Annotated in this window: 97 protein-coding genes, 2 tRNA genes, 2 pseudogenes and 1 riboswitch (2 of these 102 running past the window's edge); of the genes and pseudogenes, 40 read left to right on the top strand and 61 right to left on the bottom strand. The window is 49.5% G+C overall.

The genetic code is table 11. The features are described from left to right. The 5 genes from BLU97_RS08490 to BLU97_RS08470 form a co-directional block, all read left to right on the top strand. Positions 1-145 carry the 3' portion of an AAA family ATPase gene (locus BLU97_RS08490; RefSeq protein WP_074761112.1) on the top strand. Its footprint begins 1,016 nt before the window's first position, so the window shows 145 of its 1,161 coding nt (coding positions 1,017-1,161); the start codon falls outside the window, past its left edge; the stop codon is at positions 143-145. Positions 146-378: 233 nt separating this feature from the next. Beyond that, entirely contained in the window at positions 379-975 is a 597-nt protein-coding gene (locus BLU97_RS08485; protein WP_074761111.1) for a DUF6371 domain-containing protein, read from the top strand. A 62-nt stretch (positions 976-1,037) separates the two neighbouring features. Beyond that, a complete protein-coding gene (locus BLU97_RS08480; RefSeq protein WP_074761110.1) occupies positions 1,038-1,367 on the top strand; it encodes a hypothetical protein in 330 nt (109 codons plus the stop codon). A gap of 118 nt (positions 1,368-1,485) precedes the next feature. Next, positions 1,486-2,007, top strand: coding sequence for a DNA-binding protein (locus tag BLU97_RS08475; protein WP_074761109.1), 522 nt, complete (start codon positions 1,486-1,488; stop codon positions 2,005-2,007). A gap of 190 nt (positions 2,008-2,197) precedes the next feature. Then, on the top strand, positions 2,198-2,641 hold the full coding sequence (locus tag BLU97_RS08470) for an N-acetylmuramoyl-L-alanine amidase (RefSeq protein ID WP_074761108.1): 444 nt from the start codon (positions 2,198-2,200) through the stop codon (positions 2,639-2,641). Positions 2,642-3,057: 416 nt separating this feature from the next. Here the strand turns inward: BLU97_RS08470 and BLU97_RS08465 are convergent, their stop codons facing one another. The 7 genes from BLU97_RS08465 to BLU97_RS08440 form a co-directional block, all read right to left on the bottom strand. After that, positions 3,058-4,638, bottom strand: coding sequence for an ATP-binding protein (locus tag BLU97_RS08465; protein ID WP_074761107.1), 1,581 nt, complete (start codon positions 4,636-4,638; stop codon positions 3,058-3,060). A gap of 175 nt (positions 4,639-4,813) precedes the next feature. Continuing rightward, complete coding sequence (locus BLU97_RS16055) at positions 4,814-4,981, bottom strand: hypothetical protein (protein WP_175456342.1); 168 nt, start codon at positions 4,979-4,981, stop codon at positions 4,814-4,816. A 13-nt stretch (positions 4,982-4,994) separates the two neighbouring features. After that, positions 4,995-5,795: a polysaccharide biosynthesis/export family protein gene (locus BLU97_RS08460; protein WP_074761106.1), complete on the bottom strand. Its 801-nt coding sequence runs from the start codon at positions 5,793-5,795 to the stop codon at positions 4,995-4,997. Positions 5,796-5,843: 48 nt separating this feature from the next. Further along, on the bottom strand, positions 5,844-6,278 hold the full coding sequence (locus tag BLU97_RS08455) for a BT0820 family HAD-type phosphatase (RefSeq protein ID WP_074761105.1): 435 nt from the start codon (positions 6,276-6,278) through the stop codon (positions 5,844-5,846). A gap of 41 nt (positions 6,279-6,319) precedes the next feature. After that, positions 6,320-8,836 (bottom strand): GumC family protein, encoded by a 2,517-nt coding sequence (locus BLU97_RS08450; RefSeq protein WP_074761104.1) that lies wholly within the window; start codon positions 8,834-8,836, stop codon positions 6,320-6,322. Positions 8,837-8,868: 32 nt separating this feature from the next. Next, entirely contained in the window at positions 8,869-9,762 is an 894-nt protein-coding gene (locus BLU97_RS08445; protein ID WP_139208948.1) for a FimB/Mfa2 family fimbrial subunit, read from the bottom strand. 37 nt (positions 9,763-9,799) lie between these two features. Then, a complete protein-coding gene (locus BLU97_RS08440; RefSeq protein ID WP_081352933.1) occupies positions 9,800-10,675 on the bottom strand; it encodes a FimB/Mfa2 family fimbrial subunit in 876 nt (291 codons plus the stop codon). Positions 10,676-10,931: 256 nt separating this feature from the next. Here BLU97_RS08440 and BLU97_RS08435 point away from each other — a divergent pair, with 256 nt between their 5' ends. The 3 genes from BLU97_RS08435 (at position 10,932) to BLU97_RS08425 (ending at position 14,103) form a co-directional block, all read left to right on the top strand. Next, complete coding sequence (locus BLU97_RS08435; RefSeq protein ID WP_074761101.1) at positions 10,932-11,915, top strand: UpxY family transcription antiterminator; 984 nt, start codon at positions 10,932-10,934, stop codon at positions 11,913-11,915. A 65-nt stretch (positions 11,916-11,980) separates the two neighbouring features. After that, the gene (locus BLU97_RS08430) at positions 11,981-13,327 is read left to right on the top strand and encodes a glucose-6-phosphate isomerase (RefSeq protein ID WP_074761100.1); all 1,347 of its coding nucleotides are present in this window, start codon (positions 11,981-11,983) and stop codon (positions 13,325-13,327) included. 101 nt (positions 13,328-13,428) lie between these two features. After that, a complete protein-coding gene (locus tag BLU97_RS08425) occupies positions 13,429-14,103 on the top strand; it encodes an HAD family hydrolase (RefSeq protein ID WP_175456341.1) in 675 nt (224 codons plus the stop codon). 596 nt (positions 14,104-14,699) lie between these two features. Here BLU97_RS08425 and BLU97_RS08420 read toward each other — a convergent pair. From BLU97_RS08420 to BLU97_RS08410, 3 genes are read right to left on the bottom strand one after another with little or no spacing between them, the layout of a single operon-like run. Next, positions 14,700-15,293: a DUF4230 domain-containing protein gene (locus BLU97_RS08420; protein WP_081352932.1), complete on the bottom strand. Its 594-nt coding sequence runs from the start codon at positions 15,291-15,293 to the stop codon at positions 14,700-14,702. Then, positions 15,283-15,984, bottom strand: a complete 702-nt coding sequence (locus BLU97_RS08415) for a DUF4230 domain-containing protein (protein ID WP_074761097.1) — start codon at positions 15,982-15,984, stop codon at positions 15,283-15,285. The genes BLU97_RS08420 and BLU97_RS08415 overlap by 11 nt, the downstream gene beginning before the upstream one ends. 8 nt (positions 15,985-15,992) lie before the next feature. After that, positions 15,993-16,514: a DUF4738 domain-containing protein gene (locus BLU97_RS08410; RefSeq protein ID WP_074761096.1), complete on the bottom strand. Its 522-nt coding sequence runs from the start codon at positions 16,512-16,514 to the stop codon at positions 15,993-15,995. Positions 16,515-16,675: 161 nt separating this feature from the next. Here BLU97_RS08410 and BLU97_RS08405 point away from each other — a divergent pair, with 161 nt between their 5' ends. Beyond that, complete coding sequence (locus tag BLU97_RS08405) at positions 16,676-18,427, top strand: sensor histidine kinase (RefSeq protein WP_074761095.1); 1,752 nt, start codon at positions 16,676-16,678, stop codon at positions 18,425-18,427. A gap of 5 nt (positions 18,428-18,432) precedes the next feature. Here BLU97_RS08405 and BLU97_RS08400 read toward each other — a convergent pair whose 3' ends face one another. From BLU97_RS08400 to BLU97_RS08350, 11 genes are all read right to left on the bottom strand, one after another. Then, complete coding sequence (locus tag BLU97_RS08400; protein WP_013064420.1) at positions 18,433-19,305, bottom strand: RNA polymerase sigma factor RpoD/SigA; 873 nt, start codon at positions 19,303-19,305, stop codon at positions 18,433-18,435. Between the two features lie 120 nt (positions 19,306-19,425). Beyond that, positions 19,426-22,506 carry a glycoside hydrolase family 31 protein gene (locus tag BLU97_RS08395; RefSeq protein ID WP_074761094.1) on the bottom strand — a complete coding sequence of 1,027 codons (3,081 nt, stop codon included), beginning with the start codon at positions 22,504-22,506 and terminating at the stop codon, positions 19,426-19,428. Between the two features lie 64 nt (positions 22,507-22,570). After that, on the bottom strand, positions 22,571-25,669 hold the full coding sequence (locus BLU97_RS08390; protein ID WP_074761093.1) for a two-component regulator propeller domain-containing protein: 3,099 nt from the start codon (positions 25,667-25,669) through the stop codon (positions 22,571-22,573). 23 nt (positions 25,670-25,692) lie between these two features. Then, positions 25,693-26,712, bottom strand: a complete 1,020-nt coding sequence (locus tag BLU97_RS08385; protein WP_074761092.1) for a LacI family DNA-binding transcriptional regulator — start codon at positions 26,710-26,712, stop codon at positions 25,693-25,695. 238 nt (positions 26,713-26,950) lie between these two features. Continuing rightward, positions 26,951-29,551 (bottom strand): DUF5686 and carboxypeptidase-like regulatory domain-containing protein, encoded by a 2,601-nt coding sequence (locus tag BLU97_RS08380; RefSeq protein WP_074761091.1) that lies wholly within the window; start codon positions 29,549-29,551, stop codon positions 26,951-26,953. Then, complete coding sequence (locus tag BLU97_RS08375) at positions 29,552-30,238, bottom strand: HAD family hydrolase (RefSeq protein WP_074761090.1); 687 nt, start codon at positions 30,236-30,238, stop codon at positions 29,552-29,554. Beyond that, positions 30,235-31,134, bottom strand: a complete 900-nt coding sequence (locus BLU97_RS08370) for a CDP-alcohol phosphatidyltransferase family protein (RefSeq protein ID WP_074761089.1) — start codon at positions 31,132-31,134, stop codon at positions 30,235-30,237. Before BLU97_RS08370 ends, BLU97_RS08375 begins: the two co-directional genes overlap by 4 nt. 41 nt (positions 31,135-31,175) lie before the next feature. Continuing rightward, positions 31,176-31,943 (bottom strand): hypothetical protein, encoded by a 768-nt coding sequence (locus BLU97_RS08365; protein ID WP_074761474.1) that lies wholly within the window; start codon positions 31,941-31,943, stop codon positions 31,176-31,178. 97 nt (positions 31,944-32,040) lie between these two features. After that, positions 32,041-32,757, bottom strand: coding sequence for a sugar phosphate nucleotidyltransferase (locus tag BLU97_RS08360; protein ID WP_074761088.1), 717 nt, complete (start codon positions 32,755-32,757; stop codon positions 32,041-32,043). 121 nt (positions 32,758-32,878) lie between these two features. Further along, positions 32,879-33,655: a head GIN domain-containing protein gene (locus BLU97_RS08355; protein ID WP_175456340.1), complete on the bottom strand. Its 777-nt coding sequence runs from the start codon at positions 33,653-33,655 to the stop codon at positions 32,879-32,881. A 92-nt stretch (positions 33,656-33,747) separates the two neighbouring features. Beyond that, positions 33,748-34,998 carry a sensor histidine kinase gene (locus tag BLU97_RS08350; protein WP_081352931.1) on the bottom strand — a complete coding sequence of 417 codons (1,251 nt, stop codon included), beginning with the start codon at positions 34,996-34,998 and terminating at the stop codon, positions 33,748-33,750. A gap of 163 nt (positions 34,999-35,161) precedes the next feature. Here BLU97_RS08350 and BLU97_RS08345 point away from each other — a divergent pair, with 163 nt between their 5' ends. The 8 genes from BLU97_RS08345 to BLU97_RS08310 all read left to right on the top strand — a co-directional run bounded on the left by BLU97_RS08345 (position 35,162) and on the right by BLU97_RS08310 (position 47,917). Next, complete coding sequence (locus BLU97_RS08345; protein ID WP_074761085.1) at positions 35,162-36,661, top strand: class I SAM-dependent RNA methyltransferase; 1,500 nt, start codon at positions 35,162-35,164, stop codon at positions 36,659-36,661. Beyond that, complete coding sequence (locus BLU97_RS08340) at positions 36,651-38,804, top strand: S9 family peptidase (RefSeq protein ID WP_074761473.1); 2,154 nt, start codon at positions 36,651-36,653, stop codon at positions 38,802-38,804. The genes BLU97_RS08345 and BLU97_RS08340 overlap by 11 nt, the downstream gene beginning before the upstream one ends. 22 nt (positions 38,805-38,826) lie before the next feature. Beyond that, positions 38,827-40,113 (top strand): phosphoribosylamine--glycine ligase, encoded by a 1,287-nt coding sequence (gene purD / locus BLU97_RS08335; protein WP_074761084.1) that lies wholly within the window; start codon positions 38,827-38,829, stop codon positions 40,111-40,113. Beyond that, the gene (locus BLU97_RS08330) at positions 40,113-41,042 is read left to right on the top strand and encodes a hypothetical protein (RefSeq protein WP_139208946.1); all 930 of its coding nucleotides are present in this window, start codon (positions 40,113-40,115) and stop codon (positions 41,040-41,042) included. The genes purD and BLU97_RS08330 overlap by 1 nt, the downstream gene beginning before the upstream one ends. Continuing rightward, on the top strand, positions 41,030-41,482 hold the full coding sequence (locus BLU97_RS08325) for a YqaA family protein (RefSeq protein WP_074761082.1): 453 nt from the start codon (positions 41,030-41,032) through the stop codon (positions 41,480-41,482). The genes BLU97_RS08330 and BLU97_RS08325 overlap by 13 nt, the downstream gene beginning before the upstream one ends. Before the next feature lie 68 nt (positions 41,483-41,550). After that, entirely contained in the window at positions 41,551-44,916 is a 3,366-nt protein-coding gene (locus BLU97_RS08320) for a DUF2723 domain-containing protein (RefSeq protein WP_074761081.1), read from the top strand. Positions 44,917-44,919: 3 nt separating this feature from the next. Further along, the gene (locus BLU97_RS08315; RefSeq protein WP_033149696.1) at positions 44,920-45,531 is read left to right on the top strand and encodes a polysaccharide deacetylase family protein; all 612 of its coding nucleotides are present in this window, start codon (positions 44,920-44,922) and stop codon (positions 45,529-45,531) included. Positions 45,532-45,568: 37 nt separating this feature from the next. After that, positions 45,569-47,917 (top strand): glycoside hydrolase family 3 C-terminal domain-containing protein, encoded by a 2,349-nt coding sequence (locus BLU97_RS08310; RefSeq protein WP_074761080.1) that lies wholly within the window; start codon positions 45,569-45,571, stop codon positions 47,915-47,917. A 15-nt stretch (positions 47,918-47,932) separates the two neighbouring features. Here BLU97_RS08310 and BLU97_RS08305 read toward each other — a convergent pair whose 3' ends face one another. Continuing rightward, complete coding sequence (locus BLU97_RS08305) at positions 47,933-49,672, bottom strand: phosphatase PAP2 family protein (protein WP_081352930.1); 1,740 nt, start codon at positions 49,670-49,672, stop codon at positions 47,933-47,935. Positions 49,673-49,852: 180 nt separating this feature from the next. Between BLU97_RS08305 and preA the strand changes: the two genes are divergently transcribed. The 4 genes from preA (at position 49,853) to BLU97_RS08285 (ending at position 54,117) form a co-directional block, all read left to right on the top strand. Then, positions 49,853-51,313 (top strand): NAD-dependent dihydropyrimidine dehydrogenase subunit PreA, encoded by a 1,461-nt coding sequence (preA, locus tag BLU97_RS08300; RefSeq protein WP_074761078.1) that lies wholly within the window; start codon positions 49,853-49,855, stop codon positions 51,311-51,313. Continuing rightward, entirely contained in the window at positions 51,310-52,020 is a 711-nt protein-coding gene (locus BLU97_RS08295; protein ID WP_139208944.1) for a hypothetical protein, read from the top strand. The genes preA and BLU97_RS08295 overlap by 4 nt, the downstream gene beginning before the upstream one ends. Positions 52,021-52,022: 2 nt before the next feature. After that, on the top strand, positions 52,023-53,003 hold the full coding sequence (locus tag BLU97_RS08290; RefSeq protein WP_074761076.1) for a metallophosphoesterase family protein: 981 nt from the start codon (positions 52,023-52,025) through the stop codon (positions 53,001-53,003). A gap of 316 nt (positions 53,004-53,319) precedes the next feature. After that, a complete protein-coding gene (locus tag BLU97_RS08285) occupies positions 53,320-54,117 on the top strand; it encodes a M15 family metallopeptidase (RefSeq protein WP_074761075.1) in 798 nt (265 codons plus the stop codon). Between the two features lie 130 nt (positions 54,118-54,247). Further along, positions 54,248-54,434, bottom strand: a riboswitch (cobalamin riboswitch). Between the two features lie 12 nt (positions 54,435-54,446). Here the strand turns inward: BLU97_RS08285 and BLU97_RS08280 are convergent. The 9 genes from BLU97_RS08280 to BLU97_RS08240 all read right to left on the bottom strand — a co-directional run bounded on the left by BLU97_RS08280 (position 54,447) and on the right by BLU97_RS08240 (position 59,713). Continuing rightward, entirely contained in the window at positions 54,447-54,944 is a 498-nt protein-coding gene (locus tag BLU97_RS08280) for an Lrp/AsnC family transcriptional regulator (protein ID WP_013065330.1), read from the bottom strand. Positions 54,945-54,952: 8 nt separating this feature from the next. After that, positions 54,953-55,396, bottom strand: coding sequence for an ExbD/TolR family protein (locus tag BLU97_RS08275; protein WP_074761472.1), 444 nt, complete (start codon positions 55,394-55,396; stop codon positions 54,953-54,955). Between the two features lie 5 nt (positions 55,397-55,401). Next, on the bottom strand, positions 55,402-55,926 hold the full coding sequence (locus BLU97_RS08270; protein ID WP_074761074.1) for an ExbD/TolR family protein: 525 nt from the start codon (positions 55,924-55,926) through the stop codon (positions 55,402-55,404). Beyond that, a complete protein-coding gene (locus BLU97_RS08265; RefSeq protein ID WP_074761073.1) occupies positions 55,887-56,246 on the bottom strand; it encodes a hypothetical protein in 360 nt (119 codons plus the stop codon). The genes BLU97_RS08270 and BLU97_RS08265 overlap by 40 nt, the downstream gene beginning before the upstream one ends. 2 nt (positions 56,247-56,248) lie before the next feature. Continuing rightward, complete coding sequence (locus BLU97_RS08260; protein ID WP_074761072.1) at positions 56,249-57,088, bottom strand: MotA/TolQ/ExbB proton channel family protein; 840 nt, start codon at positions 57,086-57,088, stop codon at positions 56,249-56,251. 77 nt (positions 57,089-57,165) lie between these two features. Beyond that, positions 57,166-57,253: transfer RNA gene (locus tag BLU97_RS08255), tRNA-Ser, on the bottom strand. A gap of 5 nt (positions 57,254-57,258) precedes the next feature. Further along, a complete protein-coding gene (locus BLU97_RS08250; RefSeq protein ID WP_074761071.1) occupies positions 57,259-58,038 on the bottom strand; it encodes a TatD family hydrolase in 780 nt (259 codons plus the stop codon). Continuing rightward, the gene (locus BLU97_RS08245; RefSeq protein ID WP_074761070.1) at positions 58,038-59,012 is read right to left on the bottom strand and encodes a polyprenyl synthetase family protein; all 975 of its coding nucleotides are present in this window, start codon (positions 59,010-59,012) and stop codon (positions 58,038-58,040) included. The genes BLU97_RS08250 and BLU97_RS08245 overlap by 1 nt, the downstream gene beginning before the upstream one ends. A 5-nt stretch (positions 59,013-59,017) precedes the next feature. Continuing rightward, positions 59,018-59,713, bottom strand: a complete 696-nt coding sequence (locus tag BLU97_RS08240; RefSeq protein WP_074761069.1) for an energy transducer TonB — start codon at positions 59,711-59,713, stop codon at positions 59,018-59,020. Between the two features lie 100 nt (positions 59,714-59,813). Between BLU97_RS08240 and porQ the strand changes: the two genes are divergently transcribed. The 3 genes from porQ to BLU97_RS08225 all read left to right on the top strand — a co-directional run bounded on the left by porQ (position 59,814) and on the right by BLU97_RS08225 (position 62,936). Continuing rightward, entirely contained in the window at positions 59,814-60,764 is a 951-nt protein-coding gene (gene porQ / locus BLU97_RS08235) for a type IX secretion system protein PorQ (RefSeq protein ID WP_081352928.1), read from the top strand. Beyond that, positions 60,761-61,453 (top strand): (d)CMP kinase, encoded by a 693-nt coding sequence (gene cmk, locus BLU97_RS08230; protein ID WP_074761068.1) that lies wholly within the window; start codon positions 60,761-60,763, stop codon positions 61,451-61,453. Before porQ ends, cmk begins: the two co-directional genes overlap by 4 nt. Positions 61,454-61,547: 94 nt before the next feature. Then, entirely contained in the window at positions 61,548-62,936 is a 1,389-nt protein-coding gene (locus BLU97_RS08225) for an OmpP1/FadL family transporter (protein ID WP_074761067.1), read from the top strand. Between the two features lie 9 nt (positions 62,937-62,945). Here BLU97_RS08225 and folK read toward each other — a convergent pair whose 3' ends face one another. From folK to BLU97_RS08195, 6 genes are read right to left on the bottom strand one after another with little or no spacing between them, the layout of a single operon-like run. Next, the gene (folK, locus tag BLU97_RS08220) at positions 62,946-63,368 is read right to left on the bottom strand and encodes a 2-amino-4-hydroxy-6-hydroxymethyldihydropteridine diphosphokinase (RefSeq protein ID WP_074761066.1); all 423 of its coding nucleotides are present in this window, start codon (positions 63,366-63,368) and stop codon (positions 62,946-62,948) included. 10 nt (positions 63,369-63,378) lie between these two features. Then, the gene (queA, locus tag BLU97_RS08215; RefSeq protein WP_074761065.1) at positions 63,379-64,443 is read right to left on the bottom strand and encodes a tRNA preQ1(34) S-adenosylmethionine ribosyltransferase-isomerase QueA; all 1,065 of its coding nucleotides are present in this window, start codon (positions 64,441-64,443) and stop codon (positions 63,379-63,381) included. Between the two features lie 33 nt (positions 64,444-64,476). After that, positions 64,477-65,178, bottom strand: a complete 702-nt coding sequence (gene truB, locus BLU97_RS08210) for a tRNA pseudouridine(55) synthase TruB (RefSeq protein WP_074761064.1) — start codon at positions 65,176-65,178, stop codon at positions 64,477-64,479. After that, the gene (locus tag BLU97_RS08205; protein WP_074761063.1) at positions 65,175-65,978 is read right to left on the bottom strand and encodes an undecaprenyl-diphosphate phosphatase; all 804 of its coding nucleotides are present in this window, start codon (positions 65,976-65,978) and stop codon (positions 65,175-65,177) included. Before BLU97_RS08205 ends, truB begins: the two co-directional genes overlap by 4 nt. 40 nt (positions 65,979-66,018) lie before the next feature. Continuing rightward, entirely contained in the window at positions 66,019-66,243 is a 225-nt protein-coding gene (locus tag BLU97_RS08200; RefSeq protein WP_013063608.1) for a DUF3098 domain-containing protein, read from the bottom strand. A gap of 34 nt (positions 66,244-66,277) precedes the next feature. Further along, positions 66,278-67,156: a cell division protein FtsX gene (locus BLU97_RS08195; protein WP_074761062.1), complete on the bottom strand. Its 879-nt coding sequence runs from the start codon at positions 67,154-67,156 to the stop codon at positions 66,278-66,280. 89 nt (positions 67,157-67,245) lie between these two features. Between BLU97_RS08195 and BLU97_RS08190 the strand changes: the two genes are divergently transcribed. Then, a complete protein-coding gene (locus BLU97_RS08190) occupies positions 67,246-68,022 on the top strand; it encodes a radical SAM protein (protein WP_074761061.1) in 777 nt (258 codons plus the stop codon). Between the two features lie 135 nt (positions 68,023-68,157). Here the strand turns inward: BLU97_RS08190 and BLU97_RS08185 are convergent, their stop codons facing one another. From BLU97_RS08185 to BLU97_RS08145, 9 genes are all read right to left on the bottom strand, one after another. Next, the gene (locus tag BLU97_RS08185) at positions 68,158-69,222 is read right to left on the bottom strand and encodes a glycoside hydrolase family 26 protein (protein WP_254771688.1); all 1,065 of its coding nucleotides are present in this window, start codon (positions 69,220-69,222) and stop codon (positions 68,158-68,160) included. Positions 69,223-69,308: 86 nt separating this feature from the next. Beyond that, entirely contained in the window at positions 69,309-71,813 is a 2,505-nt protein-coding gene (locus tag BLU97_RS08180; protein WP_254771687.1) for a glycoside hydrolase family 2 protein, read from the bottom strand. Positions 71,814-71,868: 55 nt separating this feature from the next. Further along, positions 71,869-73,062, bottom strand: coding sequence for a glycoside hydrolase family 26 protein (locus tag BLU97_RS08175; protein ID WP_074761058.1), 1,194 nt, complete (start codon positions 73,060-73,062; stop codon positions 71,869-71,871). A 3-nt stretch (positions 73,063-73,065) separates the two neighbouring features. After that, complete coding sequence (locus tag BLU97_RS08170; RefSeq protein WP_074761057.1) at positions 73,066-74,547, bottom strand: hypothetical protein; 1,482 nt, start codon at positions 74,545-74,547, stop codon at positions 73,066-73,068. 10 nt (positions 74,548-74,557) lie between these two features. Then, a complete protein-coding gene (locus BLU97_RS08165) occupies positions 74,558-75,517 on the bottom strand; it encodes a hypothetical protein (protein ID WP_074761056.1) in 960 nt (319 codons plus the stop codon). A 21-nt stretch (positions 75,518-75,538) separates the two neighbouring features. Next, on the bottom strand, positions 75,539-77,041 hold the full coding sequence (locus tag BLU97_RS08160; protein WP_074761055.1) for a RagB/SusD family nutrient uptake outer membrane protein: 1,503 nt from the start codon (positions 77,039-77,041) through the stop codon (positions 75,539-75,541). Positions 77,042-77,057: 16 nt separating this feature from the next. Next, positions 77,058-80,162 (bottom strand): SusC/RagA family TonB-linked outer membrane protein, encoded by a 3,105-nt coding sequence (locus tag BLU97_RS08155; RefSeq protein ID WP_081352967.1) that lies wholly within the window; start codon positions 80,160-80,162, stop codon positions 77,058-77,060. 170 nt (positions 80,163-80,332) lie between these two features. Continuing rightward, on the bottom strand, positions 80,333-81,364 hold the full coding sequence (locus BLU97_RS08150) for a glycosidase (protein WP_074761054.1): 1,032 nt from the start codon (positions 81,362-81,364) through the stop codon (positions 80,333-80,335). Between the two features lie 27 nt (positions 81,365-81,391). Further along, positions 81,392-82,969 carry a sodium:solute symporter gene (locus tag BLU97_RS08145; protein ID WP_074761053.1) on the bottom strand — a complete coding sequence of 526 codons (1,578 nt, stop codon included), beginning with the start codon at positions 82,967-82,969 and terminating at the stop codon, positions 81,392-81,394. A gap of 167 nt (positions 82,970-83,136) precedes the next feature. Here BLU97_RS08145 and BLU97_RS08140 point away from each other — a divergent pair, with 167 nt between their 5' ends. Then, a complete protein-coding gene (locus tag BLU97_RS08140; RefSeq protein ID WP_028908375.1) occupies positions 83,137-84,006 on the top strand; it encodes an AraC family transcriptional regulator in 870 nt (289 codons plus the stop codon). A 162-nt stretch (positions 84,007-84,168) separates the two neighbouring features. Here BLU97_RS08140 and lpxA read toward each other — a convergent pair whose 3' ends face one another. From lpxA to BLU97_RS08105, 7 genes are all read right to left on the bottom strand, one after another. Beyond that, positions 84,169-84,948 (bottom strand): acyl-ACP--UDP-N-acetylglucosamine O-acyltransferase, encoded by a 780-nt coding sequence (gene lpxA, locus BLU97_RS08135; RefSeq protein WP_074761052.1) that lies wholly within the window; start codon positions 84,946-84,948, stop codon positions 84,169-84,171. Positions 84,949-84,981: 33 nt separating this feature from the next. Beyond that, a complete protein-coding gene (locus BLU97_RS08130; protein WP_074761469.1) occupies positions 84,982-86,361 on the bottom strand; it encodes an efflux transporter outer membrane subunit in 1,380 nt (459 codons plus the stop codon). A 1-nt stretch (position 86,362) separates the two neighbouring features. Continuing rightward, a complete protein-coding gene (locus tag BLU97_RS08125; protein WP_074761051.1) occupies positions 86,363-89,623 on the bottom strand; it encodes an efflux RND transporter permease subunit in 3,261 nt (1,086 codons plus the stop codon). A 35-nt stretch (positions 89,624-89,658) separates the two neighbouring features. Beyond that, complete coding sequence (locus BLU97_RS08120) at positions 89,659-90,837, bottom strand: efflux RND transporter periplasmic adaptor subunit (RefSeq protein ID WP_074761050.1); 1,179 nt, start codon at positions 90,835-90,837, stop codon at positions 89,659-89,661. A 173-nt stretch (positions 90,838-91,010) separates the two neighbouring features. Beyond that, positions 91,011-91,475 (bottom strand): outer membrane protein, encoded by a 465-nt coding sequence (locus tag BLU97_RS08115; RefSeq protein ID WP_074761049.1) that lies wholly within the window; start codon positions 91,473-91,475, stop codon positions 91,011-91,013. A 48-nt stretch (positions 91,476-91,523) separates the two neighbouring features. Further along, entirely contained in the window at positions 91,524-92,597 is a 1,074-nt protein-coding gene (locus BLU97_RS08110; RefSeq protein WP_074761048.1) for an acyltransferase family protein, read from the bottom strand. Continuing rightward, positions 92,587-94,488 carry an alpha-N-acetylglucosaminidase gene (locus BLU97_RS08105; protein WP_410543913.1) on the bottom strand — a complete coding sequence of 634 codons (1,902 nt, stop codon included), beginning with the start codon at positions 94,486-94,488 and terminating at the stop codon, positions 92,587-92,589. Before BLU97_RS08105 ends, BLU97_RS08110 begins: the two co-directional genes overlap by 11 nt. Positions 94,489-94,555: 67 nt before the next feature. On the opposite strand from BLU97_RS08105, the gene BLU97_RS16445 reads away from it, so the two are divergent. Beyond that, entirely contained in the window at positions 94,556-94,627 is a 72-nt protein-coding gene (locus BLU97_RS16445; protein ID WP_410543912.1) for a hypothetical protein, read from the top strand. Here the strand turns inward: BLU97_RS16445 and BLU97_RS16440 are convergent. From BLU97_RS16440 to BLU97_RS08095, 3 genes and pseudogenes are all read right to left on the bottom strand, one after another. Continuing rightward, positions 94,624-94,812: pseudogene (locus BLU97_RS16440) on the bottom strand (alpha-N-acetylglucosaminidase N-terminal domain-containing protein); the annotation flags it as partial. The gene BLU97_RS16445 and the pseudogene BLU97_RS16440 overlap by 4 nt on opposite strands. A 46-nt stretch (positions 94,813-94,858) precedes the next feature. After that, complete coding sequence (locus BLU97_RS08100) at positions 94,859-96,298, bottom strand: HD domain-containing protein (RefSeq protein WP_074761046.1); 1,440 nt, start codon at positions 96,296-96,298, stop codon at positions 94,859-94,861. A 63-nt stretch (positions 96,299-96,361) separates the two neighbouring features. Then, positions 96,362-96,640, bottom strand: coding sequence for a hypothetical protein (locus BLU97_RS08095; RefSeq protein ID WP_013063461.1), 279 nt, complete (start codon positions 96,638-96,640; stop codon positions 96,362-96,364). A 160-nt stretch (positions 96,641-96,800) separates the two neighbouring features. On the opposite strand from BLU97_RS08095, the gene BLU97_RS08090 reads away from it, so the two are divergent. The 11 genes and pseudogenes from BLU97_RS08090 (at position 96,801) to BLU97_RS08040 (ending at position 108,297) form a co-directional block, all read left to right on the top strand. Beyond that, positions 96,801-98,171, top strand: coding sequence for an alanine/glycine:cation symporter family protein (locus tag BLU97_RS08090; protein WP_074761045.1), 1,371 nt, complete (start codon positions 96,801-96,803; stop codon positions 98,169-98,171). 30 nt (positions 98,172-98,201) lie between these two features. Then, positions 98,202-99,371: a glycoside hydrolase family 5 protein gene (locus tag BLU97_RS08085; RefSeq protein ID WP_074761044.1), complete on the top strand. Its 1,170-nt coding sequence runs from the start codon at positions 98,202-98,204 to the stop codon at positions 99,369-99,371. Beyond that, positions 99,368-99,721, top strand: coding sequence for a hypothetical protein (locus BLU97_RS08080; protein ID WP_074761043.1), 354 nt, complete (start codon positions 99,368-99,370; stop codon positions 99,719-99,721). Before BLU97_RS08085 ends, BLU97_RS08080 begins: the two co-directional genes overlap by 4 nt. 130 nt (positions 99,722-99,851) lie before the next feature. Beyond that, positions 99,852-100,418, top strand: a complete 567-nt coding sequence (locus BLU97_RS08075) for a DUF1599 domain-containing protein (protein WP_074761042.1) — start codon at positions 99,852-99,854, stop codon at positions 100,416-100,418. Then, positions 100,415-102,381 (top strand): annotated as a pseudogene (tpiA, locus tag BLU97_RS16435) (triose-phosphate isomerase). Before BLU97_RS08075 ends, tpiA begins: the two are co-directional and overlap by 4 nt. Positions 102,382-102,398: 17 nt before the next feature. Further along, complete coding sequence (locus tag BLU97_RS08060) at positions 102,399-103,016, top strand: SPOR domain-containing protein (protein ID WP_139208941.1); 618 nt, start codon at positions 102,399-102,401, stop codon at positions 103,014-103,016. Next, positions 103,016-103,621 (top strand): GTP cyclohydrolase I FolE, encoded by a 606-nt coding sequence (gene folE, locus BLU97_RS08055; RefSeq protein ID WP_013063830.1) that lies wholly within the window; start codon positions 103,016-103,018, stop codon positions 103,619-103,621. The genes BLU97_RS08060 and folE overlap by 1 nt, the downstream gene beginning before the upstream one ends. A 12-nt stretch (positions 103,622-103,633) precedes the next feature. Next, positions 103,634-103,786, top strand: coding sequence for a hypothetical protein (locus tag BLU97_RS16050; RefSeq protein ID WP_175456339.1), 153 nt, complete (start codon positions 103,634-103,636; stop codon positions 103,784-103,786). 6 nt (positions 103,787-103,792) lie between these two features. Further along, positions 103,793-104,224, top strand: a complete 432-nt coding sequence (locus tag BLU97_RS08050) for a hypothetical protein (protein WP_074761040.1) — start codon at positions 103,793-103,795, stop codon at positions 104,222-104,224. 39 nt (positions 104,225-104,263) lie between these two features. Then, on the top strand, positions 104,264-105,901 hold the full coding sequence (locus BLU97_RS08045) for a glycoside hydrolase 43 family protein (RefSeq protein WP_081352926.1): 1,638 nt from the start codon (positions 104,264-104,266) through the stop codon (positions 105,899-105,901). 5 nt (positions 105,902-105,906) lie between these two features. Continuing rightward, positions 105,907-108,297 carry a TIM-barrel domain-containing protein gene (locus tag BLU97_RS08040; protein WP_074761039.1) on the top strand — a complete coding sequence of 797 codons (2,391 nt, stop codon included), beginning with the start codon at positions 105,907-105,909 and terminating at the stop codon, positions 108,295-108,297. Positions 108,298-108,358: 61 nt separating this feature from the next. Here BLU97_RS08040 and BLU97_RS08035 read toward each other — a convergent pair. From BLU97_RS08035 to BLU97_RS08025, 3 genes are all read right to left on the bottom strand, one after another. Continuing rightward, positions 108,359-108,431 (bottom strand) — tRNA-Lys (locus BLU97_RS08035). 72 nt (positions 108,432-108,503) lie between these two features. Next, positions 108,504-109,604, bottom strand: a complete 1,101-nt coding sequence (locus BLU97_RS08030; RefSeq protein ID WP_074761038.1) for an AI-2E family transporter — start codon at positions 109,602-109,604, stop codon at positions 108,504-108,506. Beyond that, positions 109,579-110,181 (bottom strand): thymidine kinase, encoded by a 603-nt coding sequence (locus BLU97_RS08025; protein WP_074761037.1) that lies wholly within the window; start codon positions 110,179-110,181, stop codon positions 109,579-109,581. The genes BLU97_RS08030 and BLU97_RS08025 overlap by 26 nt, the downstream gene beginning before the upstream one ends. Positions 110,182-110,276: 95 nt before the next feature. Between BLU97_RS08025 and rsmI the strand changes: the two genes are divergently transcribed. Further along, positions 110,277-110,975 (top strand): 16S rRNA (cytidine(1402)-2'-O)-methyltransferase, encoded by a 699-nt coding sequence (gene rsmI, locus BLU97_RS08020; protein WP_074761036.1) that lies wholly within the window; start codon positions 110,277-110,279, stop codon positions 110,973-110,975. 2 nt (positions 110,976-110,977) lie between these two features. After that, positions 110,978-111,844 (top strand): coiled-coil domain-containing protein, encoded by an 867-nt coding sequence (locus BLU97_RS08015; RefSeq protein ID WP_074761035.1) that lies wholly within the window; start codon positions 110,978-110,980, stop codon positions 111,842-111,844. Here the strand turns inward: BLU97_RS08015 and BLU97_RS08010 are convergent. Beyond that, positions 111,837-112,784: a PrsW family glutamic-type intramembrane protease gene (locus BLU97_RS08010; protein WP_175456338.1), complete on the bottom strand. Its 948-nt coding sequence runs from the start codon at positions 112,782-112,784 to the stop codon at positions 111,837-111,839. The two genes, BLU97_RS08015 and BLU97_RS08010, sit on opposite strands and share 8 nt — an antisense overlap. Positions 112,785-112,865: 81 nt before the next feature. Continuing rightward, positions 112,866-115,343 carry the 3' portion of a hypothetical protein gene (locus tag BLU97_RS08005; protein WP_139208939.1) on the bottom strand. Its footprint extends 510 nt past the window's final position, so 2,478 of the gene's 2,988 nt are visible here — the last part of the coding sequence; its start codon lies off the right edge, out of view — the gene reads right to left on this strand; the stop codon is at positions 112,866-112,868.

Below are 115,343 nucleotides of genomic sequence, written 5' to 3'. Positions count from 1 at the left end.
TCGTCATCTCTACATCAAATGCCTTGAAAAGGCCATGAATCAGGGGCTGATGGTAAAGAGCCACGACAACCAGAATCATGTAGTTTATCGCCTCAAATCAGCGCCACCTGCAAAGCCTGTTGCAGAACAGATTGAGATATGGTAAAATCCTAACCCCTTTTGAGGCCTCCCCCAAGATTGGAGTACTCCTTAACAGGAGTACGTAAATCTTTAGGGGGAAAAGGGCCTCTCCGATCGCCCCCCAACAATATGATGAAATTAAAAGATCTATTCAAAGACTCGCTCAGAAATCTCGGCTTGTATATGCCAGCGCCACCGCTATGGGCGCGGCCGTTATCGGCTCAAAGCAGTTTTTGCCGGGCGGTGGTTGCCAACGGGATGCTTACCAAGCGGCAGATGGTGCATGCAGCACTGCGCTACCGGCTAGGCCGATCGAAGGATGATGCCGTCATCTACTGGCAGATTGACCAGATGGGCCGTGTGCATGATGGCAAACTGATGTGGTATGGTGCCGACTGCCACCGGTTGAAGAACCGTCATGCGACGTGGGCGATGTATCTGTTGAAGAAGCACTTTGAACTGCCGCAGGGCTCTTTTCAGAGCGATCACGTGTTCTTCGGTTTGCATCTGGTGCGGGAGCCTTGCACCGTGTGTATCGTAGAGGCCGAGAAATCAGCGGTTATCTTATCGGAGCTGTATCCGCAGTATGTGTGGCTGGCGGCAGGCGGACTGGGCGAATTGCAGCCTTCGAAGTTCTGGGCGCTGCAACGCTGCCAGATAATCTTGCTGCCTGATACCGACGAGGAGCTGACGGCTTACACTCGGTGGTATGCAGTGGCGCAACAGGTGATGCAATCGTTTTTATGGCCCAAACAGAACCGTATCTACGTATCTGACTTCTTAGAGCGCCATGCCTCGGCCGACCAAAAACGGCGGAAAATCGACCTTGTGGATTATATCCAGGAATCAACTTAGTTTCGCTCCACAATCAATTTACTTTTTATCTAAAATCAAATTACTTTTCAACCACAATCAATATGGTAAATTACTACAATAAGCATCTTTTTATCAGCAAGGCCAAGTTGGCCGAACTGGCTGGTGTATCGTATCCTACCTTTAATCGCTATCTGCGAACCCGTAAACATATCCTTGATGCCTTAGGGGTTAAGCGCTATGCCAGGCTACTGCCGCCACAAGCCGTGAAGTATGTTTGTGAAGATTACTGCATTGATCTGCCACCAGAGCTGCAGGATGAGCGAGTATTGCAGAGTCATCAGCTGTATCAGAAGGTGGTGCGTGAGTTGCAACTGACTACCTTTTTTGAAGGTAAATGGACGAAAATCACAGAAATTCCACCTGATTTCTAATTATTTTCAAGCTAACTTGTCATAACTGGTCAATTGCCTTTTGCGAAGTAGTAATTTTGTACTCGCTATTCCGGATGGCACTTTAATTATTACATTTTTTAACTTTTAAATTTTACTTATGGTACGTTACATTTTACAGCAAATCAAAATCACTAGTCACAAGTGTTTTGGAAAGTGGTTCGCCAAGAACGTGGTTGAAGAGACTATCGACCTGGATGCTCTGGCTGAACACATGAGTCATCACAATTCGCCTTACTCTAAGGGCGTTATCAAGGGTCTGCTCACCGATATGATTGCTTGTATCAAAGAGCTCCTGCTGGAGGGTAAGAACGTGAAGATCGACGACCTGGCCATTTTCTCGCTTGGTATCAAGAACAAGGAGATGGCGCTGAAGGAAGAGGACTTCACTGTATCTAAGAACATCAGCGGTGTAAAGCTGAAGGCCCGTGCCACTGGCGACCTGATGAGTAAGAGTCTGAACCTGGAGGCTACCCTTAAGAAGGCTACCTTCGTGAATGGTAAGTTGGCTACTGAGCCTTCGAACTCGGGTAATACCGGAGGAGGTTCGACTACACCGACTAACGGTGGTGGCTCGACTACGCCAAGTAATGGCGGTGACGATGAGTCGTACGGCGATTAAATTTTAGGCACGGATTACACGGATTAACACGGATTTATATCCCTTAGTCCTGTAGTCCGTTGCTAAACCCCCAATTTAAATTCTAATTTATAACCTTTATGAAGAAAGTTAATTGGACCAATGTTGCTAAGGTCCTTAAATTTATCGCAACAGTTATTACTGCAGTTCTCGGATCATTAGCCGTTCAGTCATGCGCACAGTAAACTTAATTGTTATTCACTGCAGTGCCACGCGCTGCAACAGGCGTTTCACCGTCGACATGCTCAGGGCTTGTCATAATGCCCGGTTTGGCAACAAGGGTATTGGTTACCACTATTACATTGAGCGTGATGGACATCTGTATCAAACGCGTGATGAGAGTCTTGTGGGCATGCATGCCCGGCATTACAATACGCACTCTATTGGCATCTGCTATGAAGGGGGGCTTAACGAGCGCGGTCAGGCGGCTGATACTCGTACGCCGGAGCAGCGTGCAGCGCTGATTGCCTTATTGCGAAGCCTCAAGGAAGATTATCCTCAGGCCGAGATTCTCGGGCATTGTGAACTTGAAGGGGTTCATAAAGACTGTCCGTCTTTTGATTGTCAGGAGTATCGAGATTACTTCTCGCTCCCCTGCCAGGGGACAGGTTCCTGACAGCTTCTGACATCTAACCTAACTCAGGGATCTGTTCTGACACAGGGACAGGTCCCTGACACCTTATTATATAATATATACTTATAATTAATATCTCGCGTCACTTCCTTTCTTCGGCGCGAAGAAAGAAGCAAAGAAGCACTCCCCCTACCAAGGCCTTCCCCCAAGGGAAGGATGCAAAGTCAAGATTTGGGAAAACCGCAAATCCCTCCTACTTTTTTGGCAGGCCGGGACTTCGGCCTTTATTACTCAAACCTGTCGTGGGGACAGGTTCTATGGCAGCTGCCAGTGAGCGAATGCGAACTTTATCTAATACCATGCTAAAACACCTAGGGGTGATGCCGCGCGGCTGGGGGCGAGCAGCCCCCAAAGAGCGAGGGTGGGTGGAGCGAGCGCTCCAGCGAGCGGGGGATTATTTAAAATGACACTACCCAAGACTCGGGAACTCTTGATGTTGGGTTGAACTTTACTCCAACCTTTACTATCTTACGGGCATCGGTTTGGTATGGGATGGCGTAAGAGTTGTCGTCAATCTGAGCAAGAGCCTCCTGGGCCGTACCATTTACCTTCAACTCGAAAACGTATATTGTATCGGGCATTGTGACTACCATGTCAACACGGCCACCAGCACATTTTACCTGAGTACGAACATACACATTCAACATCGAGAATATCAGATACATGGTATATTCGTAAAACCCCTCGGCATTGGCTGCCTCAGCCAGTTTCTTCTTAAACCCTTCTACATATGGTATAGCTGCCATATATGCCTGCATCTCGCGCATGGCCAGGTCTACATCGGCCTGTTTCAATGCTCGCCAGAACTTCAAAGCAAAACCTGCCTGAACTTCACCTCCAACCAAACCTGTATAAACTGGCAGCAGACCATCGGCATAGCCTATACGAACCTCTTGATTGGGGATTGACAAGGTGTAGATATCCGACTCACGGTCGTAATCCTTAATGGTGAGATAACCACTCTGATACAGTAACGGTAGGGCCGAACTCATTGCCTCGGTGGGTTGATCGAATGCAATAGCCGGTACTTCCAACTTGTCGAGCGACGTGATATCTGTACCAAAATGTAGCAGCTGGCGTATCAGGAACGTTGGCGTGCCGCTCTCAAACCAGTAACTGGCCACCTTTTGCTGTTGGAATGCCTTCAGTAGGCTATATGGATTATATATATCCTCTGATTTCTCGGTAAAACAGTAGCCATCATACTGCAACTTCAGCTTCTGCTGCATCTCCTCGAACGATATCTCATACTTAGCTGCCAGCATCTCTACATCTGTTTTCAACGCTGTTACTAATTCCTGTTCGGTAATACCACAGATGGTACCAAACTTGGCATCCATGGTTACATTAGTAAGGTTGTTGATAGTAGAGAAGATACTCAGCTGTGAGAACTTGGTAATGCCAGTGATGAAACAGAACCTGATATATGGCTCCTGCATCTTAAGACGCTGGTAAAACTCCTGCATCACCTCGCGCACAGCCGCTAATGCGGTTTCATCATGCAGCACATCAAGCAATGGTGCATCATATTCGTCGATAAGTACTACTACCTGCTTGCCTGTTTGAGTAAAAGCGCGTTCAATCAAACCAGCCAGCTTCATGCCTGGTGTGGTTTCTACTGGGTTTGTACCATACTGCTCTTCAAACTTGCTCAACAGTCGGAGCAACTCGTCTTTCACGCCTTTTACAGGCAGGTGTTTGCAGCCGCTCAGATCGAAATGCAAGACGGGGTGCTGCTCCCAATCGTTCTCAAGACTCATGATTTTGAGTCCTTCGAAAAGTTGTTTTTCGCCAAGGAAATATGATTCGATGGTAGAGGTGAGTAGCGACTTTCCAAAACGGCGAGGACGACTCATAAAGACGTATTTAGAATATTGGGCTAGCTCCCAAACTAAATCTGTCTTATCTACATAGACATAGCCTCCCTGGATGATGCCAGAGAATGTCTGTAGGCCAAGTGGGTATCGTCTTGCTTTCATAATTTTTATTTATGTGAGCGAATGCGAACTTTATCTAATACCTGAAAACACCTAGGGGTGATGCCGCGCGGCTGGGGGCGAGAACTCGGCTTTGCCGCTTGCTACCGAAGGGACGCAAGAACTTCCAAAGAGCGAGGGTGGGTGGAGCGAGCGCTCTAGCGAGCGGGGAATGCTGCTAGCCGATGGTGTAGACGAAGATGACGGCGGCGAGCATGAGGAGGGCGATGATGAAGAGGCTGATTTTTAGGACCTTCTCGAGGGTTTTCTTAAACTGGATCTGGGACAAGCTGCGCTGTTTGAACAGGCTGGCATCGTCCGGCTCGTGATGATGGTGTTTTTTCATGGGGCTTGGAACTTTATCTAAAGATATTTATCAGAAGCGTAGTGAGTGAGATGAGGATACTGGTAGCAGAGAACCAAAGCGTGGTGGTTTGACCAATCTTTGAGTTCTGGGCCTTGACGTTGTTGGGCTCTACATACACAATATCGTTCTGCTGCAGATAATAATAAGGTGAATTGATGATGTTGGCATCATTCAAATTCAACGTTACAATCTGCTTTTTGCCTGTGGCATCCTCACGAATGAGCTTTACCTTATCGCGTACACCATAGATGGTGAGGTCGCCAGCCTGTGCCAACGCCTCGAAGATAGAAATCTTTTCGCGTGATACCTGGTAACTACCAGGAGCGTTCACCTCGCCTAATACCGATACTGAATAGCTCGACATGCGAACGGTGACAATGGGATTCTCGGTCTCGGCCATATAGGGGCGGATTTTCTCAGCAATGAGTTGCTCGCACTCCGACTTGGTGAGGCCACTGACATGCAGCTTACCAATAATAGGATAATTGATATAGCCATCGTTATCTACCAAATAGGGCATCAGTGTACCACTGCCACTTGACACAGCACGTCCTTGTGTGTACTCACTCTGCAACAGCAGGTTGAAGGGTATCGAAGCATCGGAAGTAGTGGTATTGACCGATATGGTGAGCTGATCCTTGGGCATGATGCGGGCATCGTACAAGAATCGTGACTTGTCGAAGTTAATACTGTCGCTGTTCTGGAGATAAGCAACGTTTTTCACTGTTCCGCAGGAACAGAGTAACAGAACTGCTGACAAAATTAAAAAATTTAAGAATTGAATTTTTTTCATTTTGCTAATTTTTAATTGAACATTGAGCATTGAACATTGAACATTTTTCTAGAATTGCCACCAGTGTTTTTTCTTGGGGGGGAGGGAGTGGTGGATGGACGACTGGGCGGCCATATCATCTACCACATCGTGCCACGACTGGTGGTGCTTAATCATCTGATAGATGGTGCCCCAATCGGGCAGGCCTCCCAGGTTGCGATCGTCGATAAACAGATCGACCTTGAGCTTGCGCGAAAAATGGGGATTGCTCTCGGTGGTTTCCTCGGGGTAGTCGCGATTCACGGCATAGAACTCCAAGCCGCGCTGGCGACAATAGTCTACAGCCTCCTTAAGCAAACGGCCCTCGCGCACCGACCACAGAATGAGTCGGTGGCCATCCTGGCGGAGCATCTTCAGGGTATCGATGGCGAAAGGTATCTCCTCGCCTATCTCAGGGTACTTATGGGTTACAATCGTACCATCAAAATCTACTGCTATAACCATTGAACATTAAACATTGACCATTGAACATTGAACATTGAACATTACTGCTTGATACTGTCATCATTCTTATTAGAGTAATGAGACTCGGCGTAGTTGCCGTAGGTGCCGTAATTGCCATAGTTGCCGTAAGAGGCATGGCCGTAGCGGCCGTACTTGCCATACTTGCCGTAGCCATAGTAGTAGCCGTTCTTTTTCTTCGACATATCCACGCCGTTCAGGATGATGCAGGTGTTGCTGAGCTTCTGCTCGGCTACCAGCGTGTTCACAATGCCGATATTGCTCTTCGGGGTGTAGTCGGCGCGGCATACATAGCAGTTGACATTACTGAAACGGGCAATCTGCAGGGTATCGGTAACCAGACCTACTGGAGCGGTATCCATAATCACATAGTCGTACTGCTGCTTGAGCAGCTCTACTACCTGCTGCATGTTCTTACGGGCCAACAGCTCGGCGGGGTTTGGCGGTGTAGGTCCGGCCAACAGCAGATGCAGATTCTCGTTCACACCAGATGGGCAGATGGTGTTACGCACATCATCCATGGTAACGCTATCCTTTACCAGCAGCTGGCTGACACCAAGGGTGCGGTCCTTCACGCCGAACAGGCGGCCCAGAGCAGGCTTGCGGATATCGAGACCGCAGAGCACTACCTTTTTACCCAGCAGGGCGAACGATACCGCCAGGTTGGCTGCGAGGAAGGTTTTACCCTCGCCCGAGGTACTTGACGTAAAGAGGATGACCTGATCGTTCTCCTTCATCATAAACTGGATATTGGTACGCATCGAGCGGAATATCTCATCAATCTGGTCGTTCTTATTGGCCTTGACCACAATGCCGGCAGCAGTCTTGACCGACTCGCTGGCCACAGGCACATCGGCCACGATGGGCAGTTTGGTGAGGCGCTGCAGGTCGGTGTGACCTTCGAGGCGATAGCTGAGTAGCTGGATGAGCAGAATGATACCGAAAGGTATGCCTAAGCCTAGAACGACAGCAACCAACAGGATAACCGCATTCTTGGGGCTTACCTGCCCTAGGGCCAGAGGCTCGTCGATAAGTTTACCCTTATCAGCCGTGGCAGCCAGCGAGATAGAGTTCTCCTCGCGCTTCTGCAACAGCAGCAGATACAGGCCTGATTTTACCTCCTGCTGGCGACCAATCTGGGTGAGCACACGCTCCTGCTCGGGGGTGCTACCAATACGACCGGCATATTTGGCCAGCTGGCGCTGCAAGCCCTGGCGCTGGATATCCACCGAGCGGCGTGCCTGCAACAGGGCAGTACGGATAGAGGGCTGCAGATCGTCGAGTGTAGCGGTGAGGGTCTGTACCTGTGGGGCCTGCTCGCTCACTGTCTTGAGCAAACGGTTACGCTCCTGCACAGCCTGGTTATACGAGGCGATGAGTGCGGTAGAGGCGTTATCCTCCATACCTACGTTCGAAGGGATAATCTTATAATGATTGGCGGGGTTATCCACGTACTCGCGCAGATAGTCCATCAGGTGCAGCTGGGTGTTCACCTCGGCCAGCTGCGACTCGTACTGTGCGCTCTGGGTGAGGCTCTGGGTGGCATCCATCTCGAGCTGAGTCACGGCATTGCGCTTCTTATAGTTCTCGAGGGCGCTCTCGGTAGAGCCCAGTTCGGCATCAATCTTCTGCAAACGCACATTGATAAACTCCTCGGTCTTCATGGCAATCTCATTCTTATCGGCATTGGCCTGGCGGTTATAGCAGATGACCAGCTGGCGCAGATAGTCGAGACCGCGACGGGTATTCAGGTCGGTGAGCGTGAGCTCCACAATCGAGGTCTGCTTAGAGGTATTGGCCACAGCGAGTGAGCGCGCATAGCCCGTAGCCACCACCATTGGGGGCAGGATGGTGATATGATAACGCTCGCCTTCCTCCATGGTCTGAGCGCCGTTCTGGGTAAAGGCCAATACGCCATAGTCGGTGCGGATGGTGGCAGGCAGTTTTTTGAGCTCCTGCGTGAAACTGCCCGTACTCTGGCCATTATAGAGGGTTTCGCCCTTTACCTGATACTGGCCGTCGTTGCGCTCGAGGGTGAGCTGGATGGACTTCATGCCATCGAGCAGCTGCTTATCCCACTGGCTGAGCGACAGCGAATCGATATCCACACTCACGGGTTGGGTGTTATACACGGGCTGCTTGGCCATGCGACCAGCCGTGACATACTGGGTGTAGAGCTTGAGGTCGATCACAGCATCGCGCGCTAAGATACGCGACTGCAGAATCTCCTTCTCGTTCTCGACACCAGCCGAATTACTCATAAAACCAAAATCCTGCATGTTGGACAGCATCTGATCGGCTGAACCACGACGACTTTTTTGTTCGTCCTTAATCAGCATCTTGGCAGACACCTGATAGGTTTTGGTGGCGTAGCGCAGGTAGATGAGCGCGCCACACACGCAGATGAACAACGACAGCAGGAACCACTGCCAATTGAGCACCAGCATCGCATACAGGTTCTGGAAACTAAACATAGACTGTTCATCCTGAAGATCGGTCGAGCCTAAACCTTCATCATTCAATTTTGATTCGTCAATCATATACGGGATGTTTTTAATTATATTATGCTATTTTAAAATGTGATATTCTCTTGGGGCAGCCAGTCGGTGTCGAGCAGGAACGTGAAGCTGGAGCTTCCTGGTGTGAACATGGCACCGGTGGCCTTAGTAATCTGGTTACGTTTGAAGTGTACCGCAGGCAATGTTTTGCTGATGAGCACCGACTGGTTGGCATCGAGGGCCTCGACAGTTACCGGCATGGTTTCCTCGTTGGCCGCTAAGAACACGATGCTGAACACATCGAGCACGCCTGCTGTATTGGCATGGGCCGTATTGGTGACTGTAAAACCATCATCGTCGGTGGCCAGGCCGGTGGTGGGATTGAAGCTTTTGCTGCCTGCACCGTAGGTGGTGCGGATGGTGGCGGCATTGGATGGCATCTGATCGGTTGACACCAACTGAAAACGGGCCATCACACGGCTCATCACCGGACTGATATCTACGGGCTCGGTACTGCTTACTGTGATATTCTGCGTGCAGCAGAAGGTTTCGCGAGCACGGTCGCTGGTATAGGCGGCCTGCGTGGGACTGGTGATGGTGAACACATCGCCCTCGCCCTTATTGCGCGCCACGGCCACCATGGTATAGGTGCCCATGGGCAGGCTGCACTCAAACTCGCCAAAGGTGGTGTAGGTGGTAGTCACGTCCTTTAACTGGGTGGCGGCGTACACCTGCTGGTCGGCGGCGAAGATGGCTATATCGATGGCCTGAATGCCCTTGTAGTTATTAGGATCTACATCAGCACGCGTCTGGGCATCAGGAAAAGGCTCGCTGGTGAATGCGAAATCACTGACATGTACACGCACCGGGGCTTTCGCCTCGCCTGGGTTGTTCTCAACTTCGGCATGATGGCCGCAACTTTGCGCCAACAGGAGTATTCCTGCCAGCATGATTGATTGAATTTTCATTTTTTAAGCTAGTTTATATTTATATGAAGTTCTTTTTTTAGTTGAATTCGATGGTCTGCTCGCCTTCCCACTCGGCATTGATACCGATGACGATGGTGATGGATGAGCCGTCGGAACCCGAGAAATACGGACCGCTGAGTTTGGTAATCATGTGCTGCTTGAGCGGCACCTCGAACTCGCGTTCGCGTACGATGTTATCGTTGGCATCGTAGGCCGTGGCCTGCAGATGGAGGGTGCCCTCGGTATCGTGCAGAAAGGTGTACAGATCGAAACTGCAAGCCTGCTCGCCAGGCTCGACCGCGAAAAACTCGGTCTGTGTGCTGTTGACCGAACCCAGCCCTGTGGCTGCATCGAAAGCACCCGAGCCGCCTTTGTACTGGAACCGCATCTGCGTAACGCCCTCGGGGATGGCATCGGTAAACACTACCCGGCAGAGCGACACGATGCGATGCAGGTTGACATCGATGGTGGTTTCCTTGTCGTCGGTCACCTCGATCAAGGCGTAATGCAGAAAGGTATCGGTAAAGCCATCCTTGTTGTCGAACCGGATCTTCTGCGGATTGGTCATGGTGGGATTGCCACTACTGCTGTGTCCCACTACCACTACCTGATAGGTACCAGGATCAATCCTGAAGGCTACCGTGCCGTAACTGGCATCGCCTGTTTTCTGGTTTACTTGCTTGATGAGCTTGCCCGCCGCATCGTAGACAGCGAAATTGAGTCGCTGACAGTAGTCGGTAATAGATGTACGCGTGAATGGGGTTGCAAACGACTGTTGCTCGATCTGGAATACCGAAACAACCAGATTGCCATCGGCGTCGCCACCTATCATGTCCTGGTCGGGGATGAGCGGATGCTCGCAAGATGTGATGATTAATAAGATAAGGTAGAATGGAAGAAATAACCGTCTCATCTAGTAATTTGCGTATTTCCCTCCTTCCGTGCTGACAGCATAATATGTTTAAAGTCAGTACGTTATAGAATATTTAAGTTTTATTAATACACTGGTTTCCGGGATAGAATTGAAATCGATTTCCCTTTTCCGCGGACAAAGTTAAGCGAAATTTGCGACATGACCAAATAAAAATGCAAAAAAAGACAATTATTGCGTGATTTCTTCGGCTATTTCGTTTTTTTTATTTAATTTTGTCCCCCGAAAAAGATTAGCGATGGCAGAAACTGATAATAATGTAGAAAAATGGTATGTGCTGGGGTGCTTGAGCGTGCACCACGAAGAGAAAGTGAGGGATGCACTGAGAAAGGCAGGATTCCGCAGTCACGTACCTATGAAATATGAAGTAAAGACCGTGCGCCGCCAGGAGCAGCGTACGATGGTGCCTGCCATCACGGGATTGATATTTGTACGTGCCAGCGAGGAGGCGCTGAAGGAGTATATCCGACATAAGTCGCGCGAGAGTATCTACATGCGCAAATCCACCTTCTCGAACAAGCAGGACTATCTGACGGTGCCTGACTATGCCATGGAGCGATTCATCGAATTCACCAATATCCGACAGGAAAAGATCACCTATTTTAAGCCCGAGGAGCTGAACCTGAAAGAGGGCGAAAAGATTCGTATCAAGGGTGGTATCTATGATGGTTACGAGGGTACCATCCTGCGCCTGAAAGGGAAGCGCAACAAGCATCTGGTGGTGCAGATACCTGGGGTGATCATCGCAGCGGTAGAGATCGAGGCAGAGCTCGTGGAGTTGATTTCTTCCGAGGAAGGAGGAAGGAGAAAGGAGGAAGGAGAACACGCTGCTAACAAGAAAGAGCGAGAGATTAGGGAGCGGCCATCGAAGGATGTGGATGGGGATAAGAAATACCTGTTGGAACTGGCCGAGTGGCTGTTGGAGAACCAGGCGGATAAGGATGTGCCCAAGGTGGAGTACAACCTGAAACTCATCGAGCTGAAGCGAACCCGCGCGCGCCTGCTGAAGTTTAAAGGTTTTACACCTATCACCGAAGCCGAGCTAGCCCTGCCGATGTACTTAGCAGCGCTTATCCTGGAGGAGGATGTGGAGGCCTGCAGGCTGCGCCTTGAGAAGGCGACGGAACGCTTAAAGGACAGCTGCAAGCTGAAAGCGCGCTGCAGGGAAGCGCTCGCCCCTGCCAGGGGACAGGTTCCCACCTGTCAGGGGACAGGTCCCTGACATCAATTAAACATTGAACATTGAACATTGAACATTACAAACATTATATATAATTTTAACTGATTATGGAAATGATTAAGCTTGACATTACGAAGGCTGCATGCTTTTTGAAGGAAGGTGCAGTGGAGAGTTTTGAACCAAAGGTAGCTGAGGCACAGAAGGCACTTGAGGCCGGTACCTGTCCTGGCAACGACTTCCTGGGTTGGTTGCACCTGCCCAGCAGCATCACACCTGCATTCCTGGATGAGTTGCAGGCTTGCGCCGACACCCTGCGCGCTAACTGCGAGGCTATCGTAGTGGCTGGTATCGGTGGTTCGTACCTGGGTGCACGTGCCGTGATCGAGGCCCTGAGCAACGCTTTCAGCTGGTTGGTTAACGATCCTAAGAACCCCACCATCCTGTTTGCAGGTAACAACATCGGTGAGGACTATCTGTTTGAACTCACAGAGTACCTGAAGGGTAAGAAGTTTGGTGTGATCAACATCTCGAAGAGTGGTACTACCACCGAGACTGCCCTCACCTTCCGTCTGCTGAAGAAACAGTGTGAGGCCCAGCGTGGTAAGGAAGAGGCTAAGAAGGTGATCGTGGCTGTGACCGACGCCAAGAAGGGTGCTGCACGTACCTGCGCCGATAAGGAGGGTTACAAGAGCTTTATCATCCCCGATAACGTTGGTGGTCGTTTCTCAGTACTCACTCCAGTAGGACTGCTGCCTATCGCCTGCGCAGGTTTCAGCATCAAGGATCTGGTGGCTGGTGCCCAGGAGATGGAGAAGGCTTGCGCCCCAACCGTACCATTTGCCGAGAACCCCGCTGCACAGTATGCTGCCGTACGTAACGGACTGTACCAGAGCGGTAAGAAGATTGAGATTATGGTGAACTTCCAGCCTAAGCTGCACTTCTTCTCTGAGTGGTGGAAGCAGCTCTACGGCGAGAGCGAGGGTAAGGACCTGAAGGGTATCTTCCCTGCCAGCGTTGACTTCACCACCGACCTGCACTCAATGGGTCAGTGGATTCAGGAGGGTGAGCGCACTATCTTCGAGACTGTGATCTCTGTAGAGGAGCCCGAGAAGAAGCTGCTGTTCCCCAACGACGAGGAGAACCTGGACGGATTGAACTTCCTGGCTGGCAAGCGTGTTGACGAGGTGAACAAGATGGCTGAGCTGGGTACACAGCTGGCTCACGTGGATGGTGGTGTGCCCAACATGCGCATCAGCGTTCCTAAGTTGAACGAGTACTATATCGGACAGCTCATCTACTTCTTCGAGATTGCCTGTGGTATCAGTGGTAATGTGCTGGGTGTGAACCCATTCAACCAGCCTGGTGTAGAGGCTTACAAGAAGAACATGTTTGCGCTGCTCGACAAGCCTGGCTACGAGGCAGAGAGCGCTGCTATCAAAGCTCGCCTGGGTTAAACATTAAAGATTAAACATTGAAGGCCTCGATTAAGCGAGTGCATCGCCAAGCTTGCTTGAGCTTTGCCGAGCGTGAGAGGGCTCGATACGAAGTATCAACATTGATTAAAGCGGTATTATTTGATATGGACGGGGTGCTGTATGATTCCATGGGGAATCATGCAGTGGCCTGGGTCCAGTCGATGAAGAAGTTCGGAATCAATATGACAGCCGATGATGCCTACGCCACAGAGGGAGCTCGTGGCGTAGACACCATTCGTTATATGGTAAAACAACAGCAAGGTCGCGAGATTACCGAGGCTGAGTCGCAGTTGATGTACGATGAAAAAACACGCATTTTCCACTCAATGCCAGAGGCTCCCATCATGCCGGGCATCTTATCGCTCATGGAGCAGATACATGCAGCTGGCATCACCATTGGTGTGGTGACTGGCAGTGGTCAGCGCCCGCTCATCAATCGCATCCTGCGTGACTTTGGAAAGTTTGTTTCCATCGATAACATCACCACCGCCTACGATGTGAAACGAGGCAAGCCCAATCCTGATCCCTATCTCATGGGATTAGAGAAGGCAGGCCATCTGCAACCGAGCGAAGCGATGGTCGTAGAAAACGCCCCCCTAGGTGTCCGCGCTGGTGTAGCTGCTGGTATTTACACCATCGCCGTCAACACCGGTCCCCTCCCCGATCAAGTCCTCCTTGATTCAGGGGCTAGCATTCTTTTTCCTACCATGATTTCGTTAAGTGAAGCTTGGAAAGGGCTTCTTTCTAAATTCTAATCCTTTTTTTTGGTCTTTCGACCAATGGGGGATGCTCCCCCACGGTGTTGAGCGTTCAACCCAAAAACGTCCTGAGCTCGGAGGCCGGTACACAAATTCTTCAAATCACTCAAAGAACTCGCTTTGCTCAAACAGCTTTTCGTATTTCGTAATTCAGATTGCGTTCCGCAATCCGAAACTCAATGTTGATTCAAAGAATTTGCATTCCTATAAATACCTCCTCGTGCGGAATGTTTTTGTGTCTGAACACTCAACGCCTCTCCCTGCTCACTATTGCTGATGACCACCTTTCCCCATTCGTCCTCACAACTACCGACTGCCATCAAAGGCATCTTAAGTGAGGCAAAGATAAAACAAATATATTTTCAAGGGCTGTATCCCTAAGAAAACATTCCGCACGAGGAGGCATTTATAGGATGTACTATTATCGGAATCGTCTTCGATTCTTGTGTCGCGTAAGCGAGACAAGCAAATCGACATGAGAAGCTGTTTGAGCGGAGCGAGTTCTTCGAATGATTACGATAATATTACAGCCGGCCTCTGAGCTCAGGACGTTTTATTAGGGATATAGCCCTTGCAGTTGATATAAGAGGACATTACTCAAAGTGAAGGGTGATGGTTTTGTAGCCCAATTGGGTGAAGAGGTTGCGGAGTTGGGACTCGGCGTTGGTTTGGGCCGCTGTGAGGTTTTCGGGGGTGAGGCAATGCTGGAGCATTTGGCGGTGGGCCTTTTGGTAGAGGGCTTGGTGGGCCTGAGGGGACCATTTGCCGGACTCGTAGAACGACTTGGTTTTGGCTTCGTCGATGAAGTCTTTGTCCAGCAGGGTTACCTTGGGTAACGTTACCTGGAGGGTGTCGCCTTGGACGCGTATCGCGTCATCGCTTAACTGCTGCATGTTGATGCCCAGGCGGAGGGTGCCGTAATAGATGCGGACTAACTCATCGTCGGAAAAGAAACCCTTACGGACGGTGTCGACCATCTCTTCGGCAGAGACAGAAAGAAACTCCCACTCACCAATATCCCTGATGCTCTGGATCTGCGTGGGGGTGGGCTCAATCTTGTCGTTGGAACCAATCTCGATATAGTTGCTCTTCAGGACACTCTTAACCCAGAAGAAGACCGCGATAACAGCGATCACAACTACTGCACCTATGATGATATTAATCTTCTTCATAACTCTAATCTTCAAAGCGTGTTAAGCTCTGGAACTTATGCTTGAAATCCAAATCCTTGCGGAAGGCGATGGTGATATCCTGCTCCTCGTAGCCCAACTGGGTGAGCATGGGAACGAGGACTTTGGCGGCATTGGCACGGGCAGTTTCTTCGATACCCATGTCGGGGATGCTCTGCAGGATGGTCTCCCTACCCTGCTGCTGATAGTTGGCCAACTCCTCGTCGCTGAAGTGTGCACGGGTCAAGCCTACGTATTGCTTGACGTTCTTCTGATCGATCTTAGAACTGGTCATCACCACCTGCGGGTCGGGCAGGATGATGGTTATCTTGTTGCCACTGCGCTCAATGTTCTGTTCGGAGAACTCCGAGAAATCGATATAGGCTTTGATTTTGGCATCCATGGGGATGGCAATTTTTCTGTCGGCCAGAGGTACCTTGAGGTTGAACTGCTTGCTCATCAACTGACCTTTTAGGCGCAAGGCATCGTCGTGGGTGATAATCTTATGCACGCGATACTCGGCGGTGTAGAGCTTGGAGCATTTCTGGACTTGGTTGATTAGCATCGGGACGGTATCGCTTCTGCCAGGGGACAGGTTCCTGGCAGCTGAATCAGATGCCAGGAACCTGTCCCCTGGCAGAATCAGCAGCAACAGCAACAATGCCAACACTGCAGCACCAATGATGAGAATGCTTTTACGCTGTTTCATATTGGGGGTTACTCTAGATCCTGATCGCGCGAGATGCCTACCTCGCCGAAGTTGCTGACGGTTACAATCAGTGGGATGTACTCATCGGTCTGGGGATGACATACGCTGGCAGCAAAGAACAGCTGGTTGCCCTCGGCCTTGTCGAACACAAAACCTTCGAGAATACCGGTCTTACGATAGTCGTCGTCGAGACAACCATCAAAAGCGGCCTTGGTAAACGTCTTGGTGCAGAACACACTGCCATCAGTACGGATGACCTTGAGGGTGATGCGGTTGTCGACGAACTTCTGACCATTCTCGTCCTTGACCATACGCAGAGAATCATCGGCTGTGCGCGACACCTCCACCTGGTACTGCTTACCCAACCACTGCACATCCTTCACATCTTTATAATCCTGCATACGGATGGGAGCCTGAGGTTTGGGCGCCTCGGTATGCTGTACGATGATATCATCGTGCTGCTTTTTCTGACCACAACTTGCTAACAAGCAAGGCACTGCTATAAGGGCTAAAATCAAATTCTTATTCATCTTGCATTCTTTAATTCGCCTGCAAAGATAAGCATTTTTAGGCACGGATGACACGGATTACACGGATTTTTTTATTATAAAGGAAAAAAAAAGCAAAAATATTTGGTAATTATGAAATAATTAGTACTTTTGCAGAAAAGAATACAGACTAACCTAAGATTATGAATATAGTACGAATCCTATTGGCTATTGCGCTATTATTTGGAACGAGTGCCAGCCACGCAAATGTAGATTATAAGAAAGACGTGAAATACAAAGAACTTCGCGACTCGATGAGTCATGCGTTTAACGATGGCGACAGTGCCCGATTCTATACGCATCTGACGAACCTGCAGAACTATCTGCTGGAGCATAATGACTTGCACGGCTACTACACACAGCGGTGCAACGACATCATATTCGAGATGAACCGCCAGAAGATTTTTGAGGCCTACACCAAGGCTCAGGAACTGTCGAAGGAGTTGCGCGAGAAGAAGTTGACCAAGGAGATGTATATGGCCGTGAACATGATGGGCCATATCAACAAGTACTGCGGTAACAAGGAGGCTGCCAAGAAATGCTGGTACGAGGTGGTACAGATGATGGAGAAGAACGGCTATTACGAGAGTATCCCGCCCATCTACATGAATATCATCAATGTGGCCATAGACGATGACGCTCAGGAGGCATTAGACCTGATGGATAAGGCCAAAGCCATTGCCCAGAAATATTCGCCCGAACGGGTGTTCGATATCGAGACCCGCAAAACACTGACCTATTATAACAATGGCGACATACAGAAATTCCTGGAGGGTTACAAGGTGTATAAGGAGGGCGAGCGGAAAGGTCTGTCGTCGGTTCACGGCCGTAGCATGGAGGCCTACTACCTGGCATGTACAGGAAAGATTGACGAGGCCATCGAATATGCCAAACGCGAGTTGGGTGACGAGGGTGCCGATGCCATCCCGCTGATTTACGAGCGTGCCGGCAGATGGGAGGAGGCCTACAAATCGTTTAAGGAGGAATCGCTGGCCAGCGACTCGATAGATAATGTGGTGCTGACCAATAGTATGCAGGGTATCCAGGAACAGGTAGAGCTGTACGAAGCCGAGAAGAAAGCGGCTAACGTACGTACCACCGCCCTGATGGGTGCTATCCTGCTACTGACACTGCTGATTATCGCCCTGGTATATATTGTGCAGATACGCAAAAAGCACCTGAAGGAACTGCGCAAGGCGTATAAAAAGGCCATGGAGTCGGAGAAGATGAAGACGGCGTTTATCCAGAACGTGAGTCATGAGGTGCGCACGCCACTGAACATCATCACGGGTTTTGCCCAGGTGATAGCCGATCCCGATCTGGCGGGCAACCCCGAGGAGCGCAAACGCATATCGACCATGATGCAGAAGAGTACCCGCCAGGTGACCATCCTCATCGACGAGATTATCGGCTTGTCGCTCATCGAGAGCACCGAAAAGATGAGCAAGAACGATAAACCACACATTAACAGCATGCTGCGCGGGTTGCAGACAGAATACAAGGACTATGTGACCGACGAGACCGAGATCAAGCTGGAGACCACACTGCCCGATGACTTTACGCTGAAGACCAATGAGAATATGTTGCGCCGCATCCTGTCGTGCCTGATGGAAAATGCCGTGAAATATACCGAGAAGGGTTGTATTACCATGAAGGCCAGCATGGAAGGCGACCAACTGCAGATGATGGTGACCGATACCGGCCATGGCATACCTGCAGAAGAGGCGGAGCGTATCTTTGACCGCTTTGTGAAGTTGGATAACTTTAAGGAAGGTATCGGACTGGGCCTGCCACTGAGCAGAAAACTGGCCGAACAGTTGGGTGGAAAAGTAGAACTGGACACCACCTATACAGATGGCGCCCAGTTTATTGTTACACTGCCAATAAGCGAATAAGCCTATTAGCCCAGGTATTTCATCAAGATGCGTGCATAACCACTGTCGTGCAGTTTGGTGATGCTCTTTTCGCGAATCTGACGTACACGCTCACGCGTGAGTCCCATCTCGGCGCCAATCTCCTCGAGACCACGCTCCTGACAGCCAATACCGAAGCACTCCTTGACAATCTTGAGCTCGCGATCCTTCAGTACGTTACGCAGCACATTATCCAGATCGGATGTGAGCGACTCGTAATCTACCAGCTTATCGGTACGGGTATCCTCGCCACTGCTCAGCATGTCGGCCATTGAGTTGTCGTCGTCCTCACCGAAAGGTGCGTCGATACTCATGTGGTGACTGTCGGCCTTGGCAGTCTGCTCAATCTTCGACTCCTCGATCTGTGTGAGCTCAGCCAGCTCGGTAACAGAAGGACGGCGCTGGTGCTGCTGCTCGAACTTGTTGATTTCCTGATTAATCTTGCTCAGAGCGCCACTCTGATTCAGGGGCAAGCGCACAATACGGCTCTGCTCGGCAATGGCCTGCAGAATGCTCTGACGAATCCACCATACGGCGTAAGAAATGAACTTAAATCCGCGTGTCTCATCAAACTTCTCGGCTGCCTTTACCAGTCCTATATTTCCCTCGTCGATCAGGTCAGTCAGTGTCAATCCCTGATGCTGGTACTGTTTTGCTACAGATACCACAAAGCGCAGATTGGCTGTAACCAGGCGTTCCTTAGCCTTCTCGCCCTCAGGACCGCCACGACGGATGGCCTGAGCCAGCTCAATCTCTTCATCAATAGTGACAAGGGGTTGACGACCGATTTCTACAAGATACTTGTCGAGTGCCTCACTTGATCGGTTGGTAATACTTTTTTGAATCTTTAATTGCCTCATATTTATATCGTTACTCTGAAAAAGTCTGCAAAGGTACTAAAAAAAGCGATACGTTGCAACCAACATATCGCTTTTTTAGACTATTTTAACAAGATAACTTGTGTATTGCTATCTTACAGATTACAACTTGACGGTGATGGCCTTGCCCGAGTAAGAAACGAGCTTACCCGATGGGTTGTCGAGGTTGAGCGGCTGGGGATGCTCTTTTGATATCAGTACAATATTGAACTGACGATTCTTGAGCATGCCAGCGAACTGACCCTTGCGCGCACCAAACGAAACGGTACGGGCGGCATCGTCGTAAGTAATGTCGATGGTGGCGTACTTGCCCTTCTCGTAATTGTAGTTGGTGCCCTCGTCCTCGTAGAGTTGGAACGTGCCATCCTGACCGGCATAGACGTAGAGGTGGATGAGCTCGGCTGGTTTCTCGTCGCTCCACTCCATCTCGGGACCGAAGGGGATGATGGCACCCGAGCGCACGAACACCGGAATCCTCTCATATGGTGCATCCACGACGAGCCTGCGGCTTGCTGATTGACCATTGACCATTGAACATTGAACATTAGCGGCATCGATGATCATCTCCCCAGAGTATAAATCATACCAAGCGCACTGGGCGGGGAAGTAGACGCTGCGGTTGCGGGCTTTGTAGTAGCCTACGGGACAGGCCATGAGGGCGGGACCGAACATCCACTGGTTGCCGATATTCTCTACTTCCTTATCGCCATTAAAGTCCATCACCAAGGGGCGCATCAGGGTGTAATCCTTGAAGTGAGCCCAACCAGCCAGTGAATAGAGGTACGGCATGAGGCGGTAGCGCAGTTTATCGTAGTAAACAAACGACTTGTAGGCGGGGTGCTCGTCGGGAGCGATGTTCCAGATTTCGCGCAATGGCCACTGACCATGCGAACGGAACAAAGGAATAAAGGTGCCGAACTGGTTCCAGCGGGTCTGCAGCTCGCGCCACTCCTTCAGGTCCTCGTTCTCCACCTTGGTGCGATCGTACAACTGCTGGGCAGCCACATAACGGTTCTCAACACAGAATCCACCCTGGTCCATACCCCAGAAAGGAATACCAGAGATAGAATAGTTGAGTCCGGCCGTCATCTGGGCGCGCATGTCCTCCCATCGGGTACCGATATCACCACTCCAGGTAGCGGTAGAATAACGCTGCTCGCCAGCGAATCCGCTGCGCGTTAACAGGAAAACTCTTGGTTCGTTGAGTTTACCCTTCCAAACTGAACGCTGACCGTTGTAGATGGCATCGGCATTCACAGTTGAGTAGGCATTGAAATATTCGGTTGAGGTGCCTAAAGCGGTTGGACCAGAGAGGGCCTTGCGGTACCACATAGGGGTGCAGTCGCGTACGTTGGGCTCTGAGGCATCCATCCACCAAGCATCTACCATTGAACATTCTTGCGTCCCTTTTGGTAGCAAGCGCCCCTTCGGGTCGAGCGGACCATTTGACAATTTAGCCAGGCCTGTATATAGGGCGCGATCCATTTGATTCCAGAAGAGCTTGCGGGCGCCGGGGGCGTAGGCATCGTAGAAACCATTGGTGTAGCCAGGACCTACCCAGTCGTGGATATCGTCGGTGGGGCTCTGGGTATACATCCATCCCTTGGCATCGAGTTCCTTGTAGTTGTCGGTATTGCAATAGAACTTAGGCCAAACGCTAATCATAAAGCGACCATGCATCTGGTGCACGTTGTCGAGCATCTGCTGGGGATTGGGATAGCGCGAAGCCTCGAACTGGTGACTCCCCCACTGGTCCTCGGGCCAGTAGTTCCAGTCCTGTACGATATTGTCGATAGGGATATGACGCTTGCGGAACTCAGCGAGGGTGCCCTCAATCTCGTCCTGGGTCTTGTAGCGCTCACGACTCTGCCAGAAGCCCAGTACCCATTTGGGATAGAGCGAAGCCTTACCCGTGAGGGTGCGATAACCGCTGACCACCTGGTCGAGGTTGTCGCCAGCAATGAAATAGTAGTCCATATCCTTGGCCATCTCGCTCCAGATGCTGAGTTGCTCGCGCTCCTGTTTGCTACGGGGCTCAGCCACACGCAGTCCGCAGTAAGCCTCGCCACCATCGGGGCGCCACTCGATGCGCAACTGCACACGCTTACCCTGCTGCAATTCGGTAGAGAACTTATAGGCATTGGGGTTCCAAGCTGTACGCCAGCGCTCAGGCACTACCTCGTTGCCGTCGATATATACCTTAACGTAACCGGAGTAATACAGAATAAATTGACAATTGACAATTGACAATTGACCATTGAATGTTCGGGGTTCTAAGAACCCCTCATAGACAACGTTTGAGCCGGCGAGCTGGAAGCCTTTGGGGAGGTTTTTGATGCCGCCATTGTCGGTCTTCAACGCAATGGCTGATTTCTCAGGCGTACCATATTCATAATAGATAGAGTCCTCGTCGCGAACGAGCTTTTTGCCATGGGCATCGATATAGGTACCTGTGAGATGACCCTCCTTACCACTCTTATCATAGAGCTTGAAGGCACGATTGAGTTGCAGGTAATCGTTGGGATTACCAAAACGACAGTAGCTGTAGCTGTCCCACAGTAGTCCGTAGTTCTTATTGGAGAGTACGAAAGGAATGGATACCTTGGTGTTATACTGGAACAGGTCCTCGTTCTTGCCCTTCATGTTAAACTCCTCGCTCTGGTGCTGACCCAGGCCATAGAAAGCCTCATCATCGGGCGAGTCGAACTTCATCTGCCACGACAGACCATGCTTCTGCTCCTCGGGGACGGTATAGCCCGTCTTCATACCCAGTTCGCGCTCAGGAACGGTAAAGTCCCAGAACTTCTTACCCTCCTGGGCTTCCTTGAGCAACTGCTTGCCAGAGGCATCGAAGAAGGTAATCGCGCCAGTAGTCTTCTGTACCACCGCCTTTACCTTCTGGGTTTGAACCACCACATTGTCAGCATCCTCAGAAATGCTGTAGCTCCCCTTGGCAGGTGCTGTTTGTGGTACAATCATGAGCGAGGCAGGCTTAGTGGGTAATGCCTGCTTACTGGTGGCACGCACACGGATAATCTGGTTGTTAATCACTTCAAGGTAAACTACCTTGGCCTGACCACCATCAGGCGTAATAGTCACATTGTTTCCATTGGTCTGCACCACGGCTGCCATCATGGTTGAGGATAGCAGTAGGCCAGACACTAAAATTTGAATTCGTTTCATTTTTATATTATTGGTTGCAGTATAATGTTTAATGTTCAATGCTCAATGGTCAATGGTCAATGGTCTAGTCCTCGTCTAACATCACCGCTTCCTCTGGCAGTTGCTCTACGGGCAGGGTGATGGTGAAGACAGAACCGCCACTGGGGTTGTTCTCGGCAGTGATGGTACCACCATGCATCTCGACAATGGCCTTGACGAAGAACAGACTAATACCCGAATCATCGTCGCTCACCATCGGATCGAAGATAGTCTCCTCGCCACCCTCAGGGATACCTACGCCATTATCCGAGATACGGATAGAGCCAGAGGTAGAGGTCTTATCGACAAACACTTTTATGCGACAGTCGGTGGGGGAGAACAGCGCACAGCTGTTGAGCAGCATCTGTACCGCCTGGGCCATCTGCTCGCGGTCGAAATCGACGGTGAGATCGTTGGCCAATGGGAAGAACGAGAACTTGACATGTTTTCCCAACGGTGCCTTGAACTGGGCGCACTGCTCTTTCATGAAGTGCTGCAGGTCGTGTGGTTTCTTCACCGTCTCCTCGATGCTCCATGCCTCGTTGTAGAGTTCCTCGGCCTGCGCCTTCTGATCGTTCTCCTGCTGCTGTTGCAGCTCGGCACGCATCTCGGCCATCCACTGTTTCTTCATCACCTCCATGCGCAGGTAGTCGCGTTCGGTCTTCTCGGCCTGGCGCTTGAGGAAGAACCTACGCCAGATGAACACGCCTAAGAGTACCAGCCCCAGGAAGATGACCATAATCCAACGGTTACGCAACAGCGGCGGAGTGATGGTAATCTTGAGGGTAGCCTCGTTCTCGCCCATGGTGCCATCGGCATTGAGCATGCGCACATGCAGGATATAGTCGCCATGGTGCAACGACATATAGGTAATGTTAGGATCGTTCTCCTCGGTCTTGATCCACTTATCGCTGAAGCCTTCGAGCTGATAGACAAAACGCGACTCGTTGTGCATCTCGCCCTTATCGGTGGCCAGCTGGATGGTGAACTGACTCTCGTAATGGCGCAGGATGAGTTCCTTGCTCACGTTGAGGTCCTCCTCGAGAATCACACGTCCATCGTAAGCCTCGCCAATGCCCAACTGCTGTCCGAAGAGCTTAAGACCGCTGAAGATAGGTGTTTCGTTGTTGTCGATATTGGTAACCAGCTTGGGGTTGATGACATCCACGCCATTCACACCACCTACCAGTACCAGACCGTCGTGGGTGATGCAGATGGAACGCTGGTTGTAGGGGCCCTGCTGCAGACCATCCTTGGTGGTAAAGCTACGCACATTGAAGGTCCAGTTGCCCTGGTCGTCCTTCTTAGGTACCACGTTGGATACGCCATACTCGGTAACCACCCACATGGTGTGCTGCTTATCCTCGGCAATGCCCACCACGCTGGAACCAATCAGTCCGCTGTTCATATCCAGCAGCGTCTGCTTGTTGTTCTTCCAATCCACAATGCAACAGCCAGAGGTAGAGCCCTGCCATACCAAGCCACGACTATCCTCGACGACGCAGGTAGAAGAAGGCATGGCTGCCTGCTGCCCTTCGACGGCAGGAATCTTCATGTTGGCCACCTTGCCACTCACGGGGTTGATGAGCGAGTAGTACTGCGAGTGACCCACCATGAGCCAGCCTTTGGCATTCCAGTTGGCTGTGGTCATAAAGTCCTCGGGCATGGTAGAGTTATGTGAGTTGATGGTGCGGAACTGTCCGGTTTTGGTAGAGAGGCGCTGCACGCCACTACCCAGGGTACCCATCCAGATGTCTCCCCACTTATCCTCGGTAACCGACCAGATGTTGTTATTGAGCAATTTTCCGCTGGTATTCGCCATGGTGTAGTTCCTGACCTGTCCGTTGGAAAGGTGAATGAGTCCACCATTATAGGTACCAAACCATACCGAGCCATCCTTGGCGCCACAGCTGGCCACCATCACATCGCTGGCAAAGCCGCAGCGGGCCTTATCGTAAACCTCGGTCTCGCCAGTGGCTGGCAGGTATTTGATGATACCACGGTTGTCGGTACCAAACCACCAGTTGCCGGCAGCATCCACACAGGTGGTGTTCACGTCGCCCACCTCTAAAGTATTGAAGCCCAACAACTTTTCGATATACTGGTTCAGGCCATTACGATAACAGCCAATCCACATGTTACCAGAACGGTCGAGCATGAGTTTCTTGGTGGTGTTCTCGCTGATAGAGGTGGCGTCGTACTTGTTATGGACGAAGTTCTTAACCTCACCACGCTTCATGTCGATGACAAAGATACCCATGTGGTCGGTAGCCAGCCACATCCAACCGCGCTGATCCATGCACACATCCCACACCTCGAGACCTGCTGGCAGAGGGGGTACGCCATACTGTGCCAGATAATCGTTGAGATGGGCGTACCATTTCTTATCCTTCTGGTCGTACACAAACACATGGCCCACGTTCAGCACCCAGTAGTTGCTATGCTTATCCACATAGCAGTTATAAGCCTGACTCGACTGTCCGCCATTCAGCTTCATAAAGTCGTCGCGCTGGATAATCTCACCCTTCTCGCCATCGATAATCATCAGGTCGCCATCGGTTGAGGTGACCAGCAGCTTATCGTTCCACTCGGCAAAGTTAGAGAAGTTGTACTCCTTGGGAATCTCGTTCTGCTCGTAGCCATATTTGATGAGCTTATAGCTCTTTTTACGCGGGTTGTAGCAATACAGACCCTCGTCGTAGGTCTTGACCCAGAAACGCTTCTGCGAGTCGATATAGAAACGGTCGATATTACCCTTGATACCCCACTGCGCCAACACGGATTTGGGGTTGCGGTTCACCTGCTCGGTGAAGGGGTTGAACAGACTGTAGTTCATGCCCTGCTTGAGCCACAGCATACCGTCGGCATCCTCCCAGATCTGGTCTACCAGGTTGTTACGCAACGAGGTGGTATCGGTGGCATTGGAGTAATAGATACGGAAACGGTAGCCATCGTAACGGTTCAGACCATACGATGTGCCAATCCAGATAAAGCCACGCGAATCCTGGAACAGGTAGTTGATCTGTGAGTTTGACAGACCGTCGCGGGCATCCATACGACGGAACTTCATGTCGGGGATGACGGCTGTTGCCGCACTTGCAGTGAGGCAGAACAGACAGAGGATATAGGTAAGCAGACGTTTCATATATATACTATCAAAAGGTATTGTTATTTCTTAGCCGATGTTTCGCGGATGACCAGTTTCTGCGGCACAATCTTCTTGTAGATATGGCTGTCGCCATTGATATTCTTCAACAGCAGTTTGCAGGCCTCGGTACCCATCTCGTAGCTCTGATCGACAATGGCCGAGAGGCGTGGGGTGACATACCCCGCATGCACATCGTCGGTAAAACCAATGAGTGCCACATCATCGGGGATGCGCAGACCCAGCTGCTTGATGGCTGTAAAAGCGGCAAACGTGATGATATCGTTGAAGGCCAGGATGGCATCAGGACGGTTGGGCATCTGCAACAAGCGGGTGGCCGCCTCGAGGGCCCAGTCGAAATCAATCTTTTCGCACACCACCAGGTCGCGCTCGATGGGGATACGGTTCTCGCGCAGAGCCTCTAAGTAGCCATGCTTACGGCGCACCACCATATCCAGGTGGTTAGGACCGCCGATAAAGGCAATGCGCTTGCTACCAGTATCGATGAGGTGCTGGGTGGCCTGCTGGGCAGCGACGTCGCCATTGGCGGTGACACACGAGAATTTATCCGACAAACAAGTGCGTCCGAAGAACACCATGGGTATCTGCATGTTGTAGATCTCCTCGAAATGGCTGTAGTCGCGGGTGTCCTGCGCCAGACAGGCAATGATACCCTCGACATGCAGGTTGATGAAGTTATCGATGGCTTTCACCTCGAGCTCGCTATCCTCGTGGGTGTTGGCGCTGATAACCGAGTAACCGGCCTTGCGGGCCTCGTCCTCGATACCATCGAGCACAGCTGCATAGTAGTGCGTAACCAGGTTAGGCACCGCCACGCCAATGACTCTGGGCGCCTCTTTACGTAAACTCTGCGCAAAGGGGTTGGGACGGTAATTCATCTTACGCGCCAGCTCCTTCACCTTCTCCTGCATGGCCGCACCAATCTCGGGCGAGCTACGCAAGGCACGACTGACAGTAGCTATACTTACGCCCAATTCCTGAGCGATATCCTTGAGTGAGGTTCTACGTTTAATTGTTACCATTTACGTATTCATATCATGTGACGTTGCAAAGGTACATATTTTTTTGAATATCTCAAACGTTTACGTGCTATTTTTTACGTTAAGCTATTGATTTTAAGCATTTTTCTTCGTACCTTTGCACCAGCAAAATCAGAAATGAGTAATGAATAGTTGATAATAAGTTAGTTAGAAAATGGAAAAGCAAAACTGTCGGGATGACACTCTTGCTTTTTATTTTTAGTCGCGTTTCAAACCATTGTCAGAACGTGGCTCGTACCATGAAACGAATTCCATGCTTGTGGGCTGTAGGCAGCTCGTTGTAGTTCAATCGACGTACATACTCTACATGAATAATCTTGAAGATATTGTGCACACCTAAGCTGAGCTCCATGTAAGGACGCTTGGGGTCGATGACATAGCTACCTTCGGGGAAGTACATCAGGATAGGGTTGCCGATGTTGTGATCCTTGTAGGGATTGTTCTTATCACTGAGTTCGCCCCACAGTACACGGAAGCCAATCCACTCACGCCACTTGAGCTTACGCAACAGGGGGATGCGGTTGAGAATCTTACCGTTCATATCCCAGTTGACCTGTCCCGACAGGAAGCGGTCGGTGGGAAACTCCATGTTGTTGATGGCCTCGAAGGTATAGTCCTGCACGATATACGAGAGGTTGGTCTCGGGCATAATGAGCAAGGGGAAGGGAACCTTCTCCCACTGGATACCACCCTTGACCTTGAAGTCCATCTTACCCCACGACTTGAGCCAGAAGCGCTTGTAGATAGAGCCCTCGGTATAGTTATAGCTATACTGACCGCCCAGCACATCCTTCAAGCCCAGGGTGTGACTAACGGTAAACACAGGGGCATCGAGGTTGATGGGCAGGCGGCGCTGCTTGGTGTTGATAAAGGTCTCGCCAGGCGCAAAGCGCAATTCTGCACGCAACTCGGTGGTGCGGATCTTCTGGCTGGCGGCTCTAGCCGAGCTAGGCGAACTAGCCGGGCTAGATAAACTAGCCGGGCTAGAAAGGCTAGAAAGGGGGATAAAATACAGGTTGCCAGCAGCCTCGTTCTCCTCGAGTTTCATGGAGAGTGTGGTGCGGAAACCCCAGTCCTCCTCGCGCTCGAAAGTCAACGACTGACGGTTGTAGAACATCATCTTATCCACCTTGCTCCACTTAAAGGCGGTAAACACATTATCCTTATCGGTGTGCAGGAACTTATCGGATGGTGACATCACATCGTAGGTAGATGAGAAGGTGAGTGTGCGCTGGGGGAATTCGCGCGGCAGGTACTCCTTCTTGTTGAACGACCAGATCAGGTCGCCCTTGTAGTACCATTTCTTAGAGTCCCAACCACGGGCCACATAACCACGGGCAAAGAAGTTGGAATCGAGATTAGCCGTGGTCTGGGCAGAGATACGTGTACGGATACCATCGATGATATTCCGGGTAATCATGGTGTTGATAGGACCGATATCCACCTTGCTGGGGTGATCCTTGGTGCCTGTCTCCACAAAGTTCTCGACCAGCGCCTTCAAGCCGAACAGGATCCACTTGAAGCCCTTGACATTCTGCATACCGTTGACAAACTGGTCCATCTGACTCTCGGCCTTCGTGAGCTCTACCTGACGGTACTGGTTCCAGAACTCGTCGCTACGCATCATGGCGTTCACATCCTTCACCTCTTTCTTAGAACCCTTGAACAGCTGTCGGGGCAGTTCGTCGAAGGCGTAATCGTTGATACGGGTGTTACGGATGACGGCAAACTTCTGCAGGAAGTTGGCCAGCTTGAGTTCGGTAAACATATCATCCACGCTCAGCACCCAGTCGCCATCGGGCAACTGCGTGAACTCCTGCACCACCTGCATATTCTCCACGAAGTTTACATCGCTCTTCTTGGGGATGGTCATCTCGCAGCGCTTGACCTGCCAACTGCTGTCGGCCAGGATGTACAGGTCGCCACGGAAACCAAAGTCCTGCTGGTTGTTGGGCAGGAAGTGCAGATGGTAGCACAGGTCCTTATCCACCATCAGCGTGTCCTCGATATAATAGCGGTAGAAGCCGATGGCATCCTTACCGATGGGCGAGGTGAAAGGATACTGCAGCATACGTATCTGATCGTCGTAGATGTTGACATCGGTAAACACATCCTTCATGATGGTGTTCAGGATATCGCCTGTCTGGAACAGATCGTTGATACCCTGGGTGTTGATACCCTTGATAATCGTCTTCTCGTCGTGTGGCTTTTTGCGATAGATCTTCTGCGATACCGTCTCGTCTACGCTGATGGGCAGGATGAGCTTGTTGTTATACGGGCACGCCTCGATCTGGTCGATGAGCCACTGTTTCTTCTTATACTTGGGCGAATCGAGTACCTCGGGCTTAAAATCGTTGAGCGCCAGCGTTATCTTCTGGTACTTGTTGTACTGATAATAATCACGGTTGTCGAGATCGGTCTGTTTCTTGGCGGCTATCACCTTACGCATCATCTCAACAGCCGGGTTGTTCTTACGACTGTAGCGGCCACGCTTGGTTTTGATGGTGACCTCTTTCAGCATCTTATTATCGGTCTTGAGCGCTATCTTGATGACGCTCTTGATACCCGAGTTAATCTGTACCGTGTGGGATACGTAGCCTACCGACGTAAAGGTAAGCTGCCAGCCATTATGACGGGCAATAGAAAAATTGCCATCGAGATCCGAAGCCACTCCTACCCCATGACCCAGGTACTGGGCACTGGCAAAGGGGATGGGCTCGCCGGTCTTGGCATCCACAATCTGTCCGCTGATGGTGTGCTGCGCCAGCGCACCCAGCGTTAACAGCAGCATACAAACCAAAAGGTTTAATCGTTTGTTCATTTACTTTAAAATCTGTGTTAAGTCTGTTATTACTTTCCCGGCGGGTGACTCATCAACGGGATCGTTGGTCCATCCTTCGCCTTTAAACCATACAGTGTGACATCCCGCCTTACCGGCTGGGATAATATCCTTATCCATACTATCGCCTACTACCACCACCTCGTCGGGGCACATACCCAGGGCCTCAACGCCTAAGGTAAAAATCTGTGGGTCGGGCTTACGAACGCCTACCACGGCGCTCTCTATAATCGTATCAAAAATGCCATCCAACTGAAACTCCTTGAGCACGGTGGCGATGTTGCCATAGAAATTGCTGACCAGCACCATGGGGTACTGCTGTTTGAGTTGCAACAACACCTCGCGACTATGCGCTGTTTCCTCGCAGGTGCGAGGGTAGAGATCATCTACTAGGGGGGCAAGATAATCCAGGGGATCTAATGGGGCTAGCTGGGCTAGATATTCCAGCTGGATGCGGATTTTGGTTTCTATCGTTTTGTAGAACGTGAAATCGGGCTGGATAATGGGATTCTTACCCAATGTGCGCTCGGCATGTACATAAGCCTCGCGGAACGCCTCCTCGGTAACAGGCACCTGCTGACGCTCGTAAGCATGCCAGATGACCTTGCCCCAGTGCTGTCCACCTGTGTCGAGTGTACCTCCGTAATCAAATATATAACCCTTAATCATAACTCAGCGCAAAGTTTCTCGTGCTTACTGTGCATGTACATATACATGGCCTGGAAGACAGTTATCTCTACCAAGGGATACACCCATGGGCAATCCAGCAGACAGGTGACATAGATGGTGATGGCACGCGCATTGAAGGTGAGCAGGTTGGTGTACTTCATCAAAGGACGACTACCTGCCAACAGGCGCTGACGGATATCCTCGGAAGGCTGCTGCTTCCAACGCTCAAAGAACTTCTGGAAGTTGGGTGTGCGCTGCTCCTGACTTTTACAGTAGTTGGCATAATTATAATAGAACACGCGCGAGAGCACATCGCTCTTAGGCAACGACTCGTAGTGCGCACGCTGCTGCTTATAGTTATCGAGCTCGCTACCATCCTTACCCAACAGGAAGAAGAGGTGGATCTGACGGTAGTAGTCGGCCAGAGAGCTCTGTTTGGCATGCAGACCGATGCCAGCAGCGGCACACAGCAGGAAGCCCCAGAAGCGCCACTCGATATCGGTGCCAGGGATGGTCTGATACCACAAGCGGGCCACAATACCCAAGTAGATAGAGGTGAACCACAAATCGCCCGAGAAGCCATCGAGCATACGACCAATCAGGGTTTTCTTACCCGTGATACGAGCCATCTGACCGTCGGTAGAGTCGCAGAAGTTAGCAAACATCAGCAACAGTACACCATAGATGTTATGCAGCAGGTCGGTGTAATGAAACATCCAACCGGCACCCACACCTAAGAATATCGATACAATGGTAATCACATTGGGGTGGATATCGAGTTTGTTCCACAACAAGGCGAATACCAGTCCTATGGGACGTGTGAAATGCACGTCCAACCACTCTTCAGTATCCTCTGATTTAAATGATAATTTCAGTAATTCCTTAAAACTTGACATTATTTTAATTTACAATTTAACTATTTACCATTTACAATTTATTATAGCAATTTTGCAATCGCTGCGGCGGCTTCGTCGCGACAACGCGAAAAGCTGGGCCAGTCGTTAAAATCTATCACGCAGTAGCTGCCATCCTCGCGGATGATGCAGTCGCCACCATATACGCTGATGCCTACTGTCTGCGCCAACTTCTCAGCATCGGCCTGCAGTGCCTCGACCACAAAGGGATAATGACGGGCGGTACCATTACGCAGTTCGTCGTTGAACTTGGTGTCGCCATCGTCGGTGGGATAGTAATAGCGGAAGAAGTCTGTACCAGCCACGCCATAGAACTTAACCAGATCGCCAGGCACGTGGGCACTGACGGTATAGGTCGTGATGCCACGCTGCTGGAAGGCAGCAATCTTCTCGTTCAGCTCCGTGGGATTAGCGGCATACTGTACATCGCTCTTATCCTGTGCAGCGGCATCGCCACGCTTCAGCCAGTAGCCATGAGAACCCTGGCGTGGTGGCATGGGGGTGCCCAGCTGCTGCATGAGTGCCTCTAACTGGCAGCGCGCGCAGTTAGCAATACCCGCCGATGTGTTGATGGTGGGCTTATCTTGCAGCTTTTGGAGTGTTTCGGGCAGGCGACCCATCGAGAAGATACGATCGTAACCGTCAGGATGAAACGGTTGCTCCTCGCTCACCATCTCCACCTCGTGACCAGCCGCACACAGTTTTGCGCCTACTGCCCCGAGTATAGCCTTGTCCTTCTCAACCGAATTCGGCGAGAACACCTCCGCCCGCTGTACTAATAATACCTTCATCAATTTTGATACTTCGTATCGAGCCCTCTCACGCTCGGCAAAGCTCAAGCAAGCTTGGCGATGCACTCGCTTAATCGAGGCCTTCAATGTTCAATGTTCAATGTTCAATGTCCAAAAAGGCTTCTGCCTTTTCGATGTCGCTCGCATGATCGATATCCAGCACCTTTGAGAAGGGATAAGCCTTGAGCAACAAGCCTTCGGCCACCAGGGCACGCTGGAAGTTGCGCATGCGACTCTCGCCACGCTCGATACAGCGCTGCAGCACAGGGATGGCCTTAGGTGTTAAGCCATAGATGCCACCACTGATATACTTAGGCTGCTCACAAGTATCAAAGAAACCGGTAATCTGCAGGGCATCATTGACATCCACATACAGGGGTTTCTCGTCGTCGATATAGTCGGTAACGCCCATCAGACCATCAATCTCGCCAGTCTGTGTCAGCAACTCAAAAGTCTTGGCATAGGTAGCGAACTCCTTTTCATGGAAGATGGTATCAACGGTGGTGAGCACAAAAGGCTCGTCGGTGAGCCACTGACTCAGCTCCCAGGCGCTGTGCATAGAGCTGGGAGTGCTCTTCACGATAAACTTCAGGGGCACTTGCTTTGCCTCTGCTATCTCCTTCAGATGCGCAGCCACAGCCGTCATCTGTTCATTACAAATCACACATATTTCGCTGGCGCCATTGGCATTAAACACACGTATCAATCGGTCGATCAGATGTTCGCCACCCACCTTTACCAGGGGCTTTGGCGCCTGTACGCCTTCTTGTGCCAATCGCGATCCCTCGCCAGCAGCTATAATTGCATATTTCATCCTGAATCGTCAAAAATTACTAGTTTTCGGCGACAAAGGTACGCATTTTTACCGAATTACGAAAACTTTGGCTATATATTTAGGTTTTATTTACTATAAAACCCTGAAAAAAGGTGGGGATTTAACGCCCCACCTTCAGATTATCGGTATCAATGTCGCCTGAACCACTTTTATTTTTGTTCATGGATTGGACAGTGCCCCGGAGGTCGATATCGCCTGAACCCATGAGCTGGGCATCGACTGAACCACAGCCTTTAACGAAATCAACATTCACATCGCCAGAGCCACGCAAGGTGATACGGGTAGCTTTGGCATTCTGCTGGCGCAGGTTGATATCACCCGAGCCAATCAGCGTAACGTCGCTCTCGCGGGTATCGAGGTTACGGATAGAGGCATCGCCTGAGCCTACCACCTCGAGATTGCAGCGATCGCACAACAACGAAGCGAACTGGATGTCGCCAGAGCCCTTCAGGTTGATGGTGATATTATCGGTATCCACAGGTCTCTCGCTGATGAAATCGCCTGAGCCACCCAAATAAACCGATACCAGGTCGGGCGAAGTAACGTACACAGCCAACGTGTAGTCGCCACCGAAATTAATGTTAAACATACCTATCTTACCACGATTACGAATGGTGAGTTTGCCATCAGACACATCGGTAAGAATGTTATCAACAATTTCCTTAGGACCTTTGACCTTAACTGAGAAGGAGTCGGCCTGCTGATAGTAAACGGTGGGCGAGCCATACACCTCGATACCCTCGAAACCACGCAACGAACGACTCTCGGTAACCTTAGGACCAGAATCACCGAACTTAAACGACATGTTTTCGCGACTACAGCTGCACGAAGTCAGCAACAACGCCAGAAGGACAAACAGAAAATACTTTAATTTCATTGAACTTTGATATTTGAACATGGAACTTTAAAACTTTTTCTGACTGTTAGACGTTGTAAACAGTAGAAAAGTTGCAAAGAACCCAAACTTTTTTAGCTTAATGGGAGCTCAACCCAGAAACGCGAACCATTGCCGAGCACAGAATCAACACCAATGGCACCACCTAAGCTCTCGACATGACTCTTGGCTACCGACAAGCCCAGACCTGTGCCAGGCACATACTCATCGACCTTGAAGAAACGTTCGAAGATGCGCTCCTGATGTTCCTCGGCAATACCCTTACCCGTATCGAGTACCCACAACAGGAGCTTTTCGCCTTGCTGCAGATCGAAGCCCAAAGTGATAGAGCCTTGTGCGGTGAACTTGACGGCATTCTGCATCAGGTTGTTGACAATCTCCTTGAACTTGGTGATATCGGTGTTCATCATGATCTCGGGATAAGGGAACTGGGTGGCCAGTACCACGGTGCTGCCATCTACCATGGTGCGGTAGTAATCGGCAATCTCCTGCAACACAGGCACGATGTTGGTCTGCGACTTGACCAAGCTCTTGGCCTCGGCCTCGACCTTTGACATGCTGACCAATCCATCGATGATATTGAGCAGCTTATAGTTATTTTTCTGGATTTCGGAGATAAGCTGGTTACGATCCTCCTCACTCTCAACCACTGGCAGCAAGTCGGCAAAACCTACGATGGCATTCAGTGGGGTACGGATTTCGTGACCCATATTAGCCAGGAAGGCAGTCTTCAAGCGGTCGCTCTCCTCGGCCTTGTTACGGGCAGCAATCAGGTCGGCCTCCATCTGCTTCTGGGCATCGATACGCATAGAGGTACCTACGATACGGGTAGGATTGCCATCCACATCGCGGGCAGCAATGGTACCATAACTCTCCTCCCAATAGTAAAGGGCACCTTGTCCGAGTTTTACACGATACACCTCGTGATAAGATGGTGTGGCACCTGTGCAGATCTTATCGACGGCCATTCTGACACGCTGGGAATCGGCCTTATCGATGACATTGACAAGGTCGTCGACAGGGAATTCGGGCGGCCCCACCAAACCACCTTTGTTATCGCGGAAATCAGCATCGACAAACAGCATCATAGTAGGCACATCGATATGCCACGTACTGAGTTTCATGGCCTTGAGCACAAACTCGGACTCGACATTGTTCTGACGCACCTTCTCGAGCTCGACCAACTCGGTCTGGAGCTTACGACCCGAGCGACGCTGAACAAAAATCATGATGAGCAGCCACATGAACAACAACGCTCCACCTATCCAAAGGGCCGGAACGAGGAACGGACTTTCTGTTTGCGCGTATAGTAGCAAATTATACATCTTGGGTTTTGAATTAACGTGGCAAAAGTAAGGAAATTATTTGGAAATCGAGCATTTTTTGGCCGTTTTTTATAAAAAACGAAGATTTTTTGTTAGATTAACAGTAAAAAAGCGCATTTTTGAGCGAACTTTCATTACCTTTGCACGCTGTAAACTAATAGAAATGGAGCAAAAGTTTGAATTGATCGCCAAAACGTTTATGGGACTGGAACCTGTACTGGCGAAAGAGCTGACCCAATTGGGGGCTAACGATGTTGAAATCGGTAGACGAATGGTTTCGTTTACGGGTGATAAGGAAATGATGTATCGTGCCAACTTTCAGTTGCACACGGCTATCAGAATTCTGAAGCCAATACGCCATTTTAGAGCTAAGAGCGCAGACGATGTGTACGAAGAGATCAAGAAGATTGACTGGACTGAATATCTGGGTACCGACAAGACCTTTACGGTTGACGCGGTGGTCTTCTCTGAAGAATTCCGCCACTCAAAGTTTGTTTCGTATAAAGTAAAGGATGCGATTGTTGACCAATTCCGTGAGAAGACGGGCAAGCGCCCCAATATATCGGTGGCCAACCCCGACATCCGACTGAACATGCACATTGCTGAAGACAAATGTACGCTGAGTCTCGACTCAAGCGGTGAGAGTCTGCACCGTCGTGGCTACCGCCAGGAGAGTGTAGAGGCACCACTGAACGAGGTGTTGGCAGCAGGTATGATCCTGCTGAGCGGATGGCAGGCCGATACTGATTTCATCGACCCCATGTGTGGTAGCGGTACCCTGCTGATTGAGGCTGCCCTGATAGCCAAGAACATGGCACCAGGCTTGTTCCGCAAGGAGTTTGCCTTTGAGAAGTGGCCCGACTTTGATGCCGACCTGTTTGATGAGATCTACAACGACGAGAGTCAGGAGCGTGAGTTCAACCACAAGATTTACGGCTACGATATCGACATGAAGGCTGTGAACACAGCCCGCATGAACGTGAAGGCTGCCGGACTGAGCGATATCATCACCGTGGAGCAGCAGGACTTCAAGAACTTCACACAGCCTGCCAACAAGAGTATCATCATATCGAACCCACCTTATGGTGAGCGTATCTCAACACCCGACCTGTTGGGTACCTACAAGATGATTGGTGAGCGATTGAAGCACCAGTTCAAGGGTAACGATGCCTGGATACTGAGCTATCGCGAGGAGTGCTTCGACCAGATTGGACTGAAGCCCAGCATCAAGATACCTCTTTATAATGGCAGTCTGGAGTGCGAGTTCCGTAAGTACCAGATGTTTGACGGTAAGCTGAAGGACTTCCGCTCGGAAGGTGGCGTGGTGAAGACCGAAGAGGAGAAGCGCCAGATGGCCGAGAAGCACCGCTTTAAGAAGGAGCGCGAGTTTAAGAAACGCCTGGAAGAGAAAGAGGAGAACGAGGAGGCCGATATTCTGAACTTTACTTTCCATAAGCATGATATTGGCAGAAACCGCGGCGGGCATGAGAGCTTTGACCGCAGTGGTAAGGACCGCAAAGAGCGTAAGGAGTTCAGCAAAGGCGACCGCAAGGAGTTTGGTAAGGGCAAGGACCGCAAGGACTTCAAGCGTGGCGGCAAGCGCGACTTCGGCAAAGGCAAGGACTTTGGAAAGAAAAGGAGATTTGATGATGATGAAGATTAAACTGATGGTGGCCGCACTGGCCATGATGATGACTGCCACAACCATGAGCGCTCAGGATAAGAAACTGTTTACACTCGAAGACCTGAACTTCGGCGGTAACAACTATGCCAACCTGCGACCACAGAACATGTGGCTGACATGGTGGGGCGAGCAGCTGATTCAGCAGGATGTAGAGGCCTGCTACACCATCAACACCAAGACAGGTAAGAAAACCCTGCTGTTTACACTCGACGACATCAACAAGTGGGCAGGTAGCGATGATACCAAGTATGTGCGCCACCTGATGAACGCCTCTTTCCCCTACCCCAACAAGCCTATCGTAAAGCTGGGTAACAGGAAAGCGGTGATTCTGCTCGACTTCAAGGCCAAGCAGATTATCTGGCAGGACAGCATAGCCGGACAGCAGGCCTACGACTGGAACGCCACCTCGCGTGCCACAGCCTATGTGGAGAACCACCAGTTGTTCGTGGTAGATGGTGCCGGTAAGAAGCACCAGTTGAGTACTGATGGCAGCAGAGAGATTGTATACGGTCAGAGTGTGCATCGCAATGAGTTCGGTATCGACAAGGGTACCTTCTGGAGTCCTGACGGCAGCAAGCTGGCTTTCTATCGCATGGACCAAAGCATGGTTACCGACTATCCACAGGTAGATATCTTCCCACGTAACGCCAGTTACGAGCCCGATAAGTACCCTATGGCCGGCATGACCAGTCACAAGGTAACTGTGGGTGTGTTTGACGTGAAGAGCGGAAAGACCGTGTACCTGCAGGCTGGTGACCCCACCGACCGCTATTTCACCAACATCAGTTGGGCGCCCGATGCCCAAACGGTGTATATGCTGGAGCTGAACCGTCAACAGAACGACTGTCGTCTGGTATCGTATGATGCCACCACAGGTAAGAAGATTGCCGAACTGTATCGTGAGACATCGGACAAATACGTGGAGCCACAGCACCCCATCGAGTTCCTGCCTTGGGATGCACAGAAATTTGTGATGCAGAGTCAGAAGGATGGCTATAACCACCTGTACCTGTTTGATAAAAACGGTAAGCAGCTGAAGCAGATTACCAGTGGTCAATGGGTGGTAATGGAGGTATTAGGCTACAACCTGAAGGACAAATCGGTGATTATCGCCTCGAATGAGCTGAGTCCACTGCAGCGTAACCTCTGGGCTGTAAACATCAGCACTGGCAAGCGCACCCTGCTGGATAACGGTAAGGGCGTGCATCGTGGTGAGTTGTCGGCTACAGGTGCCCTGTTGTTCAACAAATACCAGGAACCCACCGTTCCTAACAACATTGAAGTAACCAGCACCCACAAGGCAGCCCCCATCACCCTGCTGAAAGCCGCCGACCCCTGGGCAGCCTTCCAGCAGCCTATCTATGAGAACGGCAGCATCAAGGCCGCTGATGGCACTACCGACTTATATTATAGAATGGTGAAGCCACACGGCTTTGACCCCAACAAGAAATACCCCACCGTGGTTTACGTGTATGGCGGACCTCACGCCCACAACGTAGATGCCTCGTGGCACTGGGCCAGCAGATCGTGGGAGACCTACATGGCACAGAAGGGTTATATCTGCTTTATCATCGACAACCGTGGATCGGAGAATCGCGGCAGAGACTTTGAGCAGGCCACCTGGCACCAGTTAGGTCAGGTAGAGATGCAGGACCAGATGAAGGGTGTGGAGTTCCTGAAGCAGCAGCCATACGTGGATATGAACCGACTGGGTGTACACGGTTGGAGCTTTGGTGGATTTATGACCATCAGTCTGATAACCAACTACCCCGACGTGTTTAAGGTAGGTGTGGCTGGCGGTCCGGTGATTGACTGGAAATGGTATGAGGTGATGTATGGCGAGCGCTATATGGGCACCCCACAGGATAACCCCGAGGGTTATGCCAAGAGCAGTCTGATCAGCAAGGCCAAGAACCTGAAGGGTAAGCTGCAGATTATCACGGGTTACAACGATAACACCGTGGTGCCACAGCACTGCCTGAGTTTCCTGGATGCCTGTATCAAGGCCGGCACACAACCCGACTTCTTTGCCTACCCCGGCGAGGAGCATAACATGCGTGGTCATGCCTCAGTGCACCTGCACGAGCGCATCACCCAATACTTCGAAGACTATTTAAAGTAATCATAAAGTTCAAAGTTCAAAGATGAAAATCTTACTGTTAGGAAGTGGCGGACGTGAGCACGCCTTAGCTTGGAAAATTGCTCAGAGTGATAAATGCGAAAAGCTTTACATCGCCCCAGGTAATGCCGGTACCAGCAACTGCGGAGAAAATGTAAATATGAAAGCCGACGACTTTGAGGCTATCAAGCAGTTCGTAGTTGAAAAGGGCATTCAGATGGTAGTGGTAGGTCCTGAGGATCCATTGGTAAAGGGTATCTACGACGACCTGAAGGCTGATGAGCGTACCAAGAACGTACCAGTTATCGGTCCTTCAAAGGCAGGTGCCGTGCTCGAAGGCTCGAAGGATTTTGCCAAGGCCTTTATGGAGCGCCATCACATCCCCACAGCCCGCTATCAGACCTTTGATGGCGAACATCTGGAAGAGGGACTAAAGTTCCTGGAGACACTCGAGGCGCCCTACGTGCTGAAGGCCGACGGCCTTTGCGCTGGTAAGGGTGTGCTGATTCTGCCTACACTCGACGAGGCCAAGAAAGAGCTGAAGGAGATGCTGGGCGGTATGTTCGGTAACGCTTCGAGTCGCGTGGTGATCGAGGAGTTCATGAGCGGTATCGAGTGCTCGGTGTTCGTACTCACTGATGGCAAAAACTATAAGATTCTGCCAGAGGCCAAGGACTACAAGCGTATTGGCGAGCACGACACTGGTTTGAACACCGGCGGTATGGGTAGCGTTACACCCGTGCCTTTTGCCACCAAGGAGTGGATGCAGAAGGTAGAGGACCGCATTATCCGTCCAACCGTTGAGGGTCTGGCTGCTGATGGTATCGACTACAAGGGCTTTATCTTCTTCGGACTGATTAACCGCACCAACACCCCCAGCAAGGAGGCTGAGCCATACGTGATTGAGTATAACTGCAGAATGGGCGACCCAGAGACAGAGAGTGTGATGCTGCGCCTGAAGAGCGACCTGGTTGACCTGTTTGAGGGTGTGGCCGAGGGTAATCTCGACCAGCGGGCCATTGAGTTCGACGAGCGTGCTGCTGTTTGCGTAATGCTGGTATCGGGTGGTTATCCACAGGCCTATAAGAAGGGCTACCCCATCACAGGCATCGAGGATGTGGAGGGCAGCATCGTATTCCACGCAGGTACAGCCCTAAAGGATGGCGAGGTAGTGACCAATGGCGGACGCGTAATTGCCGTATCATCATATGGTAAGGACAAGGCCGAGGCCCTGCAGAAGTCGTTCGAGGAGGCACAGAAGATACAGTTCACCGACAAATATTTCCGTCGAGACATCGGCGCTGATCTGTAGTGAAAAGATTTCAGAATAAAATAGCTGAGAGCCGTCGCACGTTGCCGATCACCATACTGTATGGTGTCGGCATCTGGCTTTTGGCGGGGGTGGTACATCAGGGTTGGTGGTTCCAGTTCCTGTGTTTCTTTGCATCGGCATATGCCATGATTCACCTGAACAACATCAACATGCTGATACGTATCTACAGTCGCTCGGTTACAGTTTTTTATATTCTGTTGGCCTGTTCAGCCACGTGGATGTTCGGCTCCATACAAGGTACGGTGCAGGTGCTCAGCATGGTACTAGGTCTGTTGCTGCTATGCTCGTGCTATCAGGACCAGAAGAGCGTGGGGCACACGTTCTACCTATATATGCTCATCAGCATTGTGAGTTTGCTGGAGCCGCACTTCCTGCTATATGTGCCCATCTTCCTGCTGCTGATGGCCACCACCATCTACTCGCTGAGTGTGCGTACCTTTTTTGCGGCACTCATCGGATTAGTTACACCCTACTGGCTGTATACCGGTTGGCGACTCTATATCTACAGATATCAACCCGAGGTGGCTTTCGACTATCTGAACCGTTTTACAGAAGTACAATGGAGCACCGACTATACAGCCGTGACCACCCAGCAGTGGGCTTACTTAGCCTTGCTGGTAGTGCTGTTTATCGTGGGTACCATCCACTTCTGGATGAACAGCTACAAGGACAAGATACGTGTGCGCCAGATATACAACAGTATGATGATGCTCACCATCTACACCCTGATACTGATGGCCCTTCAGCCACAGCAGTACAACACGTTTATTGGTATGCTCACCATTGTGGTGTCGCCCATCGTGGCCCACTTCTTTACCCTTACCAATAGCAGATTGAGCAACCTGTTCTTTATCGTAACCATGGCCACAATCCTATTCCTAACAGGCATGAACCTATGGATTTCATAATCAGTCTACTCACACAATACGGCTATTGGGGCATGCTGTTGGCAGCCTTCCTGGCTGGCAGTTTCTTTCCATTCTCAAGCGAGGCTGTGATGGTGGGACTGATGGCCACAGGACTTGACCCATGGACACTGATGATATACGGTACCGTGGGCAACGTACTGGGCAGCGTGTTCAACTACGGTGTGGGACGCATGGGTAAGATAGAGTGGATAGAGAAATACCTGCATGTCAAGAAAGAAGACCTTGACAAGGCCCACCGTTTTCTGGCAGGTCATGGTGCCTGGATGGGCTTTTTTGCCTTTCTGCCCGTGTTGGGCAGCGCCATCACCATCGCTTTGGGACTGATGCGATCGAATGTGGTGATTACATTCATAGCCATTACCTTAGGCAAATTATTCCGTTATATTATCTTAATTTACGGAGCTGGCTTGTTTATATAGATATTTTTTATGTAACTTTGCACCACCAAACGCGAATTTTAACGTTAAAGTAAAAAAATAATTTTATAATGAAACAATTTAGATTAGTAGACAACACGTTGGGCTGGCTGACATTCCTGATTGCGGCCTTTGTCTATTGTTCTACCATCGAGCCGACAGCCTCGTTCTGGGACTGTCCCGAATTTATTACTACTGGTTATAAACTGGAGATTGGTCACCCACCCGGGGCACCTTTCTTTATGTTGACAGCAAACCTGTTTTCGCATTTTGCCAGCGATGCCACCCAGGTGGCCCGTATGGTGAACACCATGAGCGCCCTGCTGTCGGCTACGTGTATCCTGTTCCTGTTCTGGACCATCACACACCTGACACGCCGACTGCTGATCAGCAACTGGAGTGAGCTCAGCATGCCCAAACTGATTGCCATCGAGGCATCAGGCCTGGTAGGTGCCTTGATCTACACCTTCAGCGATACCTTCTGGTTCTCGGCTGTTGAGGGTGAGGTTTACGCTTACTCATCGGCCTTTACCGCTGTGGTATTCTGGCTCATCCTGAAATGGGAGGATCAGGCCGACGAGCCTCATAGCGATCGCTGGCTGATTCTGATTATGTATATGACCGGTCTCTCGATTGGCGTACACCTGCTGAACCTGCTGTGTGTGCCTGCCATCGTGCTGGTATATTACTACCGCCGTTTCCCAGATGCCAACCTGAAGGGTTCGCTCATCGCACTGGCCGTATCAGTAGTGATTCTGGCTGCTGTGCTCTATGGCGTGGTGCCTGGCATCATCACTGTTGGTGGCTGGTTTGAGCTGTTCTTTGTGAACACCCTCGGTATGCCATTCAATACCGGTGAGATCATCTACCTGATCCTGTTGGTATCGTGCGTGATCTGGGCTGTTTACGAAACCCAGACTCAGAAACACTCGCTGACTATCCAGAACCTGGCATTCCTGCTGTCGGTAGGTATGTTGGGTATCCCCTTCTACGGTTGGGGCTGGTCGGCTTTCCTGATTGGTGTAGTGGTACTGGCAGCTCTGTGGTTCCTGCTGAAGTACACCCGTGAAAAAGAGCTGCTCATCACAGCCCGCATGAAGAACACCATGCTGCTGTGTATGCTGATGCTGATGATTGGTTACTCGAGCTACGCTCTGATTGTCATCCGTTCGTCGGCTAACCCACCAATGGACCAGAACTCACCTGAGGATATCTTTACGCTGGGTGACTACCTGGGACGTGAGCAGTACGGTCAGCGTCCGTTGTTCTACGGACCAGCCTACACCTCGCAGGTTGCCCTGGAGCAGGATGGCAACTACTGCAAGCCTGTCATGAGTAAGGGTAAGCCCGTATATCAGCGTAAGGAGAAGGCTACTGCTGATGAGAAGGACTCGTACTTTGTAGTACGCACCAAGGATGAATACAAGTATGCACAGAATATGCTGTTCCCACGTATGTATGATGCCGGTCATGCTGCCGCTTACGAATCGTGGATGGGTGGAGTTGACGGCACGCAGGTACCTTACGACCGCTGTGGCGAACAGATGATGGTGAAGGTGCCCTCGCAGTTGGAGAACATCCGCTTCTTCCTGAGCTATCAGTGTAACTTTATGTACTGGCGCTACTTTATGTGGAACTTTGCCGGACGACAGAATGATATCCAAGGCAACGGTGAGCTGGAGCATGGTAACTGGATTACCGGCTTCTCGTTTATCGATAATGCCCGCCTGGGCGACCAGAGCATGCTGCCCACAGAGCTGAAGGAGAACAAGGGACATAACGTATTCTACTGCATGCCGCTGATACTTGGTTTGCTGGGCTTGTTCTGGCAGGCTTGGTACACCCGCAAGCGTAAGACTGTGGTGAACGGCGTTGAGAAGACCGTAGAAGAGCCTATCGGCATTCAGCAGTTCTGGGTGGTATTCTTCCTGTTCTTCATGACAGGACTGGCCATCGTGATCTATCTGAACCAGACACCTATGCAGCCACGTGAGCGCGACTATGCCTATGCTGGTTCGTTCTATGCCTTTGCCATCTGGTGTGGTATGGGTGTAGCTGCCATCATCGACTGGCTGAACCGCAAGCTGAAGAAGGAGAACCTGGTAGTGGCAGCTGTGATTGGCGTTGCCTGTCTGCTGGTGCCCATCCAGATGGCCAGTCAGACTTGGGACGATCACGATCGCTCGGGTCGTTACTGCTGTCGCGACTTCGGTCAGAACTACCTCATGACCTTGCAGGAAGAGGGTAACCCCATTATCTTTACCAATGGTGATAACGATACCTTCCCACTGTGGTACAACCAGGATACTGAGGGATTCCGTACCGACGCACGCGTATGTAACCTGTCGTACCTGCAGACCGACTGGTATATCGACCAGATGCGTCGTCAGGCTTACGACTCACCTTCAGTGCCCATCACCTGGAGCCGACTGGAGTACTGCGCTGGTACCAACGAGTACGTACAGGTTGACCCATCACTGAAGACAGAAGTAGAAAAGCTGTATCGCGAGAACCCAGAGGAGGCTAAGCAGAACTTTGGCGATAAGCCATTCGAGCTGAAGAATATCCTGGAACGTTGGGTTCGTTCAAAGAATAAGGATCTGCATGTGATTCCTACAGATACCGTATATGTAACCATCGATAAGGAGGCTGTTCGCAAGAGTGGCATGATGATGGCTGCTGATACCATCCCCGATCAGATGGTGATCTCGCTGAAGGGTAAGAACGCCCTGTACAAGCAGGACCTGATGATGCTGGAGATGATTGCCCAGTGCAACTGGACACGTCCTATCTATGTAGCTACTACCGTAGGTTCGGAGAACTACATGAACCTGGGCGACAACTTTGTTCAGGAGGGTTTGGCTAACCGTATCACCCCATTCACCACCAACGCCCCTGGTGCCAAGAACTTTGATACTGAGAAGACGTATAACAACGTGATGAACAAGTTCAAGTTCGGTGGTGTGGACAAGGCTGGTATCTATCTTGATGAGACTGTGATGCGCATGTGCTATACCCATCGCCGACTGCTGTCGCTGTTGGCCATGAACCTGGTTCAGGAGGGTAAGGACAAGCAGGCTAAGGCTGTACTCGACAAGGCTGAGAAGGCCCTGCCAAGCTATAATATCCCTCATGACTATCAGAGTGGTTCGCTGGATCTGGCCAAGGCATACGCCCTGACTGCTCAGCCCAAGAAGGCCCAGCAGATTATCGATAGCTTGTGGAAGAAGTCGACTGAATACATGCTATGGTACTGCTCGCTGAGCACCGACCGCTTTGCCATGTCGCAGCAGGAGTGCATGGTTCACATGTACATTCTGAACCAGATTCTGAACCTGGAGTCGGTTGTTGACGAAAAGCAGGCCAAGGAGAAGGAAGCACAGTTTAAAGCCATCGGCAATCTCTATGAGACCAAAGGTGGCACATACGGAGAGTAAATCATGTTTATAGAGCAACCGGCTATCTATCTGCGCTGGCTCTATCCAAGAGCATACTGGCGAATGGACCGTCGCGTGAAGGCAGTGTACCTGACCTTCGACGACGGTCCTATCCCAGAGGCTACACCATTTATTCTCGATACCCTGAAAGAATTCGGCGTACGCGCCACCTTCTTTATGGTGGGCGACAACGTACGCAAATACCCGGAGCTATACAAACGTATCCTGGCCGAAGGTCATCAAGTGGGCAACCATACCCACAACCATATTGGTGGTTTGCGCCATACCGTAAAGGAATACAGCTACAACGTGGAGAAGGCCAACGCCTATATACACAGTCACTATGTGCGTCCACCCCACGGATGGATGCGTATGGCACAGTATGCCTGGCTGAGCAGGAAGTACAAGATTGTGATGTGGGACCTGGTGACTCGCGACTACTCGAAGTGGATGACCGCCGAAGATGTGGTTAATAATATAAAGAGGTACGCGCGTAATGGTTCGATCATTACCTTCCATGACTCGCTGAAGAGTATCGACAAACTGAAGACTGCCCTACCCGAGTCGCTACAATGGCTGAAGGATCAGGGGTACGAGTTCCGTATCTTCCCATGAAATAGAACGCAAATACACAACTAAAGGCATCAACAATATGAAGAGATTACTAACAACTTGCTTATTAGCAACAACATTCGCAATGACAACAAATGCTCAAGTACAGCTCCGCGCCGATAATATCGACGAGGTAATCAAGGCTATGACCCTTGAAGAGAAAGCCAAACTACTGGTTGGCGGTGCCAACAACTTTTTCAGTGACAATGCCGTCGTAGGTGGCGAAGCCGACCTGGTGGCTGGTGCTGCAGGTACATCGCCTGCCATCCCACGTCTGGGCATTCCTGCCACTGTGCTTACCGACGGTCCTGCCGGTGTACGTATCGACCCGACACGTAAGGGAAGCGACAAGACCTATTATGCCACAGCCTTCCCTATCGGCTCGTGCCTGGCTTCGACCTGGAACACTGAGTTGGTAAACAAGGTAGGACAGGCTATTGGTAATGAGACCAAGGAGTATCGCTGCGACGTGATTCTGGGTCCTGGTATGAACCTGCATCGCAATCCCCTGTGCGGACGTAACTTTGAGTACTACTCGGAGGACCCACTGCTGACAGGTAAGATTGCAGCTGCCTATATACAGGGTGTGCAGAGTCAGGGTGCCGGCGTGAGTGCCAAGCACTTTGCCATCAACTCGCAGGAGACCGACCGTACTGCAGTAGATGAGCGCGTGAGTCAGCGTGCTGCCCGCGAGCTGTATCTGCGTGGTTTCGAGATTGCCGTTCGTGAGAGTGACCCTTGGACCGTGATGTCGTCGTACAACCAGATTAACGGTCAGTACTCGATGGGTAACCGCGACCTGCTGACAAAGATTCTGCGTGAGGACTGGGGCTTTAAGGGTATCGTGATGACCGACTGGATTGGTATTCGCGAAGGTCTGCCTACCATCACTGAGGTACAGGCCGGTAACGACTTGATGGAGCCAGGACAGCCTGCACAGGTGAACGAGATTATCGAGGGTGTAAAGAGCGGTAAGCTCGACATCAAGGATGTGAATCGTAACGTGCGCCGCATGCTGGAGTATATCGTAAAGACACCAAGCTTCCAGAAATATCCCGCTTCTAACAATCCCGACTTTGTGGCCCATGCCGCCATCACCCGTCAGAGTGCCAACGAGGGTATCGTACTGCTGAAGAACAACGGCACACTGCCTTGGAAGAACGGCAGCATCAAGACCGTGGCTCTGTTTGGTGAGAACTCATACGACTTCCTGAGCGGTGGTACCGGTTCGGGTTGTGTTCACCCACCCTACGTGGTTGACATGCTGGAGGGTTTGAAGAATGCCGGCATCAAATCGAGCGAGACTCTCACTGACATCTATCGCAAGTATATCGAGTTTGCAAGAGTAAAATTCCAGGCCGAGCGTCATCCTGCCAAGTGGTACCAGAACGAGTACTTCGGACAGCAGAAATATCCTGAGATCGGACTGGATCCTATCTGTATTAATAAAGAGGTGAATGGTGCCGATGCAGCTATCATCACCATCGGTCGTCAGGCTGGTGAAGGTGTGGATCGCGATATCAACACCGAGTTTAACCTGAACGCCGAGGAGCGTGCCCTGATTACGGATGTTTGCAACGCTTTCCACGCTGCGGGCAAGCCTGTGATTGTGATCATCAACTCGGGTAGCGTGATTGAGACAGCCTCGTGGAGTGGTTATCCTGATGCCATCCTGTGCGCTTGGCAGCCAGGTATGGAGGGTGGTAACTCGATTGCCGACCTGCTGACTGGTAAGGTGAATCCTTCGGGTAAGCTCACCATGACATGGCCTATCGCTGCAACTGATCATGCATCGACCAAGAACTTCCCTGGACAGATTGACGACTACTCGCTGCAGCAGATGATTGGCAGCAAGCGTCCCATCCCTGGACATGCCTACACCAACCATGAGGAGGATATCTACGTAGGTTATCGCTATTTCGACACCTTTGGTCGCGATGTGGCTTACCCATTCGGATTCGGACTGAGCTACACCACCTTCGCTTTCTCAAAGCCTGTGGTAAAAGCCAAGGGCAAGAATGCTGTTGAGGTGAGCATCACCGTTAAGAATACCGGTAGCGTAAGCGGTAAGGAGGTTGCTCAGGTATATGTAAAAGCACCCAAGGGCAACCTGGAGAAGCCCGCACAGGAACTGAAGGCCTTTGCCAAGAGTCGTGAGTTGCAGCCCGACGAGAGCGAGGTGCTGACCATGACCATCCCTGTACGCATGCTGGCCAGCTTTGACGAGGCAAACAGTCAGTGGTTGACCGAGGCTGGTACCTATACCTTCTGTATAGGAAATAGCAGCCGCAACATTGCTGCGACTGCTACACTTAAGATTGGTGAATATACCGAAAAGACTACGAATGCACTGGCACCTCAGCACAAACTGAATCTGCTGAAGCAGTAAGCACGTCGCATCTTTTTAGAATGATATGGTTAAGGAGCCGCCAATGACGAAAGTATGGCGGTTCTTTTTTATATGTGTGGTCACAGGCGACATCTCCGATATCATGTCAGCAGCAAATGCCGGATCTATCTCCTGCATCATCTCCGCAAAGTCGAAATATGTCGGGAGAGCCGAATGCATGAACTGTGTGGGATTATACTCCAACGTATAGGTCTTACGGGCCATATCATAATCTACAAACAGGCGCCAGGCATAATTCTCCTTGTAGGCATAGGTCAGCGAGATACCTGTTCCCCACTTAAAGGTGTTGTTGGCATTCAGCGTAAAGTAATCCCATTTGGTATCGTAGGTCTCATCTGTCTCGTAGAACAAATTGGGATCATCATCCAAGATGGCCATGGGGTTGACATCCACCACCTTACCCTGGTAATGGGCAGAGAGATTCAGCTCCTGCATGATACTACGACCGGCCAGCAACTTGGCGCCCATAGCAAAACGCTTAGAGAGTGGCAGATTGAAATACACACCAAGGTCGGCAGCGAACTCTGTCAGGTGGTCGCTCTCAATCGTAAACTGAGGCTGTTTATCAGCTGTTCTGAAGACGATATTATTCAGTGGTCTCAGGTCCATGTCGGCATCAAGATCCTTAAACATCTCCTTCACATCCTGGTCGGCATAGTTCAACACGCGGTCCCAGCCATTGATAGGTGTGCTATTCACACGCAGACGACCACCCACACCAACATACTTATTGAAGAAATAGGCACCCTCGGCAGATACGGCAGTAGAAGCACCAAACTTCAGGTTAAAGTTGTCGTGGGCATCACTCATGGTCTCCGCACCGAAGTCGAGCGATTGCGAACCTAATCCTAATCCCATCGAGATAGAGAAGAACGAAGGATGCTCAATGATGCTACGCTCACTGACGGCATCGCCACGTAACAAACCCTTACCCTTGAAAATCAGATCGCTCAAAGCATAGGCTAACTCACCCGACATGATACCCACACCAGCACCAGAGAGTACATCGCTCACCCAGTGACGGTTGTTCAGCACACGCATCACACCAGTAGCTGTGGCCACACCATAACCAGCCACAGAGTACCAAGGCGAACGGGTTAAGCCATACTCCTTATGCAGGATGGTAGCACCCACAAAGGCTGTAGCAGTATGTCCGCTGGGCCATGAGTTACGGGTAGAACCATCGGGACGCATCTCCTTGGCAGTGTACTTAATGCTGTTAACAAACAAAGCCATGATACCATACGACATAGCTGTAGAGGCCAGATAACGCCCCCAATCACTACGCCCCTCTACGCCAGCAATCTTTAAGCCAGTAGCCATCACAGGACCAAAGAACTGGGTGTAGTTATCAATCTCGGTCTTAAAATCAGTCAACAGTGTGTGCTTGTTCTCACTGGTGTTCTGACGGAACGATTTCTTCTCGCTCTTGGCAATGATACCAGCCACAAACAGAGGGATACCAGCAAAGGTCAAATCGTCCATCACCTTATACGGTTTTACACCGGGATTGGTACGCATCCACGTGAGCTGATACTTCTCGCTGCTACCCATCAAAGGCGACATGGGCAGTTCCAATTCCGGACGATAGGCAGGGGCAGCCTGACAGTCGAGCTTCATCTCCATCTCAGGCGTCTGCAACTTCAACGGTTCCAGACTGATATCAAGATCAGCGGCTTTTGCTACGTTGCCCATAGCAAACATCATGAGTAGTACAAAAAAAGTTCTCTTCATCGTTATTATTATTTAGATTAGAATGTTCACCTATTTATAAATGCAAAATTATGAAAAAATTGAGATAGCTGGGTGGAATTTAATTTTAATTTTTGTTAATTCAGCCAAAAATCCAAAAAATATCGTATCTTTGCAGGCATAAAGTGGAGGTTTTGTTATGAATGATTAAAAACTACGATTATGATGCATAAGTACGAAGAAGCGGTACGCTGCTTGTTATGCGAGGATGCTCCTTGCACAAAAGCGTGCGGTAAAGGTGACGTGGCCAGAGCCATCCGTGCCATCCGGTTTGATAACGAAAAGAATGCCTGGCGCTGGGTAGCGGGTTGTACTGACGACGATCTGCTACGTGCCGAACAGACATGTATCCACTACGATCGGCCCATCAGAATCAGGGAACTGCTGACAGATTGCACATCTGCCAATGAGCTGATGGGTGATGCCACGCAACAATCGTTGGGTATTACATTCTGCGGCATTGACTGCGAGAATCCATTCTTCTTAGCATCATCGGCCGTATGCACCAACTACGATATGGTGGCACGTGCCTTTGAGGCTGGTTGGGCAGGTGTGTTCTATAAGACCATCTGTAAGCAGGACATCCGTGAGGTATCACCCCGTTTCGATGCTGTCAAGAAAGGTACTACCTTTGCTGGTTTCCGTAACATGGAGCAGTTGTCGGAGAATCCCTATCAGGTAGATTTCGACATTCTGCGCCGATTGAAGCAGAACTACCCCACCAAGGTGGTAGTTGCCTCGATTATGGGACAGTTTGAGGAGGAGTGGATAGAGCTGGCCAAGCTGGCCGAAAAGGCTGGCTGCGATGCGATAGAGTTGAACTTCTCGTGCCCACAGATGCGACTGGCTGGTATGGGTAGCGACATCGGTCAGGATCCGGAGTTAGTGAACTTCTACACCAGCTATGTAAAACGTAGCGTAAAGATTCCTGTGATTCCCAAGATGACACCTAACATCACGCAGATGACCCGTCCGGCTATGGGTGCTTACTTTGCTGGTGCCGATGCCATCTCGGCCATCAACACCATTAAGAGTGTCACCATGTCGAAAGAGGCCGAGGTGAGCGGCAAGCAAACCCTATCGGGCTACAGCGGACAGGCGGTAAAGCCCATTGCCCTGCGCTTTATTCTGGAGATGAGTATGGATCCTGTGATTAACGGTACACATGGCAGAGCCATAGAACTGAGTGGTATAGGTGGTATTGAGACATGGCGCGATGCCGTGGATTTCATACAGTTAGGTTGTAGGAATGTTCAGGTATGTACCGCCGTGATGCAGTATGGCTATCGGATTATCGACGACCTGGTATCAGGTCTGCAGACCTACCTGACGGAACGAGGATTTGAGAAGTTAGACGACCTGGTTGGCGAGCAGCTGCCCAACTTTGTAAGACCATCCGACCTGGATCGCGACACCATGGTATATCCCAAGGTGGATCGTGAACGCTGCATAGGTTGCGGACGTTGCTATATCTCGTGTATGGATGGCGGACATCAGGCCATTACGTTCGAAGAGCGCCAACCACGCATCATAGGCACCAAGTGCGTGGGGTGTCACCTATGTCGTCTGGTATGTCCCACTGGGGCCATCGGCCTCACCAAACGTATTCCCAAAAAGAAATGAACAGAATAATCGTTATACTTTGTCTATTGCTTGGTACTATAACCATGCAGGCACAAAACGCATTTGTAGGTCAGCATCGCTATGATGGTGAACATAAAAACGAGATATCGGGTTATGCGATGGCAGGTAACAATGTGGTTGTTAGTGGCTATGGCGGTTTCGGTCTCTCGTATAAACGGCATTTGACTGATCGCTGGCATGTGGGTGCCGATGTACAACAACAGTGGGGCAAACAGCTCTACTCGAACGACGTGCAGGGTGGTTATCGGCTGCCCGTGTGGTGGGGTGACATCTATATAGATGGCAAACTGATGTACAACCGCTACAATCGTTGGAATGCCAACGAAACCATCGGGAACCTCTCTCTGACTTGGGAAATGCCGTATTTCTTTCTGCGAGTAGGTGAGTCGTATATTCATTGGAAAACTGGTGACTTTGGCTATACCGAACCACTTACTTTTACGTTCGGATTCGGGGCCATGATTCGTCCACGTACCAACTCATGGAATATTGGACTTTTTTTCCGTAACTACGACGATTTCTATTATGAGAACTGGAACATCAACTGGGGACTGAACTTTTACGGAAGACTGACCAAACAGATGTACTTATTTGGTGAATTCAATATCCGTCCCGCTGGCAGTATGAGTCAGCTGGCCAGTAAATACGAGACATCAGGAAAATTAGGACTAAAATACGTATGGTGACAATGAAGACTACACATTATATATTATTAGGAGCAGTACTGCTGTTGCTTTCGGCTTGCGACAAAGTGAGTCCGATTGGTGTATTGGTAAGTGGCACGGGTGTTGAGGATCGTGTTAAGATGTCGAATGCCTATTATCAGGGTCACAAGGGTGATGGTACTATGCTCAGTGGTTATGAAGGGGATGAATACACATTCTTAGTGGGTGCCGACAGTCATCTGACAACTGATGATGGTCGTATGCGCGAAATGCTACAGATTGCACTCGATAACAACGATCTGCTGATGGCGCATCTGGGTGATATCGCCGATACCAAAGCTGAATACTACATCATACTTGAAGACCTGATAGATGAGTATAGAGAGAAATATGCGAAGAAATACTACGCAGAACAATATTTGAACGATGAGAATTTCTCCCTTGACAAGGTGAGATATCCCTTTTTCCCGGTGGTGGGCAATCATGATATCACACATAATGGATGGGCATTGTGGTCAAACATATTCCACTCATCATTCTATGATGTCTATGTACTGGTAAATCTCGATCCTCCTCAGCTAGATCATTTTATTTTCCTCGACTCGGCCAGTGGTACGTTGGGGCGTGAACAAGTCAAACTGTTAGAACAAGGCGTATTGAATGATTATTATCATGATACAGGTGAGAAAATAATCCGTCATACCTTCGTATTCAGTCATACCAATATCTTCCGTCCGCGATCAGTAGAGTTCGCCTCTACTTTCCCGCGTGAGGAGATGTTCTTCCTGTTGAACAAGTTTAATGAGTGGGAAACGGATATGGTATTCCTAGGGCATGTGCATAAATGGGACTATCAGAAAGTTGGCGATACCGAATACCTGACGCTCGACTCGATGAGTGAGGCCAACAACCCCAAACCAGGCGATTATCTGATACGTGTGCATGTGAAGAAAAACGGTACTATCAGGTGGGAGAAAGTTAGAATGAATTATACCAAAAAGTAAAAAAAGGGCGCGCATCAACTGCGGGCCCTTTTGTTGTTAACTATTCGTTTAACATCTACTAACAAAGTTTTTAAAACCAACTACTAACTAAATTCGATTGCAAATATACAATATTGTATGACTGTTTGCAAGTATTTTAACAATATTTACCCACAGAAATCAAAAAAGTACGCATCTTTGCAAAATGACGACTGCAAATTATACAATTTTGCCTTAGGTATATGCGTATAAAAAATGTTAAAGTTTTAATTATAATCCCGACTAATCGAAAAATATCGTATCTTTGCAGCGAGATTTTAAGACAATTTAAGCTATTATGCCAATTAAGAAATACATTCAGCCTGTTTATATACTTACAATGTGCTTCGTGATTCTACTCACAAGCAGTTGCAAGCGCCAAGCAAATGCGACTGCCACAGTGGTTGCTCCTGATGATGCCAGTGGCTTTGTAACACTGACCGATGCTGTACCCGATGCCATCCTGGAGATACGTTACTTTGGTACCTACAACTTTGTGGGACAGCGTATTGATGGTTATCTGGAACCCACAGCCCTGCTCACCAAGCAAGCAGCAGACAGTCTGCGTGCAGTGAGCGACGATGTGAAGGCGCAGGGTTACCGACTAAAGATTTACGATGCTTATCGTCCACAAAAGGGTGTTGACCATTTTGTACGTTGGGCAGAGGATATACCTGATACACTGATGAAGCGCTACTTCTACCCCGACTTAGACAAGAGCGTACTGTTTGAGCAGGAGTATATCTATGAGAAGAGCGGACACACACGTGGCAGCACGGTTGATCTGACCCTGTTTGACATGAACACAGAGAAGGAACTCGACATGGGTGGCACCTTCGACTGGTTCGGACCAGAGAGTCATCCTGATTTCTGCGGTAATCCCGAAACAGGCGATTACACGGGTGACAACTCGAAGTCGCCCCAGGGTCGTAAGATTACCGAAAAACAGTTTAATAACCGCATGATACTGCGCAACGCCATGCTGGCACATGGTTTTAAACCACTCGACAGCGAATGGTGGCATTTTACACTTGAGAACGAACCATATCCTGATACCTATTTTACTTTTGAGGTGAAACAGCTAAAACAAAAATAAATAGGGAAGGAAAATCTAACGAATGAAAAAACGAAAAGGGGAGATGCTGTCGTCGCGACGGGGTCTCCCCCGAACTTATATAATAATACACGTATGATTGCCTCAACCACCCTTACATCGAGAGTGTTTCAGCAATAAAATCGCAGAAGGCTGGTCTTCAGACTTTCCTCCACTATCCGACGCCTTCTCGCCCAAAACGGGGCAATGGCCTGTAGTCGGACAGCCATAATAGAGTTCACTGCTGCGGGACAGTCGGAGATTTTCACTCACATTCCCAATTAAGCACAGTTACGTGCACCTTCGCGGGTGATATTACGCAATATCACCATTTATCCCTCGGCCGACGCCTCGGCTTCGGTATCTTGTGTCAGCAGGTCGGCAATAGGCAGTTGACGGTCGATAGCCGTATGGAACGATATCAGCGTCTCACTGCTTGAAAGGCCGAGTGGCTGCAGCTTATCATGGATGATAGTTAGCAGATGATGGTTGTTGCGGGCATAGATCTTGATAAACATATCAAAGTTACCCGTGGTAAAGTGGCACTCCACCACCTCAGGAATCTGCTTCAGTTGTTCAAGTACCTCGTCGAACTTAGCGGGGTCTTTCAGGTTCAGACCAATAAAGGCACAAGTCTCGTAGCCCACACTTTCGGGCTCAATCAGGTACTGGGTGCCCTTCAGTACACCCATGTTGTTCATCTTTTGAATGTGCTGGTGAATAGCAGCACCACTTACATTACAAGCACGAGCCACCTCCAGGAATGGAATACGGGCATCGGCGGCTATCAGACTCAGAATCTGCTTGTCAAGTTCGTCAATTTTTACCATAGCAGTAGTTATTTTTTGATTTCTGTTGCACTATAATTTATCTTTAAGGCATAGGCTTTTTGCAGCTGGCGTTTCACCTCGCTGACCAAACCCATAGGCGCCTTTTTATCAACACGCAGACTAACGGTGAGTCGCTGTTGATTCTCTTGAGAGAGCCCACTACGAATCTCTTCGATACGGGCTGGAATATCGCCTGGCTGTACGATGTCGTTGTTGAGTTGTACATGCCAAGCCTCACCTTTATGGCCGATATAGATGTTTACCACGGCCTGCTTATTGGCTAACTTCTGCACCTCGCTGCCCTGAGGCACTTGCAGGCGCACCTTTACTTCGTCGCTACGCATGTGGGTGACAATCATGAAGAAGAAGAGCACCGTAAAAATCAAGTCGGGCATAGAAGCCACATTGAGCGATGGCACACTGCGACGACTCTGACTGAACTTGCTACGCATAGGTCTCATTGGGCACCTCCTTCCTGGGCTATGGTGCCCTCACTGATACGCTGCGGGTAGTAATCATTAATCATCTCGCGCTGTTCGGCATTACAGGTCTCGTAGGTACAGCCATAGTGCTTCTGCGCATACTCCTCACGCAAGGCATGGTAGGCACCCACAATAGCATCCTGCATACTGAAATAGGCCTCGTAGGTGGTCTTGGCATCGGCCTCGATCTGAACCACATGACCAGTACGGTTCACCATAGCCAGCGTACGTACCTCGGCAGCCAGTTGTTGCAGTGTCACAGGCTTGCCATCACACCACAGTTGGTTCTGTGCATCCAGCTTGACCTGCATCACATTGTTGCGATTGATATCCTTGGGTATCTCGTGTTCCAATGGCGGTGGTGCCATCTGACGCATCAATCCCTTCTCCGTGTCCATCGATGAGGTCACGAGGAAGAAAATCAACAACATAAACGATATGTCGGCTGTTGATGTGGTGTTCAGCTCCGGAATTTGCTGACGATAGCGCTTACGAAACATCCGATAATCAATATAATAGAGGTATATATAAACATATCAGCGGCACGCAACCAGAAGCCATCGGTAAGCCACGTGCCATTGGTAAGGATGGGCTTGGTTGAACCCAAAGCAAAGGTAACCACCATGATGAGCACAAAACCCACAGCCACCAGCCATCCAATGCGCCCTGCAGGCACACCGTTAACCACATCGCTGCCCTTACGACGGTTGCGCAAGCCATGCCATACCGAATAGGCAGTAACACCTATGGCTGCAGCTAATGTTATATACATCAGCCACAACATCACATCGGCAATAGCAGGCGAAATAAAACTATTCATCACTATTCACTCTTTGTCTTCCACTCAGCAATCAGGTCGAGCAGTGTAATGGCTGCCTCTTCCATCTGTGCGGTCAAACGTTCAATCTTTGAGAGGATGTAGCTGTAGAACAGCTGTAATACCAACGCTACTACGATACCAAAAATAGTGGTAATCAGCGCCACCTTCATACCCTGAGCCACAATGGTAGGACCGATATCGCCTACCTGCTGAATCTGGTCGAAGGCCATCACCATACCAATCACAGTGCCCAGGAATCCGAGCGATGGTGCCATGGCAATGAAGAGCTTAATCCACGAGCAACCTTTCTCAAGGTTAGCAGTTTGCAGACCACCAAAGTTGGTGATGCTACGCTCGATGGCATCCATGGGCTGTTTGATATGCAGCAATCCTTGATAGCATACTGAGGCTACAGGACCACGGGTGTTACGACAGAGTGTTTTGGCACCCTCTACATCGTTGGCCTTGAGGCGCTGTTCGATATCTGCCATCAGCTGATGACTCTTAATCTCGCTCAGTGTCAGATAGATAATACGCTCAATGCAGAATGCCAGACCCAGCACCAAGGCCAGGGCCACCAGCGACATGAAGGCTACGTTACCATCCACAAACTTGGTCTTCAGCTGTTTGTGCAGGCCACCCCCCTCTTCAGCCTCATCGTCTGTAAGAGCTTCCAACTCGCCATCCATCACGGTCATTGAGTCGGTAGCAGCCACAGAATCGGCAGGCACCACAGCAGCAGCGCTCTTAACACTATCAGCTGCAACTGCGGACTGAGCGAAACAGGTTTGCGTAAAACTAAGCAGACCTATCAGTGTAAATAGAAATACCAATCGTTTCATATATTACAATCAATACGCGGAGAGAACAGGATACCTCGGCACTATGCCTCGGAGCTTTGAATCCTCGTTCTTCCTAGCGGAGAGAACAGGATTCGAACCTGCGAGCCGGTTTTGCCGGCTACACGCTTTCCAGGCGTGCCTCTTCAACCACTCGAGCACCTCTCCTTATTTCAAACATTTATTTTTAATACTCTTCTACAATTCTCATTCGTTGCTGTCTCCACCTCTTCCTCGCTTACCTGATAGGCTTCGGCCAACTTCTTTAGCACGTAGGCCACAAAGGCAGGCTCGTTCCGCTCGCCACGCTTAGGCACAGGGGCCATATAGGGGGCGTCGGTCTCGAGTACCAGACGATCCAAAGGTACCACAGCAGGCAACACCTCAGGCAGATGCGACTTCTTGAATGTTGATACACCGCCTATCCCCAGCACAAACCTGTCGAACTGCAACAGTTCCTTGGCCTCGAGTTCATTACCCGTAAAGCAGTGGAACACGCCACCTGGCAACTGGTCCTTGTAGCGTTTCAGGATGGTCACCATCTCATTCTGAGCCTTGCGACAGTGAATCATCAGTGGCAACTGCAATTCAACCGACCACTTGACCTGCTCCTCGAAAGCTAACAGCTGCTCCTGCTCAAACTCACGACTCCAGTAAAAGTCCAGGCCCACTTCGCCAACAGCAATGGGTTTTACGCCATCCTGCTGGAAGTAGGGTTTTATCTGATCCAGGACCTCCTGCCAATCGGCCTTCACATCCTCGGGATGCAAGCCCAGCATGGGATAGCAGTAGTTAGGATAGCGCTTGCAAACGCTGATAACGGTATCGAGCGACTGCAGATTAATGCCTGGCACACCAATGGCTTGCACGCCAGCCTCGCGAGCGCGTACAATCACTTCGTCGATATCCTCAACGAACTCTTCACCATCAATATGACAATGCGTATCAATCATTAGCTCTGACGTTTCATCATTTCGGCAGCGTAGGCCTTGATCTCAGCCTTGCGCTCGTCGCTAACGCTCACCTTAGCCAAGTAAACCAGACTCTCCTGGTAGTACTGTTCAATCTTCTGCTCGCACAACTGGCGGATACCAATCTCGTTATACAGGTTGGTTACAGCAGCCACCTTCTCGTTGCGGTCAAACTCCTTGGCCTCAACCCACTTGGTCAGTTCATCGCGCTGGGCAGGGGTTGCACGGTTAAAGGCGTTGATAAGCATGTAGGTCTTCTTGTTCGAGGTGATGTCGCCACCAATGTTCTTACCAAACACAGCGGGGTCGCCATACACATCCAGCAGATCGTCCTGCAACTGGAAGGCCAGACCTAACTTCTCGCCAAACTTATACATATTCTCGATATCCTCGGCTGGGGCATCGGCCATAATGGCACCAACCTTGCAAGCACAGGCCAGCAGCACGCTGGTCTTCAGTCGGATCATCTCAATATACTCATCCTCGGTAACATCGTTACGCTGTTCGAACTCTACATCCAACTGCTGTCCCTCACCAATCTCGAGTGTGGTCTGGATAAACACCTTGAATACAGCAGGCAGCTTAGCCGAATCACAGTCCTCTACGCGCTCAAAAGCCTGAAGCAACATGGTATCACCCGACAAGATAGCACGGTTGGCATCCCACTTCTTGTGCACAGTCTCGTGTCCACGACGCATGTCAGCGTGGTCCATCAGGTCGTCGTGCAGCAGTGTAAAGTTATGGTAGGTCTCCAGTCCGATGGCCTGAGACATAATGCTCAGTGGATCGTCTTTATAGAGATTATACGCCAGCATCGTGAGTACTGGGCGTACACGCTTTCCGCCGATAGACAGTACGTACTTGATGGGGTCGTACAACGAGGCAGGCTGGCGATCGTAGACCAGATTGTCGAGGGCCTCATTCACTTTCTTCAGTAGATCTTCTGATGTATACATATCTTTTATAAATTAAATACAATAGGAATACACACCATCGTGCGACAGGGCTTGGCATTCATCATACCGGCCTTCCACTGCGGCATGCTTTTGAGTACACGCATCACTTCGGCGTCGCAGGCAGGCTCCAGGGGCTGCACCACCTGTAGGTCGCTCAACGTGCCATCCTTGTTAACCACAAACTGTACCACCACTCTGCCCTTGATTTTTTTCTGTTGGGCCGAGGGGGGATATTTCAGGTTCTGCGTGAGCCACTTCATAAACTCGACGGCACCACCAGGAAACTGCGGCAGGTCTTCAACCACACGGAAGTCGATGGGTTCGTCGTACATATCCACCACCTGAGGCTTCTCTTCAGCAGCCTTCTCGGTGGGTTCTTCTTGTTCGGTCTCGTCCTGCAGAATGGGTTCGGGGGGCAGTTCCACATCATTGTCCACCAAATGTAGCTGCTCACTCTCCTGCTTCTCGACTTTCTTTTCCTGAGGCATCATCATCGGCACTTCGTCCTTATCGCGCTTCAGGGGTGAGAGTTCCACCTCGGCTTCCAGACTGTCGTCATCGTCGAACAACGTCCAGCCAGTACCGCCACTATTCCACTCGAGTAGCACAAACAGCGTGGCCAACACAACAATCAGTCCCAGCAGGAACCCCTGTGTGCGTTTCTGTTCCAAATCCGCTTCACTACTCTTCTTGATATCCATCTACAGTTTTCATTAAACCGAGTGCAAAGATAGTATTTTTTTCCGTATAAATAGATATATATTAAGTTTTTTTGCTAACTTTGCGACCAAATTAGGAGAAATGAACATCAGAAACGGCGTTATCACCACCCTACTCACGTTTTGGGCCTGTACCAGCATGGCGCAGGAGAGCAAAACCGTGTACAATTTCCTGCGACTGCCCGTGAGTGCGCATGCTGCCGCATTGGGTGGCGAGAACATCACGCTAACCGACGACGACGCCACACAACTGTTCCACAACCCTGCCCTTATCAGCGGTGTATCCGATAAAACGCTAAACCTGAATTACATGACGTATATGGAGGGGGCCAAGACAGTGAGCGCCTCGTTTGTTCGTCTTTCGGGCGAACGTGCCTCGTGGGGTGTGTCGGCACAACTGATGGACTACGGCCGCATAAAGCAGACCTCGTTTACCAACGAGGATCTTGGCGACTTCTCGGCCCGCGATATTGCCATTGGTGGTACGTTTGCCTACGAGTTGACTGAGCGTATCAGTGGTGGTATCACCGCCAAGTTCATTACCTCAACCATTGCCGGCTACAACTCCTTAGGCGTAGGTGTAGATTTAGGTTTGAACTATCTCGACGTGGAGCGTGGCTGGAGCGTTTCGACTGTGGCACGCAACTTAGGTGGACAGATTAAGGCCTACGACGATGAGTTTGAGCGCATACCCTTTGATCTGCAGGTGGGTGCCAGCAAGCGCCTGCTTAACTCACCCCTGCGTTTCCACGCTACGATGAGCCGACTTACCGACTGGAGCGAGGGCATCGGGCGCCATTTAGCCATCGGTGCCGACGTATTGCTAGGCGAGAACATCTACCTGGCAGCCGGTTATAACTTCCGCAAAGCCAGCGAGATGAAGATTACTGACAGCGAAGGCTCATCGGCTCACGGCGCCGGTCTCACCTTAGGTGCAGGACTCTCGCTGCAACGCTTCAAGCTCCACTTAGGCTGGGGCAAATATCATGTCAGCACATCATCGCTAATTATTAATATATCATACACATTATGAAGAAGATAACAATTGCAATCGATGGCCACAGCTCGTGCGGTAAAAGCACGATGGCCAAGGACCTGGCCCGCGAAGTGGGCTATGTATATGTAGATACAGGCGCCATGTATCGCAGCGTAACACTCTACGCCCTGCGCCACAACCTATTTAATGCCGATGGCAGCGTAAAGACAGCCGAACTGGAGCAGCAGATGCCACAGATACAGATTTCATTCAAGTTCAATGCCGAGACAGGTCGTCCCGACACCTATCTTAACGGAGAGTGTGTTGAGAAGGAGATTCGCAGCTTGGAGGTGAGCAACCATGTAAGTCCCATTGCAGCCGTAGGTTTTGTGCGCACCGCCATGGTTGCCCAGCAGCAGCAGATGGGTAAGGACAAGGGTGTGGTAATGGATGGTCGTGATATTGGTACCACCGTGTTCCCCGATGCCGAACTGAAGATTTTTGTGACTGCATCGGCCGAGGTACGTGCCCAGCGTCGTTTCGACGAACTCAAGGCCAAGGGCATGCCTGCCGATTTCGACGATATTCTGAAGAACGTACAGGAGCGCGATTATATCGATTCGCACCGCGAGGTAAGTCCACTGCGCAAGGCCGACGATGCCATCGAGCTCGACAACAGTCATATGACCATTCCTGAACAGAAACAGTGGTTAATGGACCGTTTTAAGGAGAAAATAGAGCAATAATTGTTCTATTTATTCATTTTTTTCGTCATTTTTTTCGCTTCTTTTGTTATTTTTTGCTACCTTTGCAGCCGAATTTCATTAGAAGCAAGAAAAAATGACGAGAAAATTAATTATTTCGGCTTTGTTGGCAGTAGCCACTACAGCCACTGTCCACGCCGGTGGACTCATGACCAACACAAATTATCACATAGCTTTCGACCGTATGTTCGCACGTGGCGCAACGACCGAAATCGACGCAGCCTACAGTAACCCCGCCGGACTGGCTTGGGGGCACGAGGGATTCCAGTTTTCATTGAATTTCCAGAAGCCTTGGCAGAATCGTGACATTAAGACAACCGTACCAGGTTTCTTAGGCACAGGTTTCCAGCAGAAGTACAACGGTAAGGCTTCGGCTCCCATCGTACCTGCCCTTTTTGCTTCTTACAAGAAAGATCGTGTGGCCTTATCAGCCATGATCGGCATTGTAGGCAGCGGCGGTTTCGTGAAGTACGAAGAAGGCATTCCCATGTTCGAGGTACCCCTCAAGGCCATGCTGGCACAGGCCGGCATGATGCCCAACAGCTACCGTTTCGATTCAGAGATGAAAGGTAAGCAGTACATCTATGGCGGTCAGGTGAACCTGACATACAAGGTGAACGACAATTTCTCGGCTGCTATTGGTATGCGTGCCAACTATTATGATGGTTACAACCGTGGCCATGTAGTAGCTGACATCCCCAACTATACCTCTTCGACAGCACCTGCACCCAACATCGACCTGATTAATCTGCAGCTAGACTGCATTCAGCGTGGCTGGGGCTTTGCACCTATCGTAAGTTTCGATTACCATGATGGTCCACTCACCATCGCTGCACGCTACGAGTTCCGTACCAAAATCAAGACCGAGAATGATACCAAGACACTTTCGGCCCGTATCAAGAACACCGATCCTACCACAGCAAGTGTAATGCCTTACATCGAGGGCGACCTTGCATTGGCACAGTTCGGCGATAAGGTGGCTGCCTATAAGGATGGTGCCGAGACACGTTACGACATGCCTTCGCTGTTTGTTACAGCTGTAGGCTACGAATTCTCAGAGAAGCTGCGCGGTACACTGGAGTATCACTTCTTCGACGACAAGCACGCCAAGATGGCTGGCGACCGCCAGAAGGAGCTCACCCACGGCACACACGAAATCCTGGCCGGTGTAGAGTACGACATCAACAAGAAGTTTACTGTTAGCTGCGGTGGACAGCGCACCGACTATGGTTTGGCCGACGGATATCAGCAGAACACCTCGTTTGCTTGCGACAGCTACTCAGTAGGTTTGGGTGGTGCCTGGAACATCAACGACAAGATGCGCCTCAACGTCAGCTACTTCTGCTCGCTCTACAGCGACTTCACCAAGAATCAGCAGCAGTATCAGGGTCTGCCATACGCTGGTAGTGACACATACAGCCGCACCAACCACGTGATTGGCGTAGGATTAGACTATAAATTCTAAATATCAAATTCAATCTCTAATTTCACCGAGCGGGATCATCACAAAGTCGCGCTCAAGCATCAGAGGGTGGGGAATCTGCAAGTCGGGTTCATCCACCCTCAGATCGTCATATAGCAGAATGTCTATATCCATCAGGCGGTCGGCATAATGGCCTCCTACCGACTTGTGTGTACGCCCCAGCTCGCGCTCAATCTTCTGGGTGGCAAGCAGCACCTGGCGGGGCGTTAGTGTGGTTTCGCATAGCACGCAGGCATTCACAAACTGGTTATCCGACTCGAACCCCCAGGGCTCGGTCGAAATAAGAGAGGACTGGCGCACAACCAGTCCTACTCTTTCGCCGATAAGCGATATAGCGTTGCGGATATTTGTCTCCTTATCGCCAAGATTACTACCCAGCCCAAGGAATACCCGATGTAACTTTTCACTATTCACTATTCACTCATTAATCGTCCAGCATCAGCATAGCATCACCGTAGCAACCAAACTTATAACCCTCCTTCAGCGCACGCTGATAGCCCTCGTACAGCAGGTCGTAGCCAACAAACGAAGCCTCGGTCATCATCATAGGCGACTCTGGGTGATAGAAATTACCAATCAGTGCATTACACAGTCCGAACTCGTATGGAGGGAAGATAAACTTGTTGGTCCAACCCTCATACTCCTTCAGCATACCATCGGTACCTACGGCACTCTCGGTAGCACGGGCGGTGCTCACACCTACGCAGCACACACGATGTCCGTTCTCCTTAGCCTTGTTTACAATCTCACAAGCCTCGGCAGGAATAAACATCTGCTCGCTCGACATCTTGTGCTTGGTCAGGTCCTCAACCTCGATAGCATCGAAGTTTCCCAGACCGCAGTGCAGGGTGATAAAGGCAAAGTTAATACCCTTAATCTCCATACGCTTCATCAACTCGCGACTGAAGTGCAAGCCAGTGGCAGGCGCAGTAACAGCACCCTCGTTCTTAGCGTAGATGGTCTGGAAGTTGGTCATATCCTCCTCGTTAGCAGGGCGACGGTCGATAATATAGCGTGGCAGTGGAGCCTCGCCCAAACCGAACAACATCTGCTTGAATTCATCGTGTGGACAGTCGTAGAGGAAACGCAGCGTACGGCCTCGGCTGGTGGTGTTATCAATCACCTCAGCCACCATAGGACCATCTTCCTCGAAAAAGAGTTTGTTGCCGATACGAATCTTACGGGCAGGCTCTACAAGCACATCCCACAAGCGCTGGTCGGCATTAAGCTCGCGCAGCAAGAACACCTCAATCTTGGCATCGGTCTTCTCCTTGGTACCGTACAAACGGGCAGGGAAAACCTTGGTGTCGTTGAAGATGAATGCATCGTCCTCGTCAAAGTAATCGAGGATGTTACGGAAGTCGAGACCACTCTCGATTCGCTTACTCTTACGATGCAACACCATCAGCTTGCACTCGTCGCGATGGAAAGGTGGCTCAAGTGCAATCTGTTCTTCAGGTAACTTAAACTTAAACTGTGATAACTTCATATTTTTATTATTTCACTATTCACTATTAACTATTCACTCTTCAATTAATTTCTCCTCCATCCAGGCAGGGAACTCATCGAATGTCAGGCAATCCTCCAGTCGAACGTCGCCCACACGTGTGCGGCACAGAGCAGTAAGATGCGCGCCGCTGCCAAGAGCCTCGCCAATGTCGCGAGCCAGCGAGCGGATGTAGGTACCCTTACCACAACCCACACGTATCTGCAGCTGCATCTTTTCGGGATCGAAATCGATGATTTCTATCTCATCGATATGCACGGGCTTCTCAGCCAATTGGTGGTCGCTACCCTTGCGTGCCAGTTCGTAGGCACGGTCGCCACCCACCTTACAGGCCGAAAACAGCGGTGGTCGCTGCATAATATCACCCACAAACTTGGGCAGTGTCTGCTCAATCAGCTCACGGGTGATATGCGCTGTGGGATAAGTTGCGTCCACCTCATGCTCCAAATCGTAGCTAGGGGTGGTGGCACCCAACTGCAGGGTAGCCGTATACTCCTTTGAGTGCAGCTGCAAAGCCTCGATCTGCTTGGTGGCCTTACCGGTGCACAGCACCAGCACACCTGTAGCCAAGGGGTCTAAAGTGCCGGCATGTCCCATTTTCACACGTTTCACGTGCAGTCGTTTGCTCAGCACATAACGGATATGTGCTAGCGCCCCGAAACTGCTCATGCGATAGGGCTTATTGATATAGATATATGCGCCTTCCTGAAAGTTCATCGAGTGAGCTGATAAATGAGCACTGTTACACCGATGATGGCGCAATAAATTCCAAAGTAAACAAGCTTTCCCTTCTTAACCAGGTTAATCATCAGTTTGCAGGCAAAGCATCCCGACAGGAATGCAGCCACGAAACCAATAGCCATGGGGAAGAAACCGATACTATCGTTTACCACCTCGTCGCCCTTCATGGCTTTCAGTACATCGAGCAATGCCTCACCTAAAATAGGTGGGATGACCATCAGGAATGAGAACTGAGCCAGTTTCTCCTTCTTATCACCCAGCATCAAACCCGTAGCGATGGTTGAACCCGAACGCGACAGTCCTGGCAGCACAGCACATGCCTGAGCCACACCGATAACAAAAGCATCCCACAACGAGATATGCTCTTTGACACGAGGCTTGGCATAGTACGAGAAGATCAGCAGCACAGAAGTAACGATCAGCATCACGCCCACAATCAGTAAGCCAGCGCCGAAAGCCTCCTCTACCTTATCCTTAAAAAACAAGCCAACGATACCAACAGGAATCATCGACACCAAGATGTTCAAGGCATATTTTGTCTCGTCGTTCATCTTAAACTTAAACAAACCCTTCAGTATCCAGTCGATCTCCTTCCACAGTATAACCAGCGTACTCAGCACGGTAGCCACGTGTACAGCAACAGTAAACTGCAGGTTGTCGGCACCATCAATACCGAAAAAGTTTGAGAGGATAGTCAGGTGTCCGCTCGAACTAACAGGCAGATACTCTGTGAGTCCCTGCACCAAACCAAGAATCAAAGCTTGAATCCAATCCATATTTCAATTTTTACATTTTCTAATTATTACATTTACCCTACTAGTCTTTTGGTTTACGAACTACGGCATAAATCATCGATACAAAACCGAACAAACATACCACAGGGGCCACCTTGGTGCGGCGCACACTGAAGATATCGGGTTCGAATGCGGTATCGGTTGAGTTAGGACCTACCATCAGCAGAAAGCCAATCACTACGATGGCCATGCCGATTGCCAACAAAATAAAGTTGGTCTTATCGAATGCAAAATTCTTCTTATCCATATTTCAATTTTTACATTTTCTAATTCTTACATTTTTAAATCTTGTACAGTTCGCCAGCCGACATACGCAGGAACTTGTTTACCGAGATATACGAACATGCAGCGGTAATAATAATACCAAACAGCAGCACAGCCACAGCTGTAATCGTAAGCTCGCGCCAGGTAATAATGCTGATGATGTTGGGCTCGTAGTAGTAGAGCGCATACATGCAGCCTCCCAGCACAGCAATGGCTATCAAGGCAGCTATCACACCCACCAACAGCGCCTGCTTCATAAACGGCTTACGGATAAAGCCCCACGAGGCACCCACCAGCTTCATCGTATGAATGATGAAACGGCGCGAGTACACACTCAGTCGTACGGTGTTGTTAATCAGCGAGAACGATACAAACGTCAACAGCACAGCCAGCGCCAGCAGCACCAGATTCACCTTGGTAAGATTGCGGTTCACGCTGTCCATCAAGTCAACCTGATAGGCCACATCCGTAATCTTCGGGTTCTTCTGCAGCTCACGGGCAATCCACTTCAGCGAGTCGCGGTTGGCATAATCCGAATGCAACTGCAGCTCGAGTGTGGCGGGGAACGGGTTAACGCCTAAGAACTCCGACGGGTCGGAACCCATGGCATCGCTCTGCTCCTTCAAAGCCTGCTCTTTGCTAATGTAATCGATGTTACGCGAATAAGGACGATGATACAGGTCGCGACACAACAGTTTTGCACCGTTAACCGATACATCATCGCTCAGCATCACCGTCACAGTGAGATTTTCTTTCACCCACTGCGACAGATTACGAGAGGTCTGGACTGAAAATACCACCAGTCCAAGTAAAACCAGCACCATCGCCGTACTAATGCAAAGTGTTACCAACTGCACACCTCGACGGTTGCCAGCATCATTTTTTCGTTTTTTCATTAATTTACGTACGTAAAAATTCGAATTCGGCTGCAAAGATACTATTTTTTTTCTTTATCACAAAAAAAAAGTGTAATTTTGCACCCGTTATGAGTACAATTATTTATCCATCGCCCATTTTTGGGCCCGTTCACAGTCGCCGACTGGGCATTTCGCTCGGTATCAACCTGTTGCCAGCCGACGGTAAAGTGTGCAGTTTCGACTGCATTTATTGTGAGTGTGGTTTTAACGAGGACTATCGCCCCACCCTGCCCATGCCTACACGCCAGGAGGTGATTGAGAAGCTCGAGGCCAAGTTGCAGCAGATGGTGACCGACGGTCAGTTGCCAGATGTACTGACCTTTGCCGGTAATGGCGAGCCCACCTGTCATCCGCATTTTGCCGAGATTATCGATGATGTCATCCGCCTGCGCAATCAGTATTGCCCCCAGGCCAAGGTGTCGGTACTCAGCAACTCTACCATGATTCACCGCCAGCAGGTACACGATGCCCTGATGAAGGTAGATAACAACATCTTAAAACTCGATACCGTTGATCCTTTATATATTAATAAGGTAGATCATCCCAACGGCACCTACGATGTGGCCCAGATTATCGATCGCCTGAAGGCCTTTCACGGCCATGTGATTATACAGACCATGTTTATGCGCGGCCAGTGCCAGGGCGAGAGCGTAGATAATACCGACGAGGAATACGTAGCCCCCTGGTTAGAGGCCGTCAAAGCCATCAAGCCCCAGCAGGTAATGATCTACACCATCGACCGCGAAACGCCCGCCCAAGGTCTGGAGAAAGCCACCCACGAGCAACTCGACCAGATTCGCGACCGTGTCATCGCCGCCGGCATCCCCTGCACCGCATCGTATTAAGCATATCAACTATCAGCATTTCCACCGATGGAACGCAATGTTCCCACGTTGGGAATAAAACATTCCCTAACTGGGAATGAAACGTTCCCAAGTTGGGAAAATTTTTCGGACAAATAGGCACATCCTCTTAATTGTTTACTCAACGATGATTCCGGTAACGGGAGAATACATATCAGGCAAATCGCGACTAAAATAGGTACGTTTATCGCAATAGAATGCCTTGAAATCCTGTTCAGAGGGATGTCCTGGAAAAACAGAGAAGAAATGAGTATCCTTCTCGTTCTTTCCTACATACTTATTTCGCCAGAAGGTTATGAAACTTATATGCACACCCGATGCTGTAGCAGGCTGTAAAATCTGGTCGGTCCAATAGCGAGGATTAGAAAAAGCTTCGAGACCGGTCTCGGTAACTGCACAGGGTTTCTGTTTCTTGGCTGACACAGCAGATAAACTCTTCAAACTGATATAGAAATCGATGGGATTCTCCTGCTCATAGAAATCATAACCAATCATATCGACATAATCGTCGCCAGGCCACCAATAAGTAAAGCGATCCTCACCATCAGCACCTCCCGACTGAGGCGAGATGATATAGATAAACTGGTGGACACCACCCCGCATCAGATAAGCCACGGTGTACCTCCAAAGGTTTACGAACTCAGACTCGGTTGCACAGCCACGGCCCCACCAGTTCCAGGTTTGTGTATGCTCGTGGAATGGACGAAAGATAATGGGGATTGGATGTCCGTTATCGTCCTTTAAATCCTTTACGAAGCTAATCAAACGATCTAACCATGTGTTAAACTTGGCCTGAGTATTGCTACCATTTTTCAGGATACCAGCCACAACAGCACGGCTCGAGTTGTCCCACGAATCACCATCGGTTAAAGGGTTATTAAGATGGCAACAAGCGGTAATCACCTCGCCACGGCGACGCGCTGCCAGAATGTTCTGCTTTGATTGCGCCACCCAATCGCTTTGGGGATTAAATCTATCATCCATCATACTGGCAAAGTCGAGACTATACACGGCAGGATAATCACCACACACGTCTTTCGTATCTGATTTTCCCTTAACGCCCTGCCAATGGCGACCATAGCTCAAATCATCGTGGTGACCGAACATAAAGCCTCGCTGCTGGATAGCCCATAAATTGGCATAGAGTGCTTTTGTCTCAGCTGTTGCATCTGGATCTACCATTTTCAGGGTAGTATGAGCCCCTATGTTAGTATAGCTACATACTAACATTATCAATATATAAAACTTGTTCATTTTTACGTTGTTATTTAGATATTGTTGAGTATTGTTATCTTTAATTGTTTTCTAAAATCGTCCTCATTCAAATCAGTCTTGACATATACCTGCTTCTTTGCACCTGGTATCAAGTCAAAATAGTTATCACTAAAGAAATTGTCGGTACCATCGAGCGACAGGAACACACCTCTTGCCACCTTATCGGCCGAAATCACCAATCGATAGCCATCAACAACCTTTATCATCTGGTAGACCACTGCAGACTTCTTGAACTTAACGTCCTTTGGTGGCTTCAGGTAATAGATGTTACCATAGTGTTCCCTATCGGTAAACTCGGCAAGTATGACCACCTGGTCGGTCTGTTCATGATTCAACAACTGCTTGACGGGGACAGAGAATACATTCTTCGACACATTAGCAGGCACACGCACTTGCTTAGTGTGCTGATTCCTGACAGCACCATCCATATCGAGGACCTTTATCGACAGCTGACCGGAAGTTGAAGTAAGACGGTCGTTGACAATATAAACCTGCAGATTACCGTCCTTCTCAATCGGAGAGACAAGTATATCACGATACGAGTTACGCATCAGATAATGTGCAGCCTTCCATCTTCCGTAATAATCACGAGTGGCCCACGATGCTACTGGCCAGCAGTCGTTAATCTGCCAAAGCAGTGTGCCCCAACAGTAACCTTTCTCGCGGCGATGCGATTCGATAGCTGTCTTCATAGCATCGCCCTGCATCAGCTGGCCTACATACAGCAACGATTCGAAATCCTTAGGACGTTTATACTCACTGAGCAGATAAGACTCTATCAGCTGATTGGCATGCATACCGCCACGCTGGTGCGACATCATAACATCCGAATAGATATCCCAGTCGTTGGGTTGTGGTGCAAACTGTTTGACCGACTCAAACTCAGGGAAACTCTGCATACCGTATTCGCTACAGAAACGGAAACGTGTATTATTATACTCAGAGATGGGTTTCTTAGCATGCCATACTGCCCAATAGTGATAATCGCCAGATGTTTCTATGCTACCATGACCATAGCCACCAAAAGGCGATGAAGGCCAATAGGCTATGGCAGAATGATACTTACCAACAACCTCGGGCAGAAGATGATAGAACAGATCTTCGTATTCTTTCCAGACCTTTTCGGCATATTCAGGCTTCTGGTCTTCGAGTCGCTTTTTCCAGCCCCAGTTGTACCATCCGTCCTGACATTCGTTATTGCCACACCACAAGGCTATACAGGGGTGGTTGCGCAATCTGCGAACATTGTCGATGGCCTCCTGACGTATATTCTCCAACAAGGCACCTGATGCAGGATAGAGGCTACAGGCGAACATAAAATCCTGCCAGATAAGTATACCCTTCTCATCGCAAAGTTCATAGAAATAATCGTCTTCGTAGATACCGCCGCCCCACACTCTGAGCATATTCATGTTCACATCAACAGCATCCTGAATGGTTTTCTCGTAGACCGACTTTGTGACACGCGGCAGAAAATTATCGCAGGGGATATAGTCGGCTCCTTTCATGAACACACGTACACCATTCAACTCAAAACAGAACTCCTGCCCCCACTCGTCTTTCTGAGTGAGCAACTTGATGAAACGAATACCCGTTCTCTGCGTATAAGTATCAGAAGAATCATCTTTTTGCACCTTTACATTAAAGGTATAGAGGTTGGGCTTGCCCAAGCCATTACACCACCAGAGTTTGGGTTTGTTGATACAGAACTCTAATGTCACAGTATTAACTCCTTTTTCCAGCTTTACCTTTTTATCGGCATAGTTGTTGCCAGCGTGATCTGTTGTCTGAACCATGGCCATTCCATCAGCATCGGCAAAGATTTCAATCGTCTGTCGGATTTTTGCCTTGGCCTTGCTAACCAGCGGCTGCTCGGTATACACATCGGTAATCCTAACGTCATTCCAAGCTACCAACGACACCTTTCGCCAAATGCCCGATGTAACCAGTCGAGGCCCCCAGTCCCAACCATAATGATAACCGGCTTTGCGGGCAAATATACTGATTTTCTTATCAAAAAGTCCACCATTCTCCGACTGGTCGTTGGCTGCTTCGTAATGGTATGGCAGTGCATCCCATTTAGGCACGTCGACTTTGACGGGCGAATGGAAATAAACCTTCAGCTCATTATCCGAGCGTTTCAACAATTGACGGATATCGGCTTTCCATCTGCGGAACATGTTGTCAGCCTTGATAATCAGACTGTCGTTCAGGTAAACATCGGCATAGGTATCAAGACCATCGAACTCTATCCAGACATTATGTTTGGAGAATATGCTCTCATCCACACCGAATGCGGTTCTATAAATCCAGTCTTCCTTATCAATCCACTGCACACCACGCTCGTTCAATCCGATAAAAGGATCGGGGATGATGCCGTTGGCCATCAAGTCGGTATGCACGGTGCCCGGCACTATGGCAGGAAGCCAATTGCCCTGTCGAACCTGCTTGAACTGCCAATCTGATCTTAACTCTACTCTTTGAACATTATTTGCCATAATTCCTAAAAAACAGAATATTGTAACGATTAAAAATATACATCTCTTTTCCATGCTAATTTACAGTTATATGGGTTGGTAAACTATACATATCATTCAGATCCTTGCTGAACAGGGTCAGCTCACTATTGTAGAACTTTACAAAATCGGAGGCCGAAGGATGTCCACCATAAACTGAATAATAATGTTTATCGGCTTCGTTGCCATTGACAAACTTGTTTCGCCACATCACAATCATACTAACCTTGCGTCCTGCGGCTGGTGTCAATATCTGCTTGGTCCAATAATTCTTATCAGTAAATGATTCCACACCGGTTTCGGTTACGCCACAAGGCTTGTGTTTATTGGCCGACAAATCAGAGAGAGTCTTGAGATTGTGTGAGAACACCTCTGGATTCAAGCCATGATAACAGTCCATGCCTATAAAATCAACATAATCGTCGCCAGGCCAGCGAAACAGGAAATCATCCATCGTCTTGCGACTGTCCATCTGTGGCGAAACAGCATAGATAAAATGATGAACACCTGCATGTTGCAGATAATCTACAGTAAATCGCCATAAACTGATAAACTCCGCCTCGGTAGTACACGACTTACCCCACCACGACCAGGTTTGTGTATGCTCATGAAAGGGACGGAAGATAATAGGAATAAAACGTCCGTTATCATCTTTCAAACTCAGCGCAAACGTAACCAATCTGTCAAGCCACGACTTGAACTTAAGTTGCGTGGCACTGCCATCAGTAAGGATCTCTGCTGCTACCATATGGCTTGAGTTATCCCACGAGTCGCCTCCTGTCAAAGGATTATTCAGATGGCAGCAGGCAGTAATCACTTCACCACGACGGCGTGCTTCCAGAATGCAGCGTTTCCTGATGTCGTTTGCCTCTTTAGCTGTCTCATAACGGTCATCCATTATTTCTGCGAAATCGCAGCTAAACACAGCTGGATAATCGCCACAGACATCTTTGGTATCAGAGTTTCCAGACTTATTATACCAATATCTGCCATAAAAAAGATCATCGTGATGACCGAACATAAAACCTTTTTGCTGAACCTCCCATAAGTTAGCATACAGCGCCTTTGTTTCTGCAGTGGCCTGACTATCGGAAACAGAAAGAGTAACACTTCCTGAAGAAGGCTGCTCATGCTCTTTCTCTGTCTCATCGCCAGCTGCTGTACAAGATACAATGGGCAGTACGGAAATAAGACAAACTGCCCATTTTATTTTTCTATATATTGAAGTCATGTGTTATTTGATGTTTGTGTATAGAACAAACGACTGCGCCTTTACCGTTATGCGTTGGCCGCTGTTCAACGTTAGATTTTGCTCTACAGGAATGGGGAAACCATTAGTTCCCTTTAACTGATGGGTTTCTTCATACAAATACTTATCAGCATTGTTAATGACTGTAGGTAACAACAGTTGGATGGTCTTATCAGCATCGCCTACATTAACGATGGCAATGGTATTATGCCCTTGATACTCGCCAGCTACGCAGAACACGCCTTCATTGGCAACTCTACTTGTCTTGAGGATGTTAGTGCCTTTGGGGAAATACTTACACATTAATGACCAAGTGTAATACAATGGGCGCATGGCCTCCTCATCAGGTTTATTGAACACCTCGTTACCTAAGATATTCCATAGTCCCCAGATCTTTATGTCCTCAGGCCTTCCCGTATCACCATTGCTATGCATGGCATCATCGAGCATCCAGATAGCTAGCCCTGAGAAGCCATGGTTCATGACCTCCATGGCCAACATAGGCATGTCGAGTCCATAAAAGTAGTCGTAACAAAGCATGTTACAATCAGAACCCTTGGTAAAAGGATGATTCTCTACACGGCGCTTGTACTCGGCTAATAGCAGAGAGTCTTCGGTCTGCTGGTATTTGAAGCCCGCCTCGCCAAGCACGATTTTCTTTCCTGCAGGAACCTTACTTCTGAATGCAGCCAACGTCTCTCCGTACCTTCCGCTCCTAACCTCATACTGTCCAGGATAAGCATGAATATCATAAATACCAACTATAGAGTCGGCCATGGCTGCCGTATTAGTCACCCATCCGTAAGCATCGAATTCAGAATGAGGATTTTTGTAATGCGCCACTACATCGGGACCTGCCAGCGATACCTTGTCGAGCAATCCGGGATACTCAGACATCTTCTGATGGAACCGATGCAGCATATCAAGCCATAAGCGATAATCGCCATTAGTCGAGGCCCAGTCGCCATCAGGCTCGTTGAATATCACAAAATGTTTGATGCAGGTAAAGCCTTGATCGCAGACGAGATAGTTGAGATAATCAACCGACATGTCGATCCATTTCTGATCAGCCTTCATCTCCCATGTAGGAGGATTGTATTCGCCAAAGATAACCGTGATTTGTTTCTGGGTGCAATACTTCAGCAGGCGCGAGATGGATTTTAGATGACGGGATTTATCGTACGTTCCCGTTTGAGGGGTGTAATAACGGAACGGGCTATTGATCATGCAGCGCACATACTGCGGTTGCATAAAGTCGAGTCGCTTATATAGCGTCTGCCAGTCGTCGTCGGATACTTCAGTGCCCCACAACTCAGCCTCGTCGTACGGATCCCATTCTACACCATTACCAACGTAATCGGCGTTTATTACTTCATCGGCCACCTTAATCTCTACCACATCGTGCATTGAGCACGATGCAGTAAAGAAAGGAACAGCTAAACCAGCTAAAAGCATTCTTACATCCATAAAAACAATCTTAGTTTACCTTAGTTACACTTACCCAAAGTATTCTTGGCTTCTTGGCGAACTTATCATAGTCGCTATAAATATTCGTCCAATCATCAGTACCATTCAGAGAGAACTGGAATGCCTGATTGCTGACCGTGAAGCTCTTATCATAGCCCACATCTACAGTTCCTGCATCCACAAACTTACCGATAGTTGTCTTACCGTCCTTATCAATAAACGACACGGTTCCATCCGAATAGTTTCTGATCCAGGTACTCTCGCCCTCAGGAATCTGTCGATAAAACTTCTTTAAATCGATATCCACCCCCGACTCTTCCTTGTTCATACTACCATTGAAGATAAAATCGGCATACTTACCATCGGCTCCAGCATGGTTAATGCATGTGCCTGTGGTTGAACCATCTGGGGTTACACCTGTCATTGTAAACGTGAGCGTATTATCGCACTCTACCTCCGGACCATAGGTATCCGACCAGCACCATGGCTTATCGGCCAGCTGCATGATGGCTCCACCACCATACTCCGGGCCAGTACCACCGAATATGGTGAGGGCATTTACCTGATAAGTGCCTGTCAGAGTCTCTGTAAACTCCGACACGTTGATAGTATACGTTCTTGTTTCGCCCAGTGTAGAGGTAACGGTAAACGAAGCCTTGCCATTGCTGAAATCCAAAGCATCGCCTACTTTTACCGAACTCTGGGCCTGATACGACACTTGGATAGCGGTTAGTTTAACACTCGACATATTGGACTGGGCACCAACATTGATGGCCAGATCAATATTTCCAGTTGTGGCATCGGTATTCTCAATCATTGCTACACCTATCTGATTTTCGAACTCAATTTCTATAACGGAACGCTCATGGTTCCAACCACCGTTATTAATATCATCCTGCATATCTTTTACGCACGACTGTAACAACAGCACACCAACAAGCAGGAAAACATATTTCCTTATATATTTCATAACGTTTTTTTTTATGTTTTATTATCTTAAACTACCATTTAAATTAATTTCGGCCTGAGGAATCGGATAGAAAGTTACCTGATCTTCGGAAAGACCAGCAGCCTCGGCAACACTCTGGATTCGGTTAGTACGGCGCAGATCGTACATATAATCGCCCTCGTAAGCCATTTCAAACTTACGTTCCTGTATAACGGCCTGTCGGAACTCATCCTGATTTAGATTGCGAGCCATATCGCCAAGTCCGGCACGATGACGAATATAGTTAACTAATTCATATGATTTATCAGTAGGACCAGCAGCCTCTGCATATATCAGCGCCACATCAGAGAAACGAATCAGGAAAGGGCGTGTGCTGGTTTTATCACCATCGTAATTAGGATCGATGTACTTACGACAGAAGGGATAAGGCAATGCGCCTGGGTACTCCACATTCAAACTGCCATCTGCTCGATAAACCTTGCTCACAATCAAATCGGTCTTACGCTTATCGCTAGCATCGAAACTATTATAGAACTCTGGCGTAGTGCGGTATTCACCCCATCCGTCGTGCGAAGGTATATACGTATCGGTATCGCCCTGCTTCAGATAGATAGCCGCACCGTCGATATATGGTATGAACATCTTAGATATCTTAGAGTATTGCCCCTCTGTTGTACCCGATCGGTCCATGGCCATCATAAAGATATGCTCTTTACCGTGACTTTTCTCTACATCATAGATGTCCAACAAGTTACCCTCGAAACCATAGGTTGACTGGCTATTGATGACCTGACCAGCATAGTAGGCAGCACTATCATACATCTCTTTGATATCACGGTGCATATCACGATACAGCATCACATTATGCTCTTTGGCTGAAGCAACATAGAGATAGGCCTTTGCTGCCAACGATTGCGCTGCCACACGGTCGGTACGCCCGGTTTTAGGTGTATCGTAAACTGGCAGGATATCAGATGCCTTACGGCAATCACCAAGAATAAGATCATAAAGCTCATCCAGGTTAGATGCAAAGGGCGATGAAGTTTCATCAAGTTCGTCAACCATTGTTGTATGCATGGGCACCAAGCCAAAATTCCTAACCAGGTTAAAATAGTTCCATGCACGCAGGAAATAGGCCTCGCCTAAGATTTGCTTACGAGCATTCTCGTCGAAAGATGCATTCTCAACATTCTGGATAACAGCATTGGCTCTGTTCACACCGATAAATGCATATTTAAAGAAGTTTTCGAGTGTACCATTTGTCTTAAAATTGGCCACCTTCCAGTTATTCAGATCCTGATTGTCGGCTGCCGCATCTGATTTTGTTGTCAATTCCTCAGTAGGCATATCACCTAGGAAGAACACTGAGCGCGAATACTCCAGATAATTCAGCGTACCATAGGCATACGTCAACGAGGCCTCGGCATCAGCAGCAGTTTTATAAAAATTGTCTTCAGAGTAGAAACCATAAGGTTCCTCTTTCAGACTGCAAGCCCCCAACACTAATGTGCCGGCAAGCATTGTGATAAGATTTTTTGTTTTCATAATTACATTGTTGTTGTTAGAATGTTAAATCAAGACCAACGGTCCACTTACGAAGGCGTGGGAATCCACCGCTATACACACCATTAAGTCCTACTTCTGGATCGTATCCTTTGAATCCAGTGAATGTATAAAGATTCTGCACATTCAGGTAAAGGCGTGCCTTTTCTAGGAAACTGCGCTGAGGCATATTGAACGTATAACCCACACTGGCATTCTGAATACGTACAAACGAACCATCTTCTAACCACCAATCAGATATCTTAGTCTGACGGCCTTCACGCAAACGAGGATAATCATTGGTGGGATTGTCGGGCGTCCAACGCAATGGAGAATTGCTTGAAGTGCCAAACTTCTGGGTATTCAGGACGTCCTGTCCGAACACACCATTTAAGAAGATGCTTGCATCCAGATGCTTGTAAGTGAAATTAAGTGCCAAGCTGGCCGTAAAATCCGGATTAGGATCGCCAATCACACATTTATCAGCTTCGGAAATCTGTCCGTCACCATTCAAGTCAACATACTTAAACTCACCTGGCTGTGCATACTCGCCGGCAAGACCAGCGTCAATACCCTCATTCAATGTCTGTACTATGCCATCAACCTTATAGCCATAGAATGCATATACAGGCTGACCAATGGCCAAGATATTGGTATAATCGCGATACTGTTCCAGACTGTTGCCCGAATACTCAAAGAGCATACCTGTGAGTTCGTCGGTAATCAAGCCCGACTCCAGAGTATTTCCCAGACTTTTTACCTTATTACGATTCATGGAATAGATAAGAGTACCTGACAAGCTCATATCATGTGTACTGATGATATTACCCTCGACAGTGACTTCGAAACCGCGATTCTGTATTTTTCCATCATTAACCCACATCTTATCGTAGCTTGAAGACAGCGGCAGGTTTCGCTGACGGAGCAAATCACGCGTTTGCTTATCGTAGACATCAAGAGAGACACGAAGACGACGGTTAAAGAAAGCCATATCAATACCAAAGTCGGTCTGAGATGTTGTCTCCCACTTCAGGCTTGGATTAGGAATACCACTCCATACGCGATAAATATAACCAGGACCAGTCCAACCTGATACATAACCAGGACCTATCGTGGTTACCCATGTACCATCGTTGTAATACATATCGGTACCATATCGGCTCAGTGTTTGATAAGGGCTGATACCCTGATTACCAGAAACACCATAACTAAGACGGAACTTCAGTTCATCAAACAAATGAAGGTTCTTGATAAACTCCTCTTCCTGGGCTTTCCAGCTGATGGCACCAGAGGGGAAGAATGCCCATTTATTATTATCACCAAATTTTGAAGAGCCATCGGCACGTGCTGTCAAAGTAAGCAGATAACGATCGGCATAGGTATAGTTTGCACGAAACATTCCCGATAATAACGTATTGGTAGACAGACCGTTAGACACAACATTCTTCTCAGGGCTACCAGCTCCCATATTTTCATATCTTAATGCCTCGTTTACAAAATCACGAGCTGTAAGACTTGAACTACGGCTATGGTAATACTCCCATGAGAAACCTGCCATGACGCCAAGAGCATGGCGACCAAAGTCTTTCTGGAAGTTGGCAAAAGTCTCGGATACCAGATTGGTTCCTTCCCAATTAGACATCACTGCCTGACCATTATTCATAGTTCCTGCTTCGGTGTAGGTCTTAGGATAATAAGCATCGCTAGTAGACTTTCCGAATTTGTAATTCAACTGTTCGGTAATTTTAAGTTCTGGAAGAGGCTGCCATTCAAAGGCCAATGAGGAAATCACATCGATGGTCTGCGACTTGTTTACCTGATTGTCAGAAATGGCAATAGGATGACTATAGTCGCTGGCATTCAGCAGGTAATACGATCCATCCTCATTATACACAGGATAAATAGGATTTCGCCAGAATGCCAAGCCATTATTTGTGTTACGCCAACCTGCACTCAAAATATTAGAAAAACGGATTTTGAAGTTATCGAACACGTTATGGTCGACACTCAGATTGTAGCCACCTTTTTTATATGAGTCCTTAATGTACATGCCCTGGTCGGTAAAGTAATTTGCACTAAGATTGAACATGGTTCTATCGTTAGAACTTGAAATGGTAGCCGTGGTATTATTAGAGATAGGATGGTCGCGGAAGACCAGATCAGACCAGTCAGTACGCGTAGTCCACGTTGTCATCAATTCATTGATACTAGGATAATAGATGCCTGCAGAGTTTATTTTACCCACATACATGGGTTCCAGATTGCCATTAATACGCGATTCATTGTTAAGAGTAGCCATCAACACCGGGTCGCGCCAAACATCGAGTTTTCCACTAAACTCCGACATGGTGAGCTGCTGACGTACGGTGATATTGGTAGTTCCTGTTTTAGCACGCTTAGTGGTAACCATAATAACACCATTAGCACCACGCGATCCATATATAGCACTGGCCGATGCATCTTTAAGCACTTCGATATTAACGATATCGGCAGGGTTTATCTGTTTCAGATCGCCAGCATCGCCTAAAGGAAACCCATCAACAACCACAAGAGGAGCATTAGAGCCATTTAACGAACTACCACCACGGATACGAACCGTGGATGATGCACCTGGATCTTGTGACGAATTAACCACCTGTAAACCTGCAGCACGTCCCTGCAGCAAACTCTCAACAGAATTGGCAGGTATTTCCTGCAACTTATCCATCTTTACTGTTGCTACAGAACCTGTCAGATCACTTTTCTTCACACTACCGTAACCGATAACAACCACTTGATCTAACACCTGGCTATCATCCTCCATCATTACATCGATGGTCTTATCACTACCAACAACTACCGTTTTATCAGCCATTCCTACATACGAGAAACGCAGAATGGAACCTTTACGTACCTTATTTATTTTATAAAAGCCATCCAAATCGCTAATAGTACCAGTAGATTTTCCTTCACATTGTATGGTGACACCTATCAGTGGAGCACCAGAGGTATCCTTCACACGCCCAGACACATCGATGGTCTCAGGCGACTGTGCATAGATTGCATTCGAGCAATAAATGAGACAGACAGTCAGTACCAATTTCGACACAACTGCCATAAAATTCAGGTTCTTAATCCTTTTCATTTTTAATTCATTATAGATGTTGTTTATATGCTCAAGTGCTTCTTCACCCGGGATTTGAATCAGCAAACTTTCACGCTGCAAAGGTAGAGATATCTTTGCAATTATTGATTATAATAAATGTTCTAAGGCTATACTATTTTGAACACCTAACGATTTAACATTTCTTTAGGTCAGACAAACTTACAGGTATCAGATTTTAAATAGTTAATCAGGTCGTTTAAGGGGCATGTGGCCAAACCGATATTCATATCAGCAGCACCATAATAAACATATAACTTGTCGTCAACAACCACATTTCCCGTGGGAAAAACACAGCCATGATACATACCATTGAGTTCGTAGTCTAACTCAGGTTCAAGAATAGGCTGAGGTGTACGGGCAATTATCTTCAGTGGATTATCAATATCAAGCAGAACAGCCCCCACTCGGTAAAAGCCACATCCACCATGTTCAACACCATGGTAAAGCATTAACCATCCAGCCTCAGTACGGATAGGCGGTGCGCTGCCTCCGATTTTCTCTTCCCAAGTACCCTCGATACCAGTCATCAGCAGGTGGCTTTCTTTGGATTCCCAATCAAGCAAGTCGTCAGAGAACTTTATCCAAACCGACGGATACTTTACGCCATACTCATCGCCAACATACTGTTTAGGGCGATGCAACATCACATACTTACCACCCACCTGCTCTGGGAACAAGATAACATCACGATCGTCGAGAACAGGTGAGGTCAAGCGGCCTAAACGCTTAAAATTCACGAAATCCTTAGTAACAGCCAACGCTGTATTTCCCAGATTCTGTTTAATGGCCAACGGAGCATGATCACCACACTCGGGCAATAATACAACATCGTGCGCAAACGTCCAATATTGGCCTGGTGCATAAGGGCGATAAGCATAGGTGATATAAAAATCATCGTCGAACTTCACGATGCGAGGATCTTCAATGCAACCACTATCATATCCATCAATACTTGGTCCAAACGCAAACTCTTTAGATGAACGTTCAAAATGAACACCGTCCTTACTTGTAGCTAACCCAAAACGGATAACATGTTCTTTATCGTTTCCTGCCGCACGATACAGCATATAGAATATACCTTTATCGTAGATAACACCGGGATTACAGGTAATCAGAGACTCCCACTCATTAACAGGATTGGGAGTTAGTATGGGATTCTCACTTGATTTAATCAGTTTCATTTTTATATTACTTTATTAATATGTCATTTATGCAAAAACATACAATACAACAAAACAACACACCACCAGAATCAAAGCTGCATTGAAATAATTATCATACCAAGGTTTAGTATAAGCTGTAGCTAACTCAAATCTGAAATCATGCATTGAGAACGTGGTATCCTGCAACTTACTTGTATATGGCTTGGCAAAGCACAGACTAGCAACATACGTAACAACAGCACTGGCTACAAATAAGAAAGGAACAATCAAAAGGAAGTGAAGATGCCCGAATATCTCAGTTTTATAGAACAGCATCACGACAGCCATTCCCAAACCAAAAAGCAAGCCGATAAAAGCACCTGAGCCATTAATGCGTTTACAAAAAACACCAAGCAGGAATGTTGCCACTATAGGCGGTGCAATATACGAAAGCATTTCCTGATAGTACTTCAGCAACGACCCGAATTTACCTATCTGCGGAGCCCAAATAGCAGCAATCACCATGATAACGCACGAAACAATCTTGCCTACCACAACCAACTGCTTAGATGATGCATGGGGAACAAATTTAGCGTAAAAGTCCATCGTAAACAACGTTGATGCAGAATTAAAGATGGCACTCAATGTTGATGTAAGAGCAGATAGTAACGCAGCAAGCATCACGCCAAGAAGACCTGCTGGTGCCAACTTTAAAACCATATTAGGATAAACCATATCAGGTGATTCCAAACCAGGGAATAAATCTCGAGCTATCAAGCCAGGAATAGCTATAATAAATAGCGTTATCATAGTAAAGAAACCTGCCAGAAGCACGCCTTTACGCCCTTGATCAATGCTCTTTGAACTCAACACACGTTGTACCAGCGTTTGGTTGTTAGCCCAGAAATACAATCCAAGAATAGGCATACCAACAATGAGACCAGGCCATGGCGTAGAAATGTCATCAACAGGACGAATCAACTTGGCCATTATATCATGGTTTTCATACAAATTCAGGAAATAATCCCCTCCCCTTTCAAAACAGATGACAGTTAGTACAATTGAACCTAAAATCAGAATAATAGCCTGAATCAGTTCGGCATTAATTGCCGAAGACAAACCGCCAGGAATGGTATACGAGGCACATATCAAGGCAAAGACAATGACAAGAGTCTGCATGTCGGCCTCGGGATAAACCAGTTTAATAATCAAAGCAGCAGCATAAAGTGCACCTGCGGCATCAAGAAATATGTTACCTATGATACAAATACCAGAAAAATAATAACGAGAGCGACTATCAAAACGTTTTTCAAGAAACTCTGGTATGGTAAAAATATGCGATTTGAGATACAATGGCAGCAAGAATATGGCGAAGAAGACCATCACCAATACGCCTGAAAGGTTATAATTGAACACTGCCAGACCTGTAGCATATGAATCGCCCGACTGACCAATCAATGTTGTACTTGATATGCTTGCAGCAAATAGCGACAAACCTACCATCCACCAAGACATACCGCGACCACCTAGAAAATAGGATTGAGAATCACTGCTCTTTCCGTTTTTCAGTCCCCACCACACAATCACCGACATATAAGCGATAACGATAGTGATATCAACCCAACTGATAGTAAAATGCTCCATATTATGGCAAACTATATTTATTTGATGTTTCTGGGTGCAAAATTATCTATTAATTTGCAATTCTTGATATCAAATTCCGCTCAATGATTATACTTTTTTGAACTATTCATTGTTTGTTCACAAATAATTCATATTTTTGCAGCAGAAAATCAAAAAACTATTACTCTATGCTCAAAGACTTTCAAAAAGAGATTATCCCAATCGCAGATGAAGACTTATTTGTGGTACTAAATCACCCCAATGCAAAGTTTGACTATCCTGTACATTACCATTCTGAATATGAGATTAATTTAGTAATGAACACGCACGGGGAGCGAGTAGTTGGCGATTCGGTGCGTCAGTTTGATGAATTAGATCTGGTAATGACTGGTCCTAATGTTCTCCACGCCTGGAGGGGTGAGGTAGTAGAGGGTAACCATGTTATTACAATACAATTTACTGAAGGGCTCAATGACTTTCCTATTATGAAAAAACGTCTATTTGCACCAATCAAACAATTACTATCCGATGCTCAACATGGATTGTATTTTTCCAAGAAGTCAACAGAAGCAATAAGAGACAAAATCATTCATCTGACACAAACAAAAGGCTTTCAATCGGTACTTGAGTTTTTCTCGATTCTCTATGATCTAGCCTGTGCTGACTATTCCGTACTCACTAGCAATCAATACAATGCATCAGCTGTATTGACAACCTCGAAGAGCCGACGAATTGCCAAAGTATGCGATTATATGGAGAAGAAACACTACGATGCGATATCACTATCCGAAGTTGCATCATTGGTTGGCATGTCGGAATCTGCTTTCAGTCATTTCTTCAAAAAGAAAACAGGAGGTACTTTTATTGACTACCTTAACAACCAAAGAATAGCCATTGCTTGTAAGTTACTAGCCGAAACCAGTAATAATGTAGCCGAGATATGCTATTCAAGCGGCTTCAACAATCTATCGAACTTCATCCGAATGTTTAAAAAACGAAAGGGAATTACTCCTAATGAATACCGGATCATGATGAACCAAATGCTCATAAAATATTAGCCTTTCAATTTTTTAAAATGATTCAACACGATTTAGCAATGATATTAAGCACAATATGTATACCTTTGCCGCCAGATTCATTTTTGGTACGTAATTGATAATTGGTTAGTTAAAAAGAGGGTGTGTCAGAACGCTGACACACCCTCAATTTATTTGGATTGTTTATTTACACATGATACCGCGTTTGGTATTCTCGAGGAATGTGACGATGTTGCGAATTTCAGGGCCGTCGGGCACCTGTTCCTTAATCTGATTAATCACATCGAACACACTCGTCTTACCATGGAACAACAAACGGTAGGCATTGGCAATATGCTTCTGAACCTTTGGGTCGATCTCGGCGTAGTTCATCACAGTAGTGTTAGGACCGCCATATACCATGGGCGAACCACCGGCAATTACGTAAGGAGGCACATCGTGAGAGAAGGTGCAACCAGCCTGAATGAGCGAGAGGTCGCCAGCACGGGTGTTGGCATTCTGGATGGCACCCGACGAGAAGATAACACCGTTACCAATCTCGCAGTCGCCTGCTATCTTAGTACCATAGCCAAACACGCAGTTATCGCCCACCACGGTATCGTGGCTGATATGGGTACCCTCGAGCAGGAAGTTGTGATTACCAATCTTGGTAACGCCATCCTTCTGGGTACCACGGTTGATAACCACGTTCTCGCGGATGACATTGTTATTGCCAATCTCGACATACGACTTGGCACCACGGAAGTTAAAATCCTGTGGCAGGGCGGCAATCACCGAGCCCTGATGGATTTTGTTGTTATTACCGATGCGCGAGCCGTCGCAGATGCTTACGAAGGGGAAGATGATACAGTTGTCACCAATCACCACATCGTCCTCGATATACACAAAGGGGAATATCTTACAGTTGTCGCCAATCTTGGCCTTTGGGCTAATCTCGGCTTTTGGACTTATTTCACTTGCCATAACTATTCACTATTCGTTAATCGTTATTCACTATTAATTGGCTCCGCCACCGAGGGCCTGATAGAGGCTTACTACAGCCTGCATTTTTGAGAGCTGGTCGGTAACCTCGCTAATCTCGGCATTCAGCAGATTGCTCTGAGCGGTAATCACCTCGAGATAGGTGGTGTTTGACGACGACTCCATCAAACGTTTGGTGTCCTCGACATTCTTCTTGAGCACCTCTACACGCTTGCCATCGAGCTCGGCCTTCTGACTGTAAGAGTTGTAGGCTACGAGGGCATTCGACACCTCGTTACCAGCCTTGTAGATAGCGTTCTGCCACTTGTTGTAAGCCTGCTCGTACTGCATCTTGGCCACCTTCAGGCCAGCCACAATCTGTCCGTGCTGGAAGATGGGCTGAGTGAGTGAACCAACAGCCGAGAGCAACCACTTACCTGGATTGATTGAACCACTATTGTTGGTAAAGGCTGCTGTACCAGTGATGCTAATGCTGGGATAGAAACGGCTACGGGCCGTCTCCACATCGTAGAAGCACTGAGCAAGCGACATCTCGTACTGGTGCACATCGGCACGGTTAGCCAGCATCTGGATACCTACACCTGTCGAGAGGTCGGTAGGCAGCGACTGACCAGCGAACTTGCCACGGGCGATGGCCTGACCAGGCTGACCCAGCAACAGCGAGAGCGAATTCTCGGTCTCACGCATCTGACGCTCCAGATCTACACGCTGACTCTGTACCTGATAGTAGGCAGCCTCGGCACTCTGAACGGCTGTAGAGCGATAGCCTGCGCGGTTCTCGTGCATAAACTGCATCTTCTCCCAAGTCTCCTTGGTGAGCTGCTCCATATCGGTAACAATCTCCATCTGGCGATCGATCATGAGCAGGGTGTAATACAGGTTGGCGATGGTAGAGATGACGTTGGTCTTCACAACCGTCTGATAATCCTTAGTAGCGATGAGCTGCATCTGAGCCGAGCGCTTGGCACTGAGCAGATTGCCGAACAAATCGACATTCCAACTGGCTGAGATGGGCAGCGAGTACGACTTGGTAGCTGCAGCACCATCGAACGAGGTGAGTGAACCCTGTGGACTTACTGCTACTGAGGGCAGGAAGGCCAGCTTGGCCACCTTGAGTGCCTCGTTAACCATCTGCACGTTGAGGGCGGCATTCAGCAGGTCGGGATTGTTATCGAGACCTTGCTGGATGAGTGCCTGCAACTGTGGATCGGTAAACACCGAGCGCCAAGGCATATTACCAAAGGTGGTGGTGTCCTGTACAGCCAGGGTATCGGTAAGCGACTGAGTGTCGCGAATCAATCCCTTGGTATCCACCTCGGGGCGCTCGTATTTATTATAGAGTCCGCAGCTTGACAGCAGCAATGCTGCAGACATGCATATCATGAGTTTCTTCATATTACTTCTCCAATTCATAATCTTCTGATTTTTTATGTGCATACTGAGCCAGCTCGGCTGCAACCTCAGGATTCTCCTCGTCCTCGAACTTAATCGGACTAATCTTCTCCTGTAGCGTCTGGAAGATAACGAACAGTGTGGGCACCACGAACAGCTGCAGGATAGTACCAATGAGCATACCACCTACGGCAGCAGCACCCAGCGTCTGGTTACCATTCTTACCAACACCGCTGGCAAACATCATTGGCAGCAGACCGATAACCATGGCCAGTGAGGTCATGAGGATAGGACGCAGACGGGCAGCAGCACCAAGTACAGCCGACCAAGAGATGGCCATACCTGTTTGACGGCGCTCGAGTGCGAACTGTACAATCAGAATGGCGTTCTTAGCCAACAGACCGATCAGCATGATGAGTGAGATCTGCATGTAGATATCGTTGGCATGACCAAAGATATTGGTGAACAGGAAACAGCCTGCCAATCCGAATGGAACAGAGAGTACTACCGACAGTGGCAGGATGTACGACTCGTACTGTGCCGACAGGATGAGGTAGATGAAGATGAAGCACAGCAGGAAGATGATACCTGTGGTATCCGAGGCCTTGGCCTCCTCACGGGTCAGACCTGAATAGTCGTAGGTATAACCACTGGGCAGCATTGTAGCAGCCACCTCGTCGATAGCCTTCAGCGCCTCACCGGTAGAATAGCCATCAGCCACAGTACCTGTCACGTTGATAGAGGTGAACAGGTTGAAGCGGTTGATGTTCAATGGGCCATATACACGCTCCAAGTTACAGAACTCCTTAACAGGCGACATGCCCGAAGGTGTGCGTACATATATACTATTAAGCGACTCAGGCGTCATACGTGTCTCGGGCGAGCCTTGGATCATTACCTTATAGAGCTTACCGAACGAGTTGAAGTTAGAACCATACAGTCCGCCAAAGTATCCCTGCAGGGTGCTGAGCACGGCTGTTGGCGAGATACCACTCTGCTTACACTTAGCTACATCCACGTGTACCATGTACTGTGGGTAGTTAGGATTGTAAGATGTCTGAGCTGTCTGGAACTCAGGACGCTTGTTGAGCTCGGCCAGGAACTCCTTAACCACGCCGAAGAATCGGTTCAGATCGCCACCAGTACGGTCCTGCATAACCAGCGAGATACCCGAGTTAGCAGAGAAACCAGGAATCATTGGGGGCGAGAAAGCCAGAATCTGTGCATCCTTGATATGGGCTGTCTTGATAAATATCTGGGCAATCACACCGGTTGCATCGTAAGGGTTGATGAAGAATCGATAGATACCATCACCCTCCCATAAGCCAGCGAGCTTCCACCAGAATCCCTTCTGACGCTCACCGAATGGCTTCAGCTTCAGGATGAATGTACCCTGGTCGGAACCAGCACCTGCGATAAAGTTATAACCCTGAACCATCTCACGGTTCTTGATAGCAGGAATCTGCGACAGGATAGAATCTACCTGCTGAACTACCTGCTTGGTGCGAGCCTCTGACGTGGCAGGAGGCATAGAGATGGTACAGAACAATGTACCGGTATCCTCGTCGGGCACCAGACCGGTCTTTGTGGTAACCAAGGTAACGCCCAGGATGGCGATACCAACAACCACGGTACCGATGATAGCCAATGGCTTGCGCACCAGCTTCTCAAGGATACCACGATACTTATTGGTAGTGGTCTCGAAAGCCACGTTGAACGACTGGTGGAAACGATCCACGCGCGACATCTTCACTTCGTGACCATCCTTATCGTGAGGCTTCAGGAACACAGCACACAGGGCAGGCGACAGCGTCAGGGCGTTAACAGCCGAAATAATAATGCTGATAGCCATGGTTACACCGAACTCGCGATAGAAAGTACCCGAAGTACCGCCGATGAACGATACAGGCACGAACACAGCTGCCATTACCAGTGTAATAGAGATGATAGCGCCCGAGATTTCATTCATGGCATCGATAGAGGCAGTCAGCGAACTCTTATAACCCTGATCGAGCTTAGCATGCACAGCCTCGACCACCACGATGGCATCATCCACCACAATGGCGATGGCCAACAGCAAGGCCGACAATACCAGCAGGTTGATAGAGAAGCCCATCACATTCAGGAAGAAGAATGTACCTACCAGTGATACTGGCACGGCAATCAATGGGATGAGCGTAGAACGCATATCCTGCAGGAAGATATATACCACGAAGAATACCAATGCCAATGTCATGAAGAGGGTGAATACTACCTCCTCGATTGACGCATAAAGGAACTCGGTTACATCGTAGTTGATCTTAACCTCCATACCTGGGGGCATCAGCTTCTGCTGCGATTCGAGCTCGGCCTTTACCTGCTTGGCAATCTCGTTAGCATTCGAACCAGCCACCTGCTGTACCATGGTCATTACCGAAGGTACACCATTGTTCTTCATCGATACCGAGTAGCCTTCACCACCCAGCTCGATCTTAGCCAGATCCTTCAGCTTCAGTGTCTGTCCGTTAGCATCACTCTTAATAATAATGTTGCCAAACTCCTCGGCAGTACGGAATCTACCGGTATATCGCATAGAATACTCGTAAGCCACATTGGGAGCCTGCTCACCAAACTTACCAGGAGCAGCCTCGATGTTCTGCTCGGCCAGTGCAGCTGTGATATCCGATGGAATCAAGCTGTGCTGCTTCATTACATCAGGCTTCAGCCATATACGCATAGCGTAGGTCTTCGAGCTGAATCCAGAAGCATCACCCACACCCTCGATACGCTTCAGCGCAGGCACGATGTTGATGGCGTTATAGTTGGTCAGGAACTCATCGTCGTAACGTCCGTCGGATGTCAGTGAATACATCAGTACCTGTGACGACTGACGCTTGATGACACGCACACCAATCTGAACAACCTCGGATGGCAGCAGGGCCTGGGCCTGGCTCACACGGTTCTGTACGTTAACCGCACACATATCAGGATTGATACCCTGACGGAACATGACCTGAATCATAGCCGAACCAGGCGAGGCAGTAGAGGTGATGTAGTCCATACCCTCAACACCGTTGATACTCTCCTCAAGAGGTGTAACCACGGCATTCTTCACCGTCTCGGCATCGGCACCAGGATAACTGGCCTGCACCACAATGTTAGGTGGTGCAATATTCGGATACTGCTCGATAGGAAGCGAGACCAGTCCGATAAAACCCAGCAGCACGATAAGGATAGAGATTACCGTTGACAGTACCGGGCGTTTAATAAAATTCGTAAAAGTCATACTAATTTACAATTTGACAATTTACCATTTACAATTTATTTCTTCATGGCACCAACGATGTCGCCGGCAGTCATAGCCTTAGCCTGCTCGTCGATCTTCTGCTGGTAGCGCTCTGGAGTAATGGGCACAATCTCCATACCGTCGGACAGTTTGGTGATACCGTTGGTCACATACTTGTCGCCAGCCTTCAGTCCTGCTGTCACCATGTAGTTCATACCATCGTTCTGTGGAGCAACCTGAATCTCGCTATATTTCACCTTGTTGTCGGCACCCAGCAGGTAAACAAACTTCTTGTTCTGAACCTCGGATACAGCCGACTGTGGGATGATGATGGCCGACGAATTGCTGTGAGGAATCACGATAGCACCTGAGCCACCACTCTTAAGCACGCGCTGTGGGTTCTGGAACAGGGCAATCATCTGTACTGAACCGGTAGCAGCGTCGATTACACCACTCATCTTGGTTACTGTACCATCCAGATCGTACATAGAACCGTCGGCCAACTTAAGCTTAACTGGTGGGAACTTTGATACGGCTGCGTTCTGACCACCCTCGCCCTTGCTCATCTCGAGGGCATCCTTCTCTGTTACCGAGAAGTAAACCTCCATGGCAGAGTTGTTTGACACGGTAGTGAGCACGTTACCTGTGCTAACCAGTGCACCTACCTTATATGGCAGGGTACCTACTACACCAGCAGCAGGGCTCTTTACATAACAGAAGCTCAGCATCTCCTTATTCGATGCCAACAAAGCCTCGGCCTGAGCTACTGTGGCCTTAGCCTGCTCGTACTGGTTGGTGGCCTGCTGTAACTCAAAGTCACCAATCACACCATTCTCATGCAACTTCTGAGCATTCTCATAGCTCAACTTAGCCGTATTGAGCGAAGCCTTAGCGGTATTAACGCTGGCCTGCGACTGGCGCACCTGGGCCTGGTAAGTTACGTTATCAATCACAAACAGCACCTGTCCGGCGCTAACTGTCTGACCTTCCTTCACATTAATCTGAGTAATGAATCCAGCTACCTTAGGACTAATCTGGACATCCTGTACACCCTTGATAGTTGCAGGATAAGTGGTCTGAGTTTCAGAACTCTGAGTACCTACAGTTGTTACAGGATACTCGTTGTCGCCAAACTGGGGGCGACCACCGCCACCACCGCATGATGACAAAATCAGCGATGCTGCGGTCATTAACAAAAACATTCTTTTTTTCATACTACCTATTTGTATCTAATTTAATCCAAACACAATTCAACCCGAAAACTTTGCGCATTACGCGCGGTTTTCGGGTTGCAAAGATACGAAAATTATATCTTACGATATATTCTTCTGAATAAACTTTTAACGTTTATTGCCTATAGTCTATAGAGCAACGCATTTTTTAACATTTAGAATGGGAATACCAAACCAACATTCAGTGTGCTATGACCATCGTACTGAGTTTTGTAGCAGTACTCGCACTTGAACGAAAGATTGGCATTGAGAGGGTACTCCATACCGCAACCGATGTTGAGTCCAAGCTTAGAATCGCTACCCTCATCGTAGCTCCAACCCATCACGTTCAAACCAGCCAGAGGATATACTGTGAACTTGCTGTTAGAGATATGGAACAGGTATTCTACATTGATGTTGGGGTTCCACATACTCTGGTGATCCTTGTTGAAGTAGTAATCGAACTGAGCGACACCACGAACATTCTCAGCAAACTCGTAGCCGATGTTGGCACCGATACCACAGTTGTTAGGCGAGTCGAGCAAGTAATTGAAATGACCGCTGATAGTGGTCTTACCAACTTGTGCATACGATGCCACACTAAGCATCAAAGCACAGATTCCCATTACAATCTTTTTCATAACTTTTGTCTTTTAAGAATTAAATTAATAATACAAAATACACATATATCAAAGTTTGATATAGATCTTCTTTCTATACAGCACGTAGCCGATGGCGAAATTCAGGAGTACAAAGTAAACAGCGTATGCGAACGATGCCCACTTGAGTGGCGCAATCACTGTATTGATGCCATTATACACCATTTCGGACACTTCGATATTTTTCAACAGAATAGCCAACAGCTCGCTCGACACGTACAGGGCCAGCGCATTCACACCGAACACATGGAAGAAGGTGGTCCAACCGCTCTTCTTCTGTATGTCGATCACATACATCAGCAGGGCCTGCAGCAGCGAAGCCAAACCGCAAGTCATCAGCACATAGCTGGGACTCCAGATGCGCTTGTTAAGAGGCAGCCCATAGCTGAGCAGGTAGCCGCCAATCACACATACTGCACCTACCACAAATAGGGCTATCACCTTCTGCTCAACCGTTTCACGCTTGCGAATCAGCATGCCACAATAGAAGCCCAACAGTACATGGGCTACCGATGAGATGGTACCCATCAACCCCTCAGGGTCAACCGGACTTTTATGATAGATATGATCGTAACCAAACAAATTCAAATCCACCTGTGCCAGCACATTCACGTTAGCATCCTCGGCATAGCCGTTACCCAGAATCAGGATGGCGGTATAGATGGCCAACAAACCACCAATCACAGACAGGGTGTACTTGTGATTACAGAACAGCGCAAACAGCGACACGATACCATAGCACAAAGCTATACGCTGCATCACCGCCCAGATGCGCAGATGACCGAAGCACAGTAGGTCGCCCTCGATGGCATGGTCGAACCAGTTGATAAACAAGCCGATAGCAAACAGCAGCACCGTACGCTTAACAATGCGACGGATGACCTGTGGGGTTGGCTTGAACTCCGACTTTACCAGCGAGAGATAGCACGAGATACCCATGATAAACAGGAAGAAGGGGAACACCAGGTCGCAGGGCGTCATGCCGTTCCACTTTGAGTGGCGCAGCATCTCGAAGCTCTCGCCCCAGCCATTGTTCACCAATATCATGCCTGCCACGGTGATACCGCGCAGAATGTCGAGACTTAATAATCGCTTACTTTCCATTTACCATTGAACATTGACCATTGAACATAAAATCTATCACCTCCTTGGCTACATCTACGGGTGAGCCTTCGGGGGCAACTGAGTAGGGTGTCTGGTCCAGCGTCCAGGGCTCTTCCATAGCGTAGTAGTCGAGCTTTACCTCCTGAGGCAGTGCCATAGCAAACAGCTCGGCAGCTGTCTTAGTAGCATTCAGACCACCACCTAACAACTCGGGCTGTGGAGCAGTCTGGGCCTTCATCTGGGCTGCCAGGGCATCGAAGTACGACTTCCAACGTACATAGTAGAAGTCCTTCAACAATCCCTGCCACTCCTTGTGGGCGTAGTCGCGCAAACCACCCGTATCGGCACAGTAGCGGTTACCCCACGTCGTGATCTGTACACGCGCATTCCATTCGTATAGCTTTTTCTCCTCGGCAGTCGTGCCGGCATTCAGGGCAGCCTGCGTCCAGTGACCCACACGGAATTCGGTGCGGGTGCCCAACAGTTTGTCCTGCAGGAGCAGCATCTGTAAGAAGCGCTCGGCATCGCGATCGAACTGCTTACGACTGAAAGCCTTGTAATCGGCAATGGTCTTCTGGTACTGCAAGCGTGCCTGATCGGCCAGAGCCTGACGGGTGATATCCACCAGATCGTATTCAAAATTCTCTCTTCCTGAGAGCGGCATAGCCGAGCGGTCATTACCACAATACTTCTCGACCACGCTATTCATCAGCTTCGCTGCCTTCTTAGTCATCGCTGGGTCGTAGTAGTTCTTCATCTTCGACCAGCTTGATGCCTGGAAGTTATTGAGTGTGGGGCGACCGCAGAAGATACTCTCGTGAGGCCCCTGCTGGTTGTTGCCTGCAGGACAGTTGTAGATGCTCTTGGCCAGAGTAAGCCAAGCCTTCTCGATAGCCTCATCCTCTACGCCATAGCGTGCCTTCACATAATTCTTAACCCACTGCTCCTTGGTAAACTTCTCGGGGCGCCAAGGCAGCTCGCTCATCAGCTCGAACATCACAGGATTGTTCTCTGAACCCTCCATGGTGAAGCCGATGCCCTTGCAATTTTTCTTCGAAGAATAAAAATTGCTAAGCAACTGGTCCATACGTCCGTGCAGACCGACGTTGGCACCGAAGTTCTCAAGCAGACAGAACAGCCACTGGTGCTGCTTGTAACCCTGCTCACGCTTCCAGATGCTGGGGATACCGAACATGGGGCGACACTCCGAGAAGAGATCGAGCACCAGCAGGTCGCCAGTCTTCATATCGTCCACCATGGCCTCGCGAGGATTCTCGGTCCAACCCTGAATCACCCATACAGCCTTAGGATTCACACGTTTCATGGCCTGCATCATGGCCTGACCGGCTTTAGCATAATCGATATTTGGATCATCGTTACTCTCGTGGAAAGGATCCATCGAATAGTAATCGGCCTTACCAAACAGCTTGGTGAGCTCATTATAATATAAGGTGGCAATTTCGGAGAATCGCGCATCGGTAGGCAACAGGTTAGCAGGACGCTGGAAACCATTCCACAGACCTGCGTCGGCCACGTTCAAGCCTAACTTCTCCTTAGCGTCGTGGGGCACCATACCGCAATAGCCTGGCAGTACGGGGTGCATGCCCAACTGCTTCATGCGAGCCAGAATCTGCTTCTGCAGCTTTTCCTGACGGGCATACCACGATGTGGGCAGTGGTCCACCCCACCCTTCGAGGTTGTTCATCTCCCACCAAGCCAAGAAGGCAGGACCGGCGATAAACTCGCCCACCTCTTTCTCGGTGTAGCCTAACTTCAACAGCATATTACGCCATACGCACTCCTCGCCAACAATAGCCAATGGCATGTTGATGCCGTGAAGTGCCATCCAGTCGATCTCCTTTTCCCAGCGTTTCCAATCCCAGAAAGCCATCGAATAGCTGAAGGTGCAGTAGTTGAAATCGTAACGCAGCGACAAATCAGTCTCGCGGCGCTCCTTCTTGGTTACTGCAGGCAGCTTGGCAGGCAGTTTGGCCTGCATCTGGTTCCACGAGAGGTGTACACCGGCATAATATTTCAGATACCAGTTCAGTCCCGAAGCGATGTTTACCCACGAGTTACCGCGGATAACCACCTTATTGCCAGCCTGGTCGAGTTCAAAGAAATCCTTGTCGCTCTTTACCAGCTGTGTTTTAAACCTGGCCGAAGCGCCCTTGTCGATTCTTTCCAGCAAATCATCTACAGGATTTGCCCACATCTGTATAGACAGCAGAATTCCGATAATAGTTAGTAGTTTCCTCATATCACTTAATTAGTTTCATTTCCTTTGCTTTTGCCATTAACAATGCCATGAGCGGTTCACGCTCATTCTCCACCTTATTATCTAATACAGCATCCTTCAGGTACTGCTTGAGCACTCCTACCTCACGGCAGGGCTGCAGATGGAACATCTCCATAATCTCGTTACCATCAATCACAGGCTGCAACAGGCGCACGTAGTCCTTCTCCTTCAGGTCGGTCAACTTTTCGCGCACCATGCGGAAGTTCTCAAGGAACATCTTTTTGCGCACCTCATTCTTCGAGGTGATATCAGCCTCGCACAATGTCATCAGGTCCTCGATATCCTCGCCTGCATCGTTCATCAGTCGACGAACAGCCGAGTCGGTCACAATCTCATCGGCAATCACAATAGGACGCATGTGCATATCCACCAACTTCTGTACGTACTTCATCTTCATGTCGAGTGGCAACATGAGACGACGGAATATCTGGGGCACCATCTTGGCACCTATCATATTATGATTGTGGAAAGTCCAACCAATGGCCGCATCCCAACGTTTCGACTTGGTTTTACCCACATCGTGCAACAGGGCAGCCCAGCGCAGCCACAAGTTGTCGGAGTGCATAGCCACATTATCCAGCACCTCAAGGGTGTGGTAAAAGTTATTTTTGTGCGCACGCCCGTTCTTTTGCTCTACGATGTCGAGTGCCGACAGTTCGGGCAGGATGATATTGAGCAGACCGCAACGCTGCAAATCCACAAAACCACGCGATGGTGTTTTAGAAAGAATAATCTTATTGAGTTCGTCCTTGATACGCTCACCACTCACAATCTTGATTCTGTCGGCCATGCGCTCCAGGGCCACAAAAGTCTCCTCCTCAATCTGGAAGTTAAGCTGTGTGGCAAAACGGATGCATCGCATCATGCGCAAGGGATCGTCGCTAAAAGTGATGCCTGGCTCCAACGGGGTGGCAATGATACCATCCTCCAAGTCGGCCAAACCATTAAAAGGGTCGACCAGTTCACCAAAGTGCTCCTTGTTCAGACAGATGGCCATGGCATTGATAGTAAAGTCGCGACGGTTCTGATCGTCCTCCAACGTTCCGTTTTCTACAATAGGTTTACGGGAGTCGTGACTGTAACTCTCTTTGCGAGCTCCCACAAACTCCACCTCGTATTCGGTACCCTTCTGCCAGAATTTCACCTGGGCCGTACCAAAGTTCTTAAATACGCTAAGATGCGCTTTCTTTCCTACGATGCGCTTGAGTTCCTCGGCCACCTTGATGCCGCTGCCAACTACCACCACATCGATATCATTAGACGGACGTTCCAGGAATATGTCGCGTACATATCCGCCCACCACATAACACTCCAGACCCAATCGATCTGCAGCCTCGCTTATTTGGTGGAAGATGTCCTGATTTAATATCTCTGCTAATTCCTCGTCGCTATATAAATTCATTATATATACCTTTTTAGGTTGCAAAGATACGTTTTTTTTTCCTTTCCACCAATTATTTTAGCATTAATAAATAAAATAATCCTTGTTTGTCTTCTTTTTAATATTTTCTTTAATACTGCTGTATAACGGATCATATTTGGCATTAGGCTTATTTATGGTAAAGCCCTTTACCTTTATAATATAGTTCTCAACACTATCGGCCGACATCTGATCGAGATGCAACGACTCATTATAAAACGCCTCCATTTCCGGCAACGAATTTTGCGTCAACAGAGGTTTCTCTCCGTAGTAAGCAAGTCCAAGAAGCAGGACCGCAGCAACTATCAACAACAGCTTTTTCATTTGCGTATAGTTTTCTAAGTGGTGCAAAGATAAGTATTAATTTTCAAACCGCCAAACATTTTTTTGCAAAATTACGTATTTTGATATCAATTTGCCACTTTTATTTTGTCATATCAGCCAAAAACGCTACCTTTGCGCCAAGAATTCAGTTACATTGCCAATGGAACCAATAAACGACTTTTTCTCGCTGATGAGTTCATTCCTCTGGGGATGGCCTATGATAGTGCTGCTGCTTGGTACACACCTGTTCCTAACATTCAGACTACGCATACCGCAGCGCAAACTGTTTACAGGCATCAAACTCTCTGTAAAGAAGGACTCCAAGGCCGAAGGCGACGTGAGTCAGTTCGGGGCTTTAGCCACCGCGCTGGCAGCCACCATTGGTACAGGTAACATTGTAGGTGTGGCCACAGCCGTAGCCCTGGGTGGACCTGGTGCTGTACTGTGGTGCTGGTTGACTGGTATCTTCGGCATATCGACGAAATATGCCGAGGGACTGCTAGCCGTAAAATACCGTGTTAAAACAGCCGACGGTAGAATGCTTGGCGGTCCGATGTACGCCTTGGAGCGTGGTTTGGGCATGAAGTGGTTAGGCATTTTGTTTGCCATTTTTACAGCATTGGCCTCGTTTGGTATCGGCTGCACGGTGCAAGCCAACTCGATAGCCCTGCTGGCACACGAAACCTTCGGTGTACCTGCCTGGATTATAGGTTTAACCGTTTGTCTGCTCACCGCTCTGGTTATCTTAGGCGGTGTAAAAGCCATCGCCAAGGTGTGCACAGTATTGGTACCTTTCATGGCACTACTATATGTACTGGGCTGTATCGCCATACTGTGCATTAACAACAGCTACGTGTGGCCTGCCATCCAACTGATTATCAATTCGGCATTCAACCCATCGGCAGCAGGTGGCGGATTTGTGGGAGCCACGGTGATGATGGCCGCCCGCTATGGTATTGCCCGCGGTTTGTTCAGCAACGAGAGTGGACTGGGTAGCGCCCCCATTGTGGCAGCAGCCGCCCAGACACGCAACCCCGTGCGCCAGGCCTTAGTGTCGAGTACTGCCACCTTCTGGGACACCGTTGTTATCTGTGCACTCACAGGCTTGGTATTGGTAAGCAGCATTCTGGCCTACCCCGACATTACCTATGCCGATGGCGCAGCACTTACCAAAGTGGCCTTCTCGAAAATCCCCTATGTGGGTGCCCCCTTGTTGGCATTCGGTATTCTGACATTTGCCTTCAGCACCATTATTGGTTGGAGCTACTATGGTGAAAGTGCCGTGAACTATCTGGAAGGTCATCGCACCAACCGTTTCTACCGCATTCTGTTTATCGTGTCGCTCTTCTTCGGTTCTATCATCAATCTGGACATCATCTGGAATATTGCCGACTGCATGAACGCGCTGATGGCTATACCCAACCTGATAGCCCTGCTACTGCTAAGCGGTGTGGCTGCCCAGGAAACCAAGAAATACCTGTGGAGCAACCGTCTGGACGATGAGATGGAAGAAGTGAAAGATAAAATATAAGGTGACAATCTATTAATAATTAAACAAGGTATGAGAAAAAACATTTTAATGCTAGCCGTAGCTATGATTGCGGCAATGTGTTTAACTATGTCGTGCGGAAACAAAGCCCAGAAACAGGACGAAACGCAGGCTGGACAAGTGAACAACTTCCGCATTAAGCGCGGTACCAACATCAGTCATTGGCTGTCGCAGAGTGAGCAGCGTGGCGAGGCCCGTCGCTTGCACATTCAGGAGGACGACTTTGCACGTCTGGAGGAGTTAGGATTCGACTTTGTACGTATTCCCATCGACGAGGTACAGTTCTGGGACGAGGACGGCAAGCAGTTGCCCGAGGCTTGGGGATTGCTGAACAACGCACTCGACTGGGCAAAGAAGCACAACCTGCGCGCCATTGTGGATCTGCATATTATCCGCTCGCACTACTTTAACGCAGCAAACGAGGACGATAAGGCTGCTAACACCCTGTTTACATCAGAAGAGTCGCAGCAGGGACTGATTAACCTGTGGAAGCAGCTGTCGGACACCTTGAAGAACCGCAGCAACGACTGGGTGGCTTACGAGTTTATGAACGAGCCTGTAGCACCCGAGCACGAGCAGTGGAACCAGCTGGTAGCCAAGGTACACAAGGCCCTGCGCGAACTGGAGCCACAGCGTACACTGGTAATTGGTAGTAACATGTGGCAGGGACACGAGACCATGAAGTACCTGAAGGTGCCCGAGGGCGACAAGAATATCATCCTGAGTTTCCACTACTACAACCCAATGATTCTGACACACTACGGTGCTTGGTGGACACCACTGGGTAAGTATCAGGGCAAGGTGAACTATCCTGGCGTACTGGTATCGAAGGAGGATTACGAGGCTGCTCCTGCAGAGATCAAGGATCAGCTGAAGCCTTATACCGAGCAGGTTTGGGATATCAACACCATCCGCGCACAGTTTAAGGATGCCATCGAGGCTGCCAAGAAGTACGACCTGCAGCTGTTCTGTGGCGAGTGGGGTGTTTACGAGCCAGTGGACCGTGAGTTGGCTTACAACTGGACACGCGACATGCTGACCGTATTCGACGAGTATAACATTGCCTGGACAACCTGGTGCTACGATGCCGACTTTGGTTTCTGGGATCAGCAGCGCCACACCTTCAAGGACCGTCCATTGGTTGAATTGCTGATGAGTGGCAAAAAACTGGGAGACGAATGAAGAAAGTAATACTGCCTTTATTGGCGATACTGATATTAACGGCTTGTGGCGAGACGAAGACCCGACAGGAAATCAATCGCCGCAAGGCTGCTTTGGTTGAAAAACAGGAAACCGAGTTGAAGAAAACGCAGGCCGAATTATGGAAGACCGACAGCTTGCTGCAGTTAACCAATCAAAAATTGGATGCGTTGACCAAGGAGGTAGAGGCGCACAAGCAGGCGCTGAAGGCTACACCCGAGGAGCTGACCGCCCTGACACAACTGCGCATAAAACGCGATTCCATCCGTACTCAATACGAAGCCTTGGGGCTGAAAATTAGGTACATACACAAGAAACAAAATAAAGAGTGAATAGTGATAAGTGAATAGTGAATAGTGGAAGGCTGTTAGTGTATACATTGTTAATAAATGTAGAAGAAAAAGCAACTTTTCACTATTCACTATTCGTTATTCACTAAAAATTGCTACCTTTGCACCCGATATGACCCAATTTGAAAAGACAAACGCTCAGTTTGAGCAGGCTCTGGCAGAATGCAGAGCACTGTTCGAGAAGAAGCTGCACGACTACAAAGCGTCGTGGCGCATCCTGCGTCCCACGGCATTAACCGACCAGTTGTTTATCAAAGCCAAGCGCATCCGCTCGCTCGAGATCAAGAAAGAATCGCTGGTGGGCGAAGGCATACGTCCGGAGTTTATCGCACTGATTAACTACGGCATTGTAGGTCTTATCCAGCTGGCTAAGGGATTTGCTGATACGGTTGACATCAGCAACAGCGAGGCCATGGCGCTCTACGACGAGCATGCCAAGGAGGCCCTGGAACTGATGAAGCGTAAGAACCACGACTACGACGAGGCGTGGCGCGGCATGAGGGTTAGTAGCTATACCGACCTGATTCTGACAAAAATTGAACGTATTAAGGAGATCGAGAACTTGCAGGGCGAGACACTCGTGAGCGAGGGCATCGATGCCAACTATATGGATATCATTAACTACGCGGTCTTTGGAGTAATTAAATTATCGGAGGACGACGCTAACGCCACAGCATGAAGAAAGCTGCCGTTAACATCTGCCGAATAGTGCTGGCACTGACGTTTATCTTCTCAGGATTCGTCAAAGCCGTTGACCCACTGGGTACACAGTACAAGATACAGGACTACCTGGTGGCAATCGGATTAGGGCGCATGATGCCCGACTTTACCACGCTGGCCTCATCGGTACTGTTGGCAGCCACCGAATTCTTCTTAGGCATCTGCTTGCTGTTTGCCATCAGGCGTCGCATTGTGTCGAAGCTGGTGCTGGCCATCATGGTCGTAATGACACCGCTCACACTCTGGCTGGCCTTGAGCAACCCTATCAGCGATTGCGGTTGTTTTGGCGACGCGCTGGTGCTTACCAACTGGCAAACGCTGTGGAAGAACGTGATACTGCTGGGCGCAGCCATCGTGGTATGGAAATGGCCATTGGAGCAGGCACGACTCATCAGTCAGAGCAATCAGTGGATAGTGATGAACTACAGCCTAGTGTTCATTCTGCTGTTTATCTCGGGCAAGAGTCTGTACACCCTACCCCAGTTCGATTTCCGTCCCTACCACATTGGAGCCGACATACGCGAGGGTTGGACAAAGATGATGGAAGGCGAGGATTCGCCCTACACCGATTTGTTTATCGAGCAGGTGAGCGATGGCGAGGACCTGACGGAGCAGATACTTACCGACGAGGGATACACCTTCCTGTTGGTTGCCCCGCATCTGGAACAGGCCGACGACTCACGATTGGACGAGATTAACCAGATGTACGAGTACAGTCTGGATAACGGATATCCGTTCTACTGTCTGACAGCCAGTGGCGAGAAAGCCATCGAGAGCTGGCGCGACCTGACAGGTGCTGAATACGCCTTCTGCCAGACCGACGACATCACACTGAAAACGATGATTCGCTCGAACCCTGGACTACTGTTGCTCAAGGATGGTAAGGTGATACGCAAGTGGAGCCACAACAACCTGCCCACCGAGGAGGAGTTGACCACCAAGCTTGAAGACAGCGAATTAGGCCAGTTGCCCACCGAGACCGTAACCACCAAGATACTGTGGGTATTAACGTGGTTTGTACTACCGCTGGTACTCCTGACGATTGCCGACCGCCTCTGGGCTTGGACCAAGTGGGTGAGACGAGAGAAGGATACGGTGGATAGTGACAGTGAATAGTGATTAGTGAATAGTTTTTTTACATTATAAAATTTAGTAGAATTATGAGAAAGAAAATTGTAGCAGGAAACTGGAAGATGAACATGAATCTCCAGGATGGTATCGCTCTTGCAAAGGAGCTGAACGAGACTCTGAAGGCTGACAAGCCAAACTGTGGTGTAGTAATCTGCACTCCATTCATCCACCTCGCATCTATCGCACAGTTCCTCGACCAGGACATCATTGGTCTGGGCGCTGAGAACTGCGCTGACAAGGAGAAGGGTGCTTTCACTGGTGAGGTTAGCGCCGAGATGGTAAAGAGCACAGGTGCTCAGTACGTTATCCTGGGTCACTCAGAGCGTCGTGAGTACTACAAGGAGACTCCAGAGATCCTGAAGGAGAAGGTGCTTCTGGCTCAGAAGAACGATCTGAAGGTTATCTTCTGTATCGGTGAGAGCCTGGAGGAGCGCGAGGCTGGCAAGCAGAACGAGGTAGTTAAGGCCGAGCTCGAGGGTTCAGTATTCAACCTCTCTGAGGAGGACTTCCGTAAGATCGTTATCGCCTACGAGCCAATCTGGGCTATCGGTACCGGTAAGACCGCTACTGCTGAGCAGGCTGAGGAGATTCACGCTTACATCCGTTCAATCATCGCCGAGAAGTACGGTCAGGCTGTAGCCGACGACACTACTATCCTTTACGGTGGTAGCTGCAAGGCTAGCAACGCTCCTGAGCTGTTTGCTAAGCCCGACATCGATGGTGGTCTGATTGGTGGTGCTTCGCTGAAGGCTGCCGACTTCAAGGGTATTATCGACGCTTGGAAGAAGTAATCGCAGTGAAACGATTAATGACTATAATGACGCTTTGCATCGGCTGCTTTATGGTGGCCGATGCTCAGTCGTCGTTTACCCAGAGGCTGCAACAGAGCAAGAACGGCGAGGGCAAGATAACCCTTACACAGACTAAGGCCATCGACGAGCTGGTTAACGGTCCGGCTACTACTGCAGCTACCACAGGTACTATACCTGTCCCTCCCAAGAACACTCAGAAACAAACAGAGAAGAAAGAAAACAATACTGCTACAAACACAAATCAGGATAAGGAAACAAAGCCGAAGGTACAGCCCGTAGTGGTTGAACACAACGACACCGTGAGTCTTGACAACCCCGAGGAAATCCAGAAAAAGATTATGAAGGGAACCAAGGTGCCAGGCTATCGCGTACAGGTGTATGCAGGCGGCAACTCACGTAACGACCGTATCAAGGCCGAAAGAATAGGCAGCGAAATCAAGGGCTTGTTCCCCGGTGTACCTGTCTATGTGCATTTCTACTCACCACGATGGATTTGCCGCATGGGCAACTATCGTACCTACGAGGAGGCACACGAGGTGCTGGAGCGTGTAAAGCGCAACGGCTACCAATCGGCCATCATCGTAAAAGGAAAAATCACCGTACAATATCAATAATGAATATAGAGATTAAGGAATACGACAACGAGAAATATCGCGATGGAATCGAGGAATTAGCCGACCACTACGAGAAGATACTCGGCCTTTTGGGCGAGGATCCTACCCGTGAGGGTTTGGAAAAGACCCCTATGCGCGTGGCCAAAGCCATGCAGGTGCTTACCAAAGGCTACACAATGGATGCCCACAAGATTCTGACCGATGCCCTGTTTAAGGAGGACTACAACCAGATGGTGATTGTGAAGGACATCGACTTTTTCTCGCTGTGCGAACACCACATGCTGCCATTCTACGGCAAGGCACACGTGGCTTATATCCCTAACGGCTACATCACAGGCTTGTCGAAGATTGCCCGCGTGGTGGATATCTTCGCCCACCGTCTGCAGGTTCAGGAGCGCATGACGCAGCAGATTAAAGACTGCATTGAGCAAACCCTGCACCCCTTAGGCGTGATGGTTGTGATCGAGGCCAAGCACATGTGCATGCAGATGCGCGGTGTGGAGAAACAGAATAGCATAACTACAACAAGCGACTTCAGCGGTGCCTTTAATCAGGCCAAGACCCGCCAGGAGTTTATGAACCTCATACACAATAATCAAATCTAAAACAAAAAAGGTATGTATCAAGCTGACATCGACAACAACACCAATTACCGAACCAACGAGTCGTTTACACAGGAGTTTACCCGCAGCTGTCTGGGCCGCATACTCATCTTCGGTGTCATTATTCTGGTAGGAATGCTGGTAGCTTACTTTACCGCTCCACGATAGGAAGACATGAACGAGGAGATGACCGATAACCTGATGCAGTGCCTGGAGGTTAACGACGGCATCAAGGGCGATGTAGTGGATGACTATGTGCACAACTTGACATTTATCTTTACCACTGCCGATACAACAGTGATACCTCAGGACGATCTGCAGACTTACCACAAATACAATCGTCTGGTATCCTATCGTCATACGTTCTACTCAACCTCTTACCTCCACAACAACATGCACCCCGAGGGTACTCGCGTTGGTGTAGGTATATTCGGTATCATCATCCCAACGGTATTCTTCGAGGACATCCTGCTGGAGGTTGGCACGATTCACAAAGGCTACGAGCAACGCCTGAATCAGCCAGAGGTTAAAGAGCCCGAGGAGGTAGATCTGGGACAGACGCCCGAAATCACCGAGTTCCATTACAAGGGCAACGAGGACGACTAACGCCCCTGTATTTACTACGAACTAATTATTATCAATTATATGAAAACCAATATTGTACTGAGCATCGCCCTGATGCTCTGCGCCTCAACAAATATGCAGGCACAGAATCATGCTGAAAGCAAGCATGAGAACATTGTTACAAACATGATCGACAACCCCATGCTGTGGGCCGATGTACCCGACCCCGACATCATCCGCGTGGGCGATACCTTCTATCTGGTATCTACCACCATGCACCTGATGCCTGGCGCACCTATCATGAAGTCGAAGGACCTGAAGAACTGGGAGACCGTGGGTTACATCTTCGATAAACTGACCGACTCGCCCAAGTACGACCTCTCGCCTACCGAGGGTACGGTTTACGGACGCGGACAGTGGGCCACATCGCTCAAGTATCATAAGGGTAAGTTCTATGCGCTTCTGGCGCCAAACGAGGCTGGTGCCATGGGCGATACCTATATTTTCACAGCCGACAAGGCCGAGGGGCCTTGGAAGCAAGTTTCACGTATGCGCCACTTCCACGACTGTTCGCTGTTCTTCGATGATGACGACCGTGTGTACGTAGTATATGGTACAGGCGAGATGATGGAGTTGAAACAGGACCTCTCGGACGTGATTGAGGGCACCCACCGACAGATTTTTAAGCGCGAGGCCGACGAGACCGGACTGCTTGAGGGTTCGCGTATGATTAAGCATAACGGTAAGTATTACCTGCTGATGATTTCGCATGTGTATGCCCCCGGCCGCCATCGCCGCGAGGTGTGCTACCGTGCCGACAACATCCAGGGTCCTTACGAGAAGGCTACCATCCTGCAGTCGGAGTTCGGCGGCTTTTCTTATGAGGCACAGGGTACCATTGTTGATACCCAGGATGGCGACTGGTATGGCATCATCTTCCAGGATCGTGGCGGTGTGGGACGTGTGCTCACAGTGATGCCCTGCCGCTGGATTGACGGTTGGCCTATGCTGGGCGACGAGGAAGGCCGTGTGCCCGATCGCGTTCGCGCCCTGAAGAATGGCGAACCCGAGACAGCTATCGTAAAGGCCGACGATTTCTCGAAAGATAAGTTAGGTTTGCACTGGCAGTGGAACCACAACCCTGTGGATAAGGCCTGGAGCCTGACCGAGCGCCCAGGTTTCCTGCGACTGAAGACAGCACGCGTAGTACCCAACCTGTATCTGGCCCCCAACACACTGACTCAGCGTATGGAAGGCCCCAAGTGTACAGGCGCCGTAGTCCTCGACCTCTCGAAGATGAAGGATGGCGACGTAGCCGGACTGGCAGCATTCAACGACCACTCGGCCGTGATGGCAGTGAAAAAGGTGAGCAAGAAACTCACCCTCGAACTGAGCGACCAGCAGGTACGATTGAGTCAGCGCGAAAAGAAGGTTGAGAACGTAGAGGTGAAGGTAATTGAAACTGTAGCACTGCAACAACTGAAACAGCAGAAGCTGTGGCTGCGTATCGATGCCAACTTTGTGCCTCGTACCGATATCGCTACATTCTCGTACAGTCTAGACGGTAAGGAGTGGACCAAGATTGGTGGCGAGTTCCGCATGGGCTTCGACTGGCAGCGATTCTTTATGGGCACAAAATTCGGTATCTTTAACTATGCCACCAAGAAAGTGGGCGGATACGTAGATGTTGACGAGTTTACATACAACAAACATCAATAATAACTATGAACAGAATTACAGTAGCCATTCTTGCCTTGCTGGCACCAATTGCTATGTGTGCACAAGGTGTAAAGATTGAGTTCTTTACACCTTCTGTTGTACATGTGGTAAAATACCCAGGGCAGCCAGTAACACCCGAGAGCAAGGTGATTATTGCCAAGCCTCAGGAAGTAAAGCTTACCCGCAAGGGCAGCACCACATCGAGTAGCCAACTGAGTGTAAAGCTGGACGAGAAGACCGGCTGCATCACTTTTACTGATGCCAAAGGAAAGGTGCTGCTACGCGAAAAGTCGCACACGTTTGCACCGCTTAACCAGACTTTTACGCTTGATAAAGGCGAGGCCATCTATGGTTTGGGAACTATCCAGAACGGCAAGATGAATCGTCGTGGCGAGCACAAACGCATGGAACAGAGCAATCTGGAAGACTTTCAGAACGTGATTCAGAGCATCAAAGGCTGGGGCCTGTATTGGGATAACTACGCCCCCACCCAGTTCGACGATGATGCACGCGGCATGTCGCTTACCTCTGAGGCAGGCGATGTGATCGACTACTACTTTATGTATGGCGGTTCGGCCGATGGCGTGATTGCACAGATGCGCCACCTGAGCGGTGACGTGCCCATGTTCCCATTGTGGACATATGGCTTCTGGCAGTCGAAGGAGCGATACAAGACCGCAGCCGAAACCGAGAGCATTGTTGATAAGTACCGCGAACTGCAGGTGCCCCTGGATGGTATTATCCAGGACTGGCAGTACTGGGGCTCTAACTACCTGTGGAATGCCATGGACTTCCTGTCGGAGGATTTTGCCAAGGGCCCACAGCTGATTAAGAACGTACACCAGAAGCATGCCCACTTTATGATCAGTATCTGGGCCAGCTTCGGCCCGATGACTCAGCAGTTCCGCGAGCTGGATGCCAAGGGCTTGCTGCTGCCCATCGAGACATGGCCACAGAGCGGTATCTCGCATGTATGGCCTCCCATCATGGAGTATCCTTCGGGCGTAAAGGTATACGATGCTTTCAGTCCCGAGGCCCGCGCCATCTACTGGAAATACCTGAAGAAGCTGTACGATTACGGCACCGATGCCTGGTGGATGGACTCTACCGATCCCGACTTCTTCAACCCCAAGGAGAGCGACTACAACACGAGCCTCCCCCTATCCCCCTCCAAATGGAAGGGGAAAACCTCAGTAACCTGGCGCGAGTTGCGTAATCTTTTCCCATTGGAAACAGTAAGAGGCGTATATGAGGCACAGCGACAAGCTCCCCTCCCTTTGGAGGGGTCGGGGGAGGCTAAGCGCGTGTTCATCATGACACGCTCGGCCTTTGCCGGTCAGCAGCACTACGGCTCAAACATGTGGAGTGGCGATGTAGCCTCGTCGTGGGAGATGCTGCGCAATCAGATACCATGCGGACTGAGTTTCACCCTCACCGGTAACCCCAACTTCAACACCGATATCGGCGGTTTCTTCTGCGGTTCGTACAACACCAAGGGCGCAGGTTCAGCACCCAAGAACCCACAGTTCCAGGAACTCTACGTGCGCTGGATGCAGTACGGCCTGTTCTGTCCTGTGTTCCGCAGTCATGGAGCCGATGCCCCTCGCGAGATATGGCAGTTTGGCAAGAAAGGCGAGCCCGTTTACGATGCTATCGAAAAGCAGATTAATCTGCGCTATCGCCTTATACCTTATTTATATAGTATAGCCTCGCAGGTAACCAGCAACAACGATAGCTACATGCGCCCCCTATTCAGCGACTTTGCCGCCGACAAGAAGGTGTGGGACATGACCGATGAGTTTATGTTTGGTCGTAGCATCCTGGCAGCTCCCATCGTAGAGGCCCAGTACACACAGGAAAAGATTGTCAAGGAAGATGCCATGACTGGCTGGAACCGTAAGGAGGTGACAGCAGAAAGCGGACAGCAGACAGTTGACTGGAACGCTACTAAGACCGCTACCAAGTACCTGCCAAAGGGTGCCAACTGGTACGACTTCTGGACAGGCAAGCTGTATAAGGGCGGACAGAACGTGGCGCTTACTACCCGATTCGATCAGGTACCTATGTTTGTACGTGCCGGTAGCATTGTGCCATTGGGGCCTGTGATGCAGTACGTAGGCGAGAAGCCATGGGACAACCTCGAGATACGCATCTACCCAGGTGCCGATGCCGAGTTCTCGCTGTACGAGGACGAGGGTGATGGTTACAATTACGAGCAGGGTTACTACTCTAACATCATCTTTACCTGGACCGACCGCACCCGCACACTGCACATCAGTGCCCGCCAAGGTGGTTACAAGGGCATGCTGCTCGACCGCAAGTTTACATTGGTTCTGCCCGATGGCACCACAAAGACCATCGATTACAACGGCAATCAAGTAACAGTCAAGTTATAAATCGAGAACACGAAACGGAAAAAACAAAAAGAGAGAGACCCGAAAGTCTCTCTCTTTTCTGTGATCCGTTTGGGGCTCGAACCCAAGACCCCAACATTAAAAGTGTTGTGCTCTACCAACTGAGCTAACGGATCAACCTTGGTATGACGGATGCTTTCTTACGAAAGCGGGTGCAAAGGTACGAAGTTTTTCCGAATTAACCAAATTTATTCGGAAGATTTTTCGTTATCACCCTCATTTTCTGTATCTTTTGTCACATATTGCTCGTAATACGCAATTAAAAGTGTGGTTAACGGCAGGGCGATAATCAGTCCGATAAAGCCCAGCAGCGCGCCCCAAACCGAGAGCGAGAGCAGCAGGATGGCAGGGTTCAGTCCCATGGCCTTACCCATCACCTTAGGCGTTACAATCATGTCGCATATCAGCTGCACCACGATGAACACCAGCAGGGCCAACGCCAGGATTCCCCAGAAGTTCTGCCCCGTATCGGCCGACTTGAGCAGTGCCAGCAGCACCGTAGGTATCAGCGCAAAGGTGTGCAGATATGGCACCAGGTCCATAATACCTATCATGATACCCAGACCGATGGCCATGGGGAAATCGATAATCGTAAAGCCTATGCAGAACAGGATACCCATGATGAGCGCCACCGTGCCCTGTCCGCGCACGTAGTTGTTAAGCGCCTGTCCGGCATCCTTACCAAGTGCCTGCCAGAAGGGACGGCTCTTCTTGGGGAAGATGCGAATCCAGTTGTCCGTCAGGTACTCGTAATCCAGCAGGATAAAGAACATATATAATAAGGTAATAAGCGAGGCAACGATACCGATGATAACCGTGGCCGTTTGTCCCAGCACGTTAAACAGTCCGGGCAGCACTGTCTTCAGACTATCGGTAAACGTAGCACTCTTAAAGAACTTTTCAATCTCGCGGCTGTTCTGGTTTATCCACAGCTGTATGGCTCCAGGAATATCCTTGATGTGCGCCTCCTTCTGGATGTAGTCGGAAGCCAGACTGCCCAACTTCTCGAACTGCTCAATCATAGGCGGTATAATCAGGTAGATAACACCAGCCATGAGGGCAATCAACAGCACCAGCGTGATAACAATGCTCAATGCCCTGTTGCCCACATGCATTTTGTACTGCACGAACTTAACCGCAGGATAAAGCAGATAGGCCAGCAGCCAAGCCACAAAGAATGGCAACAGCACACTGCTCAGGTAGTTTACCAGCAGCAGAATGCCTATCACCAACAGGCCGGCACCCACCCAGCGTACCAGCTGATCAAGCGTGATTGTCTTTTCTTTCATTTTCCTCTTTTATTGCTTTTTGATAACACTCGCGGCACAGGGGCTCGTACTCGGTAGTCTCGCCCAGCAGCACGCGCTGGTCGCTCTCCACCTTACGGTGACTCACGTAAGCCAGATTACCACACTTTACGCAGATGGCATGCACCTTGGTAACATCGTCGGCAATGGCGCACAGAGCAGGCATGGGTCCGAAGGGCACGCCCTTGTAGTCCATATCCAGTCCGGCCACAATCACACGCACACCGCGGTTGGCCAGCTCGTTGCACACATCTACGATACCCATGTCGAAGAACTGGGCCTCGTCGATACCCACCACGTCGATATCGCTCGACAGCAGCAGGATACTACCCGGCGAGTCGATGGGTGTACTCTGGATGTGTTTCTGATCATGACTCACCACATCCTCTTCCGAGTATCTCACGTCGATAGCCGGCTTGAAAATCTCCACCTTCTGACGGGCAAACTGCGCTCTGCGCATTCGCCTGATCAGCTCTTCAGTCTTGCCCGAGAACATCGAGCCGCACACTACTTCAATTCTTCCAGGTCGGTGTGCCTCGCCTGTTAAGTTTTCTATCATATGGTTGCAAAATTACAAAATACCTTTTAAAAATTGCAAAGATTTGCGTGTTTTTTTGTCTATTCCGTCAATTTGCCTTATATTTGCCCCTTGTTATGGGTATATTATACATCGTACCGACTCCAGTTGGGAATATGGAAGACATGACTTTCCGAGCCATCCGTATCCTGAAAGAAGTGGATCTGGTGCTGGCAGAAGACACTCGCACATCGAGCAAACTGCTGAAGCATTACGAGATTCACAACCAGCTGATGTCGCACCACAAGTTTAACGAACACGGAACGTCGGCCTCGGTCGTAGCCCGATTGCAGGCAGGCGAGAACGTAGCACTGATAAGCGATGCTGGCACACCAGGCATTAGCGACCCGGGATTCTTCCTGGTGCGCGAGGCCGTGCGCGCAGGCATCGAAGTACAATGTTTGCCAGGTGCCACAGCCTTTGTGCCCGCCCTGGTGGCCAGCGGATTGCCTTGCGACCGCTTTGCATTCGAGGGATTCCTGCCACAGAAGAAGGGGCGCCAGACCAAGATAGAATCGCTGAAGGACGAGCAGCGCACCATGATATTCTACGAGAGTCCCTACCGCGTGGTAAAAACGCTGCAGCAGTTTGCCGAGGCCTACGGTCCCGAGCGCCAGGTAAGCGTGTGCCGCGAGATATCCAAGATACACGAGGAGAGTGTACGTGGCTCGCTGGAAGAGGTGATAGCCCATTTCAAGGAGCACGAGCCCAAGGGTGAGATTGTAATCATCCTGGCAGGAAACGATCATAAAGAACAATCAAATAAACAAAAGTAATTATGAGAAAGTTATTTATCTTTGCCCTGTGCCTTACCGCACTGGCAAGTTGTAATGAGGGCGCCAAGAAAACTGAGAACGCAGCCCGCGCCGAGCGCGACTCGCTGAACCAGGTGATTGCCCAGAAGGACGACGAGATTAACGACATGATGACCACCTTAATCGACATTGAGGACGGATTTCGTGAGATTACCGACGCTCAGAACCGTGTTACCCTGGCCAAGCAGGGCGAGGGTACCAACAGTAAGCAGCGTATAGCCGAGAACTTCCAGTACATCCAGTCGATGATGCAGCAGAACAAGGATCTGATTGCCAAGTTGCAGCAGCAGGCCCGCGAGAGCTCGATCAAGGGCGACAAGCTGAAGAAGATTATCGCCAGCCTGCAGGAGCAGATGGAGAAGAAGGACTTGCAGATAGCCGAGATGCAGGCCCAGCTGGACCTGAAAGATATCCACATCAACGAGCTTAACAACGAGATCAACACCATGCAGGACGACGCTCGCGCCATGAAGAGCGAGAACGACGCTCAGGCTCAGAAACTGCAGGAGCAGGACAAGCAGCTTAACACTGCCTGGTTTGTTTTCGGTACTAAGGACGAACTGAAGAAGCAGCAGATTCTGACCAAGGACGGCTTGTTCAGCAAGAGCAAGATTCTGCAGGGCAACTTCAACCGCGAGTACTTCACCAAGATTGATATCCGCGTGGATCGCGACATCAAGCTGTACAGCAAGGATGCCAAGGTACTCACCTCGCACCCCGCCAGCTCGTACCGCTTAACCGCCGATGCCAACAAGCAGCTCATCCTGCGCATCAACGATCCTATCGCTTTCTGGAGCACCAGCAAGTATCTGGTAATCCAGGTTAAGTAATACTACACTCGCTAATCAGGTTGCGAAAGGCATTCACATCAGCCGGATGCAACTTTACTACGGGCGCAATGGTCATCATGGCCGATGCGCCCATATTTTTTTCCATCTGTTTAAACTCCCGATACTTGGCCAGCACCTGTTGACGCTCATTCTCACCCAACGGGGGTAGCATGCCCGACTCGCGCATCAGGAAACGCACCTTGGCCGTTACCGACAGTTCGGCATGCAGACGCACGTAACAGATGATATCGAAATAAACCAATGGCGGAAACGAAGCCTTGACCGACTCGAGGAAAGCGCCTGTCGAGGTATTTATCAACTGCCCGTCGCGGATACTCTGGAACAGCTGTATCTGCTCGTCGAGCCCCCTGTCGAGCCAACGGTGAATCATATCCACATCGTAGAAGTAGGTCCATGCCAGCAGGCCACCCATCACGGCCAGCACGCACACAAACTGCGTGACAGGATTGAAATGCAGATGGTTATGACACACGTGTGCAACAACGGCAGCCACCAGCAGCAGGATGGTCATCACCACATCGAACGGCCTTACTTCCAGTCGCGAACGCCACCGCTCCGTTTGTCGCACCACCAGCACCAAGCCAGCAGCCACCACGGCACTGCAACCAATGTGCACAAGTGCCACCTCCAACCCACGGAACAGCATGGTGCCCAAGCCAGCATCCTGCCCCAGTACCAGATAGAAAAGGTTTTCGAGAATAGAGAACCCGCCACCCACAGCAGCACCGCAGATAACGCTATCGATAAAGAACACCATACGCTTGCGCCATGCCAGCACCAGCAGCGGCACGGCTTTCACCGCCTCTTCAGTCACTGGATGCACGCCGTCGGGTAGCCAGTCAGCAAGCCAGCTGAACAAGCCGAAACACACCAATGCCGTAAGCATGCCACCCACCACCAACTGCAGTAGCCTACGCATGTTTACAAGTGCAAAATTATCAATCTTGTAAACTACCAGTATATATATTATAATAGGTAATAGCGAAGCTACAAACTGCATTTATAGTAATTTTAAGGATATCATTAACTCGTTGCCATGCCTGCCGCCAGCAAAACCCTCGGGGGCAAACAGATGTCCGAAACCTACCGAGAGTGTCGTCTTCAGATAGTTCACAAACACCAGTTCGGTACTCAGCTGTATGCCTGTGCTGTAATACATCTGATGTTTCGTACCGGGATTCCAGGCCGACAGACCTGTACCGAAGAGCGAGCACTGTATCCACGTGGGATAGCAGAACAGGGCGCCGAAGTTGTTCATTCGAATGGGGCGCAGGTTCAGTTCGGCAGTGGCCTTGGCATACGAGTGTGCCTGTATGGCATCGATGTCGGCACCAGGCATGGCCAGCGCTGTACGGTACTGGAAGGCATCGCGGTTATCAACACGGTTATTGCGGAATCCGCCCAGATAGGTATTGCCGAACACCGATTGGGCATCGCCGAAGTTATGGCCTGCAGCCGTACGCAACCAGAAAGATGTGTTACGGTCGAACGGCAGCAACGTACCGAAATCGCCAGTGCCCTCAATGGATGGATAGAATGTGCCGCCAGCCAGATAGCCATAGCCGTTGATGCTGAGCTGGTAGCCCTGCTCGTCCATCACCCCGCCGAGCGACTTGCGCAGTTTGGATACTTTGCCGTAGAGTGCTGCTGTCTGCAGCGATTTCACGTCGTTCACTGCTATCTCCTGATACATGGGCAGTGCATCCATGTCGCCATAGGCATCCACCGAGAATCCCCACTCGCGGGTGTAGGGTGCTATCAGATTATTACTGTAGTCGTACTGGATGCCCACGTTATAGCCCTTACGGCTGGTACGCCTCGGACCGAACAGATCGTAAAAGTCGGTGTGGTTCCAAGCCGCCCTGAGTTTCCAGAAGTAGTACTGCCACTCCAGGTCGGCATGCAACCGGTTTTTCCAGGGGTTGTGGCTCCATGGCGATACGCCCAGCGAGAGCCTGATACTGCTCAGTCCCACGGGATCGTTCACCGCCAATCGGTAACCCAGCACCGGTGTGACATGATTCCAACTGTCGGCATCGGTAAAGCCTGAGATGGTGGGATAAGCCCCTGCAAAGCGCATCTCCTTGAGCACATGGTAGGGGGTGATATGGTTGTAGACATCGCCAAACTCGATTCTGGGCAGTGAGTCGTGCAGCAAGCCCACCTGTTCGAGCGCTTCGCGGTTCTGTTCGTAGGCAGCCTGCCCGTACAGCTTTATGGCATTGGCATCGGTCACCACCTGGCGGTCGAGTGTTACCGGTCGCATACCGTCGCGCTCAAACTGCAGCGCCAGTAACCGTCCGGGCTGTATTTCGATCGGTGCAAACATACCTATGCTGGCATTGGTAAGCATCTCCATCTGCCGGGTGGCTATGTTTATCTGCCAGAGGTTCGACACACCGGTATAGTAGCTACTGCCCACCAGATACTGATCGTCGAGCGAAAAGCGGAACTGTCCCAGATTGGCATCGCGCCACGTCACCAGTTCTACCGGTTTGTAAATGGCCTGCTCAAACTCCTGGAGGTTAAACAGCAACAGGGTGTGTTCGCCGTTGTTGCCCTGTCGGGTCATCGACAGCCATGTGCCATCGTGACTCACATCAACATCAAACACGCTCACGCCAAACGGAAATGCATAGATGGGCTCGGTATTCTCCAAGTCGCTATCCAACCGCACGACGGTTTGCGTGCCGGCATTCGAAAGCAGTCCATACAGGCAGTCGTGTGTGTTATCATACACGATGTTGTTGATACGCTGGAACTTCTTGCGTTTCACCACGCGGTTCTGCTGCAGGTCGTACACCTCCAGTCCGCGCCATTTGCCGTTGTTGGTGGTATAGATAACGCGCTGATGGCGGGTGTCGAGCGCCACGAAGGCAGGATCGTAGAGTGTGGGGCCATTCAGGTTGTGCAGTTTTCGCAGCTCGCCTGTGGCCATGTCGATTTCAGCGATTTGAGCCAACTTACCTGGGGTATTAAGGGCGGTGTAGGCTTTATTGCTCACAGAGTCGTACACCAGCGGCGCTACCGAGCCCAGCGGCTTGGGTGTGACGGGCGTTGTGGGTGTAACGGGATACTGCCGGATGGTAGCTAGATTGGCCTGCTGATGGCGTTGCTCGTCCAGCTTCCAGTCGTCCCACACCTTGCGCAGCGACTGACCGTAGATTTTCTTAAACTGACTACCGAAGAACGTGCGACTATCGGCCGTGCGATTGTAAAAGGCAATCAGTTTGTCGTAACCGTAGTTTTTAGTGAGATAGTTCACAAATCGCGTACCATACAGATAGGCGTTGGCGCCCACCTGGAAGTCCATCGTAGAACCTTCGGTTTCGAGTCCCACCACCGAGAACAACTTTTCGTTGTCGGCAATGATACTGCGAAAGTACATCTCGTCGTAGCCACCGAGTGCACGGCCTAGTCCTCCGCCAAGCCAAGTCTCCATAAAACAGGCGATACCCTCGTGATACCAGCGTGGTGC

Source organism: Xylanibacter ruminicola (assembly GCF_900107775.1).
GTDB classification, from domain to species: domain Bacteria; phylum Bacteroidota; class Bacteroidia; order Bacteroidales; family Bacteroidaceae; genus Prevotella; species Prevotella ruminicola_C.
This window is presented reverse-complemented; position numbering and strand designations above follow the sequence as displayed.

Excerpts from the sequence above, each read along its gene's own strand:
- BLU97_RS08485 (WP_074761111.1), top strand. The coding sequence starts at position 379 with ATGCTTACCAAGCGGCAGATGGTGCATGCAGCACTGCGCTACCGGCTA.
- BLU97_RS08480 (WP_074761110.1), top strand. The coding sequence starts at position 1,038 with ATGGTAAATTACTACAATAAGCATCTTTTTATCAGCAAGGCCAAGTTG.
- BLU97_RS08475 (WP_074761109.1), top strand. The coding sequence starts at position 1,486 with ATGGTACGTTACATTTTACAGCAAATCAAAATCACTAGTCACAAGTGT.
- BLU97_RS08470 (WP_074761108.1), top strand. The coding sequence starts at position 2,198 with ATGCGCACAGTAAACTTAATTGTTATTCACTGCAGTGCCACGCGCTGC.
- BLU97_RS08465 (WP_074761107.1), bottom strand. The coding sequence starts at position 4,638 with ATGAAAGCAAGACGATACCCACTTGGCCTACAGACATTCTCTGGCATC.
- BLU97_RS16055 (WP_175456342.1), bottom strand. The coding sequence starts at position 4,981 with ATGAAAAAACACCATCATCACGAGCCGGACGATGCCAGCCTGTTCAAA.
- BLU97_RS08460 (WP_074761106.1), bottom strand. The coding sequence starts at position 5,795 with ATGAAAAAAATTCAATTCTTAAATTTTTTAATTTTGTCAGCAGTTCTG.
- BLU97_RS08455 (WP_074761105.1), bottom strand. The coding sequence starts at position 6,278 with ATGGTTATAGCAGTAGATTTTGATGGTACGATTGTAACCCATAAGTAC.
- BLU97_RS08450 (WP_074761104.1), bottom strand. The coding sequence starts at position 8,836 with ATGATTGACGAATCAAAATTGAATGATGAAGGTTTAGGCTCGACCGAT.
- BLU97_RS08445 (WP_139208948.1), bottom strand. The coding sequence starts at position 9,762 with ATGAAAATTCAATCAATCATGCTGGCAGGAATACTCCTGTTGGCGCAA.
- BLU97_RS08440 (WP_081352933.1), bottom strand. The coding sequence starts at position 10,675 with ATGAGACGGTTATTTCTTCCATTCTACCTTATCTTATTAATCATCACA.
- BLU97_RS08435 (WP_074761101.1), top strand. The coding sequence starts at position 10,932 with ATGGCAGAAACTGATAATAATGTAGAAAAATGGTATGTGCTGGGGTGC.
- BLU97_RS08430 (WP_074761100.1), top strand. The coding sequence starts at position 11,981 with ATGGAAATGATTAAGCTTGACATTACGAAGGCTGCATGCTTTTTGAAG.
- BLU97_RS08415 (WP_074761097.1), bottom strand. The coding sequence starts at position 15,984 with ATGAAACAGCGTAAAAGCATTCTCATCATTGGTGCTGCAGTGTTGGCA.
- BLU97_RS08410 (WP_074761096.1), bottom strand. The coding sequence starts at position 16,514 with ATGAATAAGAATTTGATTTTAGCCCTTATAGCAGTGCCTTGCTTGTTA.
- BLU97_RS08405 (WP_074761095.1), top strand. The coding sequence starts at position 16,676 with ATGAATATAGTACGAATCCTATTGGCTATTGCGCTATTATTTGGAACG.
- BLU97_RS08400 (WP_013064420.1), bottom strand. The coding sequence starts at position 19,305 with ATGAGGCAATTAAAGATTCAAAAAAGTATTACCAACCGATCAAGTGAG.
- BLU97_RS08395 (WP_074761094.1), bottom strand. The coding sequence starts at position 22,506 with ATGAAACGAATTCAAATTTTAGTGTCTGGCCTACTGCTATCCTCAACC.
- BLU97_RS08390 (WP_074761093.1), bottom strand. The coding sequence starts at position 25,669 with ATGAAACGTCTGCTTACCTATATCCTCTGTCTGTTCTGCCTCACTGCA.
- BLU97_RS08385 (WP_074761092.1), bottom strand. The coding sequence starts at position 26,712 with ATGGTAACAATTAAACGTAGAACCTCACTCAAGGATATCGCTCAGGAA.
- BLU97_RS08380 (WP_074761091.1), bottom strand. The coding sequence starts at position 29,551 with ATGAACAAACGATTAAACCTTTTGGTTTGTATGCTGCTGTTAACGCTG.
- BLU97_RS08375 (WP_074761090.1), bottom strand. The coding sequence starts at position 30,238 with ATGATTAAGGGTTATATATTTGATTACGGAGGTACACTCGACACAGGT.
- BLU97_RS08370 (WP_074761089.1), bottom strand. The coding sequence starts at position 31,134 with ATGTCAAGTTTTAAGGAATTACTGAAATTATCATTTAAATCAGAGGAT.
- BLU97_RS08365 (WP_074761474.1), bottom strand. The coding sequence starts at position 31,943 with ATGAAGGTATTATTAGTACAGCGGGCGGAGGTGTTCTCGCCGAATTCG.
- BLU97_RS08360 (WP_074761088.1), bottom strand. The coding sequence starts at position 32,757 with ATGAAATATGCAATTATAGCTGCTGGCGAGGGATCGCGATTGGCACAA.
- BLU97_RS08355 (WP_175456340.1), bottom strand. The coding sequence starts at position 33,655 with ATGAAATTAAAGTATTTTCTGTTTGTCCTTCTGGCGTTGTTGCTGACT.
- BLU97_RS08350 (WP_081352931.1), bottom strand. The coding sequence starts at position 34,998 with ATGTATAATTTGCTACTATACGCGCAAACAGAAAGTCCGTTCCTCGTT.
- BLU97_RS08345 (WP_074761085.1), top strand. The coding sequence starts at position 35,162 with ATGGAGCAAAAGTTTGAATTGATCGCCAAAACGTTTATGGGACTGGAA.
- BLU97_RS08340 (WP_074761473.1), top strand. The coding sequence starts at position 36,651 with ATGAAGATTAAACTGATGGTGGCCGCACTGGCCATGATGATGACTGCC.
- purD (WP_074761084.1), top strand. The coding sequence starts at position 38,827 with ATGAAAATCTTACTGTTAGGAAGTGGCGGACGTGAGCACGCCTTAGCT.
- BLU97_RS08325 (WP_074761082.1), top strand. The coding sequence starts at position 41,030 with ATGGATTTCATAATCAGTCTACTCACACAATACGGCTATTGGGGCATG.
- BLU97_RS08320 (WP_074761081.1), top strand. The coding sequence starts at position 41,551 with ATGAAACAATTTAGATTAGTAGACAACACGTTGGGCTGGCTGACATTC.
- BLU97_RS08315 (WP_033149696.1), top strand. The coding sequence starts at position 44,920 with ATGTTTATAGAGCAACCGGCTATCTATCTGCGCTGGCTCTATCCAAGA.
- BLU97_RS08310 (WP_074761080.1), top strand. The coding sequence starts at position 45,569 with ATGAAGAGATTACTAACAACTTGCTTATTAGCAACAACATTCGCAATG.
- BLU97_RS08305 (WP_081352930.1), bottom strand. The coding sequence starts at position 49,672 with ATGAAGAGAACTTTTTTTGTACTACTCATGATGTTTGCTATGGGCAAC.
- preA (WP_074761078.1), top strand. The coding sequence starts at position 49,853 with ATGATGCATAAGTACGAAGAAGCGGTACGCTGCTTGTTATGCGAGGAT.
- BLU97_RS08295 (WP_139208944.1), top strand. The coding sequence starts at position 51,310 with ATGAACAGAATAATCGTTATACTTTGTCTATTGCTTGGTACTATAACC.
- BLU97_RS08290 (WP_074761076.1), top strand. The coding sequence starts at position 52,023 with ATGAAGACTACACATTATATATTATTAGGAGCAGTACTGCTGTTGCTT.
- BLU97_RS08285 (WP_074761075.1), top strand. The coding sequence starts at position 53,320 with ATGCCAATTAAGAAATACATTCAGCCTGTTTATATACTTACAATGTGC.
- BLU97_RS08280 (WP_013065330.1), bottom strand. The coding sequence starts at position 54,944 with ATGGTAAAAATTGACGAACTTGACAAGCAGATTCTGAGTCTGATAGCC.
- BLU97_RS08275 (WP_074761472.1), bottom strand. The coding sequence starts at position 55,396 with ATGCGTAGCAAGTTCAGTCAGAGTCGTCGCAGTGTGCCATCGCTCAAT.
- BLU97_RS08270 (WP_074761074.1), bottom strand. The coding sequence starts at position 55,926 with ATGTTTCGTAAGCGCTATCGTCAGCAAATTCCGGAGCTGAACACCACA.
- BLU97_RS08265 (WP_074761073.1), bottom strand. The coding sequence starts at position 56,246 with ATGAATAGTTTTATTTCGCCTGCTATTGCCGATGTGATGTTGTGGCTG.
- BLU97_RS08260 (WP_074761072.1), bottom strand. The coding sequence starts at position 57,088 with ATGAAACGATTGGTATTTCTATTTACACTGATAGGTCTGCTTAGTTTT.
- BLU97_RS08250 (WP_074761071.1), bottom strand. The coding sequence starts at position 58,038 with ATGATTGATACGCATTGTCATATTGATGGTGAAGAGTTCGTTGAGGAT.
- BLU97_RS08245 (WP_074761070.1), bottom strand. The coding sequence starts at position 59,012 with ATGTATACATCAGAAGATCTACTGAAGAAAGTGAATGAGGCCCTCGAC.
- BLU97_RS08240 (WP_074761069.1), bottom strand. The coding sequence starts at position 59,713 with ATGGATATCAAGAAGAGTAGTGAAGCGGATTTGGAACAGAAACGCACA.
- porQ (WP_081352928.1), top strand. The coding sequence starts at position 59,814 with ATGAACATCAGAAACGGCGTTATCACCACCCTACTCACGTTTTGGGCC.
- cmk (WP_074761068.1), top strand. The coding sequence starts at position 60,761 with ATGAAGAAGATAACAATTGCAATCGATGGCCACAGCTCGTGCGGTAAA.
- BLU97_RS08225 (WP_074761067.1), top strand. The coding sequence starts at position 61,548 with ATGACGAGAAAATTAATTATTTCGGCTTTGTTGGCAGTAGCCACTACA.
- queA (WP_074761065.1), bottom strand. The coding sequence starts at position 64,443 with ATGAAGTTATCACAGTTTAAGTTTAAGTTACCTGAAGAACAGATTGCA.
- truB (WP_074761064.1), bottom strand. The coding sequence starts at position 65,178 with ATGAACTTTCAGGAAGGCGCATATATCTATATCAATAAGCCCTATCGC.
- BLU97_RS08205 (WP_074761063.1), bottom strand. The coding sequence starts at position 65,978 with ATGGATTGGATTCAAGCTTTGATTCTTGGTTTGGTGCAGGGACTCACA.
- BLU97_RS08200 (WP_013063608.1), bottom strand. The coding sequence starts at position 66,243 with ATGGATAAGAAGAATTTTGCATTCGATAAGACCAACTTTATTTTGTTG.
- BLU97_RS08195 (WP_074761062.1), bottom strand. The coding sequence starts at position 67,156 with ATGAAAAAACGAAAAAATGATGCTGGCAACCGTCGAGGTGTGCAGTTG.
- BLU97_RS08190 (WP_074761061.1), top strand. The coding sequence starts at position 67,246 with ATGAGTACAATTATTTATCCATCGCCCATTTTTGGGCCCGTTCACAGT.
- BLU97_RS08185 (WP_254771688.1), bottom strand. The coding sequence starts at position 69,222 with ATGGTAGATCCAGATGCAACAGCTGAGACAAAAGCACTCTATGCCAAT.
- BLU97_RS08180 (WP_254771687.1), bottom strand. The coding sequence starts at position 71,813 with ATGGCAAATAATGTTCAAAGAGTAGAGTTAAGATCAGATTGGCAGTTC.
- BLU97_RS08175 (WP_074761058.1), bottom strand. The coding sequence starts at position 73,062 with ATGACTTCAATATATAGAAAAATAAAATGGGCAGTTTGTCTTATTTCC.
- BLU97_RS08170 (WP_074761057.1), bottom strand. The coding sequence starts at position 74,547 with ATGGATGTAAGAATGCTTTTAGCTGGTTTAGCTGTTCCTTTCTTTACT.
- BLU97_RS08165 (WP_074761056.1), bottom strand. The coding sequence starts at position 75,517 with ATGAAATATATAAGGAAATATGTTTTCCTGCTTGTTGGTGTGCTGTTG.
- BLU97_RS08160 (WP_074761055.1), bottom strand. The coding sequence starts at position 77,041 with ATGAAAACAAAAAATCTTATCACAATGCTTGCCGGCACATTAGTGTTG.
- BLU97_RS08155 (WP_081352967.1), bottom strand. The coding sequence starts at position 80,162 with ATGAAAAGGATTAAGAACCTGAATTTTATGGCAGTTGTGTCGAAATTG.
- BLU97_RS08150 (WP_074761054.1), bottom strand. The coding sequence starts at position 81,364 with ATGAAACTGATTAAATCAAGTGAGAATCCCATACTAACTCCCAATCCT.
- BLU97_RS08145 (WP_074761053.1), bottom strand. The coding sequence starts at position 82,969 with ATGGAGCATTTTACTATCAGTTGGGTTGATATCACTATCGTTATCGCT.
- BLU97_RS08140 (WP_028908375.1), top strand. The coding sequence starts at position 83,137 with ATGCTCAAAGACTTTCAAAAAGAGATTATCCCAATCGCAGATGAAGAC.
- lpxA (WP_074761052.1), bottom strand. The coding sequence starts at position 84,948 with ATGGCAAGTGAAATAAGTCCAAAAGCCGAGATTAGCCCAAAGGCCAAG.
- BLU97_RS08130 (WP_074761469.1), bottom strand. The coding sequence starts at position 86,361 with ATGAAGAAACTCATGATATGCATGTCTGCAGCATTGCTGCTGTCAAGC.
- BLU97_RS08125 (WP_074761051.1), bottom strand. The coding sequence starts at position 89,623 with ATGACTTTTACGAATTTTATTAAACGCCCGGTACTGTCAACGGTAATC.
- BLU97_RS08120 (WP_074761050.1), bottom strand. The coding sequence starts at position 90,837 with ATGAAAAAAAGAATGTTTTTGTTAATGACCGCAGCATCGCTGATTTTG.
- BLU97_RS08115 (WP_074761049.1), bottom strand. The coding sequence starts at position 91,475 with ATGAAAAAGATTGTAATGGGAATCTGTGCTTTGATGCTTAGTGTGGCA.
- BLU97_RS08110 (WP_074761048.1), bottom strand. The coding sequence starts at position 92,597 with ATGGAAAGTAAGCGATTATTAAGTCTCGACATTCTGCGCGGTATCACC.
- BLU97_RS08105 (WP_410543913.1), bottom strand. The coding sequence starts at position 94,488 with ATGGCTTTCTGGGATTGGAAACGCTGGGAAAAGGAGATCGACTGGATG.
- BLU97_RS08100 (WP_074761046.1), bottom strand. The coding sequence starts at position 96,298 with ATGAATTTATATAGCGACGAGGAATTAGCAGAGATATTAAATCAGGAC.
- BLU97_RS08095 (WP_013063461.1), bottom strand. The coding sequence starts at position 96,640 with ATGAAAAAGCTGTTGTTGATAGTTGCTGCGGTCCTGCTTCTTGGACTT.
- BLU97_RS08090 (WP_074761045.1), top strand. The coding sequence starts at position 96,801 with ATGGAACCAATAAACGACTTTTTCTCGCTGATGAGTTCATTCCTCTGG.
- BLU97_RS08085 (WP_074761044.1), top strand. The coding sequence starts at position 98,202 with ATGAGAAAAAACATTTTAATGCTAGCCGTAGCTATGATTGCGGCAATG.
- BLU97_RS08080 (WP_074761043.1), top strand. The coding sequence starts at position 99,368 with ATGAAGAAAGTAATACTGCCTTTATTGGCGATACTGATATTAACGGCT.
- BLU97_RS08075 (WP_074761042.1), top strand. The coding sequence starts at position 99,852 with ATGACCCAATTTGAAAAGACAAACGCTCAGTTTGAGCAGGCTCTGGCA.
- BLU97_RS08060 (WP_139208941.1), top strand. The coding sequence starts at position 102,399 with ATGACTATAATGACGCTTTGCATCGGCTGCTTTATGGTGGCCGATGCT.
- folE (WP_013063830.1), top strand. The coding sequence starts at position 103,016 with ATGAATATAGAGATTAAGGAATACGACAACGAGAAATATCGCGATGGA.
- BLU97_RS16050 (WP_175456339.1), top strand. The coding sequence starts at position 103,634 with ATGTATCAAGCTGACATCGACAACAACACCAATTACCGAACCAACGAG.
- BLU97_RS08050 (WP_074761040.1), top strand. The coding sequence starts at position 103,793 with ATGAACGAGGAGATGACCGATAACCTGATGCAGTGCCTGGAGGTTAAC.
- BLU97_RS08045 (WP_081352926.1), top strand. The coding sequence starts at position 104,264 with ATGAAAACCAATATTGTACTGAGCATCGCCCTGATGCTCTGCGCCTCA.
- BLU97_RS08040 (WP_074761039.1), top strand. The coding sequence starts at position 105,907 with ATGAACAGAATTACAGTAGCCATTCTTGCCTTGCTGGCACCAATTGCT.
- BLU97_RS08030 (WP_074761038.1), bottom strand. The coding sequence starts at position 109,604 with ATGAAAGAAAAGACAATCACGCTTGATCAGCTGGTACGCTGGGTGGGT.
- BLU97_RS08025 (WP_074761037.1), bottom strand. The coding sequence starts at position 110,181 with ATGATAGAAAACTTAACAGGCGAGGCACACCGACCTGGAAGAATTGAA.
- rsmI (WP_074761036.1), top strand. The coding sequence starts at position 110,277 with ATGGGTATATTATACATCGTACCGACTCCAGTTGGGAATATGGAAGAC.
- BLU97_RS08015 (WP_074761035.1), top strand. The coding sequence starts at position 110,978 with ATGAGAAAGTTATTTATCTTTGCCCTGTGCCTTACCGCACTGGCAAGT.
- BLU97_RS08010 (WP_175456338.1), bottom strand. The coding sequence starts at position 112,784 with ATGCGTAGGCTACTGCAGTTGGTGGTGGGTGGCATGCTTACGGCATTG.